The sequence below is a fragment of the Billgrantia sp. Q4P2 genome, assembly GCF_052806135.1.
Genome location: NZ_JBRBAI010000003.1, coordinates 1 through 111977, shown reverse-complemented (window position 1 = coordinate 111977; position 111977 = coordinate 1). Strand labels below are relative to the sequence as shown.

The following is a 111977-nucleotide window of genomic DNA, read 5'->3' as shown; positions in this document are numbered from 1 at the left end:
TGCCGATGGCTACACCACCCGGCGCGGGCGGCGCGGCGCCTACCTGCATCGCGACCGGGTCAACGGCCGCCTGCGCCCGCGACGCAACGCGCGGCTCGTTGCCCTGACCAACGGCGGGGCGATCCCTGACCACTTCGACTACGACGTGATCCTGCAGCCCGAGGAGATACGCGTCGGCACCGTCAACGAGGACTTCGCCTTCGAGAGCATGCCGGGCGACATCTTCCAGCTCGGCAACCAGGCCTACCGCATCTTGAAGCTCGCCACCGGCAAGCTTTACGTCGAGGACGCCCGCGGTGCGCCGCCGAGCATTCCGTTCTGGTTCGGCGAGGCGCCGGCACGCACCGCGGAGCTCTCCGAGGCGGTGTCGCGGCTGCGTGAAGGTGTCGACCGGCAACTGGCCGAGGGCGATGAGAGCGATGCCCAGCAGTGGCTGGAAGCCGAGTATGGGCTCTCGCCCGCCGCGTCCGAGCAGTTGGTGCGTTACCTCGCCGTGGCGCGTGCGGCACTCGGCGTGATCCCCTCTCAGCGTCACCTGGTGCTGGAGCGTTTCTTCGACGAGGCCGGCGACATGCACCTGGTGCTGCATGCGCCGTTCGGCTCCAAGCTCAACCGCGCCTGGGGCCTGGCACTGCGCAAGCGCTTCTGTCGCAAGTTCAACTTCGAGCTGCAGGCGGCGGCGCTGGAGGACTCCATCGTGCTGTCGCTGGGGCCGACCCACAGCTTCCCTCTCGACGAGGTATGGGGCTATCTGAATAGCAGGACGGTACGCGAGGTGCTGATCCAGGCGCTGCTCGACGCGCCGATGTTCGGCCTGCGCTGGCGCTGGAACGCCTCGGTGGGGCTTGCCGTGCCGCGCACCCGCAACGGTAAGCGGCGCCCGCCGCAGCTGCAGCGCCAGGATTCCGAGGACCTGCTCTCGGTGGTCTTTCCCGACCAGCTCGCCTGTGCCGAGAACCTGGCCGGCGCGCGGGAGCTACCCGATCACCCGTTGGTCAACCAGACCCTGCACGACTGCCTGACCGACGCCATGGACATCGACGCCCTGGAGCGGCTGCTGGCGCGTCTGGAAGCCGGTGAAGTCGCCGTCAGCGGGCGCGACCTGGCGGTGCCATCGCCGCTCTCCGAGGAGGTGGTCAACGCGCGGCCCTACGCCTTCCTCGACGACGGCGCCCAGGAGGAGCGGCGCACGCTCAGCGTGCGCACCGGCGACGCGCTCGACGTGGCCGATGCCGCCGCCTCGGCGCGCTACGCCCCCGAGGTGGTCGCACGCGTACGCGAGGAGGCCTGGCCGGCACCGCGCGATGCCGACGAGCTGCACGATGCCCTGGTCATGAGCGGCTTCATTGCCGCAAGCGAGACCGACGCTGATTGGCGGCCCTGGTTCGAGTCGCTCGCCGAGTCGCGGCGTGCCACCCTGGTCACGCCGCTTGGCGGCGAGCCGCTATGGCTGGCGGCGGAGCGCCTGGGCGAGCTGCTGGCGATCCGTCCCGAGGCCGCGTTCGCTCCGCCCATCGCGGCGGTGGGCGAGGTGCCGCAAACACCCGACGAGGCGCTGATCGAGCTGCTGCGCTCGCGCCTGGAAACGCTGGGGCCGGTCACGGCGGCAAGTCTGGCCGTGTCGCTAAGCGTATCGACCGAGCGCACCATGGCGGCGTTGGCACGCCTGGAGGTGGAGGGCTTCGTGTTGCAGGGCGCTTTCCTGGGTGGCAGTGAGGTGGCCTGGTGCGAGCGTCGCCTGCTGGCGCGCATGCATCGCTATGCCATCGACCGCCGCCGCGCCGAGATCGAACCGGTGAGCATTCAGCACTACCTGCGCTTCCTGCTCGACTGGCACGGTCTGACCGAACGGCCGGAGGGGCCCGAGGCATTGGCCGGAGCGGTAGAGCGGCTTGAAGGTTTCCCCGTCGCTGCGGGTGCCTGGGAGAGCGACGTGCTGCCGGCGCGGGTGGCCGATTTCACCCCGCACATGCTCGACCAGCTGCTCGCCAGCGGGCGCTTCATCTGGCTGCGGCTGCTGCCGCCCCGAGTCGCAGAGGGCGATGAGCGCCAGCGCCCCGGGCCGCTGCGCAACACCCCGGTCGCGCTGATCGACCGCCAGGCGCTGGCCGACTGGCGCGAGGCGGCGCCGGCCCCCGAATTGGACGAACTTCCGCTCTCCGGCGGCGCGCGCCGAGTGCTGGAGGCGTTGCAGGGCGGCGGGGCGATGTTCTTTGCCGACCTGCTCGGCCCCACGCGCATGCTGCGCACCCAGGTCGAGGAGGCGCTGGGTGAGCTGGCTTCCTGGGGCTTGGTCACCTCCGACAGCTTCACCGGCCTGCGTGCGCTGATCGCCCCGGCCAGCAAGCGCCCGCCCATCGCGGCGAGTGGGCGAAGACGTCGGCGTCATGCCCCTGGGGTGGATGCCGCCGGGCGCTGGTCATGGCTGCCGGCACCCGAACGTGAGCCCTCCGCCGGGAAGCGTCGCATCACGACCGACCTGGAGAGCCTGGAGCATATCGCCTGGGTGCTGCTGGAGCGCTATGGCGTGGTGTTCCGCCGCGTGATCGAGCGCGAGCCGGCGCTGCCGCCGTGGCGCGAACTCTTGTATGTCTATCGTCGCCTGGAGGCCCGCGGCGAGATCCGCGGCGGGCGCTTCGTGCAGCAGTTTTCCGGCGAGCAGTTCGCCCTGGCCGAGGCGGTGGGGGGACTCAAGGCCATGCGCCGGCGTGAGCCGGACGGTACGCGAGTCGTGGTGGCCGCCGCCGACCCGCTCAACCTGATGGGCATTCTCACCCCCGGTACGCGATTGCCGGCCGTCTCGGGCAATCGCCTGCTCTATCGCGACGGCGTGCCGGAGGCGGTGCTGCAGAATGGCGAGGTGCATTTTCTCGAGACGCTACCCACCGGGCTCGAGACGCTGCCCTCCGAGGCGAAGTGGCAGGTGCAGCAGTTGCTGCGGCGTGGGCCGGGGCATGAAAAACCCCCGACACCAGAGGTGCCAGGGGCTGCGATATCGATGCGTTGACGATCAGCCGCGCCGCGTGCGATTCCGGAAAGGGTCGCGCTCATCCTTCTCGATACGCACTTCCTTGCGGATGGGGTGCCTCTGCTTCTCGCTCATGGCGTAGGTCAATAGCGCCACTGCGGCCACGCTCACGGTCAGCATTGTGATGATACCCATGTGCATGTCCTCCTGCGGGTGAATGGGGCGACCCTCGGGACCTCACTGTCCCTACGAGAGGTGTGCCTTGAATTGAGGGTGGCAGTTTTCTCGCCGGCCGACAAATTCTTTGACCCGCAGGAGTGGACTAAGTTTTAACGCTTCGCCGGCAATCAGGTATGGGGGACTTTCTCCATAAGGCGGCCGCTAGTCGCTGACCCGAACCACGACCTTGCCGAATGGCCCTCTATCGAGCCGCTCCAGTGCCATCGGCAGGTCGCTGAACGCGAAGACGCTATCGATGACCGGTTCGATGCCGAGATGATCGATGGCGGCGTTCATGTCTTCGAATGCCCGGCGATGGCCGACGCCAATACCCTGGAGCGTGGCGCGTTTCTGCAGCATGGGCCCGACGGGAGCCGTCATCTCGAAACCCTCCAGAATACCGATCTGGGAGATAAATCCACCTTGGGCCAGCGCTTCCAGGGACTGGGCCAGGTTGTTGCCGCCCACCAGCTCCAGGACGTGATCCGCTCCACTTCCGCCGGTCAGCACCTGCACCTGGGTGCCCCAGGCCGGCATAGCATGCCGATTGATGCCATGGGTCGCGCCCAGCGACAGCGCTCGGGACAGCTTGTTGTCGCTCCCCGATGTCACGATCACGCGAGCGCCGTGGGCACGAGCGAACTGCAGGCCGAACAGCGCCACGCCGCCGGTGCCCTGAACGACCACGGTCTGGCCGGCATGCAGCTTGCCGTTTTCCACCAGCGCGAACCAGGCGGTCAGGGCGGCGCAAGGCAGGGTACTGGCTTGGATGGCATCCAGCGACCGTGGTGCCGAGACCGCCCACTCCTGGTCCAGCACCACATACTCGGCGAGCATGCCCGGCCGCGGCCCACCGAGAGGGGCGTATGCCGGATGGTAAGCTCCCTCGTGCCAGCCTGGAAAGAAGGTGCTCAGCACCCGGTCACCGAGCTGGAAACGGGTGGCGTCCGGCCCCAGGCCGACCACTTCGCCGGCCATGTCCGACGCTGGTACGAGCGGAGCGTCCAGTGCCATGCCCATGCCGTTTTCCACCATTAGCTTGTCGCGATAGTTGAGCGCGACTGCCGACACCCTGACCAGGATTTCATTCTTCTGGGGGGTGGGGACGACGGCGTCTACCTGCGCCAGGTGATCGCGTCCGTATCGTGTTAACTCCCAACGCTGCATATTGATCGGCATTTGTCATGTCTCCGGCTGTTTCCCCTCATGGGGTGGTGAAAGTAGTATATTGGTGCAATAAGTTCTTTAGTGGAGCAAAATAGTATCTTCACTGAAGAAAAAATGGATTCAATGGGGGGTTATGGCAGACCGGCTGAGCGGTATCGCGGCTTTCGTAGAGGCGGCGGAGGCAGGCAGCTTCGCTCGAGCTGCGGAGCGTATGAATCTGTCGCGCTCAGCGGTCGGCAAGAGCATTGCCCGGCTGGAAGAGCGGCTGGGAACCAGACTGTTCCATCGCACGACACGTAGCCAGAGCCTGACCGATGACGGCCAGGCATTCTACGAACGCTGCGTCCGCGCCCTGGCAGAATTGGAGGCCGCCGAATCCGTGCTGGACGATAGCCGCCGAGCCCCTGCGGGACGTCTGCGCATCAGCGCGCCGGTACTGTTCGGGCGCCGCTGCGTGGTGCCTATCGTGCTTGACATCCTGCGCCGTTATCCCCAGCTGGAGCTGGAGATGTCCTTTACCGATCGCCGGGTGGACCTGGTGGAGGAGGGCTTCGACCTGGTGGTGCGGTCCGGCGAACTTCCCGATAGCGCCGGCCTGGTGGCGCGTCGTATCGGCGTGCAGAAACTGGTGGTATGTGCCGCGCCGGCCTATCTCGCCGAACGTGGCCGGCCGCAGGCGCTGGCTGACCTGGGCGGTCATGAAGTCATCGTGTATGGCCGTGCCGGCTGGAGCAAGGCGTGGAACTTTCTCGACGCCAAGGGGGAGGCACGTGACCTGCAATGGCGCGGCCGTATTCGCCTGGACGATCTTGAGGCCATCGCCGACGCGACGCTTGCCGGAGAAGGCCTGGCTTGGCTGCCTGGTTGGCTGATCGCCGAACATCTGCGCTCGGGAGCCTTGGTGCGGATATTGGAGAACGAGGCGTCACGCGACGTCGACATACATGCTGTCTGGCCTCAGTCGCGTCACCTGCCGATGCGGGTACGTGTCGTCATCGATGAGCTGGTTAAGCGAATACCCACGTTCATGACCCTCTAGGGAAGCACTGCACAAATTCCTGCGCGAGGGAATCGCTGCGTTGCACGTTGTCGGATCATCATACCTTCACATATACCCCCGGTCCCTGCACTCCATGCGCCTTGCGATCCACAGGGATGTGGGAAGTGCGTTGGTTCGTCGGAAGCGAAACCAGCTGCCTCCTTTCGCGCGGCGATTCGTTCGGCGCCTCACTGGCTTGGAGCCGTATCGCTATTGCTTTTTTAACGGATTTAGTGAAATATATTTCCAACTATATACTTCTGGCTAATATCCTGAGCGAATTTACGTAATTCTACGGATGCGATATCCGTATGGATAACTAAGGGATAGCTGCAGAAAAATTTACGCAAGCCTCCGGATTTATTTTATTTCCCTCCGTTTTATTCTCCCCAGGTCAGTTCGCTGACCAGCTCAAGTTTCACTCATTAAAACAAACAAGGGCGTGGATCGATCGCTCCTTGAACGTCATCGAGCCCGCCGGGAGAACGTATTCCATGAGCGTCAACAGGCGTAATTTCCTCAAGTACGGAGGTGCTGCCGCGGTAGGTACCGTGATGGCACCGAGCATCGTCAAGGCCCAGGAAACCTTCAACTGGCGCATGACCACCAGTTGGCCCTCAGGCTTTCCGTTCTTTCAGTCGGGGCCGGGTTCCGCCACGGACTTCGCCAAGCGGGTCGAAGACATGTCCGGTGGCCGCATCAAAATTCGGGTCTATGGTGCCGGTGAACTCATTCCCGCCTTCGATGGCTTCGATGCCGTTTCGCGGGGCCAGCAGGTGCAGTTGAACCATGCCTGCTCCTATTACTGGGCGGGGGAGTCGTTTGCCGCCCAGTACTTCACCACCGTGCCGTTCGGCATGACCTTCCAGGGCTTCAATGCCTGGCTGGCGCATGGCGGCGGCTACGAGCTGTGGAAGGAAACCTACGAGCCCTACAACCTGATTCCGCTGGCCGTGGGTTGTACCGGAGCACAGCCGGTGGGCTGGTTCCGCGAGCCGGTCACCAGCGTCGCGGATTTCCGTGGCCTGAACATCCGCATGCCGGGGCTGGCCGGTGACGTCTACAACGCCATCGGCGCCAATGCCCGGCTGCTGCCCGGTGGGGAAATCTTCTCGGCCCTGGAGCGCGGCGCTATCGATGCCGCGGAGTGGGTGGGGCCCTACCTGGATCGTGCGCTCGGGCTGCACAATGCGGCCAAGCATTACTATTCCTCGGGGTGGCACGAGCCCTCCACCACCACCGAGGTCATCGTCAACAAGGATGCCTACGAGTCCCTGCCCAGCGACCTGCAGGCCGTGCTTCACAATGCGGCAGCGGCCTGCAACGTCACCTCCCATACCTGGATCGAGGCGCAGAACGGCGAGGCCCTGGACGACCTGGTCAACAACCATGGGGTGCGTTTCGAGACGCTTCCCGACGACGTCATCCGGGCCCTGTTCGAGGCTACCCGAGACATCCTGGCGACCGAGGCCAACAAGGACCCGCTGGTCAAGCGGATCAACGACAGCTTCTGGGAGTTCAAGAAGAAGCACGACGGCTGGCAGATCAACAGCGAGGCCGTCTTCGCCAACACCATCAGTCGTTACGGCCAGGGCATGACCTGATCCCGGCCAGGCCCTAGGCTATGTCCGAAAATTGGTTGCGCTCGACCATACGGCGTTAAAAATCGGCTCAAAGTACTCATTTACACCCCGTAAACTCCGTCTTTTTGCCGATTTTTGCCTTGTCTGGCCTTCGCTCACCGACTTTTCTGACAAAGCCTAGGCTTCGCTACCCGTAGCGAAGCCGATGGTGGCTCATGCCCGGTCGTTCGAAGAACACGCCCACCTTGCCAGACGTCCACCGGGCACCCGCCCGGAGGGGGAGTAGACATGCTGCGTTTCTGTATTTCGCTCGAGCGGCTGCTCGAGCGTCTCACCGCTCTTGCCGGATTCATCGGCTGTGCGGCCATGGTCATCATGGTTGCCCTGATCTTCGGCAACATGCTGAGTCGTTATGCCCTGGGCCTGGGCGCGGTGTGGGCCCAGGAGCTGGAGTGGTACCTGTTGTCGGTCATGGCGATGATGGGCATCGCCTACGCCATGAAATTCGACGATCACGTGCGCGTGGATATCCTGTCGAGCCGCTTCAGCCCCGTCGGCATGATGTGGCTGAATGTCATCACCGCACTGCTGGTGGCGCTGCCGTGCGCGCTGCTCATCATTCATTACAGCTTTCCTTTCGCCGAGACCTCGTTCCTCCGCGGTGAGCGCTCGCCCAATTCGTCCGGTCTTCCCTGGCGCTGGATACCCAAGGCGCTGGTGATCGTCGGCTTCGTCTTCGTGGCGACCGAGTCGGTTCGCCAGGCGCTGGAGAACGGCAGGCGCCTCGTCCAACACTACACCGGGAGAGCCTGACCCATGCCCTTGGAATATTACGCGCTGGCCATGATCGTGGCTTTCTTCGTGCTGGTGATGACCGGCATCCCGGTGGGCTTCGTGGTCGCGTTCGTCGGCTTCGTCTTCGGCTTCATCGGCTTCGACGGCTGGCTGTTCGAGCTGCTGCCTTCGCGGATCTATGGCGTCGTTTCCAACTACACCCTGCTGGCCATACCGCTGTTCGTGTTCATGGGCGTGATGCTGGAGCGCTCGAAGATCGCCGAGCGCATGCTGGACGTGATCGGCCATCTGTGCGGCGGCCTGCCGGGCGGCATGGCCCTGGCGGTGATCATCGTGGGCGTGCTGCTGGGCGCGGCGACCGGCATCGTCGGCGCGGCCATCGTCACCCTGACGCTGATGGCGCTGCCCACCCTGGTGCGCCGCGGCTACAAGAAGACGGTGGCGTGCGGCACCATCTGCGCCGCCGGCACCCTGGGGCAGATCATCCCGCCCAGCCTGGTGCTGCTGGTGCTGGCCGACATCATGAACCTTTCCGTCGGCAGCCTGTTCGCCGCGGCGCTGGTTCCCGGCCTGCTGCTGGCCGGCATGTACCTGGCCTACCTGCTGCTGCTGGCCTTCTTCTTCTCCGCCGACGTGCCCGCCATCGACGAGCAGGAGCGTGCCGCAGTCAGCCGGCGGGAACTGGGCATGGATTTCCTCAAGGTCGTGGTGCCGCCGCTGCTGCTGATCTTCGCCGTGCTGGGCTCGATCATCGGTGGCGTGGCCGCGCCCACGGAGGCGGCCTCTGTGGGGGCCGTGGGTGCCTTGCTGCTGACGGTCGTTTCCGGTCGCATGACGCTGCCGGTGCTCTCGGAGACCGTTAAGACCTCCCTGCGCATCAGCTGTATGATCTTCTTCGTGCTGATCGCTTCGCAGGTCTTCGCCCTGGCCTTCCGCGGGCTGGACGGGGAGTTTCTGATCGAGGCAATGTTCGAATGGGTGCCGGGCGGCATGTACGGCACGCTCATCTTCATGCTGCTGCTGATCTTCTTCCTGGGCTTCTTCCTCGAATGGATCCAGATCTCCTATATCGCCGTGCCGCTGTTCCTGCCTTTCCTGGCGAGCCAGGGCGACATGTCCATGGTCTGGGTCGCGATCCTGATCGCCATGAACCTGCAAACGTCGTTCCTGACGCCGCCCTTCGGCTGGTCGCTGCTGTTCATGAAGGGTGTCGCTCCACCGGGGATTACCACGGGTGATATCTACAAGGGCGCCGTGCCTTTCGTGCTGATCCAGATTCTCACCCTGGCGTTGATCATCGTCTTCCCCGATGTGGTGCTGTGGTTACCGGCGGTGGTAGGATGGTAAATAGAAGCAAGTGTGGTATCCGAGCTTGAATTAGGCCCTGCTAAACCTCGCTATTTGAGGTTGGCGGGGCTTTCGGATCACAAAATAATAATTAAACAGGTAGACGCCAGTGTTCACGTTCAGAACCAAGTTGACACTGCTTACCTTGCTCCCTCTGTTGGTTCTCATCGCCGGTGTGACTGTCTTTGCCATCCATCAGAGTGCACGATTGAGTGGGGTGCAGTCGGAAATACTCAAGGAGGGGTTGCTAGAAGCCAAGAAGGCGGAACTGAAGAACTACATGGAGCTAGCCTATACGGCGATCCGTGATATCTACGAAGATCCTTCTTTACCCCGAGACGTGGCGCAACGCCGCGTAGCGGATGCTTTCCATCGGATGGAGTATGGCTCCGATGGCTACTTTTTCGTCTATGACTACGACGGCCTGAGCATCGTCCATCCACGTTTGAATCACTTGGTGGGTCAGAATCTGTGGAGCTTCCGCGATGAGGACGGCAAGTTACTGATCCAGAGTCTCGTCCAGCGCGCCCAGGAAGGTGGGGGGTATACCGAATACCGCTGGGACAAACCCTCCGGCGGCGAGTCTGTGCTCAAGCTGGGCTATTCCATCGGCCTGGACGAGTGGGGCTGGATGGTCGGCACCGGCCTCTACCTGGATGATATCGAGCAGGTCGTCAGCCAGATGGAACGGCACATGGTGGAGAACGCCCGCCAGACCATACTGCTGATGGCCTTCTTCACCGTGTCCTGCCTGCTGGTCATCGCCGTGATCGGGCTTGCGGTCAACCTGAGCGAAGCGCGAGTGGCCAATCGCAAGCTGGTCAGGATGGCCCAGAAGACCTTCAGCTTCCTCGAGAAGGAGCGACGGCGTATCTCCCGCGAGCTGCACGACGGGATCAACCAACTGCTGGTGTCGGCACGTTTCAAGCTGGAGCGCATCGATGACGCCCTGGGCCGTGGCGACCACCTGGATGCCTCCTCCTCCCTGGCCGCGGCCGATCGCATCCTCGAAACGGGCATCCAGGACCTCCGCCGGCTGGCCTATGACCTGCGTCCGAGCGTGCTCGACGACCTGGGATTGGTCGCGGCGCTGGAGAGCCTCTGTTCGGGCCTGGTGGAGCGCAAGCCGCTCCGGCTTCATTTCGAGTCGAACATCGACAGCCGTGAGTGCCAGCCGGTGCTGGCAACGGCGTTGTATCGCATCACGCAGGAGAGCCTGCATAACATCGAGAAGCACGCCGGTGGGGTTCGCCTGGTCAGGGTGAAGGTTTTGCGGCGTCGCGGCTGGGTGTATCTGGAGATCGCGGACGATGGCGAAGGCTTCGCCTGGCATCCGGAACAACGCCGCGAGCAGGATGGCACCGGCATGGGGCTGCGCAACATTCAGGATCGGGTCGACCTGCTGGGCGGGCGCCTGACCATCGAGGCGGCACCTGGCAAGGGCGTGCGTATCAGGCTCAAGGTGCCGTTCCAGCGTGTTGCCGGCAAGACAAGCGGAGAGAGAATCGATGGGAAGGTCTATACGCGTACTTTTGGCGGACGACCATCCGCTGGTGCTGGAGGGGCTGCGTTACCGATTGGAGGCGCAGCAGGGCGTTGATCTCGTCGGGGTGGCCAATTCAGGCCAGGAGCTGCTGGCACTCGCCGGGGAGCTGCAGCCGGACGTTGTGGTCACCGACATCACCATGCCCGGCCTGTCCGGCCTCGAAGCGTGCAAGATCCTGCGCGAGACCTGCCCGGACATCCGGGTGCTGGTGCTGACCATGCACGACAACGAAGAGTACATCCGGCGCGCGGTGGCCTGCGGGGCCGCTGGCTATCTGCTCAAGGATGCGTCGGCGGAGCAGATGATCTTTGCCGTGCGCGAGGTGGCAAGCGGGCGCAGCCACTTCGGCTCCAGCGTCTCGCGGATCTTGCTCGAGGAGAAGGAAGGACGGTTGACCCAGCGCGAAACCGATATCCTGAAGCTGATGTTCGAAGGCATGAGCAGCCGCGACATCGGCGAGGCACTGGCCATCAGTGCCCGCACGGTGGAGTCGCATCGCAGCAACATCTATCGCAAACTCAACACCAACTCGCTGGCGGGCCTGTTTCGCTACGCAATGCGGCATGGCCTGGTCGAGCTCGAGTAATCGCCCGGGCCACGGCTTCAAGCGGTTCTGCGGTCACCCATCGACCACCTGGGCGCGCAGCCAGGCGATCTCCTCGGCCCAGATCTCCGGCTCGATGGTTTCCAGCACCATGGGGATCTCGTCGATGCGCGGGTCGCGCATGAGAGTGGTGAAGGCATCGAGCCCGATATTGCCCCGGCCCAGGCTGTGGTGGCGGTCGACACGGCTGGCATATGCGCTCTTGGCGTCGTTGAGATGCATGCCGCGCAGGTACTCGAAGCCCACCACCTTGCCGAATTCGTCGAGAGTGGCGGTGCAGGCCTCGGGAGTACGCAGGTCGTAGCCTGCGGCGAAGGCGTGGCAGGTGTCGATGCACACGCCGACCCGCGACTTGTCGTCGACCTGTTCAATGATTTCGGCCAAGTGCTCGAAGCGCCAGCCCAGGTTGGTGCCCTGGCCGGCGGTGTTCTCGATCACCGCGATGACGCTGCGGGTTTCGGCCAGGGCATGGTTGATCGAGTCGGCGATGCGGGTGAGGCATTCACTCTCGCTGATCTTCTTCAAATGGCTGCCGGGATGGAAGTTGAGCAGGGTCAGGCCGAGCTGCTCGCAGCGCTGCATCTCGTCGAGAAAGGCGGCGCGCGACTTCTCGAGCCCCGCCTTGTCCGGGTGGCCCAGGTTGATCAGGTAGCTATCGTGGGGAAGGATCTGCCCGGGGCCGAAGCCGTGCTCCCGGCAGGCGGTGCGGAAGGCCTCGATGGTGGCATCGTCGAGGGGCTTGGCCCGCCACTGGCGCTGGTTCTTGGTGAACAGGGCGAAGGCATTGGCGCCGATCTCGACGGCACGCAGTACGGCCTGGTCGGGCCCGCCGGCGGCACTGACATGGGCTCCGAGGTATTTCATCTGGCCTCTCCATGGGTTAGCAACGACATTACGATAGCATGCACGCCGCCTCGCCACCCGCCATGGCCCTGCTAGGCTCAAGGGAGGGAATCGAGGAGAGACGACATGCTGCTGCTCGTACTGATAGCGATGAGCGCCCCCATCGAGGAGGACCCGATCGCAGCAGCGCTGGCGCGCATCGATGCGCTGCAGGGCTATCGCCTCACGCTGCGCAGCCAGGGCAGCGGCGGCGAGGAAGTCATCCGCTATAGCTATCAGCACCCCGGCTACGTACGCATGGACATGGAAACGCCCTATCGTGGAGCGGTACTGATCTATCGCCCCGATACGGGCAAGGTCCAACTGTGGCCCTTCGGTTCGCCGGGCAGGCGGCCGGGCCTTTCCCTGCGCCCGACCAACCGCATGGTACGCAGCTCACGCGGTCACCGGGTGGATCAGTCGGACGTCGGCACGCTGCTGCGCAACGTGCAGCAGTTACAGCAGCACGGCAATGCACGCCTGCTTGGGCCGGTGACACTCGATGGGCAGTACCCGGCGCAACACGTCGTGGTGGAGGCCGAGCCCGGTCGAGCGGTGCACGAGGTGGCGCGCTACGACCTGTGGCTCGATGAAGAGACGCTGTTCCCGCTCAGGGTGATCAGCTACGACCGGCGCGGCGAGCGCCTGGAAAGCGTGCATCTGGAAGACCTCGAACTTGACCCAGCCTTCCCACCTGACCATTTCTCGCCCTGACGTTCGTGGTGAATAGCGCTCATGGCAAGTTTCGACTTCGATACCACCTGGCACCTCGATGCCCCGGTCCAAGCGGTCTTCGATACCCTGACCGATTCGCTGCACTGGCCCGACTGGTGGCCGGGGCTGGTGGATGTTCGCCTGCTCGAATCCGGTGATGATCACGGTATCGGTCGCATCCAGCGTTTCATCTGGAAGAGTCGGCTGGGCTATTACCTGCGCTTCGACATCCGTATCACCCGCGTATGCGAACCCAGCCTGATCGAGGGAGTGGCGAGTGGTGACGTAGCCGGTGTGGGCAGGTGGCAGCTGCACGGGGAGACGTCGGGCACCCGGGTTCGCTATATCTGGCAGGTGCGCACGGTGCGGCCCTGGCTGAGCCTGCTCTCACGCATGGCTCGTCCGTTGGTGCTGTGGAATCATCGTGCCATGATGCGGGCTGGTGCCATGGGGCTGGCGAATCATCTGCGGCGTGTTCCGGCGTCTTGAGGGCGTGCCAGGGACAGGAGCGTTCAAGCAACGTTGGTAGTCTCACAGGGCAAAAGGTATGCTTTACATAGCCGTTCCAAAATCGCCGCAGAGATGCCATGAAGGGCTCGCATAACAGTATCGATGATGGGAGCTCAGCCGAAGAGACGCATGGCAGCGGCTCTTGCGGTAACCCTTGTCATCGCATTCAACGTGAACTTGAAGAGGCGCGCGAGGAGATCGCCGAACTCAAGCGTACCCTGCTGCGCATTCAGCAGGTGGCCCGGCTGGGTTACTGGCGAGTCAGCCTGAAGGCCAATAAGCTCTATTGGTCCGAGGTGACCTATGACATCTTCGGCGTCGACCCCAAGACCTTCACCCCCAGCATTAGTGCTTTCAAGAGCATGGTGCATCCCGATGATCTGGAGAGTGTGGAAGCCAGCATGCGGCGTGCCGAGCAGACGGGTAACCATGACGTAGTACATCGCATCGTGCGTCTCGATGGTGAGGTGCGCTGGGTGCATGAGCTGGCGGATTACGTTCCCGAAGGCGATGACCAGATCCTGATCGGCACAGTGCGTGACATCACCGAGCAGAAGAGGCTGGAGCTACGCCTGCGCCAGCTGTCGCGCACCGACGAACTCACCGGGCTGTTCAACCGTCGCTATTTCATGCAGCGGCTGGTACAGGAGCTGGCCCGCTATCGCCGTTATGGCAGGCCGACATCGGTGGTGCTATTCGACTTCGATCACTTCAAGCGTATCAACGACACCCATGGCCATCCTGCTGGCGACCAGGTGCTGGTGAGCGTGGGCAAGCTGCTGCGCGACAAGCTGCGCACGAACGACATCCCGGCTCGGCTCGGCGGAGAAGAGTTTGCCCTCCTGCTGCCAGAAACCACCCTCGAGGAAGCCGCCGGTGTGGCGGAAAAGGTGCGCCAACTGGTGCTGACGCGGGCGTTTACCTCGGACGAAGGACACTGCTTCGGTACGTCGATTACCTGTGGCGTGTCGGCCTTCCACGGTACCGAAGAGACGGTGGAAGCTATCCTTCATCGTGCCGATCAGAATCTTTATCAGGGCAAGCGAGCCGGTCGTAATCGGGTCGTGGCGGATGAATGGGATAGCTGAAGGCATGTCGTCACGAGGCACGGCCGTTCTGGAGCGGGCCGATTGGCTGGCTGATGCGCTGGGCCTGGTACTGGGGGTGCCGTCGAACCAGCCCTTGACCACGCGTCTCTATCACGCCCTGCGCGAGTGGATTCAAACGGGGCGGCTGGTCAGCGGCCAGCGGCTGCCCTCCACCCGACAACTGGCGCAAGAGCTGGGCCTGGGGCGCAATACTTTGCTGGCCGCCTTCGATCAGTTGCTCGCCGAGGGTTTTCTGGTGACCCTCCAAGGGGCAGGCACCTTCGTTGCCGACCTGCCGTTCGAGCACGCGACGTCGAATCCCGTCGTGTCAGCACTTCCGGCAAGGACGGATACCGATTCAGTGCGACTCTCTTCGCGTGGCACGGCACTGCTTGCCTTTTGCCGGGCCCGGCAGGAGCGTTATCCCGCCTTCGTCCCTGGTGTTCCTGCGCTGGACCGCTTCCCCCACGCTCAGTGGCAACGGTTACTGCGTCGTCACCTGCAGCGTATGCCGACGGACTGGCTCGCCTATCAAGCCCAGGGCGGGGTGCCGGCGCTGCGCGAGGCGCTGGCCGATTACCTGCAGATTTCCCGTTCGGTGCGCTGCCGCCCCGAACAGATTCTCATCGTTCAGGGGGCCCAGCAGGGGTTTGAACTGATCGTACGGCTATTGAGCGATAGCGGCGACCCGGTGTGGCTCGAGGAGCCGGGCTACCAGGGTGCCCAGGCCTGTTTCGCGGCCGCCGGGCTCGACATGACGCCGGTGCCGGTGGACGGGGAGGGCATGTACATCGAGAGCATGTCCGGCCCACAGCCGCCACGCCTGATCTACGTCACGCCTTCGCACCAGTACCCCAGCGGTGCGACCATGAGCCTGACCAGGCGGCTGTCGTTGCTGGAAGCCGCCGAGCGACACGGCGCCTGGATCGTGGAAGACGACTACGACAGCGAGTTCCGCTATGGCCAGCGGCCCATCGCGGCCCTGCAGGGGTTGGCGGAGCAGGCGCGGGTCATCTATGTGGGTACCTTCAGCAAGGTCATGTACCCTGGTCTTCGGCTGGGCTACCTGGTACTGCCCGAGCCGTTGGTCGAGCCGTTTCGCCAGGCCAACGCCCGGCTCCATCGCGAGGGGCAGTACGCCGTTCAGGCCGCCCTGGCCGACTTCATCGTGCGTGGCCACTTCTCGCGCCATATTCGTCGCATGCGCGACTGCTACCGGAGGCGTCAGGCCCTGCTGCGCAAGGCGCTGGCGCCGGCCGTGGTGCGCGGCCTGCGGCTATCCGAAGGGCAGGCCGGCATGCATCTCGTGGCCTGGCTCGACGATGCCGAGCATGAGCGGAGCCTGGTCGAGAGAGCCGGGGACGAGGGCATCTCGCTGTCGCCGCTGTCGAGCTATTATCTCGATGCCCCCGGCCACCCCGGCCTGGTACTGGGCTATGCCGGTACCGTCGAAGCCGAGATCGAAAGGGCAGGGCAGTGGCTGGCCCAGGCGTGGTGTGAATTGGCAGACGCCTAGTCGTTCAGCGGCACGTCTGCGTCAGCGCCGACAGCGAGCTCAGCTGTCTCCCCGCTGCATCGAAGTTCTTCGGCGCAAGCCAGCGCTCCAGGCGTGCCTCGACGGCGGGCCATTCGCTGTCCAGCAGGGAGAACCAGGCGGTGTCGCGGCTATGCCCATTCTCCACCCGATGCTGGCGGAAGATACCCTCGAAGCGAAAACCCAGGCGCTCGGCGGCACGCCGCGAGGCGGCGTTGAGCGTATTGCACTTCCACTCGTAGCGCCGGTAACCCAGTTCGAAGGCGTGGCGCATCAGCAGCAGCATGGCCTCGGTGGCCGCCGGCGTGCGCCGCAGCGCTGGAGTGAAGTGGATATGACCGACCTCGATGCTGCCGTGCTCCGGCACGATGTTGAGGTAGCTGGCCAGCCCCAGCGCCCGTCCGGGTGCCCGCTCGTCAGCCGCTTCGACGATGGCATAGAACAGCGGGTCTTCACTGCCAGCCCTGGCCGCCAGCCAGACGCGGTACTGTTCGGCATCGGCGAACGGCATGCCGCCGGAGTAGGTCCAGCGCGCCTCGGGGGCATCGTGCGTGCCTTGGCCGGGTGCCAGCAAAGCGGCATGCAGCGAATCGGCATGGTGCTCCGCTGACAGCGGTTCGAGGCGAACCCTTCGGCCTTGCAGCGGCATACGAGCCGGCCGGCGTGCCGGCTGCCAGTCGGGCAGGGCAGCGCCGACCGGTTGGCCAAAGTCGTTGTGGCTCATGTTATGGCTCACGTCGGCCAGGGTCATGAAGTGCACTCCTCATCGGTCAATTGCTGCATGTAGCGCCACAGCTGGCGCGCCTGCGGGTCGCAACTCTCGGCCAGGGCTGCCTCGACGCCGGCCTGGTCGGCCTCAGAACGCTGACGGCCTAGCTTGGCCTTGCCCGCCAGCGTCTCGATGGGCAGGCGAAAGCCGACCACGCCGGCCTGCATCTTCTCCAGATAGCCTTGTTCACGGGACAGCGAATCGAGCAGGGCGGGCTCAAAGTGCGCCAGGCTGCGATCGAGCAGCTCCCGCGTGGCCTCTGTCCCCAGCAGTTCGAGGGTGCCCGTGGCGTGCACGGCCAGGTAGTTCCAGGTCGGCGAGATGTAGGCATGTGGACCGCTGAAGATTGCCAGCGCTCGGCTGTTGGAGAGCGTTTTCCAGTGCGGGTTGGCCCGGGCGAAGTGACCATAGAGCGTGCCCAGATCGCCTTCGCTGCGCTCAAGCAGCAGCGGCAGGTGCGTGGCCTGCAGGTCGGTATCGACCAGGGCGGCGAAGCCGTGCCGCTCGATCAGCTCCCAGGCCTGAGCGCGCTTGAGCCGCATCGATGGGGGAACGTACATGGCGCCTCCGGATCAGTCCTGGTTCGCCTGCGTGTCGAACAGCAGGCCGTAGTGGTAGAAGGTGGTGTCGCGCTGCCAGCCGAGCGATTCGTAGAGCGCCTGGGCAGTGCGGTTGTCGATTTCGGTGGCGAGCTTGAGATGGCCGACGCCATGGCTTGCGGCCAATTCCCTGGCGGCCTGCATCAGGGCGCGACCGACGCCGCTGCGGCGTGCATCGGGTGCGACGAACAGGTCGTTGAGCAGCCACAGTGGCGCCAGGCGCACGGTAGAGAGCAGCGGATAGAGCTGAACGAAGCCCTGTAGCTCTCCTTCGCTGCCTTCATGAACCAGAATGTGCGAGTCACCGCCTTCCAGGCGTGCCTGCAGGAAGCGCCGGGCGCCTTCGAGGTCGGCGGCCTGGCGGTAGAAGCGGCGGTAGCCGTCGAGCAGCTCACTGAGCGGGGCAAGATCGGCAAGAGTGGCATGGCGAATGGGCATCGTGGCTCTCCTCGTTGTTCCCTGACGGTGGTTGGCCCAGTCTGATGTCTGACTGGTCCCTTGCTAAGAGCCATTCTTGCGATTTTTCATAGAGCCACTTCGTGGCGTTGAGGATCGCTGCCCAAAACGCCGGACAGGAGCGGCGCTCACGCTAAGCTTTAGTCTGAAAAGTCGGCGAGCGAAGGTCAGGCAAGGAAGAAATCAGCGACAAATCGGCAGGAAAGCCGATTTGGGCAGCTCCGCTGCTCGAAGAGCGAGCGACAGGGATGTCGCGAGTCCAAAGACGGAGTTTACGTGGTGTAAATGAGTATTTTGATCTGACTCGCGCACGAGCTGATTTTTGACGCCGTATGGCCAAGCGCAGACAGTTTTCAGACATAGCCTAGAATGGAGCCATGAACCACGTGAACAAAACCTACTCCGAGTCGATGTTGCGCTTGCCCTACCGCCCGCCCTATGACTGGCAGGCGATACTGGCCTTCCTGTCCCGGCGGACGATTCCGGGGCTCGAGCGCATCGATGGAGAGGGCTATCACCGGGTTTTCCGCATCGGCGAAACGGCCGGCAGCGTAAGTGTGAAGGATGTTTCCGGCGATAGCGCGCTGCATGCATCGATCCGGCTGCCCGAGCTTTCAGCCTTGCCCAATGTCATCGCTCGCTTGCGGCGGCTCTTCGATCTCGAGGCCGATCCCGAGGCGATACGCCGGGGGCTCGGTCGTGACTCGGCACTGGCACCCCTGGTAGAAAGCCGCCCGGGGCTTCGCGTGCCGGGCGGATGGGATCCGTTCGAGGTCGCCGTGCGGGCCATCCTCGGCCAGCAGGTCAGCGTCGATGCCGCCACGCGGCTGGCCGGCAGGCTGGTCGAACGGCTGGGCGAGCGCGTGGCAGGCCAGGAGGACGCCGGCCTGGACCGGTTGTTTCCCACCCCCGAGCGCTTTACCTTCGACGAGATCAGAGCGCTCGGCATGCCCGGAGCGCGAGCCACCGCTCTGGTGCGACTGGCGTCGGCCTATCTCGAGCAGCCCCGCTTGTTCGAGCGCCGTGCGAGTCTCGAGGAGAGCGTCGCTCACCTGTGTGCTCTGCCAGGCATCGGCGAGTGGACGGCGCACTACATCGCCATGCGCGGGCTGCAGGAGAGCGATGCCTTCCTGCCCCGCGACGTGGCGCTGCAACGTGCGCTGGCGGAGCAGGGCCGGCGCCCCACGCCGCGTGAGCTGCTCGCGCGTGCCGAGGCCTGGCGGCCCTGGCGTGCCTATGCCGTGATGCATCTGTGGCATGCCGATGCGGCCACCACGACGGCAGAAAAACCGCAACAGGAGAAGTGCAATGCGACTCTGGCTTGATCGATTGCCGTCCCCCGTGGGCGAGCTGCGACTGGTTGGCGATGACCAAGGCGCACTGCGAGCGCTGGAATTCGACAGCCACGACGAACGGCTGCACCGCTTGCTGGCGCGCCACTATCGCCACTACGAACTCGTCGAAGGCAAAGCGCCTGAGGTCATCCGGCAGGCGCTGGAGGCCTACTTCGCCGGTGACTCTTCCCATCTCGATGCGGTGCCGGTGGCCACCGGCGGCACCGAGTTTCAGCGCCAGGTATGGCAAGCGCTGCGCCAGATTCCGGCCGGCACCACGATCAGCTACGGCGAGCTGGCCGCAAATATCGGACGCCCCGGTGCCAGCCGCGCCGTCGGCCTGGCCAATGGCGCCAACCCGGTGGCCATCGTGGTACCGTGCCATCGGGTGATCGGTGCCAACGGCACCCTGACCGGCTATGGCGGCGGGCTACCGCGCAAGCGCTGGCTGGTGGAGCACGAGCGGCGCCAGCGGCAGAGCGACCTGTTCACGCTCGCGTAGCGGCCCGTGCCAGCTCAGGTCTCCTCGGCCAACCCATCCAGCAGCTTGCTCAAGAGCTCGCCCAGTGCCTGCTGCTCCTCACGGCTGAGAGCGGAAAGCATTCGGGCCTCGTTCGCCACGTGGCGAGGCACGACTCGGTTCATCAGGGCCAAGCCTTCCTCGGTCAGCGAGACCAGCGTGCCGCGCCGATCCTCGGGATTCGGCGAGCGCACGATCAGGCCCGCCTTCTCCAGGCGATCCAGTCGACTGGTCATGCCTCCCGACGAGACCATCAGTGTCTCGAACAGCTGCGTCGGCCCCAGCCGGTAGGGCGCCCCCGAGCGCCGCAGCGTGGCCAGTACGTCGAACTCTCCCAACTGCAGGCCGTACTCCTTGAAGAAGGCCTGTAGCCGCTCCTGGGTAAGCAGCTGAGTGGTTTTCATATATCCCACTACCTCCATCGGCAGCAGGTCGAGCTCGGGCATTTCTCGTTGCCATTGGGCAATGGCTTGCTTGACACGATTCATAGGTGTGTTTATCTTTCCATCAAGATACTTTCTGTAGAGAATCTTTCGCCGCGCGAAACAGGAGCCCGATCATGGCCAACTCTACGAAACTGCGCAACCGCACCGGCTGGTATGCCCTGGCTTGCCTGCTACTGGTCGGCAGCCTGCTGGCCTTGTCTCTGGTCGTGGCCAAAGTCGCCGACGGAGCCGGTGCGCCGCGCCTGAGCTTCCTCATGGTGGCGGTGACCGGCGCTGGCGTGCTGCTCCTGGCGCTGGCAACCCAGCAGCGTCAGCCGATGCGACTCGACAGGCGCATCGTCGAGTACGCGCTAGTCTCGGGCGCACTGTTTGCCCTGCCCAATGCGCTGGGCTTCCTGGCGGTGCGTCACGTGGGGGCTGGGTTCGTCTCGCTCAGCTTTGCCTTCCCGATTCTGGTGACCTGGGTGATTGCAGTGGGGATGGGCATGGAGCGCGTCAATGCGCTACGGCTGCTCGGCGTGCTGCTGGGGCTGGCAGGAGGGGTGTTGCTGGCGTGGGCCAAGGCGGGCGGCATGCAAGGCGCACAGGGCTGGGTCGCGTTGGTATTGACGATCCCACTGATCATCGCGCTGGGCAATATCTATCGCACCCTGCGCTGGCCCGGCGAGGCAGGGCCGGTCTACCTCGCTGCGCTGATGCTGCTGGGTGGCGCGCTGGCGCTTGCCCCCTTCGTGCTGGCATTCGAGGCCCGGCAATTGGCACAGTTGCTCGGCTCGACAGGGGTGCTTCGGCTGCTGCTCGCCGAAGTGGCCGTCTTCACGGTGCTCTACGTCTTCTATTTCGTGCTGCAGAAAATCGCCGGCCCCGTCTACCTCAGCCAGATCGGCATGGTGGCGGCATTGGTCGGCACGTTGATTGCGGTCTCGCTGCTGGGCGAGACGGTACCGCCCTACCTGGGCCTGGCGGGGGCACTGGTGGTCCTCGGTGCGGTCCTGTTCCACCGTGGCGCCGTGCGCCGCGAAACGCCACCGCCTGCCACGGCGGAAGTCTGACCACAGGAGAGTTGCATGACCCCCATGGAAGCCCTGCATTGGCGCTATGCCGCCAAACGAATGAATGGCAGGAAAGTGCCCCAAGGCACGCTAGATAACATTCTCGAGGCCGCACGTCTGGCGCCGTCGTCCTACGGTCTCCAGCCTTACAGTGTACTGGTGGTGGAAGACCCAGCGCTGCGCGAGCGGATCCGGCACGCTGCGTGCGACCAGCCCCAGGTCAGCGAGTGCTCCCACCTGTTGATCTTCGCCGCCTGGACCGAGGTGGATGGCCGGCATGTGGACGAGCTGATCGCACTGACCGCCGCAGCGCGGGGGCTCGACCCAGCGGAGCTGGAAGGGTATCGACAGTCGCTCCATGCTGCCGTTGCCGGTTTCACCACGCCGGAGGCGCGGCAGCAGTGGGCGGCTCGACAGGCCTATATCGCCCTGGGCACGGCCTTGACCGCAGCGGCAGCGGAACGGATCGATGCCTCACCGATGGAAGGATTCGACCCGCCGGCATTGGATGCACTGTTGGGCCTTGAGGCGCAGGGGCTGCGTAGCGTAGTGCTGCTGGCGCTTGGCTATCGCGATACGCAACAAGATCGCCTGGCTGGGCAGGCCAAGGTGCGCTGGCCCAGGGAGCGCTTCTTGGTGGAATGGAGCGGGGCCTGATGGCCCCGTTGGTCTTCCAGGTACCGTCCAGAAAGTCGGCGAGCGTAGGCAGTTTTTGGATGGTGCCTAGACGCTGCCTTCCTTCTCGATAACCAGCACCCTGGCTTCGCCTACAGGACAGGCGACATGTTCGGTGCCTGTCGAGGCAAAGAAGATGTCGCCCACCTCCAGCAGCCGTGAATGCTCGACGCCCTCGCTGCGATAACGCATCTCCACCTGGCCATCGAGCACCACGAAGACTTCCTCGCCATCGTTGATGTGCCAGCGGTATGGCTGGTCTGTCCAATGCAGGCGGGTGGTGATGCCGTTCATATTGGCGATGTTCTTGGCGCCCCAGGCGCGCTCGGCGGTGAAGTCCCGGCTGCGGGTGATTTCCATGCGGCTGTGTCCTTCGCGCTACGATACGGTTTTCCGGGTGAACACCCGAAGCTTCGAGCGCAAGCCTGAGTGCCTCTCCAGGTTCGCGCTCGAAGCCATTATGCTCGGCGAATCGGCCGTTTCGCCATCCTTGCCGCTGCCGAAGGTCAGGATGGGATTCGAGCCGCCTGGTGGGAGAGCGCCAGACGTTCTGCGAGTTGCTCCGCCTGCAGGCAGGCGTGTCGGCGCGCTTCGCCGTCGATCTCGCTGCCAAAGAGAGTCTTTTCCACGATCACCGATTCGATATCGGTAATGCCGACAAACTTCAACCACATCTCGAAGTATACTTTTTGGTAGTCGTATTCTTGCGAGGGTGTAAACGAATCGTTGGCGTAGCTCAGTCCCCTGGCATAAACCACGATGGCTTTCTTGCCAGTGAGCAGGCCGCTGAATCCGAACTCGGGATCGAAGGAAAACAGGATGTCCTTCTGCGATACCAGGTCGATGAAGTGCTTGAGTTTATAGGGAATGCTGAAATTCCACAGCGGCATCGAAAACAGTAGCAGGTCGGCCTCGTGCAGGTGGGAAGCGAGCTGACGCAGGCGATCCCAGGCCTGTTGCTGAGCTGGCGTCAGCGGTGTGCCGGCTAGCCCGGCGTATTTCGCGGCCATGGCGCTCTCGTCGAACTCGGGGAGCTCGATGTCCCATAGATCCAAATGTTTCACTTGGGTGTCCGGTATATGTCCACGGAAGTTCGTGATGAAGCTGTGAGCGGCTTCCAACGACGCGGAGCGCTGCCGGCGGGGAGAAGACGAGACATGCAGGATAATTGTCATGATACAAATCTCGGTGATTGTTTGTTCTTATATGCCAGCACTTTTGGATCGGAAATATAAATTAAATCATGTGATGGTATTTATAATGAACCGAGATGATGTTTTTTTCGTAACTCTGCTACGATGTTTGAGGGGGTAAGGCAGCACGGTAGGGCAGAAGAAATCATCAGGCGGCATCACTATGACGAGCTGCCGAGTGATACATAAAAACTGCAAGCCATATTTATCATGGACAGATATGCATATGCTCGATCTGCTTCTCTTGAGGAGTTTCGTCGCCGTCATCGATGAAGGTAGCTTCACTCGGGCCGCCAGTCGCCTGCACCTGACCCAGCCGGCCATCAGCGGGCACCTGCGTCGTCTGGAGACGCAAGTCGGCAAGCCTTTGCTTCGCCGTACGACACGGGCCTTCGAAGTGACACCGGACGGAGAGTGCCTGGCAGCGTATGCCAGGGCCATCCTGGCGCTCAACCGTGATGCCATGACCCAGCTTTCTCGCTCCTCTTACCAAGGCAATGTTCGCTTGGGAGTTGCCGAGGATTGCGTCACCGTCACGCTGATGCGCGCGCTCAGGGAGTTCGTGGAAGACAACCCACAAGTCGAACTCGGCGTGCGGGTGGGTATACCCGGCGACATGATCGTGGCCATGAAGCGAGGCGATGTGGACCTGATACTGGGAGCTCAGTGCGGCTCGCAGGAGCCGGGGCGCCTGCTATGGCACGAACCGCTGGTTTGGGCCTGGACCGACCGCTGCCCTGTACGCTTGCCCTCCCCACTACCCCTGGCCCTGTTCCCGGAGGCTTGTCCCTACCGCGAAGCCGCCTTGACCCAACTGGCGCTGGCCGGCATTCCGCAGCGCATGGCCATGCTATGCACCAGCGGAGCCAGCCTGCGAGCGGCAGTGGAGGGAGGATTTGCCCTGGCACCGATGCCGGAGAGTCAGATCGGCCCTGGGCTGGTTGCCCTGTCGGAAGAGCATGGCCTGCCTCTGCTGCCTGAGGCCGAGTTCATGCTGATGACCAGCCCGACGGGAGACCAGACCGTGCTCTCGGCCTTGGCCGACCGGATCGTCGAACATCTTTGCCCCACCCCGGTAGCGGAGCCGGCCTAGGAGCCCGGGCACATCGTTGGCTGAGAGGACGGTCCGAAGGCTGTCGTCAGGGAGGAGAACAAGAATGCGACTGAGCAGCGTCATGCGATTGGCCGCCAGGGCCTCGACCGGGAGTGACTCGATCTTTGCCAAGGCTCTTGTCAGGGCAGCGGCCAAGCCGCGCCCGGCCAGCCAGCCACAGTTCACCCCACAGCAGACGGGCACGACACCGCAGTGGAACGCTGGCACGACCTTCCAGCCGGTTCAGGCCACGAACAGCGCGCCTTTTCCAGGCTATGGCGTCTATTCACCGGCATACCTGGAATCGTTGGCTCTACTTCCTGACCTCAACCAGGACGAACCATATCTGTTTCCGGACTTAGCGCCGGAAAACTTTACCCTGGAAGGAGGCGAGGACCCCTTCCAGAACGTGCACACGGTCGAGCCGGTGGACAATGTCGAGACCGACGAGAACGCCGCCGCGGAAACGGCAGAGGAGATCGTCGACGACGTTGCCTCGGGCAAGAGCATCGCCCAGGTCGCCGAGGAATACGGCATCAGCCCCCAGGATGTTCTCGACCAGCTCGAGGCCGGTGGTCTGGAGCTCGAGGGCACACAATCCGATGATGGCAGCGAGACCACGATCAAGGTCGTCGATGGTGAGACGGGCGAGACCGTTACCGAATACAACTTCACCGAGCAGCAAGATGGCGTGATAGTGGAAGAGGCCACCGATGCTGATGGTAACACCACTACGACGGTGATCGATGCAGACGGCAACCGCACGACACTCGATCCTGGACAGGAGACGACCCGCGAGGGCGTCGATGGCATCGCCGAGGCTCTCGCCGCTGGGCAGGGCATCGATGCGATCGCCGAGGAGCGTAATCTGACCCGCGAGCAAATCGAGGCCCAACTGCGGGCGGCGGGTTACGTGATCCAGTCCGAGACCAATGCCCTGGGCAATGGCGGTGAACAATACACCACCAGCATCGTCGACGCGGAAGATGGCGAAGTGATTGCCAGCTATAGCTCGGGCCCGGGTGTCGGTAATTCATCGCTGCATGTCGATGCCGACGGCAACGAGACGCGCCGGACCGAACTCCCCAGTGGCAGTACCACGGAAATAGTGACCAAGGCGAATGGCCGCGAGATCAAGGAAACGACCAACGCCGAAGGAGAGACGACGCGAGAAGTTACCGACAACGGTTATACGCTGACGACCCCACCGGATGGCGATCTGACGCTGCACCGCCACAAAGATGACCAGGAGATCACGATCGAGCGGGGAACGAAAGAGCAGTCTATGGCCGAGGAACTGCTTGAGCTCGATCCCGATGGCTCCGACGAGGACAGGGTGTTGCAGGCCGTCATCGACGAGATGCTGGCGGAGCGGGACGACGAGGGCAACCTCAAGGATCTCAATGAGCTCGAAGCCGACCTGGAGGATCAGGATCAGGCGGTGGAAGACGCGCTCGAGGAGATCCTCGGCGAAGATGGCGATGAGGGCGATGTCATCAAGCCTGGCGAAGAGGCGGAAGAAGGCGATCCCCTGGGCAAGCCGCCGAGTGACGATGCCCCCTCGGGAGGCGATTGGGTCGCGATGCTCTACCAGGGCGAATGGAAGTGGGTGGATTCGGCCATTGCCGAGGTGCTCCAAGATCGGGAGTCGGCAAGGCTGGCGCTGAGACTGGCAGAGGCGGAAGCCACGCGCGATCTGTCGCAGTTGGCGGTCTATGGGCTCGATGACGAGTACGAGGATGCCATGGACGCTGCCATCGAGCGCATCAATGAGTTGTGGGCACCGCATGGGCTGCGCTGGGTGCCGCCGGATTTTGAACAGCTAGGGCTGAGCTTGGATGACGCCCAAGAGAGCCTGAACAGTGCCAATACCTGGATAGACTACCTGGAAACGGAGCAAGAATTCCAAGATCTGCAAGAGGAAGCCGATGGACTCAAGGAGGATGTCCTCGAGGCTTATCGTAATGATGAGGACTACGCGGACTACTTCAAGGAGGAAGGGTTCGAGGAGACCACTGAAACGGCTAGCCCTAGAAACCCCTCGGGGGAACAAGAGCATACCGGGGAGCTATTGCACCAGTCCGTGGTTGAGATAGATGGCCAGCTTTACCTGCGCAATATCTATGCAGACCGCGATAGTCCCCTGGATAAGCCACTGACCCTGAGCCCTGATAGCGACCTAAGCGGTCTGTCGGACGAACAGCGGCGCCTCAACGAGGAGTGGCAGGAACTGAAGCTGGGCGAGGAGCCTATGCGGCTGCAAGAGGAAGCCCTTGAGGCCGCCCGGGCAGCCAACCCGGAGTACTTCCGTCCCGAGGGCTATTCGGAGACGCGCCCTGGTGGACCGGGGGGAGACTATGAGTGGGAGTCGGGCGAACTGACGGACTCGCGGGTCGTCGAGCGCGATGGTCAGCTCATTGTCATCAATACCTACGGCGAGGGCTTCGAGGAGACGACGAAGGAGCTACCGCTCACCTCTGCACCGGGTGAAGAGATACCTGATGACTTCTCCCAGGCGCAGCGAGAGGCCAACGAGGCCTGGCAGGAGTTCACCGAGGGTAAGGACATCGATGAAGACCTGAGGACGCGAATCTTAGATCAGGCGCGCCAGGAACACCCCGATCATTTCAAGCCCGAAGGCTTTACCGACACCACTCCGCAGCGGCTAGGGGACCCGATCGAAGAGCACTCAGGTGCACGACAGAGCCAAGAAATCGTCGAGCGCGATGGTCAATTATTCCTGGTTTCCACCTTTGAGAACCTGGATGAGCCGCTGGAAACACAGCTGACCTTTGACCCTGAAAGCGATACATTAAGGCGGACGCCGACCGAACAGCTGATCGATGATGACTGGGCGAGATATAAGGAGTATCGCTACAGCTCAGAAGATAGCCTGGCAGGAATGATGGAGGATCGGCACGAAGCCGAAAGCGCTGTCAATGAGTGGCTCGCCGAGCAGCAGCGTGAAGCGGCGGATGCCCCCATTTCGGAGCTGGAACAACGCTATCAGGACGAGCTCGAGGAGCACGGCGAAGGCACGGTCACGCCCGGTGGCGAAGAGGCGGAGCGTATCGAGATCGATGGCGTGATGCGCTGGGTGCACCCGGATGTTGCGGAAGCCTATCGGAACAAGGAAGCCAGCCACGAAGTCCTTCAGGACGGTGAGGACATTACTGAACGGGCGGAGGATCTGTACGGTGAACAGCATCCGGATCACGTCGATCCCGATGGCTTCACCTTCAAGGATCCAGATGCAGTGGGACCTAGCGCCCAGTACATTTCGACGGGCGCCATAATGGGGGCGGACTCCGGCATCATCGTGGGCGACAATGGTCAGCTCTATCTGCGCAATGTTTATGAAGACGAGGATGAGCCGCGCAACTTTCCACTGACTTACGCCCCGGGCACCGCCCCGGAGGGACGTTCCGAAGAACAATTGCGTCTTGACCGGGAGTGGGCCGACTGGTGGGAGGCTCATGGGGAAGATGGAGAAGAAGACCCTCTGGCCGCGGCACAACAGGCCTACGAGGAAGCCCAGGAGGCCTATGGCGACCAGGTCGAGCGTTATGGAACTGGCACGACACGGGAATTGACCGAGGCATTGCCTGACGGGGTAGATCCCGTGCTGGTGACGATCGATGAGCAGGTGCTCGACCCTGGCGGCCTGCAGATCATGGACCCCATGCCGGTGACGACCGTTGGCGAACAGCGTAGCGTCCATCCCGATGTGGCGATGGCCCTGCGCGCTCTGGAAGCCGCCAGGTCACAACGTGAAAGCAGTGCAACCGCCGCCGAAGAGATGGCATTGGCCGCCGTGGAATCCGACTACCGTGCCAGTCGTCCATCGACCTGGAAGCTGCTCAATGACGGGGCCTCTGCGGAGCATGAGATGAGTGTCCAGGCCGCGTGGCAGATGGAAGAGGTATACCTCGAGGCGAACGGTGAGCACGGCAGCCTGACACAGGCGCGCACCGAACTGCTTGACAGTCAGGAGGCGCTGCTGACGACCGAAGAGGGCTTGGTTCGGGCAGGGTTTGAGGCATCGGGCGAGGCCATGGAGCTGGCCATGGCCAGTGGAGTCGACTCGGTAGATCTGGCAAATGGCCTGCAGGCCGGTGAGTTGAGCGACGTGCGTGCACAGGTGGTGAATGATCGTGAAGAGTTGCAAGAGTCGGCGCAATGGAACGACCATCTAAGGCAGGATTACTCCCTCGATGATCGGCTCGACCCTGAAAATGGGCATATCATCGAAGATTATTATAAAGAAAACCCTGAGGTGGCAAGAACAGCGATCGAGGATCGCCTCGAAGCCTTGCCGGAGTCGATCAAGTTGGACGATGACGACGCGCGTGAGGTGCTCGATCAGGCACTGGGCAGCGATGACGAGGAACTCGTGGATGCTGTCGAGGATCAACTGCGCGAGATCGGAGGCGATAACGCCGAAGTTGGTATCATCCCTATCCTTTATCGGGATAGCCATGGGATACGCGATACAGCGTTGTTTACCGTAGAAGATGGTGACGGCAAGACATGGCTGGTCGACGAGAGCGGAAGCAAATATCGCAATTTCGATGATTTCCGGCAGCATAACTACTTGTCCGATAAGGGGCATGTGTTTCTGCCGGAAAGCCCCAACCGACTGACCGATGCCAGTGGCGCTCTCACCTATGAGTGGCATCAGGCTCGTGAGCTGAGCGTCGCCGAACAGTGGCTGGATCCCATCATCGGTATCGGTACCGGCATCGCCACTCTCGCCTCTTTCATCCCACCATTGGCACCAATCGCGGTACCTATCGCCTTCGCAGGAGGTGCTTACTTCGGGGCACGCAGTGTTTCCAATATTCATGAGATGCATGAGTATGGCCGGCCGCTGGCCAGTACGGAAGGGGTTATGCAAGGGGCGATGTTGATAACCTCCTTCTTGCCCATGGGGGCGAGTGCCTTCCGCGTCGCCGGCCTCACCCGGGCAGGTACCCCAGCGGGGGTGGCCGTACGGACGAGTACCGGGGCCGTCAATACCTGGGGGAAAGGCTGGAGCCAGAACCCCATGTATCAGGAGGCCGCCGAGCAGCTGACCCGTCGCGGTGTCGCCTTCAGTACGGCACGCGGCCTCGATCGGGCCGCCATGGGGATCGGTATTCCGCTGATGGGCTATTCCGGCGCCAATTTGGCGACGAATTGGAACGACATGACCAGGCTGGAGAAAACCGCCGCCTTGACAGAGTTGGCCAGCGGACTCTTCGGCGTCGGCATGGGCTATCAGGCATCGCGGGCCGCGCGCCCCAACCAGGGCGCGCCCGAGACATTGACCCAAGGCAAGCTGCCGGCCCGGCATGGAGATCCCACGCCACCCCTTGGGCTACCTCGCCTTTACCGGCTTGGCGATCTGGATGCATTGAATCAGGCATCGGTGGACGGGGCCTTACCCGCGGGACACCACGTTCACTTCGTTCAGCCTGGCCGGTTGGACAGCACCAATTTTGTCTTGCGTGAAGGGACGGTGCTGCGTGGTGGGCGTGTGGATAGTGATGGGCATATCCGCTGGTCGACGAGCCGACGCGAACAGCCGACCATCTATACCCTGAGCGATGGCGGCAATGGTCACCAGACCGTCCATATTCAGGACTCGGGGAGTGGGCGAGTCCTGCGGAATCGCGACTTCGACAATGAGGCCTATGTCCTTGTCACCGACAAATCGGCGAGCCAATTGCGTGGAGTGCTCAACCCCAACAATCAGGACACCCAGCCCTTTGCCCTCTATAACGGCAGAGAGGGAAATTGGGGGTCGGCACGCAGCTATCAGAAAGCCATTCGCTTTCTGCTGCTGAGCGCGGGTACTCTCGGTGGCGCAATTTCCCTGGGAGGACCACCTGAGATTTCGATGCCACTGAATGCATTGGCCTATGGGGTGCGTGGTGCTCTCCTGGGGTTACAAGCCGTATTCCCCAGCGCGACAGCCGTAGATACTGGCTGGGGAAGACTGTTGCGTGGAGGGGTGTTCTTAACTTTCGCGATTAATGTCCCCGGCACCGTTGGTAATTATACGGTCAACGACAGCGGGCACTTTCAGCTGCAACCCCCGGGCGGAGGTGTTGGGTGGGCCGACGCTGGTCAGGCTTGGGCATACGCGCTCGGGAACTCGGCCTATATGGCAAAAACCTTCCAGGAAGCGTCAACGGGCAAGCCGGCCATGTCCGCTGTGGATGACATAGCACTTCCCTTCTTCGTGGCCGGAGGTGCCGAGGGTTTGGCGTCGAGTGCATGGACGAGTGGTTGGCCGCCGGATGCAATGACGGGATATAACGCCACCACAAACACCATGCTTGTCGGTGGAGCGACTCGCTTGTGGATCCGGGATAGCGCGGTGGGGAAAAAAGTCGGCTCCTGGCTCAGTTCGCACATGCCACACCTGAGCGGCATCGCCAAGTTCAACAAGCGTGATGTCGCCACTCTGATCGGATTTACCGGGACCTTGATACCCGCCGCCGCCATGGGGATGAAAGACCACTTAGATGAGCAGGTTAATACGGAGGCCGAAGAGATCGATCCTGAACTCTTCGGCTATGTGCCATCCAACTTTTCACCACCCGAGACGCCGCCGGCCGGTGAGAAAGCCGATAACGTACCCCTTAGGCTCGCTGACGAGCCGACGACATTCGAGCCATTGACCGAGGCAATCCAGCTGGTCGTCATTGATCGACAAGGTCTCCCCTTGCACGCTGATCCAGTCAACGCCTCAACCACAGTTGCTTTTTTCCCTCACGGGACTTTCCTGAAACAAGGTGGGAGCCATGTGACGGATGCTGATGGCAACGAATGGATTCCTGTGCTCCTGGGAACGGATGAAGCATCTGTCGGTTGGGCGATAGCGCGACAAGTTGCCGAGCATCCCAATGGTGCTATGGGGGAGAGCGGACGTATTAATCCGGCCCATGAAGAGCGTTTCGTTGCTGTGACGGTGGAAATGAATCAAACCATGGGTGGGATAGCGTTACAGCGTGGGTACGATATTGAGCAGGTTGTGGTGCTCAATCTGGAGCATATCATTGACCCTGGCGTCATCTATCCTGGGGACCGGGTCTACCTACCTGAGAGACAGTCCGAAATTTGAACCCCTGGTTATGGTTGATAATGATCCGGGCTGGGTGTTTATTTTGATCTGTTATTTGTCGTGGCGATTTCGGTTATTATGATTTGTTATAATTGTCTTTTTGCGACTTAGGAGGGCATATCACGATTTTTTAATTGCGATGAAACGTTGTTTGTCTATTATGGAAGAAGATTGATGTTCAGCGAGATATCCTCTCTTTTGCGACTTGTTGAAAGAGAAAAGTGAATGTCTGGTTTTGCTTCTTCCTGTCATGGTCCGAGAAAGGAGACATAGCATGGCGATCTTCAAGCTCAAGGAAAAGAAAGAGGATGAAGGTGTTTCCGGCGCTGGCGGTGCCGGTGGTGGCGGCATCAATGTTCAGGAACTGAAAAAAGTCTTTGAGGAGGCTGCCGAGAAGTCGATGGCCGTCAGCAAGACCAAGACCGAGGGTAACACCGAAGTCGATACCGCCAGGGCGGCACGCCCGAACAATTGACGCGGTCACGATGGACGCTGGCGGGGCACCAGCGTCCGTTCGTGCTTGAAGATTCTCGGCTGTGCATTGCCGCTTTCACGTACGGGGTGGGGCTCGTGCGTGATGGCCTTTCATGACGGGTGGCGTTCATGGCTTCCGTGTCTTCGTTATTGTTGCCGACGACCGAGACGTTCTCCACGCTCGAGGTCAGAAGCGGTTTCCACCGCGGCGTGGCGGTTCCCCTCGAGCGATCCGTCTGTCGCCTCGGCTCCGCCGCCAGCAGCGATGTCATGTTGAGCGACGATGGCATTGCCGCTGAACATGTCATCTTGCGCTTCCACGGGCGTATGGTAGCCATCGAGGCGGTCGGCGGTACCGCCGAAGCCAATGGCAAACCGTTGGCACAGGGTACCGGTTGGCGGACTCCGCTGCCGGTCACTCTCACCATCGGTGAGGCGACACTCACCCTCTCCCGGCCGGAGCTTTCGTTGCCGCCTGCCTTGCAGAGCGCCCGCCAGGCCGCTGGTACGCTCAAGGAACGTGTGCAGGCCGGCGTTCCGGCCGTATCGGTAGCCTTGGGGCGTCGCCTGGCTCCGCTGGAAGCGGGCTTGCGTCGCGTCGCGCTACCCATCGGGTCGGTCCTGCAAGGCTGGCTGATGGGGTTCTGGCTGCGCATCGAGCGGTTCATGGCGCCGGTGAACCGACGCCTGGGGCGCTGGTTGGCGCCGCTGGGAGATTTCATGGTCCGCCAGTGGCAGCGGGCACCGATACCCGCGCCCTGGCGCCAACGGCTGGCCCTGGTGGGCCGGGCCGCGCCTCATGTATTGGCCGGGCGCGGTGCCGCCGTGATGGCCTTCTGCTCCTCCCTCGCGCTCGTGGGGGCTTATCAGATGATTGGCGTCGGCAAGGCAGGAGCCGACATTTCCGCCAGCGCACTCTACTCCACGGGCATGTTGCATCCACAGGCGGCCGAGGCGGCTCGTGCGCTGATGGATAGCGAGACGCCACCCGAGGAGGCACTGGCGCAGCGCCTCGCCGAGGCCGGGCTGGAGGGGCTGCAAGTACGCGATGCCGGCAATCATCTGATCGTGGCCGGTGAATTCCCGCCCGAACGCTATGACGAGTGGCGCGACGTACAGCACTGGTTCGACCAGCACTACGGTAGTCGTCAGCTGTTGATCAGCGAGGCTCGGCCGCGGCTATCGGTCGACTCGCCGGCGCTCCAGTTCCAGGCGGTGTGGCTTGGGGACAACCCCTACGTCGTCGATGCCCGGGGCGAGCGTCTCTATCCCGGCGCTCCCTTGCAGGAGGGGTGGGTGCTGGCCGAGATCGCCGAGGGCCGTGTCACGGTACGCCGTGATGGCACCGAATTCTCCCTGACGCTCTGAGGGGGCTGCCCATGAGAGTCATTTCCGAGCGCCCCCATGACGACACCCGACTTCGCACGGGCACGGTGAGCCACGCTGGCGAGCGCGGTGGTGGGCATGTCGGTGAGATAGAGAGTGGCAAGCCCGTCGACCCGGAGCGCCAGGCCGATTTCGCCAGGGCGGTGGAGGATAGCCAGGCCAGGCGTCAACAAGAAGGCACGTTGCGCGAGCGGGTCGAACGCTTGGCGCAGCCGTCGCCGAGCGATCCATCGCTGTACGGCAACGAGCGTAGCATCGAGCTGCTCCAGCACGTGGCCGAGGTGGTGCTGCCCGGGATGGACGTATCGCCCGAGATCGCCGATCTGGCCGTGCAGATGATCAATGAAGAGGTCACGCAGCGCCTGGAGTGGGCAGCACGCCGTACCGAGGCCGAGGAGTACGAGCCATGAGGGATAGCGACCAGGGAGCGGCGGAGCTGCTGAACATGATGGGGCACCTCTACCTCAAGAGTGGCGAAAAGAAGCGTGGCCTGGTGCTGCTGCTGATCGCCGCGCATGCGGCGCCGGCACATGTCGGGATCCTGCATTCCCTGTCCCGGGCCTTCATTGCGGTGGGCGATGCGCCGCGTGCGCTCGAGGCGCTCGATCGCATCGAGCAGCTGCAGGGAGCCTCACCGGCGCTGGTATTGCTGCAAAGCCGTGCGCTGTGGGCGGACGGTCAAAGGGACGAGGCGCGGCGCCGCTTTCACGATTACCTGCAGCTGCGGGGGAGTGCATGAGCGCGGCCTTGGCGAAGCTCAATCTCGTTGCCCAGCGGGCGGCCCAGCGCAGCGACATCGTCATTGCGCTGTTCACCGTGCTGGCGGTGATCATGATGATCATCCCGCTGCCGACGACCCTCGTGGATGTCTTGATCGGTATCAACATCGGTTTCAGCCTGCTGATCCTCGTCGTGGCGTTCTATATCTCTCACCCGGTCGAGTATTCGTCGCTGCCGCCGATCATCCTGCTGGCCACCCTGTTTCGCCTGGCGCTGTCGATCACCACCACCCGCTTGATTCTGCTCGAGGGCGATGCCGGACAGATCGTCTCGGCATTCGGCCACTTCGTCATTGCCGGTGAAGTGGTGATCGGCCTGGTGGTGTTCCTGATCATCACCGTGGCGCAGTTCCTGGTGATCACCAAGGGGGCCGAGCGGGTCGCGGAGGTTGCGGCCCGTTTCATCCTCGATGCCATGCCGGGCAAGCAGATGAGCATCGACAACGACCTGCGCAATGGCGACATCGATCAGGAGGAGGCGCGTGGCAGGCGCCGGCGCCTGGAGCAGGAGAGCCAGCTCTATGGGGCGATGGACGGCGCGATGAAGTTCGTCAAGGGCGATGCCATCGCTGGCCTGGTGATCCTGTGCGTGAACCTGATCGGTGGGCTGTCGTTGGGCATGGTCAAGCGGGGCATGTCGTTCGGTGAGGCGGTGAACACCTATTCGCTGCTGACGGTCGGTGATGGCCTCGTGGCCCAGATCCCGGCGCTGCTGATCGCCGTGGGAGCCGGCACCGTGGTGACGCGGGTCAGTTCGAATACCGGACACAACGGTGACCTGGGCAGCGAGATCGTCGCTCAGCTCGGCAGGAACTCCCGGGCACTGGGGCTGACAGCCGTCATCTTGTTCTTCGTCGCCTTCATTCCAGGGTTTGCCTCCGGCGTGTTTCTCGCCTTGGCCGCCGGTTTGGGCTTTGCGGCCTTCGTCATCCGGCGACGGGAACGCCAGCTCGTGGCTCAGGCCGGCAACGCGTCGCCCGCCTTGGCCATGTCGGCTGGTGCCACGCCGGCTAGTGGTAGTACCGCTCCACCGCCCGAAGTGTCGCCGCCACCGGCTCCTCACGAGCCTGAAGCCTCTGCGCCGGCATCGGGAGCGGATGGCGTGCACCGGGTGAGGCTCAGCCTGGCGGCCCCTGTGGCCGACGAGCTGTCCGTGGATGCCCTGCGCTGGGATCTCGACGAGGCGCGCCGCCGGGCCGGCGAAACCCTGGGGGTCGATATGCCCGGCGTCGGTTTGCGTGTCGATGCGGCATTGGAGGCCCAGCACTTTGCCATCGAACTCGACGAAGTCCCGATCATGCAGGGAGAGCTTCCAGCCGGGCGGGTACTGCTTGATGACGATCCCGTACATCTGGAGCTGCTGGAGGTGGAGGCCGACGAGCATCCGTCGCCGCTGAGCCGGCAACCGGGGCAGTGGGTGGCCGTGGGGGAGTGTGAGCGCCTGGATGAGGCCGGGATCGGTTACCTCAAGGCCGATCAAGTGCTGTGCCGCTGCCTGGAGCGCACCCTGACGCGCTATGCCGGTGAGTTTGTCGGTATTCAGGAAACCCGTGCCCTGCTGTCGCGCATGGAACAGGACTATGCCGAGCTGGTGGGCGAGGCGGTGCGTGTGGTGTCGCTGCAGAAGATCGCGGATATCCTGCGCCGCCTGGTGGACGAGGGCATTCCACTGCGCGCCCTGCGCACCATCCTCGAGGCGACAGTGACCTGGGGGCCTCAGGAGGCGAGCGTGACACGGCTGACCGAGCGGATTCGGGCGGCGCTGTCGCGTCAGATCTGTCATCGCTTTGCCCGTGCCGACCGGGTGCTGCCGGCCTGGGTGGTGTCGCGTCAGGTCGAGGAAGCCATTCGTGCGACCCAGCGTAACAGCGATGGCACTCCCAGAAGTGGCAGCGTGCCGGCCACGCTGTCGCGCTCCCTGAGCCGTTGGTTCCAGCAGCGTCTCGAGGCGTTGGACGGCGATGTGTCACCTGTGGTGGTGGTTTCCGCTGACGTGCGGTCGGTGCTGCAACAGTGGGTGAGGCGACATGAGTTGGACCTGCCGGTCATCGCCTGGACCGAGATTGCGCCGGAGTTCAGTCTCCAGTCGCTGGCCCAGGTCAGGCTGTCGCAAGAGCAATCGCGGGGCGACGGCGCTGCTGCGACCGGCGCGCCCAAGGGCGCAACGGAATGAGCATCTTCAACGCCAACTTCTCTTCCCCTGGACATGGAGCAGTGACCGCAATGACAGCCAGACCCTCGATATTTTCCTTCGTCCTTGGCTCGGTGCCGATTCATGGCCTGGCGTTCTTGCTGACATGGCTCGTGCTGGCGATGCCTTCACTGGCCCAGAGCGTAGACGGTGGAGAGGGGCAGGGGCTTACGCTGGAAACCGGCCAGGGGCAAATCCTGCGTTTCGGCGAACCGGCCGAGTCGGTGTTCGTGGCCGATCCCGAGATTGCCGACGTGCAAGTCGTCTCTCCCGGAGTGCTCTATCTCTATGCCAAGGCCCAAGGCGACACCAACCTGATTGTGCTGGGTGTGGACGAGCGAACCCAGGCATCGATGCGCCTGCAGGTACGCGACGGCGCCCAGGCGGCCAACCAGGCGCTGCAGGGCGCGGGAGGCGGAGCGCCGATCACGCTGCGCATGGCCGGCAACCAGCTGGTGGCGCAAGGCGAGAGTGTGGATGTCGATGGGGCCATCGCCATCCAGTCCACGCTGCAGAGCCACGCACCGGAAGAGGGACGAGCGCTGGATGCCACCACCTATCAGGGCGGCACCCAGATCAACCTGCGCGTCCGTTTCGCCGAGGTATCGCGCGAGGAACTGCTGCAGTACGGCGTCAGCTGGAGTGCGCTGATCAACAATGGCTCCCTGTCGCTGGGTGTCCTGCCCGGCTCCCAGGCCGGCATGACCTTCGGCACCCTGGGCGCCGGTGGCGATAGCGTCGACGGGCTGTTGCAGGCTTTGCAGGAGAACGGGCTGCTGCAGATCCTGGCGGAACCCAACATCACCGCGGTGACCGGAGAGACGGCAAGCTTCCTGGCCGGTGGGGAGATTCCGATCCCGGTGCCGGTCAACCGCGACCTGGTCGGCATCGAGTACAAGCAGTTCGGCGTCTCGCTGCTGTTCACGCCGGTACTGCTGCCCAACGATCGCATTTCGCTGCAGGTGCGCCCCGAGGTGAGCAGCCTGACCGGCAGCAGCGTGCAAGTCGGGGGCATCAGCGTACCGGGGCTGCAGGTCCGCCGCGCCGACACCCTGGTGGAGGTCGGCAGTGGGCAAACCTTCGCCATCGCCGGGCTGTTCCAGCGCGACACCTTCAACAACGTCGAACGCATTCCCGTGCTCGGCGATCTTCCGATCCTCGGCAACCTATTCCGCTCGCGGCGTTTCCAGCGCAACGAAACCGAGCTGGTGATCCTGATCACCCCCTACATCGTCGAACCCCTCTCTTCGCCGGCCTCGGTGCGCATGCCAATGGACCATGCCCGGATCGGCGATGACGGGACGGTCGACACGGGCAGCGCCTATCGGGTCGCGAGCAACGATCCCTTCGGCTTCCACCTGCAGTGAAGGAGAAAGGGTATGCGACATCACTCATACCGTCCCTGGCGCCTGCTCCCCTTGGCACTGCTGCTGAGCGGCTGTGTCTCGTCGATGGGGCCGATCTCGTGGGATACCGGCTATCGCCAGGTGGGCGACCCCGAGGGACAGGATCCCGAGGCGCTGCGGCGCGCCATCGCGCCCAATACCTGCCGGGCGGCACCGGGGCAGACCGGCATCGTGCCGCTGCCGCCTGGCTGTGCCAACGATCTCAACCTGCAGGCCATGGTCGAGCGTCCCGGCGACCTGTTGCGCGGGCGCGAAATGGGGCCGGCACGGGGGGCTCCCGTGGCGGCGGCGGCTCGCGAGCGCCTGGAGGACCGCGAGCGCGCCAACAGCCGCCGCGTCGTGCTCGAGGCGGAAGCGCGCGGCTCCGCCAGCCGCAGTGCCACCACGAGGGACCTATGAGCGTGCGCTTGCCAGCGTTGCTTGGCCTGGGCGCATGGCGCCCAGGCGGGCCTTACCGCGTCATGGCCAGTCCCATGGCACGGGCTCGGCTGGCCGGGTCGGCGATCTCGCCGATGCGCGCAGCCTGTTCGATCAGCGACTGGCGCTCGTTGGCCGGCATTTCCGGAATGGCAATGCTGCGGGCGAGTTCCGTCTCCCGGGCCAGCACCAGCACCAGGATCAGGTTACGGAAGTGGCGCGCTTCAGCCAGCGGCGAGTCGCTCACCTGGTGCATCAGTTCGACCGCTTCGGCACTCTCGCCGGCCAGCGAGTATGCCAAGGCCAGGTTGGTGAGGGCGTCCGGGTCATGCGGCCTGAGGGCGGCCGCCCGCGAAAACGCGTGGGTCGCCGATTCTCCCTGGCCGACCAGCGCATGGGCGGCACCCAGGCGGCTCCAGGCCACGGGCGTGTCGATTTCCGGCGCCGCCTTGCTCAGGTTGCGTACCGCGCTTTCCGCTTTGCCGAGTTGCAATTGGGCCGTACCCAGTCCCAGCAGCGCTTCGGCGTTTTCGATATCGAGTCGGAGTGCGGTGCGGAAGGAGGCCTTGGCCGCTTCTGCGTTACCGGCCGCGAGACGCGCATTACCGAGCCGGACATGCAGGCGCGGATCCTCGGGCGTCAACTCTGCTGCCCGCTCGTACATGGCCGCGGCGGTGGCGTGGTCGCCACGCTGGTTGATGTCGTCCGCCAGGCTGAGCAGGCGGGCCTGCTCGCCGCTTGGACCGACGGCGGTAATCGTACAGGCACCGAGTGTCATGCAGGCAAGCAACAGGGCGGTCGTTCTCAGGCTGGCAGTCATCAAGGATCAAGCCTCCTTTCGTGTGACCCGGAATGGCGACGTCTTGAGGATGTTACTGCACTGTTTTCTCGCTTGGTATACGCAATCGTCACTTAGTGAAAAGAAGTTTCGTGCCGGAATTCATCCGGGATGAGCGGTTGGAGAAGCAGCATGTTTTATCCCGACAGCAAGAGGAAGCGTATTGAGAATGACGAGCCGGCGCCATGGGAAACGCGTTTTCGTTCTCGCGCATCATGCATCGATATGTGGGCTTGTAGCGATCTTTTGCTCTGCGTCCCTGGCCCAGGAAGGTGAGGCCGAATGGCCGGGGGATGCCTGGAAGGAGAGGGAGTATCGCTACGTCATCATCGATCAGGACGTGCGCGACGTGCTGCGTGAAATGGGCCACAACCTTTCCTTGCCTGTGGAGGTGTCGCGCGAAGTGCGAGGGCGTATCAGGGGCGACGTGAGGGCCGAAACCGCTGCGGAGTTCCTGGAGAAGATCAGCACGGCCAATGGCTTGGCCTGGTACTTCGATGGCGGTGTGCTGCACGTCGTCACGCGCGGGGAAATGACCCAGCGTCGCTTCGAGCTCGATGGCCTCGATCAGCAGCGTTTGCTGGACGAGATCGAGCGAACTCGTATCGGCTCGCCCTTGAGAATGAGGCTGGTAAATGGTGGTTCGACGCTGCAGGTCTGGGGACCTACGGCATGGATAGAGAGCGTGGCCGGGCAGGTGGAACGCATGCGTGAGCCGGCTCGTCACGGCCCTTCCAGGGTCAGGGTGTTTCGCGGTGGTAGGACCGAAACGACCGTCAATGAATGACGGCTACACGAGAGGAGAAAGTCAAGATGAACAATATCGAACCCACAGGTGCAACGGGCGGCAACGACGTAGCCGGTACGGATCAGCAAGCCTTCGACGAGGCCGTCGAAACCGCCCAGGTCAACGCCATGGTCGGCCAGGCCGTGGGCTCCCTGGCGACGATGCATGTGATGGATTACGCCGGTGAAATGCTCAAGGACGAGGGCTGATCCCGGCCCATGACAGGGCGCGGACGGCGTACGGCCGGTGCCGAACGCGCAGGCCCAGTTGTGAGGTGAACGTGCGGTGGCGAGGTGAACGTACTGTTGCGAGGTGAACGTGATGATAGCGACGACCACGGGAGCGACTCAGATGCCCGGGCTGGAAGGGGCTTTCGGCTCCACAGCCCTGGCGGACCAGAATCTCTTCGAGCATATGGCACGCACGTCCGGCTCGAATCATGGCGCGGTGACACCGGCCGAGCTGGGCGAGAGTCTGTTCGACCGCATGTCGGGCTCCATCGAGCAGTTGCTTCGCCCCCTGCAGGGGGCGGGTGAGGGTGATGCCTCGCGCACCGCGGCGAGCCGTGAGGCCGCTCAGGGTGAGGGCGCGCAAGGCGAGGGGGCGGAGGCGCTGGGCGATGTGCAGTTCGAGCGCATGCTGGAGGGACTGCGCGAGGTGTTCGACCATGCGTGCAACGCCAAGCTGCTGGCGACTGGCGCGGGCCAGGTGTCGGGCACGTGCTCGACGGTACTGCGAGGATAGCCGCTTGCGAGTTGCCCAACGAAGCCGGGGCTTGCTGCGGGTGCTCGCGATCCTGATCGTGGCGCTTGGCCTGCAGGCCTGTGATGCCGAGCTGTACACCGACCTCAGCGAGCGCGAAGCCAACGTCATGGTGGCGACGCTGGCACGGCATGGCATCTCCGCCAAGCGGGTCGCGGCGGATGATGGCCGCATGACGGTGACCGTCGACAAGGATCGTTTCGCCGAGGCGGTCGAGATCCTGGACCGCCTCGGGTTGCCGCAGGAGCGCTACTCCAACCTCGGCGAGGTGTTCCAGAGCAACAGCCTGGTCTCTTCGCCACTCCAGGAGCGCGCACAGATGCTCTATGCACTCAGCGAGGAACTGTCGCACACGGTATCGCAGATCGACGGCGTGCTTACGGCGCGGGTGCATGTGGTGCTGCCGGAAAACGACCTGATGCGGCAGAACAGTACACCCTCGTCGGCCTCGGTCTTCATTCGTCATGCGCCCGACCTCGACGTGGGACCGCTGATCCCGCGCATCAAGACGCTGGTGGCCAACGGCATCGCAGGGCTCTCCTACGACAAGGTGTCGGTGGTGCCGGTCGCGGCGGTGAGGCTGGAGCCCAGGGGAGACATGGCTCCTCCGACGAGCGCCTTCCTCGGCATTGCCATGCCGGCGAGTAGCGTCGGTCGCATCAGTTGGCTGTTCGGTGGCTTCGTCGTCCTGCTGCTGAGCCTTGCCGGGGCGCTGGGCTGGATGGCCTGGCAGCGCCGCCGGCGCGATCCCTATGACCTGGAGCCGCCGACATGAGCGGGTCGCAGGCCACCGCATGGCGTGCCTTCGTCGAGGCGCCAACGCATTACATCGCCCGCTCCAGGCTGGACGACTGCCTGGGCGGCGTGGCCGATGAAGCGACTCTGGAGGATTTCGTCGGCCATCCCCGCTTCCAGCGTCGCCTGGTTCACCGCTTGGTCGACCGCCATGGCCTGGTGCCACCCGAAGCGCTGCCGCCTCCCACGCAAGAGGATGCGCCGCTGCTGACGCTGCCGCCTCATGCGGGCGCGACGCTGGTCCGGTACTGCGGCGCGATCTGCCACGCCATGGCTTTCGTGCGGGAGATTCGAGCTCCTCGGGTAGTGGCACTCCAGCAGCGTTTCGGTGAGTCCGCCTATGCCGCTGCCGTGGCCAACCGTGAGTTGGCCGTGGCGAATGCGTCCAGCGATGACATCGAGGCCCTGGAGCGGGAGGTTCGGCGCGATGGCGAGGCTTGCGTGCTGGCCTGGCTGGCACTGCTGACATCCGAGTGGGTCGCCTGGCTGAGGTTGGGGCTGGCCGATGGCTTGCCGCAAGCGGCGGCGCCGGATGCCGCTCCGGAAGTACGGCGCAAGGGGCCGGGCATCGTGCGGCGTGCCGCCGCCATCATCGCCGCCGAGATCAGGGAGGCAGAGCATGCACGAACTACCGACGGGACCGGGCAAGATCATCCTGCGTAGCGCCGAGGCCAAGGCCTGGATCGACGGCTACGCCTTTCTCGAACGGGCCAAGGCGCGGGCCAGGGAGATGGAAGCCAGAACGCGCCATGTCGCCGCCAGCGCCTATGCCGACGGGTTCGAGGAAGGGCGTCGGGAAGGCGAAGCCCAGGCGGCCGAGCTGCTGGCGCAAACCACCCAGCGGGTGGAGCGTTACCTGTCAGGGCTCGACCAGTCGCTGACGGAGCTTTGCCTGCGCATGTTGCAGCGCATCCTGGGCGAGTTCGGCGACGGTGAGCTGGTGGGCCGCTGCGCGCGTCAGGCCCTGCGTGAATTTCGCCACGACATGCGGGTCAGCGTGCGCGTCGCTCCCGAGAACGTGGCGAATGTCGAGGCGCTGCTGTTCGCCGGGTCGTCGACCGATGGCCCCGCATGGCGTGTCGAGGGCGATGAGCAACTGGGTGCGGGGCAATGCCTGCTGGTCAGTCCGGTGGCCATTGTCGATGTCGGCCTCGATGCCCAACTGAGTGCCCTGCGGCGTGCGCTGACGAACGACAAGGAGACGCGGTGATGAACCTGCCGCAGGCCGAACTCGAAGCGCTGCTGCCACGGCTGGGCGAACGCCTGGAAGAAGCCGAGTTGCGTCCGGTGCATGGTCGGGTGCGCCGCATTCGTGGCCTGCTGGTGCATGCCAGCGTCGACGGTACCGGAATCGGTGAGCTGTGCTACCTGCGTGACCCCCTGAGCGGTCGTCATGTCGCCGCCGAGGTGATCGGCTTCGAGGAAGAGCATGCCATTCTCTCGCCGATCGGCGATCTGCAGGGCATGTCGACCCGAGCCGAAGTGATCACGACCGGAGGGCCGCAGGGGGTACCGGTGGGAGAGGCGCTGCTGGGGCGGGTGATCAGCCCGCTGGGCGCCTTCCTTGATAGCAGGCCCGAGCATGGCGATGAGCGCTTGTCGCTGTATCCCGTCCATGCCGAGCCGCCACCGCCGCTGACGCGCCAATTGATCCAGCATCCGCTGGCGCTGGGCATCCGCGCCATCGACGGCCTGCTGACCGTGGCACGCGGCCAGCGCGTTGGCATCTTCGGCGAGCCCGGCGTGGGCAAGTCCTCCCTGCTGTCGGCCATTGTCGGGGGCAGCGAGGCGGAGGTCATCGTGCTGGGGCTGATCGGCGAGCGCGGCCGTGAGGTGCGCGAGCTGCTCGAGATGCGCTTGAATGCCGAGGCGCGGCGACGCACCGTCTGCGTGGTGGCCACCTCCGATCGCCCGGCCATCGAGCGGGCACGTGCCGCCATGGTGGCCACCACGGTGGCGGAGTACTTTCGCGACCAGGGCCGCGACGTCCTGCTGCTGATCGACAGCATCACCCGCTTCGCCCGGGCCCAGCGCGAGATCGGCCTGGCCGCCGGGGAGCCGCCTACACGGCGGGGCTATCCGCCCTCGTTCTTTGCCGCCTTGCCGCGCCTGCTGGAACGGGCGGGGCCGGGAGCCAGCGGTAGCATCACCGCGCTCTACACCGTGCTGACCGAAGGCGACGGCAGTCTCGATCCGGTCGCCGAGGAGACGCGGGCCATCCTCGACGGCCACATCGTGCTCAGCGCCGACCTGGCCAAACGCGACCACTTCCCGGCGATCGATGTCCTGGCCAGCCGTAGCCGCCTGATGGATGCCGTCACCTCGAGCGAGCAGCGCCGCAACGCCAGCCGGCTGCGCGATCTGCTGGCGCGCTACCGCGACGTCGAGTTGCTGCTGCAGGTCGGCGAGTACCGTGAGGGCAGCGATCCCCCCACCGACGAGGCGGTGGCCCGACATGCCACCATCGAGGCCTTCCTGCGCCAGAGCGAGACCGAGCACAGCGGCTTCGAGGACACCCTGAAGCGTCTGAGCGAGGTGCTGGCATGAACGGCCGGCATCGCCTCGAAGGTCTCATGACGCTGCGCGAACGACGCGAACGCCAGGCGGCGTCCGCTCTGTTGGAGCAGCGGCGACGCTACCGGCACGAGGCGGGCCGTCTCGATGAGCTCGACCTGACGCTCGAGCGCGAGCGCAGTGAGTTCGATCGCCTCGAGCAGGCATGGTTCGAGGCGGCGGAGGGGGAGACCTTGTCGCCAGCGGAGCTGGAGCAGGCCCGCCAAGCGCTCGACGATCATTATCACCGTCAGGCCGAGCTGGCCAGGGTGCGCTCGGCGGTCGAGCGGGAGCGCAGCCGCTTGCTCGATGAGTGCGAGCGGCAAGCCGAGATATGGAAGCAGCGCGCCCATGCCAGGGAGGCGCTGGAAAAGCTGCTCGCGCGTCGCCAGGAGGCGGACCGGATCAAGGAGGAGGGCCGCCTCGAGGCCGATCTCGAGGATGGTCCGGCGCAGGGAGGACCGCCGAGTGAAGCTTGAACTGGATCCGCAGCGCCGTGCCGCACCCGAGCGTATCAGGCGAGCCATGGAGGCGGGCGTGGGAAGCGGGCCCGCACGCTTGCCGCGCCTCGAATCCGAACATGTCGCCGTGCTCAATGCGCTGCACCGGCCGCGCCCGCCATTCACCCTTGCGTTGGGCGAGAGTTCGCTACGCTTGAGCATCGTTCAGCGAAGCGAACCCGCCCTGCCCATGACGGTAGGCATCCGCGTGGGTGAGGCGGCGGCGACCCTGCACCTCTCGCAACAGAGCCTGGCGGCCCTGACACGCCATCTGGCACTGCGAATACCGCTGGAGCAATGCGCAGGCGACCTCTTGGCGCTGTGGCTGGAATACGCCCTGCTGGGGTGGATCGAGCCGCTGGAGGCGCGCCTCGGCTGTGCCATCCAGCTCCACGCGGCAACCCTCGAGCCTGTCGATGCGACAGCGCTGCGCATCACGCTGCGTGTGTGGGATGAAGCGCCGGTAGGCGACTTGGCGCTGTCGTTGAGCGCCGCTGCCCTGCGCAGCTTGGCGCCGTTGCTGGAGTCTCTGCCGCCCCCGCTGGCGAAACCCTGCTCGGCGCTGCCGATGACCGTGCAATGGATCGCCGGCCGCCAGCAGCTGCGATTGGGCGAACTGCGCAGCCTGGTACCGGGAGACGTGGTGTTGCTCGAGCCGCCGGCCAAGACGCTCATGATCGCGGGTCAACCGCTGGCCGAGGCAGTGGAGAAGGACGATGGCCTGCACCTGCTGGCCCCGGTGTCCCCGACCGGGGCGCGCAGCGCTCCGGAGCCCGCCCCGCTCGAAGACGATTCCCGCTGGAAGCAAAGGAGGCATGACGACATGGCAGAGAATACGCAAGACCCGCAGGCCGCCCGCCCGGAGGCGGCCCTGGACGAGCTGCCGGTGCAGCTTGCCTGCGAGTTCGGCCGCCTGGAACTGACCCTGGGCGAGCTGCGCACCCTGGATGCGGGGAGTGTGCTGCCGTTGAAGAAACCGGCACAGGAGGCCGTCGACATCCTGGTCAACGGCCGGCGCATGGGACGGGGGCGGCTGGTGGAGATCGGCGATAGCCTGGGCGTGCAGATCGTGAGGCTGCAGATCGATGGATGAGGTGCAGCCCAACCTGATAGGCATGATCATCGTCATCGCCGGACTGGGGCTGTTGCCCCTGGCGGTGGTGACCATGACCTCGTTTCTCAAGATCGCCGTGGTGCTGTTCCTGATCCGCAACGCCCTCGGCATCCAGCAGACGCCGCCCAATCTGGTGCTCTACGGCATCGCCCTGGTACTGACGGTCTACATCACCACGCCGCTGGTCGGGGAAATCACCTATCGGCTCGAGACCCAGGGCGGTTCGTTCGACAGCATCGAGGAGATTCGCGCGAGCGGTGCGCTGCTGCGCGAGCCGCTGCAGGAGTACCTGTCGCTCTATGCCAATGAGAGAGAGCGCGCCTTCTTTCTCGATGCCACTCGCAACATCTGGTCGGAGCAGGCCCGCGAGAACCTGCAGGAGGACGATCTGGTAGTGCTGATCCCGGCCTTCGTCACCTCCGAGCTGGTGCGCGCCTTCCAGATCGGCTTTCTGATCTACCTTCCGTTCCTGGTCATCGACCTGGTGGTGGCCAACGTGCTGATGGCCATGGGCATGGTCATGGTTGCACCGCCGCTGATCTCGGTGCCGCTGAAGATCTTCCTGTTCGTTGCCGTGGACGGTTGGTCGCGCCTGATGCACGGCCTGATTCTCAGCTACGGGGGCTAACCGACGTGACCGGCGACATCTTCCTCTCGCTGATGAGCAATGCCCTGTGGACCGTGTTACTGCTGTCGGCCCCGGCGCTGCTGGCCGCCATCGTGATCGGCTTCGGCATCGGCCTGCTGCAGGCGCTGACCCAGATCCAGGATCAATCGCTGCCCCAGGCGGTGAAGGTCATCGTGATCATGCTGGTGCTGATCGTGGGAGGGCCGCTATTGGTAGGCCAGCTCATCAACCTGACCGACCAGGTGCTGGACAACTTCGCCGTCTGGTCGCGCTGAGATCCCATGACGTTCGACGACTTCATCCCCTTCCTCACCGAGCTGGTCTATCCGATGCTCATGGCCGCGTCGGTGGGCATGGCACGGGCCCTGGGTGTGATCGTGATCACCCCGGTGTTCAATCGTCTCGGCCTGACCGGCCTCATTCGCTCCGCCGTGGCGGTGACCATTGTGCTGCCGATGATACCGTTCATCTTCTCGACCCTGCCTGCCCTGGAGGCCTTGTCGACCTTCGGTCTGGCCGCCCTGCTGGTCAAGGAGCTGCTCATCGGCATGGTCATCGGCGTGGTGTTCGGCATCCCATTCTGGGCGGCGGAAGTGGCTGGGGAACTGGTCGACCTGCAGCGTGCCTCGACCATGGGGCAACTGCTCGACCCGATGGCCAGCACCGAGTCCGGGGTCACCAGCACGCTGCTGGTGGTGACACTGGTCGCGCTGTTCTTCGTCTCGGGCGGCTTCATGGTCATGCTCGAGGGCTTCTATGCCAGCTACGACCTGTGGCCGGTGGAGCGCTTCGTTCCGGTGCTGGAGACTCGCGCCGCCCTGCTGATGCTGGACCTGCTGGACCAGGTGATGCGGGTGGGCGTGCTGATGGTCGCGCCGCTGGTGGTGGCCATTCTGCTTGCCGACCTGATGCTCGCCTACCTGGCACGCATGGCGCCCAGCCTGCACGTGTTCTCGCTGTCGCTGCCGATCAAGAACCTGCTGTTCACCTTCATGATGTTGCTCTACATCGTCTACCTGATACCGCTGCTGGTGGAGGAACTCGGGTCGCTGGGGGAAGGGTACCGGCGTCTCGAAATGCTGCTGGGAGGAACACCCGGACTGCCAGGGGCACGGGAGGGCGCATGAGCGAGAAGCCAAGCGAAGAGCAGTCGCTACCGCCTTCCGAGAAGAAGCTGCGCGATGCGCGCAAGAAAGGCCAGGTGAGCAAGAGCTCCGACATGGTGACCGCCATGGTGATGCTGGGCGGCACGCTCTATCTGGTCATGGCCGCCAATGGCATCGAACAGCGGGTGCGCAACCTGCTCAGTACCGTGACGCGTCTCTACCACGAACCCTTCGATACCCTATGGCCACGCCTGCTGGCGCTGGGGGTGGAAATCGTGGTGCGGGCGGTCCTGCCGATCATCGTCATTGCCGTCGTGGCGGCCATACTGACCAACCTCCTGATCATGCGCGGGCCGGTGTTCTCGGTGGATCCGATCAAGCCGAGGTTCGAGCGCATCAATCCCGCCGAAGGGTTCAAGCGCATCTTTTCGGCCCGTGGCATGACGGAGTTCGCCAAGACGCTGATCAAGATGGCGGCTCTGACCACGGCATTCGTGATCGTCTTCCGGCTGGGGCTGCAGGCCTTGATGGATGCACCGCGCTGCGGTTTCGGCTGTCTGGAGGGTGTCTTCATGGCGCTGTTCAAGCCGCTGGCCATCACCGCGCTGGTCGCGTTTCTCGTCGTCGGGCTGATCGACGTGCAGGTGCAGCGCTGGTTGTTTCGCCGCGACCAGCGCATGACGAAAACCGAGCAGAAGCGTGAGCGCAAGGATCTCGAGGGCGATCCCGAGATCCGCCGCGCCCGCCAGCGCGAGCGGCGCGACATGTATGCCCACTCATCACGCACCGGACTGGAACATGCCTCGCTGATGCTGGGAGCCGCCGGCGACTGGCTGGTGGGGCTGCGCTACGTCAAGGGCGAGACACCGGTACCGGTGATGGTGTGCAAGGCGTCTCCCGAGCAGTCCACGGCATTGCTCGAGGCGGCGACATCCGAGGGAATCCCCTTGGCCAGGCAGCCGGACCTGGCGGCCCGCATTGCCAAGCGGACGCCCAAAGGTGGGCCGATTCCCCAGGAAACGTTCCAGGCGGTAGCCGATGAATTGGTGGCAGCCGGGATCATCTAGCTCGAGCCCGCGATTCGCAAGGTAACGCAATGTCGATTTCGACGGCGCTCGTACGAATCATGAGTACTGGCCAGTGAGCTAATCTAAGGAATCACCCAGGAGAGACCACCATGCAATACATGTTGATGTGCTGTATCGACGAGGCGCTGTGGAACGGCCTGCCGGATGCCGAACGCGATGCGGTCATGAGTGACTACCATGCCTTGATCCAGGAGATGGTCACCAGCGGACACTACCGTGGCGGTGCCCGGCTGCAGTCGGTGGCGTCCGCCACCACGCTGCGCGAGCAGAATGGCAAGACGGTGATGCTGGACGGCCCCTTTGCCGAGAGCCGCGAGCAACTGGGTGGTTTCCACGTGGTGGAGTGCCGTGATCTGGACGAAGCCTTGGGGCTGGCCCGGCGCATCCCGCCGCTGCGGGTCGGCGGCTCGGTCGAGGTTCGACCGGTGGACCCTGCCTATCGCCTATGAGGGAGCGACGTGTCGCTTGACGAGCTCTACCGCCGCGAATATGGCCGCGTGCTGGCCAGCCTGATTCGCCGCTTCGGCCACTTCGAGCTGGCCGAGGATGCCGTGCAGGCGGCTTTCGAGGCGGCAGTGGTGCAGTGGCCGGCGCAAGGCTGGCCGCCGAACCCGACCTCGTGGCTGATTGCCACCGCGCGCCACAAGGTGGTCGACCAACTGCGCCATCAGCAGATGCGCGAGCGCAAGGGCGATGAGCTGCGCCAGCACCTTGAGCTGCTGCTCGACAACGACCTCGAGGCCGAGCCTCTCGACAGCCTGCGTCTGATCTTCGCCTGTTGCCATCCGGCCCTCGCACGACCCGCCCAGGTGGCATTGACGCTGCATACCTTGGGCGGGTTGCGTACCGAGGAGATCGCTCGCGCCTTCATGGTGCCGGTGCCGACCCTGGCCCAGCGGCTGGTGCGGGCCAAGGCCAAGATTCGCGACGCCGGAATCCCGTTCGAGGTGCCCGACGACACGGCCCTGGGCGAGCGCCTGGAAGCGGTACTGGCGGTGATCTACCTGATCTTCAACGAGGGCTACGCGGCCAGCTTCGGCGATGACTGGGTACGCACCGACCTTTGCCGTGAGGCGATTCGCCTGGGGCGGATGCTGGTAAGGCTGCTGCCGGCGGAGCGCGAAGCGCGGGGCCTGCTGGCGCTGATGCTGCTGCACCATGCCCGGCGCGATGCACGTACCGACGAGGCTGGCGACATCGTGCTGCTGGAGTCGCAGGATCGTACGCGCTGGCATGCCGACGAGATCGAGGAGGGGTGCGCTCACGTCGAGATAGCGCTGCGTGGCGGTATGCCCGGTGGCTATGCGGTGCAGGCCGCGATTGCCTCGCTGCACGCTCAGGCGCTGACGCCGGCAGAGACCGACTGGCGCCGCATCGCCGCGCTCTACAGCCTGCTGTATGCCATCCATCCCACAGCGGTAGTGGCGCTCAACCGGGCCGTGGCAATCGCCATGGCCGATGGGCTGGAAACGGGCCTCGAGCTGCTCGACAAGATCCATCTACCTGGCTACCACCTGCTGCCCGCCACTCGCGCCGATCTGCTGCGCCGGCTGGGGCGGCAAGCTGAGGCGGCCGAACATTATCGCAAGGCGCTGGTGCTGGTGACACAGGGGGCCGAGCAGCGCCTACTCGAACGTCGCCTGGAGGAAGTGACGGCACGGCAGCACGATGTCGATTTTGCCGCGGCCGGTTCGAAGGAGTCATGAGCCCTTCGGCTCAGCCCCAAACTCACAGGAGACAAGACCATGAGCTATGTCGATGGATTCGTCGTGCCGGTTCCCGAAGGCAATATGGATGCCTATCTGGAAATGGCCCGGAAGGCCGGGGAAGTCTGGCGCGATCACGGCGCGCTGGAGTACGTGGAGTGCGTGGCCGATGACGTCAAGCCGGGAGAGCACACCTCTTTCCCCCAGAGCGTCAAGCTAGAGCCGGGGGAGGCGGTAATCTTCGCCTGGATCCGCTACGCCTCGCGGGAGGAGCGCGACCGCATCAACGCCAAGGTAATGGAGGACCCGCGTCTGGCGAACATGATGGACCCGGCCAATCACCCCTTCGACAGCAAGCGGATGTTCTGGGGCGGTTTCCGTGAGGCACTGAGACTTCCCTAGGCCATGGGTCCTAGCCCAGCCACGCCACGCCCAGCCCCACCACTGCCGATGCCAGCATGGGGCCGACGAGACAGCGGGTGAGGCGGCCGGTGCCCGCGGCCAGGGTCAGTACCACCTTGAACAGGTTGTTCATCGAGGCCGCCAGCACGATGCCCAGCACGGCGGTGGAGAGTTCGATGGTGGTCGTGGCCATGCGGCTCAGCGACAGGGCAACCGCATGTACGTCGGCCATGCCCGAGACGGCGGCCAACAGGTAGACCCCGGCATCGCCGAGCCAGGCTCGCAGCCACTCGCCCAGCACCATGACCACCGCCAGCAGGGCGCCGAGAAGCAGTGCGGCGCGCAGCTCCAGGGGGTTCTGGGTCATCGGGCGGTCGGCCCGGAGGGTACGGCGATGCCGGCGCCACAGCCACAGCGCCGGCAGGTAGAGCGTCACGCCCATGGCCGCAACCGGCGCCGCCAGGCGCGGCAGCAGCGCGGGGCCAAGCAGGGCGGCATACAACAATAGGCGCGGCAACATGGTGCCGCAGGCCAGCAGGATGCCGGCGGCGAGCATCGGCGCCAACTGCGGTTCGCGACGCGCCTGGCGGGCGTACTGCAGGGTCAGCGCGGTGGAGGAGGTGAGTCCGGCGAACAGTCCGGTGAACAGAATGCCCTTCTCGGTGCCGCCGAGGCGTACGGCAAAGTAGCCGACGAACGAGATCGAGGCGATTAGTACCACCAGCCACCATATCTCGTACGGGTTGAGCACGCCGCCGGGGCCCATGTCCTCGTTGGGCAGCAGTGGCAGCATCACCACGCTGATCAGCAGCAGCTTGAGTCCGGCATCGAGTTCGTTGGCCTGTAGCTTGTTGAGCAGGCCGTGGATCTCGCGCTTGTTGTCGAGTATCAGCGCCGTGACCACGGCGCAGGATGTGGCCAGGGCGATATCCACGGCCACGGCCAGGGCGCCGAAGCAGAAGGTCAGCAGCAGACCGATCAGGCCGGTGATGCTGTAGTCCTGGCTCTGTTCCATGCGGGCGCGATAGCCGACCAGCGCGATGATCGCCATGGCAACGAAGATCAGCGGAAAGGCCCACTGGGTGAGCGCTTCCGCCAGCAGGGCCGCAACACCGCCGAACAGCCCCACCAGCGCATGGGTACGCACCCCGGCCACCCGCTCGCCCCACTCCCGCTCGCGGGCGACCCAGCCGCGCTCGATGCCGATCAGTGCGCCCAGCAGCAGCGCCACGGCAAGCTCTATGAGCACGGTGTTGTCGGCGAGAAAATCGCTGGCGAGGTCGTCCATCCCATTTCCTTCCTTGGAAGCTCCTCCTCCAGCGTGGAACGCCGCGCTGCTGCCATCAACCTGAAGTTGATGGGGCAGCGATGCTGGTGATGGATTGCAGCCTGGAACCGCTGCCAGCGCTACACCACCTTCTGGAGGGAACTGGCGACGGCCAAGGCACAATGATAAGGCAGTGTTTCCCCTAGGTGTGACTGACGGCAACGACATGGCAGGGGGGCACCATGGGTGCCATGCTGAAGGCTAACCCTGCATGCAGGAGATACCTATGCCATGGCCTATTCGCTGGCGCTGCCTGCTGTCGTTGCTGTGCGGTGCCGTGCTGCTGACGGGCTCGCTGGGTGCGGGCGCGCGTGAACTCGCCGCCGAAGTCGACGAGATGATCGAGGTGGAAGTCGCCACGGTGGGGCTGGCCGGCTTTGGCGGGCCTCCGGTGGTGCTGCTGCGCGAACCGGGCGCGCGCGAGGTGATCCCGATCTTCATTGGTGTCAACGAGGCGGGGGCCATCCTGCGTGGGCTGGCCGGGGAGCGCACGCCGCGGCCCATGACCCATGATCTGCTGGGGGACGTGCTCGGCGGCCTCGACGCCACCCTGGAGCGGGTCTATGTCGATGCCATCGTCGACCACACCTTTCTCGGCATGCTGGAACTGCGCTTGCCGGGGCGTGATGAGACGCTGCTCATCGACAGCCGGCCCAGCGATGCCATTGCCCTGGCTCTCTATGCGGGGGCGAGCATCCACGTGGCGCCCCAGGTGCTGGAGGCGGCCCGGGACATCGAGTACGAAGGGCTGGACGATCAAGTGGTCGTTGCGCTGGGCATTACCGTCACCCCGGTGACCGATGATCTGCGCGAGGCGCTGGACCTGCCCGAGCGCCCCGGGGTGCTGGTCAGCGACGTGCGCGGGCCGGCGGCGGAGGCCGGACTACGCCCCGGCGCCTTGCTGCTCGAGGTCAACGGCGAAGTGCCCGACACACCGCTACGCTACCTCGAGCTGGTACGCGACACCGCCGTGGACGAAGACGCCCGGCTGCGTTATTGGCAGGAAGGCGAGGAGAACGAACTGGAGGTCACCACCGACGTTCCCCCGCCGCAGCCCGTACCGCGGCTGCGGCATGACGTGCCGGGTATTCGCACCTGATCGTAACGGGGCCGCAAGCCAGGGAACCACGGCGGCTAGCCTTCCCTGGCCGGCCGCGCCTTCCTCAGAAGGTTTCCCACTCCTCCTCGGCAGTGTGTGCCTTGCGCGGCTTGGGATCCGTGGCAGGGCGCGGGAGTGCGGCGAGTTGGGCCGTGGGGGCGGCCCGCCGCTGCGTCTTCGGCTGAGTGAGTCCATCCTCGCCAAGGAGGAAGGTGCCCACCAGGTCGCTGAGATGCTGCGCATGATGGCGCATTTCGCCGGCCACGGTGGAGGATTGCTGCACCATGGCGGCGTTCTGCTGGGTCATGGTGTCCATCTCGGCCACGGCGGTATTGACCTGGCCAATGCCTGCATTCTGTTCCCGCGCCCCGGCGCTGATCTCGGCGATCACGTCGCTGACCCGAGCCACGCTGGCGACGAGTTCTTGCATGGTCTCGCCTGCCTGTTTGACGATGCTGCTGCCCTCTCGGGTATGGGCCGCGGAGGCGTCGATCAGTTGGCGGATCTCGCGGGCGGCATCGCTGCTGCGGCTGGCCAGGGTACGAACTTCCTGAGCCACGACCGAGAAGCCGCGACCGTGTTCACCGGCACGAGCCGCTTCCACCGAGGCGTTGAGCGCCAGGATGTTGGTCTGGAAGGCGATACTGTCGATCAGCTTGATGATTTCCGCGATGCGACCCGACGAGGTATCGATATCGGCCATGGTGCGCTCGACGCGCTGCATGGCGCTTTCACCTTCGCGCGCCACCTGGGTCGTGGCCACCACCAACTGGTTGGCCTGCTCGGCGGACTCGGCGCTGTGGTTCACCGTGGCGGTGATCTCCTCCATCGAGGCGGAGGTCTCCTGCAGGTTGGCCGCCGCCTGCTCGGTGCGGGTGGCCAGTTCGTCACTGCTCTGGGCGATCTCCTCGGCGGCCTGGTTCACACTCGCGGTGCTGCGCCGCACGTCACGCAGGGTCTCCTGCATACGCGAGACGAAGGCGTTGAACTGGTTCGCCAGCTCGCCGATCTCGTCGCGGCTCTCCACCTTCAGCCGACGGGTCAGGTCGCCTTGCCCCTTGGCGATGTCGCGCATGGCGACGGCGGTGCGGCGAATCGGCGCCACGGTGCGACGCACCAGCCAGATCGACACGATCGCGACAACGACGAACAGGCCCAACCCGAGCAGTGCCGAGGTCAGGAGGGACTGGCGCAGTGCACCGGCCGCCTGTTCTTTGGCCTCGGCCATGGCGGCATCGATGTCGGTGGTGTAGACACCGGCGCCGAGCATCCAGTCGAACTCGGGCACGTTGACGGCGTAGGAGTACTTGGTTTCGATGCTGCGGGTGCCGGGATACTCCCAAGGATAGGAGTAGTAGCCGCCGCCTTGGCGGGCCACGTCGATCAGGTCGCGGATGATGTAGGCGCCATCGGGCGCCTGCACACCGATCATGTTGGTGCCCTCGCGCTCGGGCATCGGTGCGGTGACCACGTTGAGCCCGTCGTGTTGATAGGCGAAGACGTAGTTGCCGCCCTCGAAGCGGATGGCACGCAGGATTTCGGCGGCACGCTCGCGCTTCTCGGCGTCGCTGAGGTCGGAGGCTTCCAGGATGGGCTGGATGGCTGAGTGAGCACTCTCGACCACGTCGCGAACCCCGGTCCTGCGCGTGTCGATGAGTAGCTCCCGCTGATGCTCCAAATTGACTCGGCTGTCCTGGGCGCGGGTATAGCCATCGATGACCACCAGGCTGAGTGTGGTCAGCAGCAGGGGCAACAGGACCAGGAGCAGGAGGCGAGCCTGAAGGCCCAGTGCGAATGAGGCCTTGGGAGCCGATGTTTGCATTGCGAAAACCTCGAAGATAGGCAGTATGCTGATACGATCGTGAGCACTTGCTAACTTCGGCCGGTTTCGCTGTTTCTTTAGGCGTCGTCTGCAAGATCGGCAGACGATTTTACGGAAAGCCAGGCCTGCCCTGGCTCCCGGAGGCTACGACCTTGACTCCATGGCAGGTCGTCCGACGTGGTTCAGGGAGTGTCGCGCAGGCGGGTCAGGCCTTCCTGCGCCGCTGAGGCGACCAGCCGGCCGCTGCGGTCATAGATGCTGCCGCGGGCGAAGCCGCGGGCGCTGCCGGCCCAGGGGCTGTCCATGTCGTAGAGCAGCCAGTCGTTGACCTTGACGTCGTGGTGGAACCACAGTGCGTGGTCGAGGCTGGCGATCTGAAGCCTGGGGTCGCGGAAGGTGATGCCGTGGGGCACCAACGAGGTGGTCAACAGGTTGAAGTCGGAGCTGTAGGCCAGCAGGTAGCGGTGCAGGGCAGGGTCGTCGGGCAGTTCGCCGGTGAGGCGGAACCACAGCCGCTTGCGCGAAGGCTGGCCGGGCTCGGCTTCGTCGTCTAGATGCAGGAACTCGATGGGATGGCCGGGAAAGCGCTCCAGGCGAGCGTTCGGATTCTGGTCCAGCGCTTCGGGAAGGGTGACCTCGGGCATGGACATCTGGTGGGCCATGCTCTCTTCGTAGCCGTGAAAGGAAGCGCTGCAGAAGAAGATGGGGCGCCCCTTCTGGATGGCGGTGACGCGCCGAGTCGTGAAGCTGCCGCCATCGCGCACGGCGTCGACCTGATAGACTACCGGGCGATGGGGGTCGCCGGGGCGCAGGAAGTAACCGTGCAGCGAGTGTGCCTGGCGGCTGGCATCCACCGTGTGGGTGGCGGCCGAGAGCGCCTGACCGAGCACCTGGCCGCCGAACAGCTGCGGCAGGCCAAGATCCTGGCTGCGGCCGCGGAACAGGTTCTCCTCGATCTCTTCCAGGCCGAGCAGGTCGACGAGCGCATTCAGGGCATCGGTCATGGGCTTCCTCATCGGCATATCATACGGTTGTTTCAGGCAACAGCATAACGGAGTCCGCGCCGATGCGCAGTGACGAATTCTACATGCATCGGGCGCTGGACCAGGCCCGCGAAGGACTGGCCGCCGGCGAGGTGCCGGTGGGGGCGGTGGTGGTGGATGCCGCCGGGGAGATCGTCGGCGCCGGTTACAACGCCCCCATTTCGGGCCATGACCCCAGCGCTCATGCCGAGATTCGCGCGCTGCGCGCTGCCGCTGGCCGCCTGGGCAACTACCGCCTCGACGGCTGCACCCTCTACGTCACCCTGGAACCTTGCCTGATGTGTACCGGAGCGATCATTCATGCCCGCATCGCCCGGCTGGTCTATGGTGCCGCCGAACCGCGTACCGGCATGGTGGAGTCGAAGGCCAACCTGTTCGCCCAGCCCTGGTACAACCATCGGGTCGCAGTGGAAGGCGGGGTGTTGGCCACGCGTGCCGCCCGGCTGCTCAAGGACTTCTTCGAGGTCCGGCGCGAGAAGGGCACAGCCTCTTCAGGCTTTCTCGATGATGGTTAAGGCTGGGGCGACCCTGACCCGATTGCGCCCTTCGGCCTTGGCGCGGTAGAGCGCATCGTCGGCGGCCTGCATGAGAGTGGCGACGTCAAGCGGGCCGTCGACCAGGGTGACGACGCCGATACTGGCCGTCAGGACCTTGCCATCGTGATGCCGTAACTCGGCGTCTTGCAGGCGCTGACGCAGTGTTTCGGCAATCTCCCGGGCTTGCATGGGGTCGGTCAGCGGTAGGCAGGCAACGAACTCTTCTCCACCGTAGCGGGCGAACAATCCGCCGTGCGGTTCGAGCACTTCGCGTCCAATCCCGCCCAGTTGATCCAGGTAGCGGTCGCCGATCAGGTGGCCCTGGTGGTCGTTGATGCGCTTGAAATGGTCGACATCGCAGATCAGCACGCTCAGCGGCCGCTGAGTGGCGTTGGCCTCGAGTGTTTCCATGAACAGGCGGCGATTGGGCAGCTGGGTCAGTTCATCATGCCGGGCCAGCCACTCGACCTCTTGCTGCAGCTGGCTGCGGGTGTGAATTTCGCGTCGCAACTCGGTGTTGGCAGAGTGCACCTTGCGATGCTGGCGCGCGAGACGTGTGTAGCCGTGCAGTACCAGGTAGAGAAGGTAGGCCAGGGTCAGTCCGATGACGAGACTGACCACCGGATGCCGAGGCAGCTGCTGCAACAGGCGGGAGTGGCTGGGCTGAATGCTCAGGCCAAGCGGTGCACCGGCCACGTCGAGCTGTACCTCGTGCTGCCAGGGGCCGAGGCGAGTCTCGGGTATGAGGCTGGCCAGGACTTGATCGCCCTGGGTGAGCAGAAGGCTGGTGTGCTGCTTGTCCACCTCGCTGAACAGCATTTCGGCCAGCATCGGCAGGCTGATGACCATGGCCACGGCACCCAGGGTGCTCTGTTCATCCAGCGGGATTGGCAGATAGTGAATGATCCCCGGAACGCCCTGCAGCAGCATGATGACGTCCGTGCGCCCAATGCGCTGCTCGAAGAGTGCACGACTGACCGCTTCGCGCCCGGCAGGCTGAGCATCGAACAAGCGTGCGCCCAAAGCCCGGTGATTGATGTCGTTGAACGGGTAGATCCGCGTGAGGCGGCTGTCGGGGTCGACGAAGGCGATGTTGAGCAGGTAGCGAAAATCGCGGTGGTAGAGCGCCGCCTGCTTGGCCCACTCGGCCTGGCTGGGCGGGGTGTCGAACAGGGTCCAGATGTTGGCGAAGCGCTCCACGGCAGCCAGATGATCCTGGATATCACGCGTCAAGCGGTCGCCAAGCTGGCGGGCTTCCGTTTCGACGGTGGCATGCAGCTCACGCTCGGTGACGGCCTTCTGATGATGCCACAGCAACAGCACGGCCAGGACGAGGATCAGTGACGGTGCCAGCGCGCGCCTGAGGGCGGCAGCATGAGCCCGCCAGCCCGGTAGGGCCGCCATGCCCAGGCCGACCAGCAGCGTTGCCATGGCGAGTGTGGGCCATGGTCCGGCCGCTGACCGCAGCAGTTGAGTATCGAGGCCCGTTCTGCCAAGCAGGCCCTGTACGCCCAGCAGTAGCGCGGCCATGATCAGCAGCAGCGGGCCGCCCAGCGTGGAGCGGGTACGCGTGGTGATCAGTATGGCAAGCAGGATCAGGCTCAGGGTCGTCAGCAGCGACGGGCGCCAGGCCTCCAGCGTCAGCTCTGCGGCCAGGCCGTGACTCATGTCGTCCCAGCGTGACAGCGGCACCCAGTACTCCGGCAGCACATAGCTGGCCAGTGCCAGGGCCAGCGGCAGCAGGGACAGCCCTACCAGCGTCTTCGCTGTCGCATGCCAGCCCCGCAGCAGCATCAGCTTGGCCAGGACGAGCATGCCGGTGAGCCCGAGTGAGACGAGTTCATGCAATGGTTGTCCGACATCTCCAAGCACGACACCGAAGACGAGGGGCACGATGGCCAGGCAGGTGAAGAAGGTGGCATGGCGATACATGGTCACGCTCTTCTAGAGAAGGGGGGAAATGATGTCGAACAGCGGGGCGTCATCGTCCTCGCCGTTCGACAGCTCGTTGAGCTGCAGATACTGCTGCTGGCTACGGTCGACGTAGGTCAGGATCTCGTGGTAGCGCCGGATGTTGCGCACGTAGATGACCGGTTCGCCGCCGCGTGCGTAGCCATGGCGAGTCTTGCTGTGCCATTCATGTTGCTGCAGCAGCGGCAACGCCTCGCGTACGTCTTCCCAGCTGTCGGGATTGCCGCCACGCTCTTCGGCTATCACGCGGGCATCATACAGATGGCCAAGCCCCACGTTGTAGGCGGCCATGGCCATGTAGAGCCGGTCCTTGCCCTGGATCGACTCGGGCAGGCGCTCCTTGATCTGTCGAAGATAGCGTGCTCCGCCATGCACGCTCTGGGCCGGGTCGAGACGATCGCTCACGCCCATCTCGCCGGCGGTGGGCAGGGTCAGCATCATTAGCCCGCGCACGCCGGTGGGCGAGGTAGCCTCTGGATCCCAGTGCGACTCCTGATAGCCCAGTGCCGCCAGCAGCTTCCAGTCGAAGCCGGTATTGCGCGCCGCCTCGCGGAACAGCTCGGCGTAGGTAGGCAGGCGTTCGTTGAGGTGGGCGATGAAGACCCGGGCGCCGACGTACTCCAGGTAATCGTCGTGACCGAAGTGGCGGGCAATCAGTTCGTCGAGTAGCTCCTCTTGCTGTAGGTCGGCGAGGAAGCGGTTGGCTTCCTGCTGCAGCCCCAGGCCGCCTTGGGCGGGAAAGGCCCAGGCCATGGAGAGCGGCCTGCCCAGCGGGAAGCCGCGCTCGACGCCGGGAAAGAAGATCCTGTTGATGCGGAACTGATGCTCGAAGACCACGGCGGCGTCCAGGCTGCCGTTCTCTACCCGGCTGAGCAGCTCGGCGATCTCCAGGTCCGATGACTCCTGCCAGCCCAACTCCGGATGTTCGGCCTGCAGTTCGCGCAGCACGCGATCGGTACCCGAGCCGCGAATGGTGCCGATGGTGAGGCCGGCAAGGCCCTCCGTGGAATTGACCGGCGGCAGGCCACGGCGATAGACCAGCAGCGGTTGCAGGTCGAGGATCGGGCGGCTATAGATAAGGTCCCGCTGGGTCAGGTCCAGCGGCAGGGCGGCCGCGGCGAGATCGCCTTCCTGGCGCACCGCATCCAGCGCACTGTTGATATGATGACGGGCATCCAGGGTCAGGCTGACGCCGAGGAACTCGGCGAAGCGGCGCATCAGCTCGTACTCGAACCCTGTCGGGCCGTGGCGCCCCTCGTAGTAGGTGGTCGGCGTGTTGCGCGTATGAATGCTGATGAAGTCACGTTCGTGAACCGCCTCCAGCAGGCCGCTGGCGGGCTTGAAGTGGCGGTAGGGGGCCAGGCACAGCACGACCCCCAGCAGCAACAGGGCGGCCAGGCGTAGGCGGCTCAGCAGGACACGACTATCAAACTCAGGCATTCAGGCGACGATCGGCGATGAGAGCTTCACGATAACGGCCCGAGACACGGCTGTCATCTGCTGCATTTCGTCTGCCCGTCGCTTTCCAGTATCATATCGCCTTTCTGCGCCGCCGTGCGGCCCTCTTCCTCCGCTTGCTTCAGAGGCTTCCAGACATGCTCGAACTTCGAGGCGCGCCTGCCCTTTCCGCTTTCCGTCACGACAAGCTGCTGGCTGCCCTGCGCGCACGGGTTCCCGAGGTCGAGTCCCTGCACGCCGCCTACGTGCATTTCGTGGATCACGACGGTGAATTCTCCGACGAGGAACGCAACCTCCTTGGCCAACTGCTCGACTATGGCATCAAGAACGTGAGCGACGACACCCAGGGTGCGGATCACGCCGAGGGTCAGCTTTTCCTGGTGGTGCCGCGCATCGGCACCCAGTCGCCGTGGTCGTCCAAGGCCACCGACATCGCCCGTAACTGCGGCCTGGGCCGGGTGCGCCGGATCGAACGCGGGGTTGCCTACCGGGTAGCGCTCAAGGCGCCGATGTCCGAGGCCGCCTTCATGGCGCTTCGCGAGACCCTTCACGACCGCATGACCGAGAGCGTGCTGACCGATGCCTCCGATGCCGCCCGGCTGTTCGCCCATCACGAACCGGCGCCGCTGGGGCAGGTGGACATTCTCGACGGGGGCAGGGCGGCGCTGGAGGAGGCCAACCTCGCCCTGGGGCTGGCGCTGGCCGAGGATGAGATCGACTATCTGGTCGAGGCCTTCCGCGACCTGGAGCGCAACCCCACCGACATCGAACTGATGATGTTCGCCCAGGCCAACTCCGAGCATTGCCGACACAAGATCTTCAATGCCGACTGGGTGATCGACGGCGAGGCGCAGAGCCATTCGCTGTTCAAGATGATCAAGAACACCTACCAGGCCTCGCCCGACGATATTCTTTCCGCCTACAGCGACAACGCCGCGGTGATCAAGGGGGCCACGGCTCCTCGCTTCTTCGCCGCGCCGCTGACCGGCAAGGCTGCCGAGCGCGCCGTGTACGGTTCACAGCGTGAGCCGATCCACATCCTGATGAAGGTGGAGACCCACAACCATCCCACGGCGATTGCACCTTATCCGGGGGCGGCCACCGGTGCCGGTGGCGAGATCCGCGATGAAGGCGCCACCGGCATCGGCGGCAAGCCCAAGGCCGGCCTTACCGGCTTCACCGTTTCCAACCTGCGCATTCCTGAGTTCGTGCAGCCTTGGGAGGCGTTCGACTACGGCAAACCCGAGCGCATGCAGTCGGCGCTTGCGATCATGCTCGAGGGGCCCATCGGTGGGGCCTCGTTCAACAACGAGTTCGGGCGCCCCAATCTTGCCGGCTATTTCCGCACCTACGAGCAGGACACCCTGGGTGCCGGCGGCATCGAGCGGCGCGGTTACCACAAGCCGATCATGATCGCTGGCGGTTACGGCAACATTCGTGAAGGCCATGTGCAGAAGGGAGAGATCCCCGTCGGCGGCAAGCTGATCGTGATGGGCGGGCCGGCGATGCTGATCGGCCTGGGTGGCGGTGCAGCCTCGTCGATGGCCTCCGGTACTTCCAGCGCCGACCTCGACTTCGCCTCGGTGCAGCGCGAGAACCCCGAGATGGAACGCCGTGCCCAGGAGGTGATCGACCGCTGCTGGGCGCTGGGCGAAGCCAATCCCATCCGTTTCTTCCACGACGTGGGCGCCGGCGGGCTCTCCAACGCCCTGCCGGAGCTAGTCAAGGACGGTGGCCGCGGCGGCCGCTTCGAGCTGCGCGCGGTGCCCAACGCCGAGCCTGGCATGAGTCCGCTGGAGATCTGGTGCAACGAAGCCCAGGAGCGCTACGTGCTGGCGGTGGCACCGGAGGATCTCGCCACCTTCGATGCGCTGTGTGCCCGCGAGCGCTGCCCCTACGCCGTGGTCGGCGAGGCCACCGAGGCGCATCACCTGGAAGTACGCGACGGACACTTCGCCTCGAAGCCGGTCGACCTGCCGATGAGCGTGCTGTTCGGCAAGCCGCCGAAGATGCAGCGCGAGTTCCAGCGCGAGAGCCTGGAACTGCCTGGCGTGATGCTCGACAACCTCGATCTGCGTGAGGCGATGGAGCGCGTGCTGCGGCTGCCTACGGTGGCCTCGAAGAGCTTCCTGATCACCATCGGCGACCGCTCGATTACCGGCATGGTGGCCCGCGACCAGATGGTCGGCCCCTGGCAGGTGCCGGTGGCCGACGTCGCCGTGACCACCGCGAGCTTCGACACCCACGCTGGCGAGGCCATGGCCATGGGTGAGCGCCCACCGGTAGCACTGATCGACCCGGCGGCGAGCGCCCGCCTGGCGGTGGCCGAGACCATTACCAACCTGGCTGCCGCACCCATCGAGAAGCTTGGCGACATCAAGCTCTCCGCCAACTGGATGAGTGCCGCCGACCACGTCGGCGAGAACCAGGCGCTGTTCGATGCCGTCCATGCAGTGGGCATGGAACTCTGCCCTCGGTTGGGTATCGCCATTCCGGTGGGCAAGGACTCCATGTCCATGCGCACCGCCTGGCAGGCGGGCGACGGCGAGGAAGCCGAGGAGAAGAGCGTCACCGCGCCGCTCACGCTGGTGGTCACCGGCTTCGCTCCAGTGACCGATGCGCTGAAGACACTGACGCCGCAGATCAACCTCGACCAGGACGAGAGTGACCTGATCCTGATCGACCTGGGGGGCGGCAGGAACCGCCTGGGTGGCTCGGCGTTGGCCCAGGTCTACGGCCAGCTCGGCCACGAGTGCCCCGACCTCGACGACCCGGAGGATCTCAAGGCGTTCTTCGCCGTGATCCAGGGGCTCAACGCCGACGGCAAGCTGCTGGCCTACCACGACCGCAGCGATGGTGGCCTGCTGGTGACCCTGCTGGAGATGGCCTTCGCCGCCCACGCCGGTCTCGAGATCAAGCTCGACTGGCTGATCGACGAGCCGACCCAGGCGGTGGATGCGCTGTTCGCCGAAGAGCTCGGCGCGGTGATCCAGGTCAATCGCCAGCATACCGAAGAAGTGTTGGCTCAGTTCGCCGCCGCCGGCATCGAGACCTGCGGCGTCATTGCCCGGCCGCGCTACGACGATCAGGTACGCGTGACCCTGTTCGAGGAGCCGCTGCTGGAAACCACCCGGCTGCTGACCCAGCGCACCTGGGCCGAAGCCAGCTACCGCATGCAGGCGCTGCGCGACAATCCGGAGTGCGCCAAGAGCGAGTTCGACGGCCTGCTCGATGGCCGCGACCCGGGCCTCTCGGCCAGTGCCACCTTCGACGTCAACGAGGACGTTGCCGCTCCGTTCGTCAACACGGCACGTCCGGCGGTGGCGATCCTGCGCGAGCAGGGCGTCAATGGCCATGTGGAAATGGCCTGGGCCTTCGACCATGCCGGCTTCGAGTCGGTGGACGTGCACATGAGCGACATCCTCGAGGGGCGGGTTGCCCTCGATGAGTTCAAGGGACTGGTCGCCTGTGGCGGTTTCTCCTACGGCGACGTGCTCGGAGCCGGCGGTGGCTGGGCCAAGTCGGTGCTGTTCAATCCGCGTGCGCGGGAGCAGTTCGCCGCCTTTTTCGAGCGCGACGACAGCTTCGGTCTCGGCGTGTGCAACGGCTGCCAGATGTTCGCCCAACTGCGGGAGTTGATTCCCGGCACCGAGAACTGGCCCCGCTTCGTGCGCAACGAGTCCGAGCAGTTCGAGGCGCGGGTGGCGATGGTTCAGGTGGAACAGAGCCCCTCGATCCTGCTTTCCGGCATGGAGGGCTCGCGCCTGCCGATCGCCGTCGCTCACGGCGAGGGCCGCGCCGAGTTCCGCGACAGTGCCCACCTGCGCAGCATGCAGGGCAGTGCCCAGGTCGCCCTGCGCTACGTCGACAACTACGGTCAGGTGACCACCCACTACCCGGCCAATCCCAACGGCTCGCCTTCGGGTATCACCGGGCTGACCACGCCGGACGGGCGCGTCACCATCATGATGCCTCACCCGGAGCGGGTGGTGCGGGCAGTGAGCAACTCCTGGCGTCCGGCAGAGTGGACTCGGGACGGCGCCTGGATGCGCCTGTTCCGCAATGCCCGCGTGTGGCTTGGCTGACTTTCGGCCGGTATCGAACTGAAAGAGGCGGCCCGCGGGCCGCCTCTTCATTTCATGCCGTATGTGCTCATCCCTGCCGTACCGTACCGTGCCGTACCGATCGCTACGCTGACCGGCGAAGGCGATCGCATTCAAGCACGCTGTTGCTGTTCCATCTCTTCCATCTGCGGCACTTCACTGCGAGAGGCGAGGAAGCCCTCCAGCACGGTGTGCTCCGCCCGCTTCTGCTTGATCACCGCCGTCAGGGCCGGATAGAGCGCCGGGACGGTGCTGGCTTCGCGCAGGTGCTCATGGAAGTGAAGCGAGTATCCGGCGTCGGTTACCGCCTGGGTCAGAACCTCGAATGCCACGTCTTGGGTAGTGATGAAGAAAGGGGGCGCTGAGACAGTGCTTGGCTGTGGCTGGACACCGGGAGGCTCCGGAAGGCCCAACTGGCGCGAGAGGCGACGCAGCTCCTCGACGCGCATTTCGCATTGAATGCCAAGTGAGGCCATCAGGCGGCTCACGGCGGTATCGAAAGGCAGGAAGCTGAAGGCGAGTCGTCGATAGCGCACAACCTCGGTGCGTTCGTGCACCTCAGCGAGTGTCAACAGCTCATCCAGCACCAGGGCCAGCCTGGTGATCCTTGTTGGTTTTTCTGGCATGGCGGTGTCCTCTTTACGAAGGCCGAGCATCAGCCGCTTCTCCGCATGTTGCGGCCTGAAAGATGCTCAGAGAATGCCTCCGGTTTGCATGACCTTCATCAAGTTTTGCGACGTTTAGGTCCGATGAACCAGCGATTCCATCCTCGGGTATGACGAAAGCCACGCTCCTGCCCGCTTCTTCCCCGTTGCCCTTTGGTGGCTTCGCCCGACACAGCACTGAACTTTCACTATAGACGAATTGCGGAAAAATCCATCGAAGCAAAATGAAACGAAGGTTTGACAACTGTAGCCGTCGCGCCAGACTGCCCTGACGCATGACATGAGGCAGCCAGGCATGACACGACAAGTTTTCCATGAGCGGGTGACACTGACGTTTCAGGACCATGTGGCCGAGGTTGCCCTGGTGAGACCCCGCGAACACAACGGCCTCGATGGCGGTTAAGATGGCGGGCCTCGATCGCTTGTCGGGTTGCCCATGAGTTCTGTCGCCGTCGCCCTGTCCTCCGCCCGCTGCCCTTCGCTGCGCCCTTACCAGCAGGAGGCCGTCCGTCGTGTGGTGAGTCATTTCCGCGCCAGCGACGAGCCGGCGGTGGTGGTGCTGCCCACCGGCAGCGGCAAGTCGCTGGTGATCGCGGAGCTGGCACGACTCGCACGTGGGCGGGTGCTGGTGCTTGCCCACGTGCGCGAACTGGTCGAGCAAAACCATGCCAAGTACCTGGCCTATGGCCTCGAGGCGGACATCTTCAGCGCGGGGCTCGGGCGCAAGGAGAGCGCGCGCCAGGTGGTGTTCGGCTCCGTGCAGTCGGTGGTGCGCAACCTGGAGCGCTTCGACCCCGCTTCTCAGGGCCAGGCCAATTTCACCCTGCTTGTGATCGACGAGTGCCATCGGGTCTCGCCGGAGAAAGACGCCAGCTACCGCCGTGTGATCGAGCGCCTGCGCCACGCCAATCCGCGACTCAAGGTGCTGGGGCTGACCGCCACGCCCTATCGCCTGGGGCAGGGCTTCATCTATCACCGTCACCATCACGGTATGGTACGCGGCGACGAGGACTGCTTCTTTCGCGACTGCGTGTTCGAGCAGCCGCTGCGGCTGATGGTCAAACAGGGCTATCTCGCGCCGCCGAGACGTATCGACGCGGCGGTCGAACGCTACGATTTCTCGGCGCTGGCGCCGGGCGCGAACGGCCTGTTCCGGGAAGAGGAACTCAACCGGGTGGCGGCGGGCAACCGCGCCACGCCGGGCATCGTCGCCGAGATCGTCGAGCGCGCCGCCAAGCGTCGTGGCGTGATGCTGTTCGCCGCCAGCGTGGCCCACGCCGAGGAGATCCTCGGCTACCTGCCGGCCGCCGAGGCGGCGCTGATCACCGGCGAGACGCCATCCCGCGAGCGCGAGCGAATCATTGCCGCCTTCAAGGCGCAAGAACTCAAGTACCTGGTCAACGTGGCGGTGCTGACCACCGGCTTCGACGCGCCCCACGTCGATCTGATCGCGATCCTGCGGCCCACCGAGTCGGTGAGCCTCTACCAGCAGATCGTCGGTCGCGGCCTGCGTCTCGCGCCGGGCAAGAGCGACTGCCTGATCCTCGATTACGCCGGTAACCCTTGGGATCTCTACGCGCCGGAAGTGGGCAGCCCACGGCCGGCCTCGGACACCGAACCGGTGCAGGTCGAATGCCCCGCCTGCGGCCACGCCAACCTGTTCTGGGGCCGGCGCGACGGAGAATTGGTCATCGAACACTTTGGTCGCCGCTGTCAGGGGCTTGCCGAAGATGCATCGGGCAAGCGCCGGCAGTGTGAATTTCGCTTTCGCTTCAAGACCTGCGGCGAGTGCGGCGCCGAGAACGACATCGCCGCGCGGCGCTGCCATGGCTGCGAGACCCTGCTGGTCGACGCCGACGACAAGCTCAAGGAGGCGCTGCGCCTCAGGCACGCCAAAGTGCTGCGAGTGGCCGGGATGCAGCTCGAGGCCACCGTCAACGGCCGCGGGCTGCCGCGGCTCAAGGTGACCTATCACGACGAGGATGGGACGAGCTTGAGTGAGTGGTTCGCCTTGGAGACGGCGGCGCAGCGCGCTGCCTTCGCCGCCGTTTTCCTGCGCGATCATCTGCGCGCGCCGGGAGCGCGCTGGCAGCCGATGAGTGCGGAGGAGGTCATCGCCGAGCGACGGCGCCTGCGCTACCCGGACTTCGTGGTGGGGCGCAAGGTGGGCCGTCACTGGCAGGTAAGGGAAAAGCTCTTCGACTACGCCGGACGCTACCGCAAGGCCGAGGCGGCAGAGTAGGGGGGATCAGGTCGAACCTTCGGCCTGCCGGGCGTCGCCTTCCTGCGTGAGCGCAGGATGGGCCTCATCGGCATCGACCACCGTGGTATCGCTGCCGTCGCCTGATGAGGAGAGCGCCTGTCTACTGTCGGCAAGCTCGCCGAAAGCACTCTTGAGGAGATCGCTCTCGGGGTCCATGTCGATATTTCCGTGGAACGTGCTGCCATCCTCGAGCATCAGGCATGGCGTCACGATCGTTCCCCTGACAATGGCGCCCTTGTGAATCGTGGCGCGGTGCGATGCCACGAGGTTGCCCTCGACCTCGCCAGAGACATGCAGGGTGTGAGCGTAGACGTCACCGAAGATGCGACCGCTATTCCCCAGAGTGACGGTATTCTGCTTGCAGGTGATCGTTCCCCTGACGTGTCCCTCTAAGGTGAGGTCCTCACCGGCATCGATGTCACCCTGTACCCGTGTGTGGCTGCCGATCACCGAAACGCTGGGCCGCGTTGCGGGCATCGCCAGCGGGGGTGCCCGGCCGGTATCGGCCGCGGCGACGCTGGTTGCCGTTGCTTCCGGTTGACGATGCTTTGCCTTGTGGAACATGCAGGCCTCCAAGATCGACGTTAGCCAAGCAGCCTAGCTCGCTTTCGGCGATATCAAAGCGCGGAGCTAGGCGGGATCTGACGGCCTTTTCTCGACACCGCGCGTAAAGCTGGACACCTATAAGGAGTGATACGAGGGGCATGGAGTAGGGACGTGGGAATTCAGACATGGCTTATCTTTCTTGGCGTGGCTGCCATGACGCTGATCGTCTGGGATGGGCGGCGACGCAAGAGAAAACGCCTCACTTCGGGCTTGCCGGAGAGCGCAGCATCGCGAGTACCTGCTGCCCAGGCGCACCCACTTCCGGTCGTATCGGCGAGTGAATCGCTTGTCGGCACGCCAAGTGCCGAGACGCAGCCTGCTGCCAGTCTGTCGTGCGATACCGAGGGGAGCCGTATCGGTGTGGCGACGCGAGTCTCGGGTAAGCTCGTTGCCAATGAGCCGGTCGTGGTCAAAGGCTGCATAGAGGGCGCCGTCATTGCCCAGGACCATCCTGTCATGGTCACGACGAGCGGGAGGGTGTCATCGTATCTGGAAGGATGCGAAATCAGCGTCGATGGGCAGGTGGCGGGAAGGCTGAAGGCCGGGGACAAGATCACGCTACGGTCGCGGGCTCGTGTGCGGGGTATCATGGAGGCCAAGCGGCTGGAGTGCCATGCCGGCGCGCATATTCAGGGGGAGGTCGCCCCGCTGCCGGCTGGTTGAGCCGGACTTACCCTGACCCCCGCGCTCTTGGTAGACTGCGTGATCGATCTTCAGACGAGCCCAGCCGGGAGGCCAGCCCCGCGTGAGCGAGATGCCCCATACGGCTGTTCCCGATCAGCCGGTCGCGAACGACGCCGAGACCCAGTCGGCGGTACTGGCGCGGCTGTTCGACGAGCCGATCACCGAGCTGCCCGAGGATCTCTACATCCCGCCGGAGGCGCTGCGGATCTTTCTCGAGGCCTTCGAAGGGCCGCTCGATTTGCTGCTCTACCTGATCCGCCGTCAGAACCTCGATATCCTGGCCATCGACGTGGCCGCCATCACGCGTCAGTACATCGAGTACGTCGAGCTGATGAAGGCGATGGAGATCGAATTGGCCGGCGAGTACCTGCTGATGGCGGCGATGCTGGCCGAGATCAAGTCGCGCACCCTGCTGCCGCGCCCGCCCAAGGAGGGAGGCGACGACGAGGAAGACGATCCCCGTGCGGAGCTGATCCGGCGCCTGCAGGAGTACGAACAGCTCAAGAGCGCCGCCGAGGCATTGGCCGAGCTACCGCGGGTAGGCCGCGACTGGTTTCCGGCACGGGCAGCACTGCCGCCGCTGCAGGCACGGGTGATCCATCCCGACGTGGAGCTCGACGAACTGCTCGGTGCGCTGGCCGGCATCCTGCGTCGGGCCGAACTCAACCAGGCCCACCAGGTGGGGCGAGAGGTGCTCTCGACCCGCGAGCGTATGCTGGCGATCATGGAGCGTCTCAATCACGAGCACTACACGCCGTTCGAGGCGCTGTTCACCCTCGAAGAGGGGCGCGCTGGCGTGATCGTCACCTTCATGGCCATCCTCGAACTCGCCAAGGAGGCGATGATCGAGATCGTGCAGAACGCGCCGTTGTCGCCGATCCACGTGCGCGCCCGTGCTCCGCGAGAGGAGTCGCAGGAGGAAGCCTTCGATGACGAGGGCGCAGACGTCGAGAGTCCCTTTGCCGAGGAGGAGAGCATGTCCGGGACGGGTGACACCGCATGACCGCCATGGAGCTGCCCGACAGCCTCGATGAGATTCTCGAGGCGGCGCTGCTGGCGGCGGCCGAGCCGCTCTCGCTGGAGCGCCTCGAAGGGTTGTTCGACGACCACGAGCGGCCCCAGCGACGCAGCCTGCGCGAAGCGCTGGAACGGGTCGCTGCGCGTCACGATCGCGGCGCCATGGAGCTGATCGAGACCGCCTCGGGCTATCAACTGCGTATTCGTCCGCGCCTTTCGCCCTGGGTGTCGCGGCTGTGGGACGAACGGCCGCAGCGCTACTCCCGGGCACTGCTGGAGACCCTGGCGCTGATCGCCTATCGTCAACCGGTGACCCGTGGAGATATCGAGGAGGTGCGCGGCGTGGCGGTGAGCGGTTCGATCATGCGCACCCTGGCCGAACGCGGCTGGATTCGCGTGGTCGGGCACCGTGACGTGCCGGGCCGCCCAGCCGTCTATGCAACTACCCGTCAGTTCCTCGATGACTTCGGGCTCAAGACCCTGGACGAGCTGCCGCCCATGCATGAACTCAAGGGCATGGCGGAGCCGGTATTCGAGGACGAGGCTCCACCGCCGCCCAGCACACTGCTGGCGCAGGCCGATGAGGATACATCGGCTGATGCGGATGACGGCGACGACGAACTCGTGGGCGAGGAAGAACTCGAAGACGAGCAGGAACATGGACATGCTACGCATGCCGAAACGACGGCCGGGACGGCCGACGTACCACACGCCGGGAAGGCGTCCGACAGGCCAGGACTGAGCTTCGCCGATCTCGAAGCGCGCCTGGCCGAACGTGCCCGCACCAGCGTCGACGATGACGGCGGAGCGGGGGCGGAACCCACCGTAGACGAGAAGTCAGACGACACATGACGAGTAACACGGAAAAACTGCAGAAGGTCCTGGCCCGCGCCGGGCTGGGCTCGCGCCGCGAGATGGAAGCGGCCATCGAGGCCGGCCGCGTCAAGGTCAACGGCAAGGTCGCCACGCTTGGCGACCGCATCGAGATGCGCGACCGGGTCGCCTTCGACGACCGCCCGGTGACCCTGCGCGGCGCCGAGGAGACGCCGCGCCGGGTGATCATGTACAACAAGCCGGAAGGCGAGCTGTGCACGCGCAAGGACCCGGAGGGGCGACGCACCGTGTTCGAACGCCTGCCGCGCCTCAAGGGCGAGCGCTGGATCGCCATCGGCCGCCTGGACATCAACACCAGCGGCCTGCTGCTGTTCACCACCGACGGCGAGCTGGCCAACCGGCTGATGCACCCTTCCACCCAGATCGAGCGCGAGTACGCCGTGCGGGTGATGGGCGAGGTGCGCAAGGAACATATCGTGGCCATGGTCGAGGGTGTGATGCTCGAGGATGGACCGGCGCGCTTCACCGACGTCCAGGAGTTCGGCGGAGAGGGCATCAACACCTGGTTCCACGTGGTGATCATGGAGGGGCGCAACCGCGAGGTGCGTCGCCTGTGGGAATCCCAGGGGCTCACGGTCAGTCGGCTCAAGCGGGTGCGCTACGGCAACATCTTCCTCGACAAGCGGGCCAAGGCGGGTGAGTGGGTGGAGATGTCCCAGGATGAAATCGACGACCTGGCTCAGTCTGCTGGCCTGCCGCCGCGCAAGGTGCCCGAGCTCACGCCTGACGAGAAGAACCGCTGGAGTCGTGACAAGAACAAGCGGCGTCCGGTGCAGGCGATGCGCAAGCCCAAGAGCCCCAAGGGGCGCTAGGTCTTTTACTGCCTGCGCTTCCTTGGGCGAACATGGTCGCCTAAAGTCAAAAAAGTCCTTGCCAGGAAAGGGTGTGATCAGTAACATCTGCACCCGTTCGGAAGGGTCGTTAGCTCAGTTGGTAGAGCAGTTGGCTTTTAACCAATTGGTCGTAGGTTCGAATCCTACACGACCCACCATTCCGAGCCTGGATGCTTGTTTGCAAGTGCAGGGTCGTTAGCTCAGTTGGTAGAGCAGTTGGCTTTTAACCAATTGGTCGTAGGTTCGAATCCTACACGACCCACCAGATTGACAACAAAGCGCCCTCGCTTCCAGAAAGCGAGGGCGCTTTGTCTATAGGGGGCATTTGAATTCCCTAATGCTCCAGCCGTACCCGGCGGAGATTGTAATCACCTCCATGGTTTACCAGCACGAAGCCCTGGAAACCTTGGCGCAGCCCTCGGTCGTGTGCCTGCAACACATGCTGGTCATCCACCGAGACATGCATGTTGCCGCTCCCGTCTCGGGTCCAGCTCAGCATGTGGAAGCGGCCATCCTCGAGGTCGAGTGTGCCTTCGCTGCTGGCGATCACCTCGCCCCCATCGCCAGTCATCCGTACCAGGCTAAGCCCGGGCCGTGAGCCGGGATTGTAGATCAGACGGTAGCCTCCGCCGGGCTGGTTGCCCTGAAACAGCCCCAGCTCCAGGCTGCCTGGCCGCTGGTAGGAGGCCAGTTCCAGTTCCAGTCTGAAGGCGTTGTCGACCGGTGCACGGACGAAAATCCGTGCCGCGTCCCCGAACTCGACCTCCGCCGCCGGTGATGGTGCGTTTGGCTTCAGCCCTCCCGCTTGATCGAGGATCAGCTGGAGCATCGCCAGACCGATCTCCTCCGGTCGCTCCGGGCGGAGCGTTGGTGAGGCGGGCGTGGCCACATGCGTTTTCTCCACGATGCTGCGTAACCCGCCATCATCGATGCCGAAGCGTCCGCTGAGTACGGTCCAGGGTGGGTTGCGCCGCAAATCGCCATCGCTGAAGTCGTCGTCCAGGGCGATACGAGGTGAGGCCGTGGGTGGTGGCGGCGCGGTAGCCGTCACCGCTACCCTCTCCGTCTGGCGCAAACGTCTCAGCAGGTCAGCCGTGGCGTGGCCGTCCTGGGCCATGTCCATGTCGGCCTGGTACTCGTGTATCGCGTTGCGTGTCCGGCGCCCCATGACGCCATCCGCCGGGCCGGCGTCATAGCCGAGTCGATTGAGCTCGCGCTGTATTTCGGCCACGCCCTGCCGACCCGACAGGGTCTCGATGTCGGGTCGCGATGGAGGTATCGCTTGTGAGGAAGGTGCCTCTTCCGGCTGCCAGGCACGGGCTGACTGTTGGGCCTCGCTGATCTGTTGCACGGTCATCCGCGCTGCCACTGCATCGCGCGCCGTGGCGGCATGGCGGTGGCCGCGAGCTGCGGCCAGGTTGTACCACTTGTGCGCTTCCACGAAGTCCTGGAGCGTCCCCTGGCCGGCCTCGTGCATTTGCCCCAGCATGTACTGGGCATCGGCGTCGCCGATAGCGGCGAGCCGATCGAACATCTGCAAAGCCTGGCGGTACTCCTGCCGCTCGTAGCTCTGCAGGGCGTCGGTGTAGCGGTAATCGGCACTGATCAGCGCGATGTGACCGAACAGAAGGAGCAGGAACACTGAACCCTTGATGATGGTCACGGGGCGTCTCCAGTGGGAAGGGGCTTCGGCCTGCATTCTCCCTGCTTCACCGTGCTGTCCTTACCATCACCTTATCTCGTCGCTTGTCTCAACGAAGGCCTAGAACGGAGAGGATCACCAACACTATGACGATTGCGCCGACGATATAGACGATGTTGTTCATGAAGCTTTTCCTCTGCGGCGCATGATCCTGTTTCAGGATGCTGAAGGGTGGTTCGTGTTCTGATGGCGTCGCGGTCCTTGCGACGCTGAGCGTAACTCCCTGTACCGGCTTTTCCTTGCCTCGCTCACCTGAAGAGTACGTCGTTGTCGGCGCTCCGTCTGTGCGCTGTCGTACAAAGTGACTCACTTGCTGCTGCCTGATGAAATGATCTTCGGCTAGAAGTCGAAGAAGAATTGAGACGAGAGAAGGAGTCGGTGCGAACCCGGTTCGATCCGTCCCCGTTGGAGGGGTAGGGTATTCATCTCAGCCGTGAAGCACTGGTGCCCATTTCGGCCATTCCGCTTGGTGTGGTACATGGCCATGTCGGCGTTGTGCATGAGGGTATCGGCATCCTCTGCATCATCCGGGTAGAGGCTGATGCCTACGCTTAGCGTGATGAGGAGCTCATGACCCTGGATACGATATGGTTTGCCCAGGATGTGGAGCAGTTTTTCCGCGACCTTGGTGGCATCTTCCGGTTTCCTGATCTCGGCAAGCAGGATCACGAATTCGTCGCCGCCCTGACGACAGACGGTGTCGATGTCGCGCATGCAGTCCTGCAGACGGCCCGCAACCGCTTGGAGCAGGCTGTCACCCAAGGCATGGCCGAGCGAGTCATTGATGGGCTTGAAGGCATCAAGGTCAAGATAGAGCAGGGCGACCAGATGTCGGTGTCGCCGGGCCAGGCCAATGGCACGAGAGAGTCGTTCCATCAGCAGGGCACGATTGGGCAGGCCGGTGAGAGCATCATGCTGCGCCAGGTAGGCCATCCTCTCCAATATAACCTGTGACCGAGAGGCGTCGTGGAACACGATCACAGCGCCGGTGACTCGACCTTCCCGGTCATGGATAGGAGTCGCCGAATCCTCGATCTCGAGCTTGCTGCCATCCTGGCGGACTAGCACGCAATCCAGGGCGAGGCCTATCTTTTTGTTCTCCTCGATGGCGCGCTGCCCAGGGGAGATGGTCGTTTGATGTGTCTTGCCATCGACACGATGGAACACTCGGGAAAGCGGCTTTCCGATCGCCTCCGTTTCCGACCAGCCTGTCAGGCTTTCAGCCACTCTATTCATGAAGGTGACCGTGCCGTGAAGGTCGATGGCCAGGACGGCATCGCCAATGGCGTTGAGGGCCACTCGAGCCCATGCCCTCTCGGCATCCAGGGCGGCTGCGACTTCCCGTCTCGAGGCGTGGATCTGGGTGTATCCTTGCCGCACCGGTTCCTCTGCGTGCAAGGAGTCACGAGGAAACTGCGTCCAGGCGGTGCCCTGCAGCATCGGGTCGTCCCTCATCCACGCGGCCCCGAAACGCGAATTACCCATGGACCGCACACCCCAGGGTGGGGTAAGAGCGGTATGGACTGGTGCGGTACAAGAGCCAGTGAGGTAAGGGGCGTGTTGATCAGGGATGTTGGCACCACCATGAGTCGGTTTCCTGTTCCGCCTGCGTGTGACCCCGGTGGGGCGGCACTGTCCGACCTGAGCCCTGGGGCTTGGTTGGTCATTCAGCGAGCGTAGTGACATGACGGAGTTGCTTCCGTGCGCTAGCGTACACAATATGTACTTCGGCTCCTGCACCCGTATCGGAGGGCAAGGTTCACAAGATTTGTTTTTTTCATTTAAATTCAATTGGTTGTTGGCTTTCTCGTATCGTCAGCCACCATCGGTCAAGTCCGCTCTTCGTACCTGTAGTCGGGGGGCTTGCCAGATATGGGAGTGTCAGTCATGCCCCTGCAACATGATCCTCGTCAGAACCACTTGCTGGCGGCCCTGTCAAGGGATGAATATCAGCGTTTGGCGCCCTACCTGGAGCGGGTCGAACTGACGCTGGGGGATTCGCTGGCCGAGTCGGGAAAGGTCATGCAGCATGTCTATTTCCCGACGGACTCCATCGTATCGCTACTGTGCGTCATGGAGGATGGCGACTCGACGGAAATTGCCGTCGTTGGTGCCGAAGGTATCGTCGGCATCTCGCTGTTCATGGGAGGTGAAACCACACCGAGCCGTGCCATCGTGCAGAGTGCCGGCAGCGCCTATCGCCTCAAGGGGCAACTGCTGAAGGACGAGTTCGAGCACGCGGGAACGCTTCAGCACCTGCTGTTGCGTTATACCCAGGCACTGATCACCCAGATGGCTCAGACGGCGGTATGCAATCGGCACCACAGCCTGGATCAGCAGCTGTGTCGTTGGCTGTTGCTGAGCCTCGACCGCTTGCCGACCAACGAGCTGGTCATGACCCAGGAACTGATCGCCAATATGCTCGGCGTACGCCGCGAGGGCGTCACCGAGTCGGCGGGCAAACTGCAGAGGGCCGGCCTGATTTCCTACCATCGTGGCCATATCAGCATCCTGGACAGGCCTGGCCTGGAAGCGCGGGTCTGTGAATGCTATGCGGTCGTCAAGAAGGAATATGATCGGTTGCTGAGCTATCCTCGCCCGCGGTGAAGGGACGTCTTCTCGCCCCTTCGGGGCCAGCCTACGGCTGTTTGTCGCTTCGCTCGGTTCTGTGCTCCGGGCGCCTTGCGACCCACAGGGATGTGGGAAGTGCGTTGGTTCGTCGGGAACGAACCTAGCCGCTTCATCTCGCTCGGCGATTTGTTCAGCGATTCCTTAGGTATCTACTATTTGCCTTCAAGGCGCTCTTGTAGGGTCGGCTACAGGGCGGCCCTAAAATGACTCCGCATATGTTAGGCACCGCACAGACCATGCTTCGGCCTTCCTCTATATAGTTATTGGGGCCCTCACCTTGTCTTCATATGAGTTCATGGTGAGAGTCATGACCCAAGCTGGACAATCATCTGGAGGTCGGCTCATGAACAGGAATCAGGTCAAAGGTCATGCGAAAGAGGCGAAGGGGAAGGTCAAGGAGGTTGTAGGAAAGATGACCGGAGACAAGAGTGCGGAGTACAAGGGTAAAGCCGAAAAGCATGGCGGGAAGGCTGAAGCCAAGTACGGAGATCTCAAGAACGACATCAAGAAGGCAACGAAATGAACGATTCAATGGCACAGTCGAGTAGCAGGGGCGACACCGCTGATTACCTGCCGGTCGGGGCCGCGTTGTTGAGTGCCTCCACCATTACCGGCGACGATGTCTGCAATATGAAGGATGAGAAGCTCGGTAAGATCCATGACGTTATGCTCGATGTCACTGAGGGGAAAATACGTTATGCAGTCTTGGCGTCGGGCGGTTTTCTTGGCATGGGTGATCGTCTGTTCGCTGTCCCGTGGAAGGCCTTGATGCTGGACAAGGAGAACAAGTGTTTCATGCTGGACGTCGATGTCGAGCGCTTGAAGAACGCGCCGGGCTTCGACAAGGATAAATGGCCGAATATGGCTGACGCCAGCTGGAATTCGACCGTCGAGTCCTACTACGCAAGGTGAGCGGGTTGCTCAGGGGGATCGGTGCGGAAGGTCCAGATAGATGCCTCTCTGGGTCAACCGTGCCGATGAGGTCATCCACCTGCAGGAGATTGAAATGACGAATTATAGAATTCTGGCAATCGTGTTGCTTGTTGTGGGTATGATCCTGCTTTTCTTTGCGTATCAGTCATCCCAAAGCCTAGGCGACCAAGTGACGGAGGCCGTAACCGGCCGCTTCACTGACTCCACTCTCTGGTTTCTTGTTCTTGGCGCGGCATCTGCGGCGGCAGGTGTTGGATTGCTGCTGTTCGGTAAATCCACAAGCAACTAGCACAGTAATCCGAAGTGCGGTACCGGGTAGGATTGACCGGCCGCTTTCCTTGCATGGGATCATGGCTTTTCGTCAAGATTGCAAATCCTTGCGTAGGGCCTGTTCCAGCTCCTTGGTCGCGGTAATGTCGATAAGGGTGATGACCACTCCGTCAATGACATTGTCCAGTCGGCGATAGGGCATGATACGTACGGTGAACCAGCGGTCATTGGTGGTGGTTATCTGTTTCTCGGAAAACGCCAGGGTGCTCAGGGTGTTAAGGGCATCGTCATTGAGTTCCGGGTACAGCAGGCTGGTGGTGAGGTCACTAAGTGGTCGGCCGATATCGCCTTCTCGGATGCTGATGATCTTTGATGCCCGGTCGGTGAAACGGCGGAGATTCAGGTTCTGGTCGAGAAACAGGATGGCTATCTCGATGCTGTTGAGCAGGTTATTCATATCGCTCTGAGCGAGGGCGAGGTCGTCGAGCTTGGTTTGCATTTCCGCATTGATGGTTTGCAGCTCCTCGTTCATGGACTGCATTTCCTCCTTCGACGTGGTCAGCTCTTCATTGGTTGATTGCAATTCCTCATTGGTCGACTGTAATTCTTCGTTGGCTGACTGCAACTCCTCTTGGGACGTGCGGTTTTCTTCTCGCAGCGTCTGGATTTCATCCTGGTACTGCTGCAGCTCCGCGGCATAGGCCTGGTGCGCGGCTGTTGTTGACTTGTTCTTGTTGGCCGGGTTGGCATGGGTCTTGGCGATATCGCGGAACACGATCATCTTCATCCCGCGCAGGGTGGTAGGCTCTCGCAGCGCTTGTACGGTGACGTCGACGCTCTGCATGCCTCCGCCGGGCAGCTGCACCTGCAGGCCTGGCAAGTGCAGCGGTTCGCTCTGGTCCGCAGCCTGGCGCAGTGCGCTGCCGATGGGTGTCCGCAGGCCTTCCCGCACCATGGCGTGAAAATTCCAGTTGGCCTTGCCTGCGGCAGGCTCCAGGTACTTTCCCGTACGCCCGCTGATGTAGACGATATCCCCCTCATCGTTGACCACCACCGCGGCGGGAGCGTAGACCTGCAGCAATACCTGGTCGGCCGCTGCTTGCAGGTTATCCGTTGTCTGGGACGATGAGTTGTTGGCGGACACGGGAAGCTCCTTGGCTATCCAGGACAGGGGTGGAAGCGACTTCACCGGCAACCGGATGTCGCTACTCTGGGCACTATCCTGGCGCAAATAGAGGCGCAACTTGGATTGAATGGGGGCAAAGAGCTGAGTGTGGCGCCCTACCGTTTCCGAGCTTCCCAGCAGCAGTACTCCCCCGGCGCGCAGGCTGTAGTGAAACAAGGGAATGAGTTTGTGCTGCAGGCTCTGATCGAAGTAGATCAGCAGGTTGCGGCAGGAAATCAGGTCAAGGCGGGTGAAGGGGGGATCAAGCACCACATCCTGCTGGGCGAACAGCACCAGGTCGCGGATGTCGCTGTTGATCTGGTAGCCGTCGGCATGGGCACTGAAAAAACGTGCCAGGCGCTCCGCCGAGACACTGCTGCTGATTTCCGCGGGGTAGTGGCCGCGGCGTGCGGTGGCTATGGCATCCGGACTCAGGTCGGAGGCGAAGATCTGCAGGGTAACGTCATGGGCGTTTGGCAGCTTTTCCAGCGCCTCGGTGAAGGCCATGGCCAGGGAGTAGGCTTCTTCGCCGGTCGAGCAGCCCACCACCCAGGCGCGCAGATGGGGCTCCCTTGGCCGTCGCGCCAGCAGCTCTGGCAGGGTGGAATCCACCAGGTACTCCCATACCGGGGCATCGCGGAAAAAACTGGTCACCCCGATGAGCACTTCCTTGAACAGCAGGTCGATTTCCTGGGGGTTGTGCTGGAGATAATCCGCGTAATTCGTCAGGGTGGCGATGCCGTGGATCGCCATTCGCCGTTCCATGCGGCGGTGCAAGGTGCTGGGCTTGTAGAGTGAAAAGTCGTGGCGGGTCCGCCCTTGCAGCAGACGCAGAATGCGTTGCAAGGGTGTCGCTTCCAGCTCTGTTTCCAAATGACCGGGAGCGCCCTGCTTGGGCCCCTGTGCAAGGCAGGCCAGGATGCGAGCGGGCAAGTCGCCGGGCGGGGCAATGATATCGGCGCAGTTTGCGGCGATGGCGCTGCTGGGCATGGCATCGAACTGTGCCGTGTCGGGTTGTTGCACCGCCGTGAGGCCGCCCACGGCCTTGATTGCCTGCAGGCCCAGGGTGCCGTCGGAACCCATGCCGGACAGCACCACGCCGATGGCTTGCTCTCCCTGGGCGCTGGCCAGGGAAGAAAACAGCACGTTGATGGGCAGACGCATCCCCCGGGACTCCAAGGGGGTGGCGAGGTTCAGCCTGCCGTCGACAACGCTGAGTTCGGTATTCGGCGGTATCACGTACACGCAGTCAGGTTCGATGAGGGTGCCTTGCCTGGCTTCCCTTACCGGCATCGGAGTGGCGCGCTGGAGCAATTCCGGGAGCAATGCCTTATGGGTGGGATCGAGATGCTGCACCACCACGTAGGCCATGTGACTGCGTGGGGGGACCCGGGCGATGAATTGCTCCAGCGGCGCTAGGCCACCGGCAGAGGCGCCAATGCCCAGGATTCGCATGGTCACCGGGGACTTGGCGGTGGTGTCGCCGCCTCCGTGATGCGGAACGATAGGGCAGGGGTTATTCGGCATTTCCGCATTCGCGGCAGATCAACAGGATATGCTTGCGCTCTGGCGAGAGTGATGCCATGAACTGCATGTGCCGGAGACTCTGGGTGTGCCCCCCCGTTTTGGCCATGCAGGAAGCCATGGCGCCGCTCTGTGCGACATGTCGCAGCAGCTCAAGCAGTCGTGGCCGGCTTTCCGCGAGAAGGTAGGTGTCGATGGGTCGTCCCTCCAGCTCTTCACGACCGACGCCAAAAAGCTCCGCGGCGGCAAAATTGCCCTGAACCACGTTGCCCTCGAGGTCGACGAGAAGGTAGCCAAGGGGGGCGGAGTCGAAAAGTGTCCGATAAAGGCTAAAACCCTCGGCAAGGGCCCGTTCATTGGCGGCTATCTCCTCGTTCTGCAACTCAAGCTCCACCTGATGAACCTGCAGTTCATGGAGCAGTTTGAGAGCATCTTCCGCTTTTTCTGGATTACTTGACAGCTGGTGGAGCAGGCGTAGGGCATCAACGCCCACCGGCCAGTGATTCGCTGCCGGTGCCGTGCCCGCCTGCAGCTGCGCTTCCGCCTTGTCTCGCAGCTGTGTATAGACATTGGATTCATTAAGGATTATGGGCATACGAGACTCCAAAGCTCACTCACCGGATACAGTTTTCATTGTAGCTTATCGCGGCAGGGATAAAAATGCACATTTCAGGTGTTTTCGGGATGCCCTTATTTTTTTCAAGGCAATTAAACTATTTTCAGTGAGAGTCTGGTCGTGCTGGTTCTATGTGGTTAGTGATATAAGTCCATTGCGGGGTTTTGGAAACGATTTTTCGGTACTTTGACCAAGAAAGAAGGTGCTCCCCTCGCAGATGCACAATGCTACCCGTCACTTGAAATTACGAGAGTTCAGTTATTGGTGAGCTAAGAAGTAGTGGGTTCGGGTTTTGTTTTTTGCAATAACGAAGATTGCCTTTGCAGGTGTCGTACTTATTGCAGGCCGTCTATCTGGCGAACTTGATCAGCGCGGTGCGCTTCGATCCAGATAGGCATCCATCAGCCTGGCGTTGCGCAAATTGGCCTTAAACGCGAAATCGAACATGTCCCCGAACACCAGAATGACGCCGACCAGGGTATCCAGCATGACATTCAACACCATCCGCCTGAGCACCCTGGTGGGTACACCTGCGCGCGCCGTCTGCGCGATGATGTAGAAGGACACCCCTGCCGCCGCGAAATCGCCGACCACCGGTACCAGCCCGATGAGCCCATCGACGCCGATGCGGTAACCGCCGGGCAGTCGGATCGAACTGTCCATCAGGCGCGCGAGCCGGTGCACGCGCTTGCGCGCGTCCGCGGACCGGCGCTGCGGTGCGTCAGCTGGCAGCATCGCCGCGTTCATCGCTTGGCGATGATCCACACTGCGTGAACGATGCCAGGAATGTAGCCGAGCAGCGTGAGCAGAATGTTGATCCAGAAATGCTTGCCGAGACCTTCCTGCAGGAAGACGCCGAGCGGTGGCAAGACGATCGCGACGATAATGCGTAACAGGTCCATTGGCTGCGCTCCTGAGTGAGACGGGATGCTATTTGGACTCCACCGCACGGCATTCGTCAGTGCTTTGACTTCAGCATCTCGTCGCGCTGGTTCTCCGCCCGTGCGGCGCCGATCGCGGTTTCAACCTTTTTCACTTCCTCGGGGGGTGGCAGGACCGCCGGCAACCCGAGCGAATCGATCCACAATTCGCGGAGGAACCCCTTCGTGTGGTGGAGGTGGTGCTCCTCTTCCTCCCCCACCGCGTCAAACGCGGTCTTGAGTGGGCCGGTTTCTTCCCCCTTGCCGTGCTCAGCCAGATGCCCAATCAGTTGCCAGTTCTGGAGATCCTTGGTTTCCGCCAGAACCACGCACTCACCGGCCACGAGTTGAGCGGCCGCAGCACTGGCGTTCGCCTTCGCCATCTCCATCGCGGTGACCAGCGAATCCCCCAGGTGTGCCACCACTTCCCGGCCGGGCGTTACGGTGTCCGGATTCAGTCCCAGTTCCTCGAACACCTTCAGCAGCAGCTGCTCGTGGGTATGGGTCTGCTCAAGATACTCCTCCCATTCACCTTTCAGGTCCTCGTTCTGCGCACAGGACAGTGCGGCTTCGTAGATCTTTATCCCTCCGCGTTCAGTCTCGAGAGCCTGATATAACAACTCATGCAACTGCTCCTTGAGATACGGTTCCTTTTTCATGGTTTTTTCCTTACCACTGGTAGACGGCGCGCCAGCAGGTGGGCTGCGTCAATTGATGGGGTTAAACAATGCGACAGATGCCGGCCAGCTGTAAGTCCAATGCCAGCTGTAAGTCCAATGATAGGTAAGAGACGCTGGCGCGTCGGTGCAGTCGCGCACATAGCGGATATTCGTTCCGGGTGGTCAAGAATAACCTGATGTACGCCTTCCCGCGGCTTGCTGCAAATCTGGGTGCTAGGTGATCTGGATGCCCGCGGCAGGGAATACCGCTGTTGCGTCTGGTAGTGCACAGACACGACGCCGAAGCCTGGCAAAACTCAGGTTGGAAGCACGTCGATTACGATGGTGCATACGCGTCCCTGCGCGCTTGGCGTGCTTCCTGTGAGCACCTTCTGTGCACGGGAATTGGAAATCCATCAGCGACCGAGCATTCCACTGAATGCTGAGGAGTGCGTCTTGCTCGGCGAGGCGAGAGAACGCAGCGTCGGTGCCGCGAAGTCCAAAGCCGTAAGGAAGTACGGCGAGGTTCGCGAGTCGGCACGGACGGAATGGACCGTTCCTAAGGCAAACACCGATTTGGGACGATTGCTGCGTCGAGTCGATCAGGCGCGCTAGCGCTGACGCAATCGTCCGGTTCTGCTATTTACCCTCAGTGTGGCAGCGCACCGACGCGGCTATCGTCCCGGCTGACACTACCTGATCTACACTCCCGATATATAGCGGCAGGAGTTGCCGGTGGACTTGAAAAGCGGCTATCCGTTCTGGGCGGTCAAGAATGGCCTGATGTATGCCTTCCCGCAGCTTGATGCCGATCTGAGCTGCGACGTGGCGGTGGTGGGCGCTGGCATCACCGGTGCGCTGATCGCTGATGAACTGGCTGGCCACGGTCACGATGTCGTCGTGCTCGATCAGCGCGACGTGTGCTGGGGCAGCACATCGGCCAGCACCGCCTTGCTGCAGTATGAAATCGATACCCATGCGATAGATCTCGCCCGGCGCTTCGACCAAGCCTCAGCACTACTCGCATATCAGTCCAGTTTGCGTGCGATCAGCATGATCGAAGCAGTCGCGCGTGCGGTGGGCGATGTCGATTTCGCCAAGTGTGGAAGCCTCTACTACGCCAGCAATCGCGCCGATAATCGACGCTTGACTGACGAATTTGCCTGGCGGAAACAGCACGGCATTGCTTACAGCATGCTCGGTGCCGAATTGCTGCGCGCGCAAATCGAACGCCGCCGGCACACATTGACCGCGCTGTTCTCCTTCACACGGTTGGAACGTCATTGACTAGGGGTCGAAAATCTATGCTCTGGGTTATCGGGGCCACTGTGCTGGCCACCGGCCTGGCACTGTTGTTGTTGCAGAACTTCAAGACACCCGAGAAGTCTATGGAGCGCAAGGTCGAGCATCGCTACGCGGTTTCCGATTCGCAGTTTCGGCGCGAGATGTCTGTTCTGCTGGGCCCGGCGATAGTGGGCGGCAATCAAGTGACTGCGCTGCAAAATGGCGACGAGATTTTTCCATCGATGTTGCAGGCCATTCGCTCGGCACAGACATCGATCACGTTCGAGACCTTCATTTACTGGTCAGGAGACATTGGTGAAGCGTTCTCGCAAGCGCTTTCTGAACGTGCCCGCGCGGGCGTGGCGGTTAGCGTCACCATTGACTGGGTCGGCAGCAACAAGATGGAGCAGTCGCTGTTGGACTCCATGCAGGCCGCGGGAGTGCAGTTGCATCGCTATCGTCCGTTGAGCTGGTACAACATTGGCAGGATGAACAACCGCACCCATCGCAAGCTGCTGGTGGTTGATGGCCGTATCGGGTTCACCGGAGGGGTTGGCATCGCGGATCAGTGGTCTGGCGACGGTGGCGATCCTGATCACTGGCGAGACACTCACTTCCGGATTGAAGGACCCGTGGTGGCGCAGTTGCAAGCGGCCTTCAACGACAACTGGATCCAGACCACTGGCCAAGTGCTGAACGGACCGAGCTATTTTCCAGCCCTTGAGGAGGAGGGCGAGATGGACGCGCACGTCTTCGTTGCTTCGCCATCAGGCGGGAGCGAGAGCATGCACCTGATGTATCTGCTTGCCATCGCGGCGGCCGAGGCGACTATCGACCTGGCGGCATCCTACTTTGTGCCCGACAGGATGTTAATCGAAGCCCTGATCGCAGCCCGCGGTCGTGAGGTTCGCGTTCGCATCCTGTTGCCTGGGCCGCACATCGATGCGGTGACGGTAAAGATCGCTTCCAAGTCGGATTGGGGCGCGCTGCTTGGTGCCGGTGCCGAGATCCACGTCTATCAGCCGACCATGCTGCACACGAAATTGCTGGTCATCGATAACGAGTTTGTTTCGGTGGGTTCAACCAATTTCGACATGCGTTCGATTCGGCTCAATGACGAAGCCAGCCTGAATATCTACAGCAACGATTTCGCCACTCAGATGACCGCAGTGTTCGAGGCCGATCTGCTGTCGGCTGAACCGTATTCCCTTGCTGACTGGAAGAGTCGTCCATGGCGCGAAAAGTTGTCAGAAAAGATTCTCCTACCCATTAGATCGCAGCTTTGAAAATAGGGTTTCTTCCAGATGTCCCCAGGCTGTGGAGCTCATTAATAAGCCAAGCTTGTCAGATAAGGCCGTCACGTCTCTTTGCAATGTAATTTCCCTCCCCCCTGAGGGAAAAATTCAGTCCGGTGTCGGTGTGCCGAGGTACCTCTGAGGTACGTCTCGCGCGCCGAAGGAGTGACTGGCGAAAGGTCACGGCTTAGCGGTCTGGCTTACTGATCTCGTGGCCTATCACGCCGCCCACCGCCGCGCCTCCCACGGTGCCGATAGCGGAGCCTCCGGTGAGCACTGAGCCGCCAACGGCCCCCACGCCCGCACCCACCACGGTGCCCTTGTCCTGCGTCGACATGCCGGAGCAGGCAGCGAGTGACAGCAGTGCCAAGGAAAAGGCAGTGCCAAGAATGAGATGTTTGATGTGTTTCATGATGGCGTCACTCGGGTTAAGAGGCCTTGCTTGCAGCGGGAGTTACCTTGGGAGCGGCGCGGCTACGACGGACCGCCACTCTCAGCATAAGGCATAACGAGAGTGTCATCCGTTTGGTGGCGCACATAGCCTCATGCCGCTTGCATGCCACTTTATTCTGTCGGGACTGGTCAATACCCCACCGTTCTGGTCTAGAATAAGCGAATGGGTCGAGGTGGCGAGAGACGCAATCTGGACCCCAGGCGCATCGCCACCGTACGGAGCGTACGGTTCACGATGTACCCGATACATGCAGGGGGAGCCCCTGCCAGTCACAGTGGTAGACACGATGACGATCATGACTTCCCGAGTCGAGGTGCGCGAGCACTTGGCTCGCGCCTACTGCCCGACCCGTATTCCGGCTGAGGACGAAGCTCGCATCGACGAGATCAAGCGCCTCCTCGAGCTGCACAACGCGGTACTCGTGGCCCACTACTACACCGACGATGCCATTCAGCAACTGGCCGAAGAAACCGGCGGCTGCGTTGCCGATTCGCTGGAGATGGCCCGCTTCGGTGCGCGACACGACGCCGACACCCTGGTGGTGGCTGGGGTGCGTTTCATGGGCGAGACGGCCAAGATCCTATCGCCGGAGAAGCGCGTACTGATGCCCACGCTGGAAGCGACCTGCTCGCTCGACATCGGCTGCCCGGCAGATGAATTCAGCGCCTTCTGCGACCAGCACCCCGACCGCACCGTGGTGGTCTACGCCAACACCTCGGCGGCGGTGAAGGCACGCGCCGACTGGGTGGTGACCTCCTCCATCGCGGTGGACGTCATCGAACACCTGCAGGCCCGCGGTGAGAAGATCCTGTGGGCCCCGGACAAGCACCTGGGCGGTTATATCCAGCAGAAGACCGGCGCCGACATGCTGCTGTGGGACGGCGCCTGCATCGTGCACGAGGAGTTCAAGGCCAAGGGCATCGAGGACCTGAAGGCGCTTTATCCCGACGCCGCCGTGCTGGTGCATCCCGAGTCGCCGGCCTCGGTGGTGGAATTGGCCGACGTGGCCGGCTCGACCTCGCAGCTGATCAAGGCGGCCAAGGAGCTGCCGAACGACAAGCTGATCGTCGCCACCGACCGCGGTATCTTCTTCAAGATGCAGCAGATGGTGCCCGAGAAGACCCTATTCGAAGCGCCTACCGCCGGCAACGGCGCCACCTGTCGCAGCTGCGCCCACTGCCCGTGGATGGCGATGAACGCGCTGGACAACCTGGCTAGTGCCCTGCGTGAAGGCAGCGGCGAGATCTTCGTCGACGCCGAGCTGCGCCTGAAGGCACTCAAGCCGCTGGAGCGCATGCTCAATTTCAATTCCTAAGCTTCGGGCTTCGGGCTTCGGGCTTCGGGTAAAAAGCCCGTGACGTTGTCACGGGCTTTTTACCCTAAACTGCTCGCGGCTCGCGGCTCGCGGCTCGCGGCTCGCGGCTCAGAACTTCTCCATCGTCTCGCGATAGCCCACGAAGTCCTCCCGGCGCTGCTCGATGCGCGCCAGGGCATTGCTGTCGCCGCTCTGTTCCGCCACTCGGCGGGCCACGTCGAGCTGGCGAATCGCGCGCTGAATGTCGCCGGTGAGCTGCATCTGCTCGGCTCGGGCCAGGTGGCCCCAGGCCTCGCGGCCGCTGCGGCCGGCGGCTTCGGCGAGCAGGGTGAAGGCCTGCGGGTCTTCGGGGCGTCGGTTGGAAAGCTCATGCAGGACTCGGTAGGCCTCGTTGGGGTCGCGCTGGAGCAACGCCTCGCCCAGGATGCGAGTGGCCGGCATGTGACCCGGCATCAGGCGCAGCACGCGCCGGCTGCGCTCGATGGCGTCGTCGTAGCGTCCGGCGTCGAAGGCGACCTCGGCAGCACTGACCGGCAGGATGGCCAGATCGGGAAGCTCCCGGGCCAGGGCATCGAGCTGGCTGAGAGCGCTGTCGGTCTGGCCGTGGTGAGCGGCGATCAGGGCGTCGAGATAGCGCCTGGCCGCTGCCGGGGCGTCATCCTGGGCCAGGCGTGTCGCGGCCTGCTGCGGGTCGCGCTGATTTACCGCCAGCAACGCCCGGGCGCGGACCAGATGGTAGATCGGGTCGTCCTCGCGGGGGCGCATGGGCTCGAGCTGCGAAGCGCGGGACTCGGCATCGCTGATGCGCGACTCGGTCAGCGGATGGGTGAGCAGGAACTCCGGCGGGTTGCCGCCCTGCAGGCTCACCTGGCGTTGCATGGCGCGGAACATCCTGACCATGGCATCGGGGTCGAAGCCGGCCTGGGCCATGGTCTGCAGGCCGAGCCGGTCGGCCTCCTGCTCGAAGCGCCGCGAATAGGCCAGCTGGTCCTGGATGAAGGCGGCCTGGGAGCCCATGGCGGCGGCGATGCCGGCGTCGCCGCCGCCGCTGGCGGCGATCAGCATCCCCGCCAGCATCGCCGCCATGGCCGGCAACTGGGTCTGCTCGGCACGCGCCTGGCCGCGTGCGAAGTGGCGCTGGGCCAGGTGGCCCAGTTCGTGGGCCAGCACCGAGGCCACGGCATCCTCTTCGTTGGCGAAGGCGAACAGGCCGGCGTTGACGCCGATGACACCCCCCGGCACGGCAAAGGCGTTGAGTGCGCGGCTGTCTACCAGCGTCACCACGGTACGGGTGTCGGACAGCCCGCTGTGAGGCAGCAGGCGCGATACCAGCGTCTCCAGGTAATCCTGGGCAATGGGATCCTGCCAACTGGGTGCCCGGGCGCGGAACTGACGCAACCAGGCGCGCCCCAGGCGGAACTCCTCGCCGGTCATGGCCTGGCTGCTACCGGTCAGGCTGGGAAGCCCGTAGTCTTCCGTGGCGCTTGTCGGGGCCGGCGCGGTGAGCGCCAGGGTCAGCGCGACGGCACCGGTGGTCAGGCAGGTTCGGGTCTTGCGCAGCATGTGCCAATCTCGTTCGCAGCGGCGGGGTAACCTATCCGACATTGATTCGGCCCGCAAAGTGCCTTTAAATCTCAAGGGTTTTGCGCTTTGTTGCAAGGGCATGCGGCCTGATGTGCATGAGCGTACGTTATTTTTCGGGAGACGACATGGCTGTGCAACCAGATGATGTACTCGATGCCTGCGGCCTGCCTTGCCCGCTGCCCCTGCTGAAGGCGAAGCAGGCGCTGGCCAGGCTCGAGCCCGGCCAGGTACTCGAGATCCGGGCAACCGATGCCGGCTCCTGGCGCGACTTCGAAACCTTCGCCGACAACAGCATCCACGAGTTGATCGCCCGGGAGGAGCGGGGCGAGGTCTACCATTACTGGCTGCGCAAGGGCGAGGAGCCAACCTCATGATTTTGCGTGAGGTCTTCAAGGGCTGGATCGAGCACTACTTCTCCGACGAGGAGGCGGTGATCCTGCTGGTGCTGCTGATATTGGGCTTCGCTGCGGTGATCCTGTTCGGTCGAATGCTGGCACCGTTCCTCACTGCCCTGGTCATCGCTTTCCTGCTGCAGGGGGGCGTCAATGCCCTGACACGGCGCGGCGTGCCGCATCTGCTGGCCGTGATGCTGATCTTCCTCGCTTTCATCGGCGTGCTGCTGGCACTGGCCTTCATTCTGATGCCGTTGATATGGAATCAGCTCGTCAGCCTGGTTCAGGAGACGCCGCGTATCGTCGCCAGCGGCCAGCGCTGGCTGGATGAACTCCAGGAGCGCTATCCCAACCTGGTCACGCCGGACCAGGTGCAGGAGTGGATCGCCGTCGCCGGTCGCGAGCTGACCCAGCTCGGCCAGCGCGCCCTGACCCTCTCGCTGGCCTCGCTGGGCAACTTGCTGGCCTTGATCATCTATCTGGTGCTGGTGCCGATCCTGGTGTTCTTCCTGCTCAAGGATCGCGAGCAACTGGTGGGTTTCACACTCTCGCTGCTACCTCAACAGCGCGCGCTGATGACGCGCATCTGGCAGGAGATGGATGCTCAGATCGCCAACTACGTGCGCGGCAAGTTCATCGAGATCATCATCGTCGGCACGGTGTCGTTCTTCACCTTCGCCTTCTTCGGCCTGCCTTATTCAGCGCTGCTGGCGGTACTGGTGGGCTGTTCGGTGCTGGTGCCCTACATCGGCGCTGCCGTGGCGACCCTGCCGGTGGCCGCCGTGGCGGGCTTTCATTTCGGCATGAGCGACCAGTTCCTCTACGTGCTGGTCGCCTATGGCGTGATCCAGGCGCTGGATGGCAACGTGCTGGTACCGATCCTGTTCTCCGAGGCGGTCAACCTGCATCCGGTGTCGATCATCGTGGCGGTGCTGTTCTTCGGCGGAGTCTGGGGCTTCTGGGGCATTTTCTTCGCCATTCCCCTGGCGACGCTGCTCAAGGCCTTGGTCTATGCCTGGCCGCGAGGAATACGGCAGTACCATGACTCGCTCCAGCCCGTCGAGCTGGAGCAACAGGTCGAGGAGTAAGAGGAACCCGCCGGCGGGTTCCTGGCGAAGTGCCTGCCTGGCTTAATTGCCGGCGTGTAGCGCCTGGGCCGCTTCGAGGACCTCCTGGGCGTGTCCCTTGACCTTGACACCGCGCCACTCGCGGGCAAGCTTGCCTTCGGCGTCGATCAGGAAGGTGCTGCGTTCGATGCCGAGATGTTCCTTGCCATACAACTTCTTCAGCTTGATGACGTCGAACAGTTGGCAGATTTCCTCGTCCTTGTCGGAAATCAGCTCGAAGTTGAACGCCTGCTTGGCCTTGAAGTTCTCCTGAGCGCGAATGCCGTCGCGTGAGGCGCCGAGGATGACCGTATTGGCCGCCTCGAAGTCGGCCTTGCGGTCGCGGAAGTCGCCGCCCTCGGTAGTGCAGCCGGGGGTACTGGCCTTGGGGTAGAAGTAGATCACCACCTGGCGACCCTTGAGTGCAGAGAGGTTGACGGTGGTGTCGCCGGTGGCGGCGGCGCTGAAATCGGGTACCGGTTGGCCGATGGCAAGTGTCATGAGAGGCTCCTTGGCTGGGTGGAAAGCGTTTCATTACACGCAGGCCGACGTGCGCTGTCAAAGAGCGCACGTCGGCCGTGCTGTACAGGCCTGTGCCGCCTGAGTACCATTTACCCTTTGCTCGAGGCCCTGTCGATACGACACCCGAGTGCAGCGTGAGCGGCTATTGCGTAGAGGAAGAGAGATGATCACTGGCAGTATCGTCGCCCTGGCGACGCCGATGAAGGCCAATGGCGATATCGACTGGGAGGCGTTGCGCCGTTTGGTGAACTTCCACCTGGAGAATGGCACGGACGGTATCGTGGCTGCCGGCACCACCGGTGAGCCCACTACCATGTCCTTCGCCGAGCATTTCGACGTGATTCGCGCCGTGGTGGAAGAGGTCGATGGCCGCATTCCGGTGATCGCCGGTACCGGTGCCAACGCCACCTCCGAGGCCGTGGAGCTGGCGCGCTATGCCAGCGAAGTGGGCGCCGACTACTGTCTGTCGGTGTGCCCCTACTACAACAAGCCCACCCAGGAAGGGCTCTATCGCCACTTCAAGGCGGTAGCCGAGGGCAGCCGTCTGCCGGTGATTCTCTACAACGTGCCCGGCCGTACCTGCTCCGATCTCTACAACGAAACCGTGTTGCGCCTGGCCGAGGTCGACAACATCGTCGGGCTCAAGGATGCCACCGGTAACCTGGAGCGCGCCGAAGACCTCATCGCACGCCTCAAGGGCAGCGGTTTCATGCTCTACTCCGGTGACGACGGTACTGCCTGCGAGTTCATGCTGATGGGCGGCAACGGCGATATCTCGGTCACCGCCAACGTGGCGCCCAAGGCCATGCACGAGCTGTGCGTTGCCGCGGTCGCAGGTGACGCCGATCGAGCTCACCAGATCAACACCCGGCTGATGCCGTTGCATACCAACCTGGGCATCGAGTCCAACCCGATTCCGGTCAAGTGGGCGCTGCACCGCATGGGCATGATCGAGGAGGGCATTCGTCTGCCGCTCACTTGGCTGTCCGGCAAGTACCATGCGACGGTGGACGAAGCCCTGCAACTGGCCGGCGTAATCGACGATTGAGGCGGCGTGGAAAGCTCCCGCCGCCCCGATAATCTGACTTGCAAGGTGAATGCATGAACTCTGCGCTGAAATGGATGCCGCTGGTGGCTCTCGCTGCCCTGGCCACTGCTGGCTGTGCCCGCGAAGGCTTCTATGACGATCGCAACATCGATTACGTGAAGGCCCAGCGCAGCGCCCCCCTGGTCCTGCCGCAAGGGCGCAACGAGCAACGTTATCGCGATGCCATGCCGGTACCGGAGGCTCAAGGCAGCCTGCGCACCAGCAGCGAGCGCTTCCACGCGCCCAGCCCGACGCGGCTGGCGTCGGGTGGTGCGGTGGAGCGGGACTTCGTCGAGCGGCGTGAGATCGGCAACGACCGCTGGCTGGTGATCGGTTCCGATCCGGGCATGGTCTGGCCCCAGTTGCAGGACTTCGCCCGCGCTCGCGGCCTGCAGGTACAGGCCAGCGATGACCGCGGCGTGCTGGAAACGGCCCAGGGCCGACTGAGCGTACGTCAGGGGCTGCGTGCCGGCGACAGCGAGGTCCGCTGCGACCAGAACGGGCGCCCTGTGGCAGCCTGCCTCGATGCGCTGGAGCAGCACTTCAGTGCGCGCAGCGCTACCGCCAGTGCCGCGTCGCTGGCTGGGCAGCAGATCGCCAGCGAAGATCGCCTGAGGTTCGAGCAGCTCGCCAGCGGCGAATGGGTGGTGCGCATTCCGCTGGACATCGACCGCGTCTGGGCTGAGCTGAGCCACCAGCTGGAAGCCGACTTCACCGTCGAGGATCGCCGCGAGCTGCTCGAGCAGAACCCGCAGCAGCACGACTTCCTGGTCAACTACATGACCGTCTCAGAGCGTGGCCGTGGCATGCTGCAGATCGTACTGAGCCCTGATGTGCGCCAGATGCCCCAGGAAATCCGCCTGGTACTCGAGTCGGACGGTCCCGAGCGTACCACGCTGCGGGCCGTCAACGAGAGCGAGCGGCGCTTCACCGAAGAGGACGCCCGCGAGCTGCTCGAGCGGGTGTCGGGCCTGCTGCGCTGATGCAGGCAGGGCAGACCATCGAGCCGCCGCCGACCTCGGGCCGGCTCGGCTTCGCCTCGCTCGGCAGTGGCAGCAAGGGCAACGCCACCTTGGTCAGCGACGGCGAAACCTCGGTGCTCGTGGACTGCGGCTTCGGCCTGCGCGAGACCGAGCGCAGGCTGGCGCGCCTCGGCATCCATCCGCGTCAGCTCGATGCCGTGCTGGTGACCCACGAGCACGGCGACCATCTAAGTGGCGTGGGACCCCTGGCGCGGCGACACGGTGTGCCGGTTTATCTCACGCCGGGCACCTGGCTCTCCGGGCGCCTCGGCGAAGTGCCACAGCGCCACTGGATCACACCGCAGTCGCGTTTCGCGGTGAAGAGCCTCGTCGTCGACCCGTTCACGGTACCCCACGATGCCCGCGAGCCGGTCCAGTTTCGCTTCGAATCCCGCGGTTGCCACCTGGGTGTGCTGACGGATCTGGGACACCCCACTGACCACGTCATCGAGGCGTTCCGCGGCTGCGATGCGCTGATCCTGGAGTGCAACCACGACCGTCACATGCTCGAGGTCGGGCCCTACCCACCGCGGCTCAAGCGACGCGTCGGCGGCAACTGGGGGCACCTGGCCAACGTTCAGGCGGCGGCGCTGCTGCAGCGCCTCGGCCTGGACCGTTTGCAGCACATCGTCTGCTCGCACCTTTCGGAACACAACAATCGCCCCGAACTGGCCCTCGAGGCCTTGACGCCACTGCTCGACGGCGACGCATCACGCCTGACGATAGCGGCCCAGGACAGCGGGCTGCATTGGCAGGCGATCACCTGAACGGCCATCCTAATCGTCACGCGTCATCTTTCTGGAGACTCCCATGGAAAAGCGCCAAGAACTCTATGCCGGCAAGGCCAAATCGGTGTATGCCACCGATGATCCCGACCTGCTCGTCCTTCACTTCCGTGACGACACCAGTGCCTTCGACGGCGAGCGTATGGAGTCGCTGGCCCGTAAAGGCATGGTCAACAACCGTTTCAACGCCTTCATCATGGAGAAGCTGGCGGCGGCGGGTATTCCCACCCATTTCGAGAAGCGGCTTTCCGATACCGAGAGCCTGGTCAAGAAGCTCGACATGATCCCGGTGGAGTGCGTGGTGAGAAACATCGCCGCCGGTGGCCTGGTCAAGCGCCTGGGCGTGGAAGAGGGCCGCGAACTCACGCCGCCTACCTTCGAGCTGTTCCTCAAGAACGATGCGTTGCACGACCCGATGATCAACGAGTCGCTGGCCGAGACCTTCGGCTGGGCCACGCCCGAGCAGCTCGCCGAGATGAAGGTGTTGACGTTCAAGGTCAACGAGGTGCTCAAGCAGCTGTTCGCCGCTGGCGACCTGTTGCTGGTGGATTACAAGCTGGAGTTCGGCCTGTTCAAGGGCCGGATCGTGCTCGGTGACGAGTTCTCGCCGGATGGCTGCCGCCTGTGGGACGCGAAGACCCGCGACAAGATGGACAAGGACCGCTTCCGCCAAGGCCTCGGGGGCGTGATCGAGGCCTACGAGGAAGTGGGCCGGCGCATTGGCGTGACGTTCGCCTGAGGCGGGAAAGCACCGCTACGTGCCAAGTAGAAAGGCTCCACAACGCCCTCCTTGCGAGGGCGTCACCGTTTCAGGCCGGAACGATGTCCACCACTTCCATCAACGTGGCCTGCGCCTCCTCGATGACGCGAAAGCGCACGTCGACATCGCGCAGGCGCACGCCGTAGAGCCGCGACTCGGCGCCCTTGCGATAGGCCGGGCGCGGATCCTGGGCGAGCACCTGGCGAATCAGTTCGCGCAGCGAGTCGCCGTCGTTCCGTTCGTTCAGCGCCGCTTCGGCCTCGTCCGAGAAACGCACCGCCAGTTGCGGGGGCGCCTCGGGCGCGTAGCCGGCCCGTGCCTCGGGGCGCGCCTCCGCCCAAGGCAGGTAGGGCTTGATGTCGAGCACCGGGGTGCCGTTGACCAGATCGCAGCCACCCAGCACCAGGCGTACCCCGTTGCGGGTGTCGATCCCGAGCAGCTCCACCAGGGACTGCCCCAACCGGTTAGGCCGGTGAGTGCTGCGGCTGGCGAAGACGCCGACCTTGGCGTTGCCGCCGAGCCGCGGCGGGCGTACCAGCGGCGACCAGCGCTCGGGGCTGTGGTGGAAGACGAAGGTCAGCCACAAGTGGCTGAAGGCCTCGAGGCCGCGCACCGTCAAGGGATCGTCATAAGGCGGGGCGAGAATCAGGGCGGCGCGGGCAGCCGACGCCAGGCCGGGTTGGCGCGGCACGCCGAACTTGTCGGGAAAGTCGCTCTCGATGTGCCCGATGGGCTGCATCGTGTAGCCGCTGGCAGGAGGCGTTGGGCTGGTCATGGCGTTGCATTATGCCTGCCATTGGCCGCAGCGGCGAGCTTGTGTACTCTGCACGGCGAGGCAGACAACGCGAGACACGGGCAGGGAAGATGGAAACGATGACGACGAACGATGCACCGCCTGCGAGGAGCGGTTCGCCGCGGATCCTCTACCGGCAGGCCAAGGCACGTGACGCTGCCGATCAGGCCGAGGTCTTCCACCACGCCGTGATGCAGGGCGCGGCCGCCCATTACAGTGTCGAGCAGCGCAAGGCCTGGGCCGCGACGATGCCAAGAGAGGCCAGCGTATGGGCCGCCCGCCAGGCGCTCTACACGACCCTGTTGGCCACCTGCGACGGGCGCTGCGTGGGGTTCCTGGAGTTGGACATCCCCAAGGGGCATATCCACACCCTCTATGTCTGGCCATCACTGGCGCGGCGCGGCATCGGTTCGACGCTGCTGGTACACGCCGAGCGGATGCTGCTCGAGCACGGCTGCGCGCGTGCTACCATCGACGCCAGCCGCATGCTGGCCGAAAGCCTGCTGCACCGCGGCTGGCGCGATCTCGGCACGGAATGGGTCACGCGTGGCGGCGTGCGCCTCGAACGCCAACGGCTGGAGAAGCGGCTCAAGGCCGTCGAGACCTAGGAAACTCAGGCGTCGCGGAGGCCGGTGATACGCATCGACAGGTCGATTGCCTTGACGTCCTTGGTCAAGGCACCGCTGGAGATGCAGTCGACGCCGGTCTCGGCGATCTGACGCAGGGTCGTCTCGTCGACGTTGCCGGAGGCCTCCAGCGTCGCCCGGCCCGCATTGCGCTTCACCGCCTCGCGCATGTCCTCGAGGCTGAAGTTGTCCAGCATGACGATGTCGGCACCGGCCGCCAGGGCCTGATCGAGTTCGTCGAAGTTCTCCACCTCCACCTCCACCGGCAGGTCGCGGGCGATGCTGCGCGCCTCCTTGACCGCAGCGGCGATGCTGCCGCAGGCGGCGATGTGGTTCTCCTTGATCAGGAAGGCATCGTACAGACCGATGCGGTGGTTGTGCCCGCCACCACAGGACACCGCGTATTTCTGTGCCAGGCGCAGGCCCGGCAGGGTCTTGCGGGTGTCGAGCAGGCGCACGCCGGTACCTGCGAGCAGATCGACGTAGTGGCGCGTGCGGGTGGCAGTGGCGGAGAGCGTCTGCAGCAGATTGAGGGCGGCGCGCTCCCCGGTCAGCAGGCGGCGGGCGGGGCCTTCGATTTCCAGGAAGCATTGCCCGGCCTCCAGGCGATCGCCGTCGGCGGCGCTCCAGTGCAAACTGATGCTGGGGTCAAGGCGACGGTAGATCTCCTCGACCCAGGCCATGCCGCACAGGACCGCGGGTTCGCGGGTGATGACCCGGGCCGTGGCCCACTGCGACTCGGGAATCAGTTGCGCGGTGATGTCGGCAGGGCCGACGTCCTCGGCCAGCAGGTGGGCGGCGGCTTCGCGGATCGCTTCGGCAAGGGCGTCCTGATAATGCATGGCGGGCCTTTTCATGTTCATGGAGCGTCGGGACCGTCATTATAGGGAATCCAGGTCCAGGACGTCAGGGGAACGAGATGAGAATCGAGGAAGGCTGGCTAGGAGGCGCGCGACGGGTGCCATCGCCCAACCAGGACGCACGCCCTCAGGGCGAGGTCTCGGCGGTGGTGCTGCATTCGATCAGCCTGCCGCCCGGCGAGTTCGGTGGCGAGCACATCGAGCGGCTGTTCACCAATTCACTGGATGCCGCGGTGCATCCCTTCTTTGCCGGCATCGCCCAGCTGCGCGTCTCCGCCCACCTGCTGATCCGTCGCGATGGCGAGTGCGTGCAGTTCGTACCCTTCGACCGGCGTGCCTGGCACGCCGGCCGTTCGTGCTGGATCGACCGTGGGCGGGCGCGTCGCGCACTGAACGACTTCACCGTGGGTATCGAGCTGGAGGGCGATGAGATCCATGCCTATCGTGACGCCCAGTACCGGGCTCTGGCCGCTGCGATGAAGGGGCTGATGGTGGTCTACCCTGAGGTGAATCCCGCACGCATTACCAGCCACGCGAGGGTGGCGCCGCTGCGCAAGAGCGACCCCGGCCCCACCTTTGACTGGGCCTATTTTCGCCAGTGCCTCAAGGCGTTGGGGTGAAGAGGGGCTGCGTGCGGCAATATGGGGAGGCATGATCATACGGTAGTTTTATTACATTTCGGGCCTAACCGCGGTAGAACCATAATAGTTGTCGTAACATCTTGTGTTGCCATGCAATGTCCAGTGTGTGGAAAAGAATTCCATTTCTCTGAGATTGGCAGGGAGGTCACTTTACGGTATGTTCTACGCCATTCGTTGTATGCGCTTCTGTAAAATGACTACAACAGCCGCGTCGCGGCCTGACATCCCCTGATCGTCAGCGGTACGACCTGCCCCATGGTCTATCCGCGTGGGGCTACCTGACATCACATTGTCACTCGGAGAGACGTCTATGAGTCTGGAGGCAAGAGAAGATTTCGATCCGGTCGAAACCACGGAATGGCTGGATTCCCTGGAGTCGGTCCTGGATCGTGAGGGCGAGGAACGCGCCCGGTACCTGCTGTCACGCCTGGCTGACCGGCTGCGCCGTGACGGCATGCAGGCACCCTTCTCGGTGACGACGCCGCATCGCAACACCATCCCGGTGCACCGCGAGGCGCCGATGCCAGGTGACTTGTTCATGGAGCGGCGCATCCGCTCGCTGATCCGCTACAACGCGATCGCGCAGGTCATTCGCAACAACCGCGCCAACCCGGGCCTGGGTGGGCACATCGCCAGCTTCATGTCCGCCGCGACGCTCTACGATGTAGGCTTCAACCATTTCTTCCGCGCCCCCAACGGCGATTTCGGAGGCGACCTGGTCTACATCCAGGGTCACGTGGCGCCGGGCGTCTATGCCCGGGCCTACCTGGAAGGACGCCTTACCGAAGCGCAGATGGACAAGTACCGCCAGGAAGTCGACGGTGACGGCCTGTCGTCCTATCCGCACCCCTGGCTGATGCCCGACTTCTGGCAGTTCCCCACGGTTTCCATGGGCCTGGGCCCGATCCAGGCGATCTACCAGGCCCACGTGATGAAGTACCTCGATTCGCGCGAGCTCAGGGAGATGCACGATCGCAAGATCTGGTGCTTCATGGGCGACGGCGAGTGCGACGAGCCGGAATCGCTGGGTGCCATTCACCTGGCCAGCCGCGAGAAGCTCGACAACCTGATCTTCGTCATCAACTGCAATCTGCAGCGCCTCGATGGCCCGGTACGTGGCAACGGACGCATCATCGACGAACTCGAGGGCGTCTTCCGCGGCGCTGGCTGGAACGTGCTCAAGGTGGTCTGGGGCCGTCTGTGGGACCCGCTGTTCGAGAAGGACAAGAAGGGCATCCTGCAGAAGCGCATGGACGAGGCGGTCGACGGCGAGTACCAGAACTACAAGGCCATCGACGGCGGCTACACCCGCGAGCACTTCTTCGGCAAGTACCCGGAAACCGCCGAGATGGTCAAGGACATGTCCGATGAGGACATCTGGCGGCTCAACCGTGGCGGCCATGACCCGTTCAAGGTCTACGCGGCCTACCATGAGGCGGTCAACAACGCCAATGGCCGCCCCACCGTGATCCTGGCGCATACCGTCAAGGGCTACGGCATGGGCAGCGGTGAAGGCGAGGCTTCCATGGAAGCCCACCAGGTCAAGACCATGGAGTACGAGGCGCTGCGCAAATTCCGCGACCGTTTCGGCATTCCGCTGACCGACGAGCAGCTCAAGGAGGTGCCGTACTACAAGCCGGAGGACGATTCGCCCGAGCTCAAGTACATGCACCTGCAGCGTGAGCGTCTGGGTGGCTACCTGCCGCAGCGCCGCAGCGACTTCCAGGCGCTGACGATCCCCAGCCTCGAGGACAAGACCTTCGCTACCCAGCTGGTCGGCTCCAAGGGACGTGAGATTTCCACCACCATGTCCTTCGTGCGCATCCTCAACGGCCTGGTGAAGGACAAGAAGATCGGCCAGCAGGTAGTGCCCATCGTACCTGACGAGGCGCGTACCTTCGGCATGGAGGGGATGTTCCGCCAGCTCGGCATCTATACCTCCGAAGGCCAGAAGTACGAGCCCGTCGACAAGGGCCAGATCATGTTCTACCGCGAGGACAAGAAGGGCCAGATCCTCGAGGAAGGCATCACCGAGGCGGGCGCCATGTCGGCGTGGATCGCCGCGGCGACCTCCTACAGCAACCACAACCTGCCGCTGCTGCCGTTCTACATCTACTACTCGATGTTCGGCTTCCAGCGCATCGGCGACCTGGCCTGGGCGGCCGGCGACCTGCAGGCGCGCGGCTTCCTGGTCGGCGGTACTGCCGGGCGCACCACGCTGAACGGCGAGGGCCTGCAGCACCAGGATGGCCACAGCCACCTGCAGGCGGCGACCATCCCCAACTGCCGCAGCTACGACCCGACCTATGCCCATGAGGTCGCGGTGATCGTTCAGGATGGCCTGAAGCGCATGTTCGCCGACAAGGAGAACTGCTTCTACTACCTGACGGTGATGAACGAGAACTACGAGCACCCCGAGCTCGAGAACGTTCCGGCCGAGGACATCATCAAGGGCATGTACCTGCTGCGCGAGCACCAGGGCGACAAGGGCCACGTGCAACTGCTCGGCTCCGGTACCATCCTGCGCGAGGTGGAAGCGGCGGCCCAAATGCTGGCCGAGGAGTGGGGCGTGGCTTCCGACGTGTGGAGCGTGACCAGCTTCAACGAGCTGCGTCGCGAGGCCCTGCTGCTCGAGCGTGAAGCCTTCATCAACGCTGCCGAAGAGCCGGTCAAGCCGCACGTCACTCGCTGCCTGGAAGGCCGCAAGGGGCCGGTCATCGCGTCCACCGACTACATGCGTCTGTTCGCCGACCAGGTCCGTGCCTGGGTGCCGACTGACTACCATGTACTGGGAACCGACGGCTACGGCCGCTCCGACACCCGCGAGAAGCTGCGCCACTTCTTCGAGGTCGATCGCTACTTCGTGACCGTGGCCTCGCTGAAGGCGCTGGCCGACCGCGGTGAGCTGGATCGCAAGGTCGTCGCCGAGGCGATCAAGAAGTATGGCATCGATCCCAACAAGCCCAACCCGCTGACCAGCTGATCCGGTGGCAAGGCGGGCATGAGCCCGCCTGTTCCAGGCACGATTTGGAAGGAGCGCGACCTTGAGTAGCGAAATCATAAAAGTTCCAGACATCGGCGGCAGCGAAGACGTCGAGATCATCGAAATCGCCGTATCCGAAGGGGATGTCATCCAGCCCGAGGACACCCTGATCACGCTGGAGTCGGACAAGGCCAGCATGGACGTACCCTCGCCCAAGGGCGGCAAGGTCGTCCGCGTGCTGGTGAAGGAAGGCGATACCGTCTCCGAGGGCGACGACATCGTCGAACTCGAGGTGGAGGGCGGCGGCAGTGATGACGCCGGCAGTGGCGAGAAGGCCGATGCCAAGCGGGAAGAGGCGCCCAAGGAGCCCCAGGCCGCCGAAGAGAAGCCGGCAGCGAAGAAGGCCTCCGGTGGCGGCAAGCGCACCGTCGAGATCAAGGTACCCGACCTGGGCGGTTCCGAGAACGTCGAGGTGATCGAGGTGGCCGTCTCCGAAGGCGACGAGGTGAGCGAGGAGGATCCGCTGATCACCCTGGAGTCGGACAAGGCCTCCATGGACGTGCCTAGCCCCTACAGCGGCAAGCTGGTCACGCTCACCGTCAAGGAGGGCGATACCGTCTCCGAGGGCGACGTGATCGGCAGCATGGAGATCTCCGGCGACGGCGAGGCTGACGAGGCCGAGCCCGAGGCGGTGGAAACCACCGCGGAACCCGCCGAACAGGCCGAGGCCCCGGCCGAGGAAGAGGCGACGAGCGGCGAGCCCGAGCGCAAGGAGATCCGCGTACCCGATCTCTCCGGCTCGAGCGATGTGCCGATCATCGAGATCGCCGTCAGCGCCGGCGACGAAGTCGACGAGGAGGATCCGCTGATCACCCTGGAGTCCGACAAGGCCTCCATGGACGTGCCGAGCCCCTACAAAGGCAAGCTGATCGAACTCACGGTGAAGGAGGGCGACACCGTCTCCGAGGGTGACCTTATCGGCTATATCGAGGTTGCCGGGGCCAAGCCGCGGGCGGCCACGCCGAAGGCCAGCAAGGCGCCGAGCGAGCCGAGCGAAAAGCCGGCATCGGCCACTCAGGCCACGCCGACCCCGGCCGGCACGCCGAGCCCCGAGGCGCAGATGGCGGCCCACAAGCCGCGCGACGGCAAGCTGGTCCACGCCGGCCCCGCGGTGCGCATGTTGGCGCGCGAGCTGGGCGTTGACCTGGGGCTGGTCAAGCCGAGCGGGCCCAAGGAGCGGGTGCTCAAGGAGGACGTCCACGCCTACGTCAAGCAGGTGATGGCCGGCCAGGGCAAGGCCCCGGCGGCTGCAGCACCTGCGGCAACCGGCGGCGCGGGCATCCCGCCGGTACCGGACCAGGACTTCAGCCAGTTCGGCGAGATCGAAGAGAAGCCGATGGGCCGCCTGCTCAAGATGGGCGCGACCAACCTGCATCGCAGCTGGCTCAACGTGCCCCACGTCACTCAGTTCGACGAGGCGGACATCACCGAGCTGGAGGCCTTCCGCAAGTCGATGAAGGCCGAGGCCGAGGCCCAAGGGGCCAAGCTCACGCCGCTGCCGTTCATGATCAAGGCGTGCGCCTTCGCCCTGCGCAAGTTCCCGCAGTTCAACGTCAGCCTGAAGAGCGACGGCGAGACCCTGGTGTGGAAGAAGTACGTCCACATCGGCGTTGCAGTCGACACACCCGACGGGCTGATGGTGCCGGTGATCCGCGATGCCGACAAGAAGTCGCTGATCGCCCTGGCCAAGGAGAGCGTCGAGCTGGCGGGCAAGGCGCAGTCGAAGAAGCTCAAGCGCGAGGAGATGACGGGTGGCTGTTTCACCATCTCCAGCCTGGGTTCCATCGGCGGCACCGCCTTCACGCCTATCGTCAACGCCCCGGAGGTTGCCATTCTCGGCGTCTCCAAGGCGCAGATGAAGCCGGTGTGGAACGGTTCCGACTTCGAGCCGCGGCTGATGATGCCGCTGTCGCTCTCCTACGACCACCGGGCCGTCAACGGTGCCGATGCCGCACGCTTCACCGCCTTCGTGGCGGCGGCGCTGAGCGATATCCGGCGGCTGCTGATGTGACCCTTGTCTGAAGCAGTACCGACGGCGCCCTGCGGGGCGCCGTCGGTGTTTGAAGCCTCCACTTTAGGGTAGGGATACCAAAGTGCAACCTTGCCTTAATTGGCTGAAAATGCAGTGGCTTTGAGCAAGCACATGGGGCTCGATCAGTAGCGCGCGGTTGTCTGCCGCCGCCGCCGCGGTTATCGTTCATGACATTCCCTTTACTCACAAGAATTTCCACTCTCTCAAGGAGCAGCTAGATGCGTTTGATCCTGTTGGGCGCGCCGGGTGCCGGCAAGGGTACCCAAGCCCAGTTCATCTGCGATCGCTACAAGATTCCGCAGATATCCACCGGCGACATGCTGCGCGCTGCGGTCAAGGAAGGCAGCGAGCTGGGTCTCAAGGTCAAGGAGATCATGACCAGTGGTGGCCTGGTGTCCGACGATCTGATCATTTCACTGGTCAAGGAGCGTATCGCGCAGCCCGACTGTGAGAACGGCTTCCTGTTCGACGGCTTCCCACGCACCATTCCCCAGGCAGATGCCATGAAGGAGGCCGGGGTCAAGATCGACCACGTCCTCGAGATCGCCGTGGCGGACGAGGAGATCGTCAAGCGCTTGGCGGGGCGGCGTGTGCACCCCGGCTCCGGTCGTGTGTACCACGTCGAGTACAATCCGCCGAAGCAGGAAGGCAAGGACGACGCTACCGGTGAGCCGCTGATCCAGCGCGACGACGATCGCGAATCCACCGTGCGCAACCGCCTGGCGGTGTATCACGAGCAGACCGCACCGCTGGTCGACTACTACCAGCAGTGGGCCGAACAGGAGCCGGAAGCGGCGCCTGCCTACCATCGCGTGGAAGGTATCGGCAGCGTCGACGAGATCACGCGCAAGGTGACCGAGGCATTGGACGGTTAACGTTTGCCAACAGCTCTCTTCTGCAATGGCCCGCCTCGGCGGGCCATTCGCATTGTGGATCATCGTCCCGCGCGCCGCAGCGGCGTATAATGGTCCGCCCATGCCATGACACGATATTTCCTATGCCGATCCTGCTGGCTCTCGATGCTTCTTCCGGTGCTTGCTCTGCCGCTCTGTTGATACGGCGCGACGGCGCCGAGGAGCGGCTCGTGACTCGCTTCGCCCTGACACCCCGAGAGCATACCCGCCGCCTGCTGCCGATGGTCGACGATGTGCTGGCCGAGGCGGGCGTGTCACCTTCCGAACTGGACGCCGTGGCCTACGGCCGCGGCCCAGGCTCCTTCACCGGGCTGCGTATCGCCGCCGGCACGGCCCAAGGGCTGGCCTATGGCCTGGACCGCCCCTTGCTGGGCGTCTCGACCCTCGAGGCGCTGGCCCTGGCAGCGCATCGACGCCACGGCGTCGAGCATGTCGTCACGGCCATGGATGCGCGCATGGGCGAGATCTACGTTGCCGCCTGGCGCTGTCGCGATGGCGCGACCGAGACCCTGCTCGAGGAGGCCGTAATGCCGCCGCAGCGCCTGCAACTGCCCGAGGTTTCATACGAAGGCGGATGGTATGGCATCGGCTCCGGCTGGACGCTGTGGGAGGCGATGCCGGTAGAGGTGCAGGCGAGCGTCAGCCAGCGTGACGTCGAGTCGGAACCGGCGGCCGAGGAGATGGTATTGCTGGCTGCCAGAGACTATGCACAGGGCGTTCGCCCCGCCGCCCATGAGAGCCAACCGATCTATCTGCGCGATCAGGTAGCGTGGCAGAAGGGCAAATGAGCCGTAGCGCTCGGCCACGAGGCGACGATGTGAGCGCAAGCAGCGAGTTGGAGCTCCGGCGCGACGGGGACACGCTGGTGCTGGCCGGCGACCCGGCCCGCTACGGCAAGCCGCTCAAGGTCGATTTCGCCGAAGGCCGGGTGGCGCATCGACGCCGCTTCGGCGGTGGGAGGGGGCAGCTCATCGCCCGGGCCTGTGGTCTGGCGGCCGGAGTAACCCCCAGCGTGATCGATGCCACTGCCGGCCTTGGGCGAGATGCCTTCGTACTGGCAAGCCTCGGTGCCGAGGTACTGCTGATCGAGCGCGTGGCTCAGATTCATGCCCTGCTGCAGGATGGCCTGGCGCGTGCCGCCCGGGACCCCGAGGCGGCGGAAATCGTCGCCCGCATGCACCTGGCCCATGGCGACGCCGCTTGCGATCTCGCTGCGCTGGTTGCCGCTAGCACGGTGGCGCCCCAAGTGATCCATCTCGACCCTATGTTTCCCCACCGCGAGAAGTCGGCGCTAGTGAAGAAGGAGATGCGCCTGTTCCGCGAACTCGCTGGCAGCGACGACGATGCGCCACGGCTGCTGGAGGCGGCGCTGGACGTGGCCACCCACCGCGTGGTGGTCAAGCGACCGCGCAAGGCGCCGCCCATCGCGGGCCCGGCGCCGCAGCACGTCATCGAAGGCAAGACCAGCCGCTACGACCTCTACGTGCACCGTTCCCTCAAGGCTTCCCCTATCTGTGGCTGATGAGTTGTAGCCTATGCCGCAGCGCAGGATCGTACAGCTCACCGGTTCGCTGTGCCGCGCTGCGCAGGCGCTCGTCGAACCACAGCACCCCATCTCGCTCCCAGATCCAGCCTTCGGCTTCCAGGCTCTCGATCAAACTGGCGAACAGCTTGCGGTCGAAGAATTCCGGTGCATCCCGCCCGGTAAGCAGTGCCAGGCGCTCGGTCAACTGCTGGCTGCGTTCGGCCAGGGCATCACGATCCAGCGTTCCGGCCGGCTGATCGAGCAGAATCGCCAGCAATAGATAGCCGCGTTCCAGCGAGGGTTGCATCAGTCTCGCCAGCAAGCGCAGCTGCTCGCCTGCCTCCAGGCTTCTGGGGCGCTGCCAACCGGCGTTATTCCGCTCCAGCAGCCCCTTCTTGCAGAGTGCCTCCAGTATGGCAGGCAATGCCTGGGGCAGCGCCACCGGCTCGAGGAACAGCTCGCGGGCCAGGATCGGCCAGGGTGGCGCGAGCTGGGCCAGCAGGTTCTCGAGATCCTGGCGCGTGGCATGACGAAAGGCGAAGGCGGTCAGGCCGGCAAGGGCGAACAAGTGCAACACGTTGTTGCGGTACCATACCAACAGGCTGGCCTGCTCCGCCGTCGCCACCAGAATATCGCCCAGCGCATGGGGTCGACGCTCGATCATCCCCAGCGCAACGACCTCGGCGATCCAGTCGTCGGGGTTGCCCTGGGGCAGGCTGACGTGCTGCCCTCCGGGGCAGTGGCGCTGCAGGGATGCCAGCAGCTCCAACTGACGCGACATGAGGCTGGCTTCGATGGCGTGGTGAGGCGTGGCCAGCAGTACCAGTGCCACCAGATTGACCGGATTGAGAGCCGCCGCGGCATTGATGCGCCGGGCCAGTTCGTCGCCCAGCTCCGGCACGGCCAGGTTGAGCCAGGCCGGCTTTTCCGATGTGGTGCCTGCGCGCCAGTCAGGTGTGCTGGCGTCGAGCCAGGGGCCGAGCTGCAGCGGCTCGCCGACGTTGACCGACACCTTGCCGAACGGCTGGCGCAGCTTGCCGAGAACTCCGAGCAGCGCCAGCGGCGATTCCTTACGCTTCTTGCCGCCGCGCAGCTCGCGCTGATAACTGGCGTTCTCGATGATGCGCTCGTAGCCGATGTACACGGGAACGAAGGCGAGCCGGGGTGGGCTGGTATTGTCGGCGCTGCGGCGGAACGAGCGCAGCGTCATCGACAGCATGCCGGGGCGTGGTAAGAGCATGCGCCCGCTGCGTGACCGGCCGCCCTCGATGAAATACTCCAGCGGGTGACCGCGCTCCAGCAGGCGATGCAGATACTCGTTGAACACCGCCGCATAGAGTGGCTTGTCGCGGAAGCTGCGACGCATGAAGAAGGCGCCGCCGCGGCGTAGCAGCGGGCCGACCAGCGGCATGTTCAGGTTGCGCCCGGCGGCGATGTGCGGTGGCATCAGGCCGTCGCGGTAGAGCACGTAGGAAAGCAGCAGGTAGTCGATATGGCTGCGATGGCAGGGCACGTAGACCAGCGTATGTTCGCCTGCCAGTGCCTTGACCCGGTCGAGGCCACGCACCTCGACGCCGTCGTATAGCCGGTTCCACAGGCGCCGCAGCAAGCCGTCCATGAAGCGCAGCACCGGGTAGGTCATGTTCGAGGCGATCTCACGGCCATAGCGCAGGGCTCGCCGCTGGAGCCGCTCGGGGGAACGTTTCTCGGCTGGCGCCAGTTCGCCGATGACCCGGCGCACTGCAGGGCTCGCTACCACGCCTTCGATCAGGGTGCGGCGGTGGGAGAGGTCGGGGCCGAGTACGCGTGCACGCATACGCCGGAAATGGATGCGCAGTAGTCGCGCGGTCTTGCGGTTGGCCACGGCGGGGCCACGCTCGTCCAACAGGTCGCGCAGTTGCAGCGGTGCGCCGAAATGTACCTCCACGCTCTTGCCGTTGACCAGCACCGAGAATGCCCGGCGCAGTCGCCCGGTCAGCTGCCAGCTGTCGGCGGCCAACAGATGCCAGAAACCGAAGCGCTTGCCGGGCGCTCGGCCCCAGAACACACTGACTGGGATCAACTGGACATTGGCCTCGGGGTGGGTGTCCAGATGTTCCAGCGCTTGGCGAAAGGGAGCCTCGAGCGCGCCTGTGCGTCGCCAGAGGCGGTGCTGCCTGGCGGGTAGTGCCACGCTGGCCGGTAGCGCCAGGCCATTCAGATCGAGGCGTCCCTGGGCCGGTGGCAATCCGTGGCGCTGGCACAGCACCTCGAGCAGCAGGGCGTCGGAAAGCGCCGGATGGGGCAGCACGTAGAGCGTGGGTCGCGAGGGGGCGATGGCCAGTTCCTTGGGCTCGGGCTCGATGAGCCGGGTCTCTACCCAGGCCTTGAGCAAGCCCTTCAACGGAGCGCGTAGTACAGCGAGCAGAGTGTGGGCTAGGGCCATCCGATTGCCTCGAGGTCGAACCGAGGGGCCAGTATAGCCATGGCACCCTGTTTGGGTCAGGTGCTTTCCCTCGTCGTGCAAACGTGCGTCAATCACGGCAGGCAAGGAGACGGGAGGCATGCCATGCATGGCGTGTGGCGGGATGGCAATCGATTCGAGCTGCTGGCGGAGTCGTCGTGCTTTCTGCCGGCGATGTTCACGGCCATCGAGCAGGCGCGTCGCTCGATACTGATCGAACTCTACCTGATGGAGTCGGGGCGGCTGGCCACGCAGCTGATCGATGCGCTGTGCCGCGCGACGGAGCGGGGCGTGACGGTGGCCGTGATGCTGGATGCCTATGGGGCCATGGGGCTCGCCGGGGAGGACCGTGACCGCCTGGAACGGGCCGGCGTGGCGCTACGCTTTTTCAACCCCTTGGGGCTGCGTTCGTTGACGCGCAATCTGACCCGCGACCACCGCAAGCTGGTGGTAATCGACGGCCGGGTCGCCTTCACTGGTGGCTTCGGCGTGCTCGACGAGTTCCTCGAAGCCTGGTACGAGGTCGCGATACGTATCGAAGGGCCGGTCATCGCCGACTGGGTGCGGCTGTTCTCACGGCTGTGGGATTCGCCAATGACGCGAGGAGCGGGCGAGGCGGCCCTGGTGCGACATCTGCAGCTCGAGCTCAGCCCTCACGAGGACTATCATGGCATGCGTGGCCGGGTGGTATGGGGGCAGGGCTACCGCTACCAGGCCATTCGTCACTCGCTGTATGGCCGGGTATCATCGGCCCAGCGCCGTATCTGGCTGTGCACGCCCTACTTCGTACCCACCTTCAGTTTGCGCATGCGGCTGGCCCGCGCCGCTCGCCGCGGCGTCGACGTGCGCCTGCTGCTGCCCGGCCGTGACCACGATCACCCCTGGGTGCGCTATGCCGGCCAGCGCTTCTATCGACGCCTGCTGCGCGCCGGCGTGCGCATCTTCGAGTTTCAGCCTACTTTCATCCATGCCAAGTTCTCGTTGGTTGACCAGTGGTCGAGCCTGGGTTCGTGCAATTTCGACCACTGGAGCCTGCACTGGAACCTGGAGGCCAACCAGGAGGTAGACGACGCCCGCTTCGCCGGCGAGGTGGCGGCGCTGTTCGAGCGCAACTTCGCCGCCAGCCGCGAGATCACCTATCGGGCCTGGGTGCAGCGGCCGCGCTGGCAGCGCTTCAAGGAATGGTTATTCGGCAGCTTCGACGCCTGGCTGACGCGGTTGAGGTAAGGTGGCTCCGAAGGCAGGCTCTCAAGCTTCCATCCGCGAGAAGAGTTGGGCGCGCTTGACGGTGGCGGAAGCGGGTTCTCCATAGAGTGACCTGTACTCGATAGAGAAACGGCCCAAATGATTGAACCCCCATTTTTGAGCCACTTCTCCAATGGGAAGTCGATTGCCCGGCGATGACAGTTCCCTATGTACTGCCTCGAGCCGAACCTGACGCAGATAACGCAGCGGAGAGGTATGGTGGTGGCGCTGGAAACCGGCTTGCAGCGCACGAACGCTGACTCCCGCAGCCTCGGCTATCTCGCTGACGCTAAGTGGGCGATGCAAGTTGTTGTGAATAAAGTCAATTGCAACCTTCAGATGACGTGGCGTGATATCCGACATCCGAGCTTCCATCTGCCTTTCGGGTTGCTGTGCCATGCTGGCGAAGATCATATGCAAGATGGATTCACTGAGTAGTTTCACCGCCTGTGGCGAGTGACTCAACGTGCCACTTTCCCCAATGCCTGCGGTCAGGCTGCGTATCGTCATGGCAAGTGTCGTACCGATTCCTTGTGTCTGCTCGACCAACCCCCCGCATCGGAATTCAGCGGGTAGTGCATGGAATGCCGACTCGCCAAGGACCTTGTTGACGATGTGGCGTGAAAAATCGATTGCGATAAGGGAATGTTCTTCCTTGTCGCAGAGGAAACGTATTTGACAGGGAAGATCAGTGGGGATGAGTAGCGTCTGATCGGGCTCGATGATGAAATGACGTTGCTTGATCCTGACCTCGAGTTGGCCAAGCATGGGAGAAAGAATGGCCGTGCTCTTTCTGATCCCCTGATGAATCAATGACCACTCTCTGTCGAATTTTACTTTGAAAAACCTCAAATAACTGGTTGGGTGAGCGTCTATGCTCCAATGAAGCGGAGCGTCACTCTGCGGCTCAGGGAATGACAAGTCGAGGCGATAGGATCTCAAAGTATCCTTTAGTGTGTCGAAGCAATTTCCTGTGATTTTAGAAGTCGTAAGAAGCTGATGTTCCAATATTCGGTTCCTTTTTAGTCGCCCCTGTTTTCTGCTCCTTTCTAATATCGGCCAGGATTTGCAAAGTTAATATCCGTTTTGCGAATGCTATGTCCGGATAGCGCTGATGTGTCGTTTTTTGGTTTAGGAATCCTTGGGCGTGGCCGATAGCTTGACATGTCGGGTAATGGAGGTTCGAGAGTGATCGAAGAAACAGAAGCCGTGGTAAAGCTGCAAGGGTCTCCTTCGCTTCGAGATACGCATGAAATCCGTCAGCGCCTCATGGAGGCGTTGGAGGCAGGCAATCCGGTGGTGCTCGATGTTCGGGATCTGGCTGAAGTCGACATCAGTATTCTTCAATTACTTATCGCCGCTCGTATCAGCGCCATGCATCGTGGAGTCGAGCTGCGCTTGATCGCGGCAAGTGAGGGCATCTTTCAGGATGCGCTGGAGCGCTTTGGCCTGCTCGAGATGCAGCAATGATGCCAAGGCGTTCCTGAGCGGGTAAGGGGAAGACGAGTGAACGGGAAAAGAGGAAGAAGAACCGCATGAGCAAGACGATTCTGACCATAGACGACTCCGCTTCCATCAGACAGATGGTGTCGCTCACTTTGTCGTCGGCTGGCTACACCGTGCTTCAGGCAAGCGATGGAGAAGAGGGCCTGGCTCAGGCGACCGCTCATCGAGTCGACGCGGTGCTCACCGATCTCAACATGCCACGCATGAACGGTATCGAGTTCATACGTCAATATCGTGCCCATCCATCGAGTGCGGGTGTGCCGATCGTCTTTCTCACCACCGAGTCCGATGATGAATTGAAGCGGCAGGCCAAGGAAGCCGGCGCTACTGGCTGGATCGTCAAGCCCTTTGAGCAGGAAAAGCTGCTGGCGGTCGTCAAGAAGATGGCTGGCTCATGAGTACTCCCGATCCCGCCGATACCTTTCGACAGGAAGCGCGCGACCTGCTGGAAAGCCTGGAGCAGGTGCTGCTCGATCTGGAACAGACACCACACGATCGCGAATTGGTCGACAGTGCCTTCCGCTCGCTGCATACCCTGAAGGGCTCGGGCGCCATGTTTGGCTTCGACGAGGTCGCCGATTTCGTGCACGAATTCGAGACCGCCTTCGACCGTGTGCGCAAGGGCCTAGCCTCGGTCAGCCCGGAATTGATTGCCGTAGCGCTGTCTGCCCGGGATCACGTCGGCAACCTGGTCGAAGAGCCGGAGCGCCATGTTGCAGAAGGCGCGCCAATACTCGGTGCACTGCATGACATCGTTGGCGAACGGGAGGATGTTGAACCCGTTGGCTCACCGGCAGCCAGCACTCATCGATCACAGATCTGGCATACGCGCTTCCGGCTGCCGGACGATGCTCTCGTGCTCGGTACCAACCCCTTGCTGCTGCTCGATGAGCTGCGCGAGTTGGGTGAGTGCAACATAAGGGCATCGGCCGAAGATGTGCCACCGCTCGAGGAAATCGATCCTCAGGTTTGTTATGTCACTTGGGAAGTCACGTTTGCCACCGAGGTGGAGCGGGAAGCCATCGAAGATGTCTTCATGTTCCTGCGCGATGACATGATGCTCAAGATAGAACCACTCGAGCCGCATGCAGGCCAGGCCACTGACGCCTCCCTTCACGACGGGCAAGCAGCGCCGAGTGAACGGGGCTCGCAGGAATCCAGTGGGGGCGGTAGACCGTCTCGTGAGTCAGGTCGGCGGGGTGAACCCACGGCAAGGAACGCCAAGGGCGGCGATTCCCTGCGAGTGCCGGCGGAGCGACTGGATGAGTTGATGGATCGTGTGGGGGAACTGGTCATCGCCCAGGCACGGCTTTCCCAGATCACCGGCGCCAGCGACGACCTCGAACTCAAGAACGTCGCTGAGGAGGTCGAAAGACTGTCGTCCGGGCTGCGCGATATCACCATGGGCATTCGCATGGTGCCGATCGGCACCTTGTTCGGCCGCTTTCGGCGCCTGGTTTACGACCTCTCCCAGGAGCTTGGCAAGGAGATCGAATTCCTGGCTTCCGGCGAGAAAACCGAACTCGACAAGACCGTCATCGAACAGTTGGCCGACCCACTGGTGCACCTCATACGCAATGCCGTCGATCACGGCCTCGAGGACCCTGAACGCCGCCAGCAGGCAGGCAAGGACCGATGCGGCAAGGTGCGGCTTGCTGCCGTGCATTCGGGAGCCGAAGTCGCGATCTCGATCAGCGATGACGGTGCCGGCCTTGACGCCGAGCGCATTCGCGCCAAGGCCGAGAGTGCTGGGTTGGTGACGCCCGATGCAGCGCTATCCGATCACGAGCTGTATCAGTTCATCTTCCACCCGGGCTTTTCCACTGCCAGCGAAGTGACCGCGGTATCAGGTCGTGGGGTGGGGATGGATGCGGTCAAGCGCACCATTGAAGCATTGCGCGGTAGCATCGAGTTGACCAGCAAACCCGGTGAGGGAACTACCGTCACTCTACGTTTACCGCTGACCCTCGCCATCATCGACGGCATGCTGGTTCGGGTGGGAGAAGGGCGCTACAGCTTGCCGCTGCTGGCGGTGGAAGAGTGCGTCGAACTGCCCGAATCCGAGATTGCCGAAGCCCAGACCCGTAACTTTCTCAACCTTCGGGGCAGTCTGGTGCCGTTTCTGCGCCTGCGGGAATTGTTCGGCGCCAGCGGTGACCCTGACCCGCACCAGAAAGTGATCGTCGTTTCCGCGGGTGAGTTTCGGGTCGGGCTGGTGGTCGACCAGATCATCGGCAACAGTCAGACCGTCATCAAGCCGTTATCCAAGCTGCATGCCACTCTCGGCACGTTTTCCGGCGCCACCATCCTTGGCGATGGCAGCGTTGCGTTGATTCTCGATATCGCTCATCTGGTGAGCTTCGGCCGTGGGTTCGAGGAGCGTCTCCGTGACGAACGCATGAGGAGGGAAGCATGAATGCAGGCAAGAAAGCCGGTGCCGCCATTCAGGCGCTCGTCTTCGAACTGGGAGGCGAGATCTTCGCCATCGATGCCGCCCAGGTGCGGGAAATTCTCGACGAGGTGCCCATCACCCAAGTGCCCAATGCCCGGCCATTCGTGGATGGCTTGATCAACGTTCGCGGCCGGGTGGTCCCCTTGGCCGACCTGCGCGTAGCCTTCGGCATGCCGCGTTCGGCGGCGGACCAGGACAGCCGAATCGTGGTCATCGGGATCGACCTCGCCGGCGAACCGGCCATCGTTGCCATCTATGCCGACAAGGTACACGACGTGGCCGATATCGAAGCCGCCTCGATCGAGGAAGCGCCCAAGGTCGGCATGCGCTGGCGTGCGGAGTACGTGCAAGGCATCGGCCGGCGTGGCGACAGCTTCGTCATCCATCCCGATCTCGGCAGGATATTCCTGACGGAAAGTGGATTAGGTGGTACCGCCGAAACAAGTGAAAGAAGCCTTCGATGATCAGGAAACCGAAAAGCAGGGAGATTGGGTAATGAGATTGACACTTAAGTTCAAGTTGGGGGTGGCCTTCGCCGTCATCCTCACCATGGCGGCAATCAGTGGCTTCATGGGCATCCAGGCACTTCAAACGATGGATGAGAGGCTCGGTACTATCGTGAATCGCGAGGTCGTACTCACGAGATTTGCAAATGACATCATTCGTAATCAGCTTCGTACCCAGCGGACTCTTGGCTATCTTGCCCTTTCCAGCGATGCGGTGGAGAGAAGGCAACATGAGGCGGCAATAGATGAACTGCGAGTGATGATCGACGAAGGAATCGATCAGGCTTACGCCATGTCGGCCGAAGGAGGCCGTGCGCTTCTCGACGAGATCAGGCAGGACATTGCCGCGATGCGTACCGTGAACGGCAGGGTGATCGAGCTTGCAAGGCTCAACCGCACTAACGCGGCTGGGGCGCTTCTCTCGGGGGATGGCGCGGCGGCTGCCACCAAGGTGGCGGTGGGCTTCGATGCACTGCTCGAGCGTTACGAGGGGCGCATGGTACAGTCGTCCATGGAGGCAAGCGAACTCTATGCCTTCAACCGCAACCTGCTAATCATGCTGCTCGCCGGTATGATCGTCATCGCCGTCGTTGCTGCTACCTGGGTCGTCCTGAACATTACTCGGGGCGTAGCGAGTTCTGTCAGCCTTGCCCAAGCCGTTGCCAGCGGTGACTTGAATGCCACTGCACAGGTGAAATCCAACGACGAGATCAAGGATCTGGTCGATGCACTCAATGCCATGGCTGCCAAGCTGCGCGAGGTGGTCGGCGAAGTGACCGGCGCGGTGCGCAACGTGGCCTCGGGCAGCCAGGAGATGGCGGCGACCTCCGAGCAGCTCAGCCAGGGCGCCACCGAGCAGGCTGCCTCC

The 111977-nt window shown here is 63.7% G+C and carries 105 protein-coding genes and 2 tRNA genes (1 of these 107 running past the window's edge); 76 read left to right on the top strand and 31 right to left on the bottom strand.

Features of this window, described 5'->3' with window-relative positions:
- Window positions 1-3007, top strand: partial view of a DEAD/DEAH box helicase gene (locus tag ACUY1T_RS05895; protein WP_446020937.1) — the 3' portion only. The gene continues 1352 nt to the left of window position 1, outside the view; only the last 3007 of its 4359 coding nucleotides appear in the window; its start codon lies off the left edge, out of view; it ends in the stop codon at window positions 3005-3007.
- A gap of 3 nt (window positions 3008-3010) precedes the next feature.
- Here the strand turns inward: ACUY1T_RS05895 and ACUY1T_RS05890 are convergent, their stop codons facing one another.
- On the bottom strand, window positions 3011-3163 hold the full coding sequence (locus ACUY1T_RS05890; protein WP_446020936.1) for a hypothetical protein: 153 nt from the start codon (window positions 3161-3163) through the stop codon (window positions 3011-3013).
- A 186-nt stretch (window positions 3164-3349) separates the two neighbouring features.
- On the bottom strand, window positions 3350-4366 hold the full coding sequence (locus ACUY1T_RS05885) for a zinc-dependent alcohol dehydrogenase family protein (protein WP_446020934.1): 1017 nt from the start codon (window positions 4364-4366) through the stop codon (window positions 3350-3352).
- 121 nt (window positions 4367-4487) lie between these two features.
- Here ACUY1T_RS05885 and ACUY1T_RS05880 point away from each other — a divergent pair, with 121 nt between their 5' ends.
- The 6 genes from ACUY1T_RS05880 (at window position 4488) to ACUY1T_RS05855 (ending at window position 11250) form a co-directional block, all read left to right on the top strand.
- Window positions 4488-5393, top strand: coding sequence for a LysR family transcriptional regulator (locus ACUY1T_RS05880; RefSeq protein ID WP_446020932.1), 906 nt, complete (start codon window positions 4488-4490; stop codon window positions 5391-5393).
- A gap of 494 nt (window positions 5394-5887) precedes the next feature.
- A complete protein-coding gene (locus tag ACUY1T_RS05875; protein WP_446020931.1) occupies window positions 5888-6997 on the top strand; it encodes a TRAP transporter substrate-binding protein in 1110 nt (369 codons plus the stop codon).
- A 267-nt stretch (window positions 6998-7264) separates the two neighbouring features.
- Entirely contained in the window at window positions 7265-7789 is a 525-nt protein-coding gene (locus tag ACUY1T_RS05870; protein ID WP_446020929.1) for a TRAP transporter small permease subunit, read from the top strand.
- Between the two features lie 3 nt (window positions 7790-7792).
- Window positions 7793-9118 (top strand): TRAP transporter large permease, encoded by a 1326-nt coding sequence (locus ACUY1T_RS05865; RefSeq protein WP_446020928.1) that lies wholly within the window; start codon window positions 7793-7795, stop codon window positions 9116-9118.
- Between the two features lie 217 nt (window positions 9119-9335).
- A complete protein-coding gene (locus tag ACUY1T_RS05860; protein ID WP_446020926.1) occupies window positions 9336-10718 on the top strand; it encodes a cache domain-containing protein in 1383 nt (460 codons plus the stop codon).
- Window positions 10651-11250 carry a response regulator gene (locus ACUY1T_RS05855; RefSeq protein ID WP_446020924.1) on the top strand — a complete coding sequence of 200 codons (600 nt, stop codon included), beginning with the start codon at window positions 10651-10653 and terminating at the stop codon, window positions 11248-11250. The genes ACUY1T_RS05860 and ACUY1T_RS05855 overlap by 68 nt, the downstream gene beginning before the upstream one ends.
- A 33-nt stretch (window positions 11251-11283) precedes the next feature.
- On the opposite strand, the gene nfo is transcribed toward ACUY1T_RS05855, so the two are convergent.
- The gene (gene nfo, locus ACUY1T_RS05850) at window positions 11284-12132 is read right to left on the bottom strand and encodes a deoxyribonuclease IV (RefSeq protein ID WP_446020922.1); all 849 of its coding nucleotides are present in this window, start codon (window positions 12130-12132) and stop codon (window positions 11284-11286) included.
- Window positions 12133-12237: 105 nt separating this feature from the next.
- Between nfo and ACUY1T_RS05845 the strand changes: the two genes are divergently transcribed.
- From ACUY1T_RS05845 to pdxR, 4 genes are all read left to right on the top strand, one after another.
- Window positions 12238-12864, top strand: a complete 627-nt coding sequence (locus ACUY1T_RS05845) for a LolA family protein (protein ID WP_446020920.1) — start codon at window positions 12238-12240, stop codon at window positions 12862-12864.
- A 21-nt stretch (window positions 12865-12885) separates the two neighbouring features.
- Window positions 12886-13353, top strand: coding sequence for an SRPBCC family protein (locus ACUY1T_RS05840; protein WP_446020918.1), 468 nt, complete (start codon window positions 12886-12888; stop codon window positions 13351-13353).
- A gap of 98 nt (window positions 13354-13451) precedes the next feature.
- Window positions 13452-14462 carry a GGDEF domain-containing protein gene (locus ACUY1T_RS05835; protein ID WP_446020916.1) on the top strand — a complete coding sequence of 337 codons (1011 nt, stop codon included), beginning with the start codon at window positions 13452-13454 and terminating at the stop codon, window positions 14460-14462.
- Between the two features lie 4 nt (window positions 14463-14466).
- Window positions 14467-15978: a MocR-like pyridoxine biosynthesis transcription factor PdxR gene (gene pdxR / locus ACUY1T_RS05830; RefSeq protein WP_446020914.1), complete on the top strand. Its 1512-nt coding sequence runs from the start codon at window positions 14467-14469 to the stop codon at window positions 15976-15978.
- Between the two features lie 4 nt (window positions 15979-15982).
- On the opposite strand, the gene ACUY1T_RS05825 is transcribed toward pdxR, so the two are convergent.
- Genes ACUY1T_RS05825 through ACUY1T_RS05815 form a run of 3 tightly spaced genes read right to left on the bottom strand, consistent with a single transcriptional unit; the run spans window position 15983 to window position 17802 of the window.
- The gene (locus ACUY1T_RS05825) at window positions 15983-16747 is read right to left on the bottom strand and encodes a GNAT family N-acetyltransferase (protein ID WP_446020912.1); all 765 of its coding nucleotides are present in this window, start codon (window positions 16745-16747) and stop codon (window positions 15983-15985) included.
- Complete coding sequence (locus tag ACUY1T_RS05820) at window positions 16744-17325, bottom strand: FMN-binding negative transcriptional regulator (protein WP_446020910.1); 582 nt, start codon at window positions 17323-17325, stop codon at window positions 16744-16746. The genes ACUY1T_RS05825 and ACUY1T_RS05820 overlap by 4 nt, the downstream gene beginning before the upstream one ends.
- A gap of 12 nt (window positions 17326-17337) precedes the next feature.
- Window positions 17338-17802 carry an N-acetyltransferase family protein gene (locus tag ACUY1T_RS05815; protein ID WP_446020909.1) on the bottom strand — a complete coding sequence of 155 codons (465 nt, stop codon included), beginning with the start codon at window positions 17800-17802 and terminating at the stop codon, window positions 17338-17340.
- Window positions 17803-18206: 404 nt separating this feature from the next.
- Here ACUY1T_RS05815 and ACUY1T_RS05810 point away from each other — a divergent pair, with 404 nt between their 5' ends.
- Both ACUY1T_RS05810 and ogt read left to right on the top strand, forming a co-directional pair.
- Window positions 18207-19145 (top strand): DNA-3-methyladenine glycosylase family protein, encoded by a 939-nt coding sequence (locus ACUY1T_RS05810; RefSeq protein WP_446020907.1) that lies wholly within the window; start codon window positions 18207-18209, stop codon window positions 19143-19145.
- The gene (gene ogt / locus ACUY1T_RS05805; RefSeq protein WP_446020905.1) at window positions 19129-19656 is read left to right on the top strand and encodes a methylated-DNA--[protein]-cysteine S-methyltransferase; all 528 of its coding nucleotides are present in this window, start codon (window positions 19129-19131) and stop codon (window positions 19654-19656) included. The genes ACUY1T_RS05810 and ogt overlap by 17 nt, the downstream gene beginning before the upstream one ends.
- A gap of 14 nt (window positions 19657-19670) precedes the next feature.
- Here the strand turns inward: ogt and ACUY1T_RS05800 are convergent, their stop codons facing one another.
- Window positions 19671-20078, bottom strand: coding sequence for a MarR family winged helix-turn-helix transcriptional regulator (locus ACUY1T_RS05800; RefSeq protein WP_446020904.1), 408 nt, complete (start codon window positions 20076-20078; stop codon window positions 19671-19673).
- A gap of 155 nt (window positions 20079-20233) precedes the next feature.
- Between ACUY1T_RS05800 and ACUY1T_RS05795 the strand changes: the two genes are divergently transcribed.
- Entirely contained in the window at window positions 20234-21172 is a 939-nt protein-coding gene (locus ACUY1T_RS05795; protein WP_446020902.1) for an EamA/RhaT family transporter, read from the top strand.
- A gap of 15 nt (window positions 21173-21187) precedes the next feature.
- Entirely contained in the window at window positions 21188-21829 is a 642-nt protein-coding gene (locus ACUY1T_RS05790; protein WP_446020900.1) for a nitroreductase family protein, read from the top strand.
- Window positions 21830-21895: 66 nt separating this feature from the next.
- Here ACUY1T_RS05790 and ACUY1T_RS05785 read toward each other — a convergent pair whose 3' ends face one another.
- Together ACUY1T_RS05785 and ACUY1T_RS05780 are read right to left on the bottom strand one after the other, a co-directional pair.
- Window positions 21896-22207, bottom strand: a complete 312-nt coding sequence (locus ACUY1T_RS05785; RefSeq protein WP_446020898.1) for a cupin — start codon at window positions 22205-22207, stop codon at window positions 21896-21898.
- Window positions 22208-22353: 146 nt separating this feature from the next.
- Entirely contained in the window at window positions 22354-23022 is a 669-nt protein-coding gene (locus tag ACUY1T_RS05780; protein ID WP_446020896.1) for an FMN-dependent NADH-azoreductase, read from the bottom strand.
- Between the two features lie 244 nt (window positions 23023-23266).
- Here ACUY1T_RS05780 and ACUY1T_RS05775 point away from each other — a divergent pair, with 244 nt between their 5' ends.
- The 9 genes from ACUY1T_RS05775 to ACUY1T_RS05735 all read left to right on the top strand — a co-directional run bounded on the left by ACUY1T_RS05775 (window position 23267) and on the right by ACUY1T_RS05735 (window position 37879).
- Window positions 23267-24133, top strand: a complete 867-nt coding sequence (locus ACUY1T_RS05775) for a LysR family transcriptional regulator (protein WP_446020894.1) — start codon at window positions 23267-23269, stop codon at window positions 24131-24133.
- A 64-nt stretch (window positions 24134-24197) separates the two neighbouring features.
- Window positions 24198-31244, top strand: a complete 7047-nt coding sequence (locus ACUY1T_RS05770; RefSeq protein ID WP_446020892.1) for a hypothetical protein — start codon at window positions 24198-24200, stop codon at window positions 31242-31244.
- A 274-nt stretch (window positions 31245-31518) separates the two neighbouring features.
- Window positions 31519-31719 carry a hypothetical protein gene (locus ACUY1T_RS05765; protein WP_446020890.1) on the top strand — a complete coding sequence of 67 codons (201 nt, stop codon included), beginning with the start codon at window positions 31519-31521 and terminating at the stop codon, window positions 31717-31719.
- Window positions 31720-31847: 128 nt separating this feature from the next.
- The gene (locus tag ACUY1T_RS05760) at window positions 31848-33086 is read left to right on the top strand and encodes a SctD/MshK family protein (protein ID WP_446020888.1); all 1239 of its coding nucleotides are present in this window, start codon (window positions 31848-31850) and stop codon (window positions 33084-33086) included.
- Between the two features lie 11 nt (window positions 33087-33097).
- Entirely contained in the window at window positions 33098-33514 is a 417-nt protein-coding gene (locus tag ACUY1T_RS05755; protein WP_434232772.1) for a hypothetical protein, read from the top strand.
- Window positions 33511-33843: a tetratricopeptide repeat protein gene (locus ACUY1T_RS05750; protein WP_434232770.1), complete on the top strand. Its 333-nt coding sequence runs from the start codon at window positions 33511-33513 to the stop codon at window positions 33841-33843. Before ACUY1T_RS05755 ends, ACUY1T_RS05750 begins: the two co-directional genes overlap by 4 nt.
- Window positions 33840-36056 carry a type III secretion system export apparatus subunit SctV gene (gene sctV / locus ACUY1T_RS05745; protein WP_446020886.1) on the top strand — a complete coding sequence of 739 codons (2217 nt, stop codon included), beginning with the start codon at window positions 33840-33842 and terminating at the stop codon, window positions 36054-36056. The genes ACUY1T_RS05750 and sctV overlap by 4 nt, the downstream gene beginning before the upstream one ends.
- 50 nt (window positions 36057-36106) lie before the next feature.
- The gene (locus tag ACUY1T_RS05740; RefSeq protein ID WP_446020884.1) at window positions 36107-37441 is read left to right on the top strand and encodes a type II and III secretion system protein family protein; all 1335 of its coding nucleotides are present in this window, start codon (window positions 36107-36109) and stop codon (window positions 37439-37441) included.
- A gap of 12 nt (window positions 37442-37453) precedes the next feature.
- Window positions 37454-37879 (top strand): hypothetical protein, encoded by a 426-nt coding sequence (locus ACUY1T_RS05735; protein ID WP_446020882.1) that lies wholly within the window; start codon window positions 37454-37456, stop codon window positions 37877-37879.
- A 52-nt stretch (window positions 37880-37931) separates the two neighbouring features.
- On the opposite strand, the gene ACUY1T_RS05730 is transcribed toward ACUY1T_RS05735, so the two are convergent.
- Window positions 37932-38717, bottom strand: a complete 786-nt coding sequence (locus tag ACUY1T_RS05730) for a tetratricopeptide repeat protein (protein WP_446020881.1) — start codon at window positions 38715-38717, stop codon at window positions 37932-37934.
- A gap of 187 nt (window positions 38718-38904) precedes the next feature.
- Here ACUY1T_RS05730 and ACUY1T_RS05725 point away from each other — a divergent pair, with 187 nt between their 5' ends.
- The 16 genes from ACUY1T_RS05725 to ACUY1T_RS05650 all read left to right on the top strand — a co-directional run bounded on the left by ACUY1T_RS05725 (window position 38905) and on the right by ACUY1T_RS05650 (window position 50176).
- Window positions 38905-39522 carry a hypothetical protein gene (locus ACUY1T_RS05725; RefSeq protein ID WP_446020879.1) on the top strand — a complete coding sequence of 206 codons (618 nt, stop codon included), beginning with the start codon at window positions 38905-38907 and terminating at the stop codon, window positions 39520-39522.
- Between the two features lie 26 nt (window positions 39523-39548).
- Entirely contained in the window at window positions 39549-39731 is a 183-nt protein-coding gene (locus ACUY1T_RS05720) for a hypothetical protein (RefSeq protein WP_446020877.1), read from the top strand.
- A gap of 112 nt (window positions 39732-39843) precedes the next feature.
- The gene (locus tag ACUY1T_RS05715) at window positions 39844-40266 is read left to right on the top strand and encodes a hypothetical protein (protein WP_446020876.1); all 423 of its coding nucleotides are present in this window, start codon (window positions 39844-39846) and stop codon (window positions 40264-40266) included.
- 40 nt (window positions 40267-40306) lie between these two features.
- Window positions 40307-41059, top strand: coding sequence for a type III secretion system inner membrane ring lipoprotein SctJ (gene sctJ, locus ACUY1T_RS05710; protein ID WP_446021595.1), 753 nt, complete (start codon window positions 40307-40309; stop codon window positions 41057-41059).
- A complete protein-coding gene (locus ACUY1T_RS05705; protein ID WP_446020874.1) occupies window positions 41056-41742 on the top strand; it encodes a hypothetical protein in 687 nt (228 codons plus the stop codon). The genes sctJ and ACUY1T_RS05705 overlap by 4 nt, the downstream gene beginning before the upstream one ends.
- Window positions 41699-42289: a type III secretion system stator protein SctL gene (gene sctL / locus ACUY1T_RS05700; RefSeq protein ID WP_446020872.1), complete on the top strand. Its 591-nt coding sequence runs from the start codon at window positions 41699-41701 to the stop codon at window positions 42287-42289. Before ACUY1T_RS05705 ends, sctL begins: the two co-directional genes overlap by 44 nt.
- Window positions 42289-43626, top strand: a complete 1338-nt coding sequence (locus ACUY1T_RS05695) for a FliI/YscN family ATPase (protein ID WP_446020870.1) — start codon at window positions 42289-42291, stop codon at window positions 43624-43626. Before sctL ends, ACUY1T_RS05695 begins: the two co-directional genes overlap by 1 nt.
- Window positions 43623-44111, top strand: coding sequence for a hypothetical protein (locus ACUY1T_RS05690; protein ID WP_446020868.1), 489 nt, complete (start codon window positions 43623-43625; stop codon window positions 44109-44111). The genes ACUY1T_RS05695 and ACUY1T_RS05690 overlap by 4 nt, the downstream gene beginning before the upstream one ends.
- A complete protein-coding gene (sctQ, locus tag ACUY1T_RS05685) occupies window positions 44101-45225 on the top strand; it encodes a type III secretion system cytoplasmic ring protein SctQ (protein ID WP_446020867.1) in 1125 nt (374 codons plus the stop codon). Before ACUY1T_RS05690 ends, sctQ begins: the two co-directional genes overlap by 11 nt.
- Window positions 45218-45874: a type III secretion system export apparatus subunit SctR gene (gene sctR, locus ACUY1T_RS05680; RefSeq protein ID WP_446020866.1), complete on the top strand. Its 657-nt coding sequence runs from the start codon at window positions 45218-45220 to the stop codon at window positions 45872-45874. The genes sctQ and sctR overlap by 8 nt, the downstream gene beginning before the upstream one ends.
- Before the next feature lie 5 nt (window positions 45875-45879).
- Entirely contained in the window at window positions 45880-46149 is a 270-nt protein-coding gene (locus tag ACUY1T_RS05675; protein ID WP_446020864.1) for an EscS/YscS/HrcS family type III secretion system export apparatus protein, read from the top strand.
- Window positions 46150-46155: 6 nt separating this feature from the next.
- Window positions 46156-47001, top strand: a complete 846-nt coding sequence (gene sctT / locus ACUY1T_RS05670) for a type III secretion system export apparatus subunit SctT (RefSeq protein WP_446020862.1) — start codon at window positions 46156-46158, stop codon at window positions 46999-47001.
- Window positions 46998-48047: an EscU/YscU/HrcU family type III secretion system export apparatus switch protein gene (locus ACUY1T_RS05665; protein ID WP_446020860.1), complete on the top strand. Its 1050-nt coding sequence runs from the start codon at window positions 46998-47000 to the stop codon at window positions 48045-48047. Before sctT ends, ACUY1T_RS05665 begins: the two co-directional genes overlap by 4 nt.
- A gap of 110 nt (window positions 48048-48157) precedes the next feature.
- Complete coding sequence (locus tag ACUY1T_RS05660) at window positions 48158-48517, top strand: YciI family protein (RefSeq protein ID WP_159549832.1); 360 nt, start codon at window positions 48158-48160, stop codon at window positions 48515-48517.
- Between the two features lie 9 nt (window positions 48518-48526).
- The gene (locus ACUY1T_RS05655; protein WP_446020859.1) at window positions 48527-49774 is read left to right on the top strand and encodes an RNA polymerase sigma factor; all 1248 of its coding nucleotides are present in this window, start codon (window positions 48527-48529) and stop codon (window positions 49772-49774) included.
- 39 nt (window positions 49775-49813) lie between these two features.
- Window positions 49814-50176 (top strand): DUF1428 domain-containing protein, encoded by a 363-nt coding sequence (locus ACUY1T_RS05650; protein ID WP_446020857.1) that lies wholly within the window; start codon window positions 49814-49816, stop codon window positions 50174-50176.
- Between the two features lie 10 nt (window positions 50177-50186).
- Here ACUY1T_RS05650 and ACUY1T_RS05645 read toward each other — a convergent pair whose 3' ends face one another.
- Window positions 50187-51464 carry an MgtC/SapB family protein gene (locus ACUY1T_RS05645; protein WP_446020855.1) on the bottom strand — a complete coding sequence of 426 codons (1278 nt, stop codon included), beginning with the start codon at window positions 51462-51464 and terminating at the stop codon, window positions 50187-50189.
- A 265-nt stretch (window positions 51465-51729) separates the two neighbouring features.
- Here ACUY1T_RS05645 and ACUY1T_RS05640 point away from each other — a divergent pair, with 265 nt between their 5' ends.
- Window positions 51730-52602, top strand: coding sequence for a bifunctional nuclease domain-containing protein (locus ACUY1T_RS05640; protein WP_446020853.1), 873 nt, complete (start codon window positions 51730-51732; stop codon window positions 52600-52602).
- A gap of 64 nt (window positions 52603-52666) precedes the next feature.
- Here the strand turns inward: ACUY1T_RS05640 and ACUY1T_RS05635 are convergent, their stop codons facing one another.
- Both ACUY1T_RS05635 and ACUY1T_RS05630 read right to left on the bottom strand, forming a co-directional pair.
- A complete protein-coding gene (locus ACUY1T_RS05635) occupies window positions 52667-54424 on the bottom strand; it encodes a methyl-accepting chemotaxis protein (protein ID WP_446020852.1) in 1758 nt (585 codons plus the stop codon).
- Window positions 54425-54606: 182 nt separating this feature from the next.
- Window positions 54607-55428, bottom strand: a complete 822-nt coding sequence (locus tag ACUY1T_RS05630) for an acyl-CoA thioesterase (RefSeq protein ID WP_446020850.1) — start codon at window positions 55426-55428, stop codon at window positions 54607-54609.
- 62 nt (window positions 55429-55490) lie between these two features.
- On the opposite strand from ACUY1T_RS05630, the gene tadA reads away from it, so the two are divergent.
- Entirely contained in the window at window positions 55491-55982 is a 492-nt protein-coding gene (gene tadA, locus ACUY1T_RS05625; RefSeq protein WP_446020848.1) for a tRNA adenosine(34) deaminase TadA, read from the top strand.
- Here tadA and ACUY1T_RS05620 read toward each other — a convergent pair.
- Together ACUY1T_RS05620 and mltF are read right to left on the bottom strand one after the other, a co-directional pair.
- A complete protein-coding gene (locus ACUY1T_RS05620; RefSeq protein ID WP_446020846.1) occupies window positions 55959-57935 on the bottom strand; it encodes a sensor domain-containing diguanylate cyclase in 1977 nt (658 codons plus the stop codon). The two genes, tadA and ACUY1T_RS05620, sit on opposite strands and share 24 nt — an antisense overlap.
- A gap of 12 nt (window positions 57936-57947) precedes the next feature.
- Entirely contained in the window at window positions 57948-59414 is a 1467-nt protein-coding gene (gene mltF / locus ACUY1T_RS05615) for a membrane-bound lytic murein transglycosylase MltF (protein WP_446020844.1), read from the bottom strand.
- 155 nt (window positions 59415-59569) lie between these two features.
- Between mltF and purL the strand changes: the two genes are divergently transcribed.
- A complete protein-coding gene (gene purL / locus ACUY1T_RS05610) occupies window positions 59570-63517 on the top strand; it encodes a phosphoribosylformylglycinamidine synthase (protein WP_446020843.1) in 3948 nt (1315 codons plus the stop codon).
- A 131-nt stretch (window positions 63518-63648) separates the two neighbouring features.
- Here the strand turns inward: purL and ACUY1T_RS05605 are convergent, their stop codons facing one another.
- Window positions 63649-64161, bottom strand: a complete 513-nt coding sequence (locus ACUY1T_RS05605; protein ID WP_446020841.1) for a hypothetical protein — start codon at window positions 64159-64161, stop codon at window positions 63649-63651.
- Window positions 64162-64636: 475 nt separating this feature from the next.
- Between ACUY1T_RS05605 and ACUY1T_RS05600 the strand changes: the two genes are divergently transcribed.
- Window positions 64637-66442 (top strand): DEAD/DEAH box helicase, encoded by a 1806-nt coding sequence (locus ACUY1T_RS05600; protein ID WP_446020840.1) that lies wholly within the window; start codon window positions 64637-64639, stop codon window positions 66440-66442.
- 6 nt (window positions 66443-66448) lie between these two features.
- Here ACUY1T_RS05600 and ACUY1T_RS05595 read toward each other — a convergent pair whose 3' ends face one another.
- Window positions 66449-67027, bottom strand: coding sequence for a bactofilin family protein (locus ACUY1T_RS05595; protein WP_446020838.1), 579 nt, complete (start codon window positions 67025-67027; stop codon window positions 66449-66451).
- A gap of 153 nt (window positions 67028-67180) precedes the next feature.
- Between ACUY1T_RS05595 and ACUY1T_RS05590 the strand changes: the two genes are divergently transcribed.
- The 6 genes from ACUY1T_RS05590 (at window position 67181) to ACUY1T_RS05565 (ending at window position 70762) form a co-directional block, all read left to right on the top strand.
- Window positions 67181-67732 (top strand): polymer-forming cytoskeletal protein, encoded by a 552-nt coding sequence (locus tag ACUY1T_RS05590; protein ID WP_446020837.1) that lies wholly within the window; start codon window positions 67181-67183, stop codon window positions 67730-67732.
- Between the two features lie 82 nt (window positions 67733-67814).
- The gene (locus ACUY1T_RS05585; RefSeq protein WP_446020835.1) at window positions 67815-68756 is read left to right on the top strand and encodes a segregation and condensation protein A; all 942 of its coding nucleotides are present in this window, start codon (window positions 67815-67817) and stop codon (window positions 68754-68756) included.
- On the top strand, window positions 68753-69622 hold the full coding sequence (gene scpB / locus ACUY1T_RS05580) for an SMC-Scp complex subunit ScpB (RefSeq protein WP_446020833.1): 870 nt from the start codon (window positions 68753-68755) through the stop codon (window positions 69620-69622). Before ACUY1T_RS05585 ends, scpB begins: the two co-directional genes overlap by 4 nt.
- Entirely contained in the window at window positions 69619-70476 is an 858-nt protein-coding gene (rluB, locus tag ACUY1T_RS05575) for a 23S rRNA pseudouridine(2605) synthase RluB (protein ID WP_446020831.1), read from the top strand. Before scpB ends, rluB begins: the two co-directional genes overlap by 4 nt.
- A gap of 103 nt (window positions 70477-70579) precedes the next feature.
- Window positions 70580-70655, top strand: a tRNA-Lys gene (locus ACUY1T_RS05570).
- Between the two features lie 31 nt (window positions 70656-70686).
- A tRNA-Lys gene (locus ACUY1T_RS05565) sits at window positions 70687-70762 on the top strand.
- A 69-nt stretch (window positions 70763-70831) separates the two neighbouring features.
- Here ACUY1T_RS05565 and ACUY1T_RS05560 read toward each other — a convergent pair.
- Window positions 70832-72160: a peptidoglycan-binding protein gene (locus ACUY1T_RS05560; RefSeq protein WP_446020830.1), complete on the bottom strand. Its 1329-nt coding sequence runs from the start codon at window positions 72158-72160 to the stop codon at window positions 70832-70834.
- Window positions 72161-72538: 378 nt separating this feature from the next.
- On the bottom strand, window positions 72539-73639 hold the full coding sequence (locus tag ACUY1T_RS05555) for a diguanylate cyclase domain-containing protein (RefSeq protein ID WP_446020828.1): 1101 nt from the start codon (window positions 73637-73639) through the stop codon (window positions 72539-72541).
- A 447-nt stretch (window positions 73640-74086) separates the two neighbouring features.
- Between ACUY1T_RS05555 and ACUY1T_RS05550 the strand changes: the two genes are divergently transcribed.
- The 4 genes from ACUY1T_RS05550 (at window position 74087) to ACUY1T_RS05535 (ending at window position 76052) form a co-directional block, all read left to right on the top strand.
- Window positions 74087-74806, top strand: a complete 720-nt coding sequence (locus tag ACUY1T_RS05550; RefSeq protein ID WP_446020826.1) for a Crp/Fnr family transcriptional regulator — start codon at window positions 74087-74089, stop codon at window positions 74804-74806.
- A gap of 367 nt (window positions 74807-75173) precedes the next feature.
- Window positions 75174-75353, top strand: coding sequence for a CsbD family protein (locus tag ACUY1T_RS05545; RefSeq protein ID WP_446020824.1), 180 nt, complete (start codon window positions 75174-75176; stop codon window positions 75351-75353).
- Entirely contained in the window at window positions 75350-75742 is a 393-nt protein-coding gene (locus ACUY1T_RS05540) for a PRC-barrel domain-containing protein (protein WP_446020823.1), read from the top strand. Before ACUY1T_RS05545 ends, ACUY1T_RS05540 begins: the two co-directional genes overlap by 4 nt.
- Window positions 75743-75782: 40 nt before the next feature.
- A complete protein-coding gene (locus tag ACUY1T_RS05535; RefSeq protein WP_446020821.1) occupies window positions 75783-76052 on the top strand; it encodes a DUF3185 family protein in 270 nt (89 codons plus the stop codon).
- Window positions 76053-76124: 72 nt separating this feature from the next.
- On the opposite strand, the gene ACUY1T_RS05530 is transcribed toward ACUY1T_RS05535, so the two are convergent.
- The 5 genes from ACUY1T_RS05530 to ACUY1T_RS05510 all read right to left on the bottom strand — a co-directional run bounded on the left by ACUY1T_RS05530 (window position 76125) and on the right by ACUY1T_RS05510 (window position 80917).
- Complete coding sequence (locus ACUY1T_RS05530; protein WP_446020819.1) at window positions 76125-78725, bottom strand: chemotaxis protein CheB; 2601 nt, start codon at window positions 78723-78725, stop codon at window positions 76125-76127.
- The gene (locus ACUY1T_RS05525; protein ID WP_446020818.1) at window positions 78715-79317 is read right to left on the bottom strand and encodes a PAS domain S-box protein; all 603 of its coding nucleotides are present in this window, start codon (window positions 79315-79317) and stop codon (window positions 78715-78717) included. The genes ACUY1T_RS05530 and ACUY1T_RS05525 overlap by 11 nt, the downstream gene beginning before the upstream one ends.
- A 387-nt stretch (window positions 79318-79704) precedes the next feature.
- Window positions 79705-80085, bottom strand: coding sequence for a DUF4112 domain-containing protein (locus tag ACUY1T_RS05520; RefSeq protein WP_446020816.1), 381 nt, complete (start codon window positions 80083-80085; stop codon window positions 79705-79707).
- Window positions 80082-80240, bottom strand: a complete 159-nt coding sequence (locus ACUY1T_RS05515) for a YqaE/Pmp3 family membrane protein (protein ID WP_114478523.1) — start codon at window positions 80238-80240, stop codon at window positions 80082-80084. Before ACUY1T_RS05515 ends, ACUY1T_RS05520 begins: the two co-directional genes overlap by 4 nt.
- Before the next feature lie 56 nt (window positions 80241-80296).
- Window positions 80297-80917, bottom strand: coding sequence for a DUF892 family protein (locus ACUY1T_RS05510; protein ID WP_446020814.1), 621 nt, complete (start codon window positions 80915-80917; stop codon window positions 80297-80299).
- A gap of 735 nt (window positions 80918-81652) precedes the next feature.
- Here ACUY1T_RS05510 and ACUY1T_RS05505 point away from each other — a divergent pair.
- Both ACUY1T_RS05505 and ACUY1T_RS05500 read left to right on the top strand, forming a co-directional pair.
- Window positions 81653-82204 (top strand): NAD(P)/FAD-dependent oxidoreductase, encoded by a 552-nt coding sequence (locus tag ACUY1T_RS05505; RefSeq protein ID WP_446020812.1) that lies wholly within the window; start codon window positions 81653-81655, stop codon window positions 82202-82204.
- 17 nt (window positions 82205-82221) lie between these two features.
- A complete protein-coding gene (locus ACUY1T_RS05500) occupies window positions 82222-83487 on the top strand; it encodes a phospholipase D-like domain-containing protein (protein ID WP_446020810.1) in 1266 nt (421 codons plus the stop codon).
- A 196-nt stretch (window positions 83488-83683) separates the two neighbouring features.
- Here the strand turns inward: ACUY1T_RS05500 and ACUY1T_RS05495 are convergent, their stop codons facing one another.
- Window positions 83684-83908 carry a glycine zipper 2TM domain-containing protein gene (locus ACUY1T_RS05495; RefSeq protein ID WP_446020809.1) on the bottom strand — a complete coding sequence of 75 codons (225 nt, stop codon included), beginning with the start codon at window positions 83906-83908 and terminating at the stop codon, window positions 83684-83686.
- Between the two features lie 328 nt (window positions 83909-84236).
- Here ACUY1T_RS05495 and nadA point away from each other — a divergent pair, with 328 nt between their 5' ends.
- A complete protein-coding gene (nadA, locus tag ACUY1T_RS05490; RefSeq protein WP_446020807.1) occupies window positions 84237-85265 on the top strand; it encodes a quinolinate synthase NadA in 1029 nt (342 codons plus the stop codon).
- Between the two features lie 108 nt (window positions 85266-85373).
- On the opposite strand, the gene ACUY1T_RS05485 is transcribed toward nadA, so the two are convergent.
- Entirely contained in the window at window positions 85374-86828 is a 1455-nt protein-coding gene (locus tag ACUY1T_RS05485) for a M48 family metalloprotease (protein WP_446020806.1), read from the bottom strand.
- A gap of 146 nt (window positions 86829-86974) precedes the next feature.
- Between ACUY1T_RS05485 and ACUY1T_RS05480 the strand changes: the two genes are divergently transcribed.
- Window positions 86975-87223, top strand: a complete 249-nt coding sequence (locus ACUY1T_RS05480) for a sulfurtransferase TusA family protein (RefSeq protein ID WP_446020805.1) — start codon at window positions 86975-86977, stop codon at window positions 87221-87223.
- Complete coding sequence (locus ACUY1T_RS05475) at window positions 87220-88329, top strand: AI-2E family transporter (RefSeq protein ID WP_263582797.1); 1110 nt, start codon at window positions 87220-87222, stop codon at window positions 88327-88329. The genes ACUY1T_RS05480 and ACUY1T_RS05475 overlap by 4 nt, the downstream gene beginning before the upstream one ends.
- A 42-nt stretch (window positions 88330-88371) precedes the next feature.
- Here the strand turns inward: ACUY1T_RS05475 and ACUY1T_RS05470 are convergent, their stop codons facing one another.
- Window positions 88372-88848: a peroxiredoxin gene (locus ACUY1T_RS05470; RefSeq protein ID WP_446020803.1), complete on the bottom strand. Its 477-nt coding sequence runs from the start codon at window positions 88846-88848 to the stop codon at window positions 88372-88374.
- A 184-nt stretch (window positions 88849-89032) separates the two neighbouring features.
- On the opposite strand from ACUY1T_RS05470, the gene dapA reads away from it, so the two are divergent.
- Genes dapA through purC form a run of 4 tightly spaced genes read left to right on the top strand, consistent with a single transcriptional unit; the run spans window position 89033 to window position 92502 of the window.
- Entirely contained in the window at window positions 89033-89917 is an 885-nt protein-coding gene (gene dapA, locus ACUY1T_RS05465; RefSeq protein WP_446020801.1) for a 4-hydroxy-tetrahydrodipicolinate synthase, read from the top strand.
- A 53-nt stretch (window positions 89918-89970) separates the two neighbouring features.
- Window positions 89971-90939: a lipoprotein, NlpB gene (locus ACUY1T_RS05460; RefSeq protein ID WP_446020799.1), complete on the top strand. Its 969-nt coding sequence runs from the start codon at window positions 89971-89973 to the stop codon at window positions 90937-90939.
- Window positions 90939-91745, top strand: coding sequence for an MBL fold metallo-hydrolase (locus ACUY1T_RS05455; RefSeq protein WP_446020797.1), 807 nt, complete (start codon window positions 90939-90941; stop codon window positions 91743-91745). The genes ACUY1T_RS05460 and ACUY1T_RS05455 overlap by 1 nt, the downstream gene beginning before the upstream one ends.
- A gap of 43 nt (window positions 91746-91788) precedes the next feature.
- Window positions 91789-92502: a phosphoribosylaminoimidazolesuccinocarboxamide synthase gene (gene purC / locus ACUY1T_RS05450; RefSeq protein ID WP_446020795.1), complete on the top strand. Its 714-nt coding sequence runs from the start codon at window positions 91789-91791 to the stop codon at window positions 92500-92502.
- A 70-nt stretch (window positions 92503-92572) separates the two neighbouring features.
- Here purC and tsaA read toward each other — a convergent pair whose 3' ends face one another.
- Window positions 92573-93298, bottom strand: a complete 726-nt coding sequence (gene tsaA, locus ACUY1T_RS05445) for a tRNA (N6-threonylcarbamoyladenosine(37)-N6)-methyltransferase TrmO (protein ID WP_446020793.1) — start codon at window positions 93296-93298, stop codon at window positions 92573-92575.
- An 89-nt stretch (window positions 93299-93387) separates the two neighbouring features.
- Between tsaA and ACUY1T_RS05440 the strand changes: the two genes are divergently transcribed.
- Window positions 93388-93924: an N-acetyltransferase family protein gene (locus ACUY1T_RS05440; RefSeq protein ID WP_446020791.1), complete on the top strand. Its 537-nt coding sequence runs from the start codon at window positions 93388-93390 to the stop codon at window positions 93922-93924.
- 5 nt (window positions 93925-93929) lie between these two features.
- On the opposite strand, the gene nadC is transcribed toward ACUY1T_RS05440, so the two are convergent.
- The gene (gene nadC / locus ACUY1T_RS05435) at window positions 93930-94784 is read right to left on the bottom strand and encodes a carboxylating nicotinate-nucleotide diphosphorylase (RefSeq protein WP_446021593.1); all 855 of its coding nucleotides are present in this window, start codon (window positions 94782-94784) and stop codon (window positions 93930-93932) included.
- 77 nt (window positions 94785-94861) lie between these two features.
- Here nadC and ampD point away from each other — a divergent pair, with 77 nt between their 5' ends.
- The 6 genes from ampD (at window position 94862) to ACUY1T_RS05405 (ending at window position 102954) form a co-directional block, all read left to right on the top strand.
- Window positions 94862-95422, top strand: a complete 561-nt coding sequence (gene ampD, locus ACUY1T_RS05430; protein WP_446020789.1) for a 1,6-anhydro-N-acetylmuramyl-L-alanine amidase AmpD — start codon at window positions 94862-94864, stop codon at window positions 95420-95422.
- Window positions 95423-95753: 331 nt separating this feature from the next.
- On the top strand, window positions 95754-98426 hold the full coding sequence (gene aceE / locus ACUY1T_RS05425; protein ID WP_446020787.1) for a pyruvate dehydrogenase (acetyl-transferring), homodimeric type: 2673 nt from the start codon (window positions 95754-95756) through the stop codon (window positions 98424-98426).
- A gap of 61 nt (window positions 98427-98487) precedes the next feature.
- Complete coding sequence (gene aceF, locus ACUY1T_RS05420; protein ID WP_446020785.1) at window positions 98488-100497, top strand: pyruvate dehydrogenase complex dihydrolipoyllysine-residue acetyltransferase; 2010 nt, start codon at window positions 98488-98490, stop codon at window positions 100495-100497.
- Window positions 100498-100736: 239 nt separating this feature from the next.
- Window positions 100737-101393 carry an adenylate kinase gene (adk, locus tag ACUY1T_RS05415; RefSeq protein ID WP_446020783.1) on the top strand — a complete coding sequence of 219 codons (657 nt, stop codon included), beginning with the start codon at window positions 100737-100739 and terminating at the stop codon, window positions 101391-101393.
- A gap of 122 nt (window positions 101394-101515) precedes the next feature.
- Window positions 101516-102220, top strand: a complete 705-nt coding sequence (gene tsaB, locus ACUY1T_RS05410) for a tRNA (adenosine(37)-N6)-threonylcarbamoyltransferase complex dimerization subunit type 1 TsaB (protein WP_446020781.1) — start codon at window positions 101516-101518, stop codon at window positions 102218-102220.
- Between the two features lie 29 nt (window positions 102221-102249).
- On the top strand, window positions 102250-102954 hold the full coding sequence (locus ACUY1T_RS05405; RefSeq protein ID WP_446020780.1) for a class I SAM-dependent methyltransferase: 705 nt from the start codon (window positions 102250-102252) through the stop codon (window positions 102952-102954).
- Here the strand turns inward: ACUY1T_RS05405 and plsB are convergent.
- The gene (gene plsB, locus ACUY1T_RS05400) at window positions 102941-105382 is read right to left on the bottom strand and encodes a glycerol-3-phosphate 1-O-acyltransferase PlsB (RefSeq protein WP_446020778.1); all 2442 of its coding nucleotides are present in this window, start codon (window positions 105380-105382) and stop codon (window positions 102941-102943) included. The genes ACUY1T_RS05405 and plsB overlap by 14 nt on opposite strands.
- A gap of 123 nt (window positions 105383-105505) precedes the next feature.
- On the opposite strand from plsB, the gene ACUY1T_RS05395 reads away from it, so the two are divergent.
- Window positions 105506-106627, top strand: a complete 1122-nt coding sequence (locus tag ACUY1T_RS05395; RefSeq protein ID WP_446020776.1) for a phospholipase D-like domain-containing protein — start codon at window positions 105506-105508, stop codon at window positions 106625-106627.
- A gap of 21 nt (window positions 106628-106648) precedes the next feature.
- On the opposite strand, the gene ACUY1T_RS05390 is transcribed toward ACUY1T_RS05395, so the two are convergent.
- Window positions 106649-107653 (bottom strand): helix-turn-helix domain-containing protein, encoded by a 1005-nt coding sequence (locus tag ACUY1T_RS05390; protein ID WP_446020774.1) that lies wholly within the window; start codon window positions 107651-107653, stop codon window positions 106649-106651.
- A 180-nt stretch (window positions 107654-107833) separates the two neighbouring features.
- Here ACUY1T_RS05390 and ACUY1T_RS05385 point away from each other — a divergent pair, with 180 nt between their 5' ends.
- The 5 genes from ACUY1T_RS05385 to ACUY1T_RS05365 form a co-directional block, all read left to right on the top strand.
- The gene (locus tag ACUY1T_RS05385; protein WP_446020772.1) at window positions 107834-108115 is read left to right on the top strand and encodes an STAS domain-containing protein; all 282 of its coding nucleotides are present in this window, start codon (window positions 107834-107836) and stop codon (window positions 108113-108115) included.
- 65 nt (window positions 108116-108180) lie between these two features.
- Complete coding sequence (locus ACUY1T_RS05380) at window positions 108181-108549, top strand: response regulator (RefSeq protein ID WP_446020770.1); 369 nt, start codon at window positions 108181-108183, stop codon at window positions 108547-108549.
- Window positions 108546-110567: a chemotaxis protein CheA gene (locus ACUY1T_RS05375; protein ID WP_446020768.1), complete on the top strand. Its 2022-nt coding sequence runs from the start codon at window positions 108546-108548 to the stop codon at window positions 110565-110567. Before ACUY1T_RS05380 ends, ACUY1T_RS05375 begins: the two co-directional genes overlap by 4 nt.
- Window positions 110564-111067: a chemotaxis protein CheW gene (locus ACUY1T_RS05370; RefSeq protein ID WP_446020766.1), complete on the top strand. Its 504-nt coding sequence runs from the start codon at window positions 110564-110566 to the stop codon at window positions 111065-111067. Before ACUY1T_RS05375 ends, ACUY1T_RS05370 begins: the two co-directional genes overlap by 4 nt.
- On the top strand, window positions 111048-111977 hold a 930-nt coding region (locus ACUY1T_RS05365), incomplete at its 3' end, for an MCP four helix bundle domain-containing protein (RefSeq protein WP_446020764.1). The genes ACUY1T_RS05370 and ACUY1T_RS05365, both read left to right, overlap by 20 nt.

What these genes read in the sequence shown, in the direction of transcription:
- ACUY1T_RS05890 (WP_446020936.1), bottom strand. Translation starts at nt 3,163, where the DNA reads ATGGGTATCATCACAATGCTGACCGTGAGCGTGGCCGCAGTGGCGCTA.
- ACUY1T_RS05885 (WP_446020934.1), bottom strand. Translation starts at nt 4,366, where the DNA reads ATGCCGATCAATATGCAGCGTTGGGAGTTAACACGATACGGACGCGAT.
- ACUY1T_RS05880 (WP_446020932.1), top strand. Translation starts at nt 4,488, where the DNA reads ATGGCAGACCGGCTGAGCGGTATCGCGGCTTTCGTAGAGGCGGCGGAG.
- ACUY1T_RS05875 (WP_446020931.1), top strand. Translation starts at nt 5,888, where the DNA reads ATGAGCGTCAACAGGCGTAATTTCCTCAAGTACGGAGGTGCTGCCGCG.
- ACUY1T_RS05870 (WP_446020929.1), top strand. Translation starts at nt 7,265, where the DNA reads ATGCTGCGTTTCTGTATTTCGCTCGAGCGGCTGCTCGAGCGTCTCACC.
- ACUY1T_RS05865 (WP_446020928.1), top strand. Translation starts at nt 7,793, where the DNA reads ATGCCCTTGGAATATTACGCGCTGGCCATGATCGTGGCTTTCTTCGTG.
- nfo (WP_446020922.1), bottom strand. Translation starts at nt 12,132, where the DNA reads ATGAAATACCTCGGAGCCCATGTCAGTGCCGCCGGCGGGCCCGACCAG.
- ACUY1T_RS05845 (WP_446020920.1), top strand. Translation starts at nt 12,238, where the DNA reads ATGCTGCTGCTCGTACTGATAGCGATGAGCGCCCCCATCGAGGAGGAC.
- ACUY1T_RS05840 (WP_446020918.1), top strand. Translation starts at nt 12,886, where the DNA reads ATGGCAAGTTTCGACTTCGATACCACCTGGCACCTCGATGCCCCGGTC.
- ACUY1T_RS05835 (WP_446020916.1), top strand. Translation starts at nt 13,452, where the DNA reads ATGAAGGGCTCGCATAACAGTATCGATGATGGGAGCTCAGCCGAAGAG.
- pdxR (WP_446020914.1), top strand. Translation starts at nt 14,467, where the DNA reads ATGTCGTCACGAGGCACGGCCGTTCTGGAGCGGGCCGATTGGCTGGCT.
- ACUY1T_RS05825 (WP_446020912.1), bottom strand. Translation starts at nt 16,747, where the DNA reads ATGACCCTGGCCGACGTGAGCCATAACATGAGCCACAACGACTTTGGC.
- ACUY1T_RS05820 (WP_446020910.1), bottom strand. Translation starts at nt 17,325, where the DNA reads ATGTACGTTCCCCCATCGATGCGGCTCAAGCGCGCTCAGGCCTGGGAG.
- ACUY1T_RS05815 (WP_446020909.1), bottom strand. Translation starts at nt 17,802, where the DNA reads ATGCCCATTCGCCATGCCACTCTTGCCGATCTTGCCCCGCTCAGTGAG.
- ogt (WP_446020905.1), top strand. Translation starts at nt 19,129, where the DNA reads ATGCGACTCTGGCTTGATCGATTGCCGTCCCCCGTGGGCGAGCTGCGA.
- ACUY1T_RS05800 (WP_446020904.1), bottom strand. Translation starts at nt 20,078, where the DNA reads ATGAAAACCACTCAGCTGCTTACCCAGGAGCGGCTACAGGCCTTCTTC.
- ACUY1T_RS05795 (WP_446020902.1), top strand. Translation starts at nt 20,234, where the DNA reads ATGGCCAACTCTACGAAACTGCGCAACCGCACCGGCTGGTATGCCCTG.
- ACUY1T_RS05790 (WP_446020900.1), top strand. Translation starts at nt 21,188, where the DNA reads ATGACCCCCATGGAAGCCCTGCATTGGCGCTATGCCGCCAAACGAATG.
- ACUY1T_RS05785 (WP_446020898.1), bottom strand. Translation starts at nt 22,207, where the DNA reads ATGGAAATCACCCGCAGCCGGGACTTCACCGCCGAGCGCGCCTGGGGC.
- ACUY1T_RS05780 (WP_446020896.1), bottom strand. Translation starts at nt 23,022, where the DNA reads ATGACAATTATCCTGCATGTCTCGTCTTCTCCCCGCCGGCAGCGCTCC.
- ACUY1T_RS05775 (WP_446020894.1), top strand. Translation starts at nt 23,267, where the DNA reads ATGCTCGATCTGCTTCTCTTGAGGAGTTTCGTCGCCGTCATCGATGAA.
- ACUY1T_RS05770 (WP_446020892.1), top strand. Translation starts at nt 24,198, where the DNA reads ATGCGACTGAGCAGCGTCATGCGATTGGCCGCCAGGGCCTCGACCGGG.
- ACUY1T_RS05765 (WP_446020890.1), top strand. Translation starts at nt 31,519, where the DNA reads ATGGCGATCTTCAAGCTCAAGGAAAAGAAAGAGGATGAAGGTGTTTCC.
- ACUY1T_RS05760 (WP_446020888.1), top strand. Translation starts at nt 31,848, where the DNA reads ATGGCTTCCGTGTCTTCGTTATTGTTGCCGACGACCGAGACGTTCTCC.
- ACUY1T_RS05755 (WP_434232772.1), top strand. Translation starts at nt 33,098, where the DNA reads ATGAGAGTCATTTCCGAGCGCCCCCATGACGACACCCGACTTCGCACG.
- ACUY1T_RS05750 (WP_434232770.1), top strand. Translation starts at nt 33,511, where the DNA reads ATGAGGGATAGCGACCAGGGAGCGGCGGAGCTGCTGAACATGATGGGG.
- sctV (WP_446020886.1), top strand. Translation starts at nt 33,840, where the DNA reads ATGAGCGCGGCCTTGGCGAAGCTCAATCTCGTTGCCCAGCGGGCGGCC.
- ACUY1T_RS05740 (WP_446020884.1), top strand. Translation starts at nt 36,107, where the DNA reads ATGACAGCCAGACCCTCGATATTTTCCTTCGTCCTTGGCTCGGTGCCG.
- ACUY1T_RS05735 (WP_446020882.1), top strand. Translation starts at nt 37,454, where the DNA reads ATGCGACATCACTCATACCGTCCCTGGCGCCTGCTCCCCTTGGCACTG.
- ACUY1T_RS05730 (WP_446020881.1), bottom strand. Translation starts at nt 38,717, where the DNA reads ATGACTGCCAGCCTGAGAACGACCGCCCTGTTGCTTGCCTGCATGACA.
- ACUY1T_RS05725 (WP_446020879.1), top strand. Translation starts at nt 38,905, where the DNA reads ATGACGAGCCGGCGCCATGGGAAACGCGTTTTCGTTCTCGCGCATCAT.
- ACUY1T_RS05720 (WP_446020877.1), top strand. Translation starts at nt 39,549, where the DNA reads ATGAACAATATCGAACCCACAGGTGCAACGGGCGGCAACGACGTAGCC.
- ACUY1T_RS05715 (WP_446020876.1), top strand. Translation starts at nt 39,844, where the DNA reads ATGATAGCGACGACCACGGGAGCGACTCAGATGCCCGGGCTGGAAGGG.
- ACUY1T_RS05705 (WP_446020874.1), top strand. Translation starts at nt 41,056, where the DNA reads ATGAGCGGGTCGCAGGCCACCGCATGGCGTGCCTTCGTCGAGGCGCCA.
- sctL (WP_446020872.1), top strand. Translation starts at nt 41,699, where the DNA reads ATGCACGAACTACCGACGGGACCGGGCAAGATCATCCTGCGTAGCGCC.
- ACUY1T_RS05695 (WP_446020870.1), top strand. Translation starts at nt 42,289, where the DNA reads ATGAACCTGCCGCAGGCCGAACTCGAAGCGCTGCTGCCACGGCTGGGC.
- ACUY1T_RS05690 (WP_446020868.1), top strand. Translation starts at nt 43,623, where the DNA reads ATGAACGGCCGGCATCGCCTCGAAGGTCTCATGACGCTGCGCGAACGA.
- sctR (WP_446020866.1), top strand. Translation starts at nt 45,218, where the DNA reads ATGGATGAGGTGCAGCCCAACCTGATAGGCATGATCATCGTCATCGCC.
- sctT (WP_446020862.1), top strand. Translation starts at nt 46,156, where the DNA reads ATGACGTTCGACGACTTCATCCCCTTCCTCACCGAGCTGGTCTATCCG.
- ACUY1T_RS05665 (WP_446020860.1), top strand. Translation starts at nt 46,998, where the DNA reads ATGAGCGAGAAGCCAAGCGAAGAGCAGTCGCTACCGCCTTCCGAGAAG.
- ACUY1T_RS05660 (WP_159549832.1), top strand. Translation starts at nt 48,158, where the DNA reads ATGCAATACATGTTGATGTGCTGTATCGACGAGGCGCTGTGGAACGGC.
- ACUY1T_RS05650 (WP_446020857.1), top strand. Translation starts at nt 49,814, where the DNA reads ATGAGCTATGTCGATGGATTCGTCGTGCCGGTTCCCGAAGGCAATATG.
- ACUY1T_RS05645 (WP_446020855.1), bottom strand. Translation starts at nt 51,464, where the DNA reads ATGGACGACCTCGCCAGCGATTTTCTCGCCGACAACACCGTGCTCATA.
- ACUY1T_RS05640 (WP_446020853.1), top strand. Translation starts at nt 51,730, where the DNA reads ATGCCATGGCCTATTCGCTGGCGCTGCCTGCTGTCGTTGCTGTGCGGT.
- ACUY1T_RS05635 (WP_446020852.1), bottom strand. Translation starts at nt 54,424, where the DNA reads ATGCAAACATCGGCTCCCAAGGCCTCATTCGCACTGGGCCTTCAGGCT.
- ACUY1T_RS05630 (WP_446020850.1), bottom strand. Translation starts at nt 55,428, where the DNA reads ATGACCGATGCCCTGAATGCGCTCGTCGACCTGCTCGGCCTGGAAGAG.
- tadA (WP_446020848.1), top strand. Translation starts at nt 55,491, where the DNA reads ATGCGCAGTGACGAATTCTACATGCATCGGGCGCTGGACCAGGCCCGC.
- ACUY1T_RS05620 (WP_446020846.1), bottom strand. Translation starts at nt 57,935, where the DNA reads ATGTATCGCCATGCCACCTTCTTCACCTGCCTGGCCATCGTGCCCCTC.
- mltF (WP_446020844.1), bottom strand. Translation starts at nt 59,414, where the DNA reads ATGCCTGAGTTTGATAGTCGTGTCCTGCTGAGCCGCCTACGCCTGGCC.
- purL (WP_446020843.1), top strand. Translation starts at nt 59,570, where the DNA reads ATGCTCGAACTTCGAGGCGCGCCTGCCCTTTCCGCTTTCCGTCACGAC.
- ACUY1T_RS05605 (WP_446020841.1), bottom strand. Translation starts at nt 64,161, where the DNA reads ATGCCAGAAAAACCAACAAGGATCACCAGGCTGGCCCTGGTGCTGGAT.
- ACUY1T_RS05600 (WP_446020840.1), top strand. Translation starts at nt 64,637, where the DNA reads ATGAGTTCTGTCGCCGTCGCCCTGTCCTCCGCCCGCTGCCCTTCGCTG.
- ACUY1T_RS05595 (WP_446020838.1), bottom strand. Translation starts at nt 67,027, where the DNA reads ATGTTCCACAAGGCAAAGCATCGTCAACCGGAAGCAACGGCAACCAGC.
- scpB (WP_446020833.1), top strand. Translation starts at nt 68,753, where the DNA reads ATGACCGCCATGGAGCTGCCCGACAGCCTCGATGAGATTCTCGAGGCG.
- rluB (WP_446020831.1), top strand. Translation starts at nt 69,619, where the DNA reads ATGACGAGTAACACGGAAAAACTGCAGAAGGTCCTGGCCCGCGCCGGG.
- ACUY1T_RS05555 (WP_446020828.1), bottom strand. Translation starts at nt 73,639, where the DNA reads ATGCTGCAGGGCACCGCCTGGACGCAGTTTCCTCGTGACTCCTTGCAC.
- ACUY1T_RS05550 (WP_446020826.1), top strand. Translation starts at nt 74,087, where the DNA reads ATGCCCCTGCAACATGATCCTCGTCAGAACCACTTGCTGGCGGCCCTG.
- ACUY1T_RS05545 (WP_446020824.1), top strand. Translation starts at nt 75,174, where the DNA reads ATGAACAGGAATCAGGTCAAAGGTCATGCGAAAGAGGCGAAGGGGAAG.
- ACUY1T_RS05540 (WP_446020823.1), top strand. Translation starts at nt 75,350, where the DNA reads ATGAACGATTCAATGGCACAGTCGAGTAGCAGGGGCGACACCGCTGAT.
- ACUY1T_RS05535 (WP_446020821.1), top strand. Translation starts at nt 75,783, where the DNA reads ATGCCTCTCTGGGTCAACCGTGCCGATGAGGTCATCCACCTGCAGGAG.
- ACUY1T_RS05530 (WP_446020819.1), bottom strand. Translation starts at nt 78,725, where the DNA reads ATGCCGAATAACCCCTGCCCTATCGTTCCGCATCACGGAGGCGGCGAC.
- ACUY1T_RS05525 (WP_446020818.1), bottom strand. Translation starts at nt 79,317, where the DNA reads ATGCCCATAATCCTTAATGAATCCAATGTCTATACACAGCTGCGAGAC.
- ACUY1T_RS05520 (WP_446020816.1), bottom strand. Translation starts at nt 80,085, where the DNA reads ATGAACGCGGCGATGCTGCCAGCTGACGCACCGCAGCGCCGGTCCGCG.
- ACUY1T_RS05515 (WP_114478523.1), bottom strand. Translation starts at nt 80,240, where the DNA reads ATGGACCTGTTACGCATTATCGTCGCGATCGTCTTGCCACCGCTCGGC.
- ACUY1T_RS05510 (WP_446020814.1), bottom strand. Translation starts at nt 80,917, where the DNA reads ATGAAAAAGGAACCGTATCTCAAGGAGCAGTTGCATGAGTTGTTATAT.
- ACUY1T_RS05500 (WP_446020810.1), top strand. Translation starts at nt 82,222, where the DNA reads ATGCTCTGGGTTATCGGGGCCACTGTGCTGGCCACCGGCCTGGCACTG.
- ACUY1T_RS05495 (WP_446020809.1), bottom strand. Translation starts at nt 83,908, where the DNA reads ATGAAACACATCAAACATCTCATTCTTGGCACTGCCTTTTCCTTGGCA.
- nadA (WP_446020807.1), top strand. Translation starts at nt 84,237, where the DNA reads ATGACGATCATGACTTCCCGAGTCGAGGTGCGCGAGCACTTGGCTCGC.
- ACUY1T_RS05485 (WP_446020806.1), bottom strand. Translation starts at nt 86,828, where the DNA reads ATGCTGCGCAAGACCCGAACCTGCCTGACCACCGGTGCCGTCGCGCTG.
- ACUY1T_RS05480 (WP_446020805.1), top strand. Translation starts at nt 86,975, where the DNA reads ATGGCTGTGCAACCAGATGATGTACTCGATGCCTGCGGCCTGCCTTGC.
- ACUY1T_RS05475 (WP_263582797.1), top strand. Translation starts at nt 87,220, where the DNA reads ATGATTTTGCGTGAGGTCTTCAAGGGCTGGATCGAGCACTACTTCTCC.
- ACUY1T_RS05470 (WP_446020803.1), bottom strand. Translation starts at nt 88,848, where the DNA reads ATGACACTTGCCATCGGCCAACCGGTACCCGATTTCAGCGCCGCCGCC.
- dapA (WP_446020801.1), top strand. Translation starts at nt 89,033, where the DNA reads ATGATCACTGGCAGTATCGTCGCCCTGGCGACGCCGATGAAGGCCAAT.
- ACUY1T_RS05460 (WP_446020799.1), top strand. Translation starts at nt 89,971, where the DNA reads ATGAACTCTGCGCTGAAATGGATGCCGCTGGTGGCTCTCGCTGCCCTG.
- ACUY1T_RS05455 (WP_446020797.1), top strand. Translation starts at nt 90,939, where the DNA reads ATGCAGGCAGGGCAGACCATCGAGCCGCCGCCGACCTCGGGCCGGCTC.
- purC (WP_446020795.1), top strand. Translation starts at nt 91,789, where the DNA reads ATGGAAAAGCGCCAAGAACTCTATGCCGGCAAGGCCAAATCGGTGTAT.
- tsaA (WP_446020793.1), bottom strand. Translation starts at nt 93,298, where the DNA reads ATGACCAGCCCAACGCCTCCTGCCAGCGGCTACACGATGCAGCCCATC.
- ACUY1T_RS05440 (WP_446020791.1), top strand. Translation starts at nt 93,388, where the DNA reads ATGGAAACGATGACGACGAACGATGCACCGCCTGCGAGGAGCGGTTCG.
- nadC (WP_446021593.1), bottom strand. Translation starts at nt 94,784, where the DNA reads ATGCATTATCAGGACGCCCTTGCCGAAGCGATCCGCGAAGCCGCCGCC.
- ampD (WP_446020789.1), top strand. Translation starts at nt 94,862, where the DNA reads ATGAGAATCGAGGAAGGCTGGCTAGGAGGCGCGCGACGGGTGCCATCG.
- aceE (WP_446020787.1), top strand. Translation starts at nt 95,754, where the DNA reads ATGAGTCTGGAGGCAAGAGAAGATTTCGATCCGGTCGAAACCACGGAA.
- adk (WP_446020783.1), top strand. Translation starts at nt 100,737, where the DNA reads ATGCGTTTGATCCTGTTGGGCGCGCCGGGTGCCGGCAAGGGTACCCAA.
- tsaB (WP_446020781.1), top strand. Translation starts at nt 101,516, where the DNA reads ATGCCGATCCTGCTGGCTCTCGATGCTTCTTCCGGTGCTTGCTCTGCC.
- plsB (WP_446020778.1), bottom strand. Translation starts at nt 105,382, where the DNA reads ATGGCCCTAGCCCACACTCTGCTCGCTGTACTACGCGCTCCGTTGAAG.
- ACUY1T_RS05395 (WP_446020776.1), top strand. Translation starts at nt 105,506, where the DNA reads ATGCATGGCGTGTGGCGGGATGGCAATCGATTCGAGCTGCTGGCGGAG.
- ACUY1T_RS05380 (WP_446020770.1), top strand. Translation starts at nt 108,181, where the DNA reads ATGAGCAAGACGATTCTGACCATAGACGACTCCGCTTCCATCAGACAG.
- ACUY1T_RS05375 (WP_446020768.1), top strand. Translation starts at nt 108,546, where the DNA reads ATGAGTACTCCCGATCCCGCCGATACCTTTCGACAGGAAGCGCGCGAC.
- ACUY1T_RS05370 (WP_446020766.1), top strand. Translation starts at nt 110,564, where the DNA reads ATGAATGCAGGCAAGAAAGCCGGTGCCGCCATTCAGGCGCTCGTCTTC.